This is a genomic window from Hymenobacter rubripertinctus (genome assembly GCF_003583925.1).
Classification (GTDB): domain Bacteria; phylum Bacteroidota; class Bacteroidia; order Cytophagales; family Hymenobacteraceae; genus Hymenobacter; species Hymenobacter rubripertinctus.
Genome location: NZ_QYCN01000002.1, coordinates 109338 through 222611 on the forward strand (window position 1 = coordinate 109338; position 113274 = coordinate 222611).

Annotated in this window: 97 protein-coding genes, 1 tRNA gene and 2 pseudogenes (2 of these 100 running past the window's edge); 39 read left to right on the forward strand and 61 right to left on the reverse strand. The window is 61.6% G+C overall.

Annotated elements, in window-relative coordinates; genetic code table 11:
- The 3 genes from hisC to hisG all read right to left on the reverse strand — a co-directional run.
- On the reverse strand, positions 1-665 hold the 5' portion of the coding sequence (gene hisC / locus D0T11_RS01645) for a histidinol-phosphate transaminase (RefSeq protein ID WP_119654040.1). Its footprint begins 388 nt before the window's first position; only the first 665 of its 1053 coding nucleotides appear in the window; the start codon lies at positions 663-665; the stop codon falls past the left edge of the window.
- A gap of 109 nt (positions 666-774) precedes the next feature.
- Entirely contained in the window at positions 775-2082 is a 1308-nt protein-coding gene (gene hisD / locus D0T11_RS01650; RefSeq protein ID WP_119654041.1) for a histidinol dehydrogenase, read from the reverse strand.
- Positions 2083-2167: 85 nt separating this feature from the next.
- Positions 2168-3019 carry an ATP phosphoribosyltransferase gene (gene hisG, locus D0T11_RS01655; RefSeq protein WP_119654042.1) on the reverse strand — a complete coding sequence of 284 codons (852 nt, stop codon included), beginning with the start codon at positions 3017-3019 and terminating at the stop codon, positions 2168-2170.
- Positions 3020-3581: 562 nt separating this feature from the next.
- Here hisG and D0T11_RS01660 point away from each other — a divergent pair.
- The 3 genes from D0T11_RS01660 to D0T11_RS01670 all read left to right on the forward strand — a co-directional run bounded on the left by D0T11_RS01660 (position 3582) and on the right by D0T11_RS01670 (position 5709).
- Positions 3582-4514 carry a DUF2911 domain-containing protein gene (locus D0T11_RS01660; protein WP_147374474.1) on the forward strand — a complete coding sequence of 311 codons (933 nt, stop codon included), beginning with the start codon at positions 3582-3584 and terminating at the stop codon, positions 4512-4514.
- 89 nt (positions 4515-4603) lie between these two features.
- Entirely contained in the window at positions 4604-5173 is a 570-nt protein-coding gene (locus D0T11_RS01665) for a Crp/Fnr family transcriptional regulator (RefSeq protein ID WP_119654044.1), read from the forward strand.
- An 83-nt stretch (positions 5174-5256) separates the two neighbouring features.
- Positions 5257-5709 carry a hypothetical protein gene (locus tag D0T11_RS01670; RefSeq protein WP_119654045.1) on the forward strand — a complete coding sequence of 151 codons (453 nt, stop codon included), beginning with the start codon at positions 5257-5259 and terminating at the stop codon, positions 5707-5709.
- A gap of 21 nt (positions 5710-5730) precedes the next feature.
- On the opposite strand, the gene D0T11_RS01675 is transcribed toward D0T11_RS01670, so the two are convergent.
- The 6 genes from D0T11_RS01675 to mnmA form a co-directional block, all read right to left on the reverse strand.
- Positions 5731-8289, reverse strand: a complete 2559-nt coding sequence (locus D0T11_RS01675; RefSeq protein WP_119654046.1) for a TonB-dependent receptor — start codon at positions 8287-8289, stop codon at positions 5731-5733.
- A 9-nt stretch (positions 8290-8298) separates the two neighbouring features.
- The gene (gene rpe, locus D0T11_RS01680; protein ID WP_182888202.1) at positions 8299-8979 is read right to left on the reverse strand and encodes a ribulose-phosphate 3-epimerase; all 681 of its coding nucleotides are present in this window, start codon (positions 8977-8979) and stop codon (positions 8299-8301) included.
- Between the two features lie 275 nt (positions 8980-9254).
- Positions 9255-9566, reverse strand: coding sequence for a hypothetical protein (locus D0T11_RS01685; protein WP_119654048.1), 312 nt, complete (start codon positions 9564-9566; stop codon positions 9255-9257).
- A gap of 195 nt (positions 9567-9761) precedes the next feature.
- Positions 9762-11447, reverse strand: a complete 1686-nt coding sequence (locus D0T11_RS01690) for a S8 family serine peptidase (protein WP_182888203.1) — start codon at positions 11445-11447, stop codon at positions 9762-9764.
- Between the two features lie 173 nt (positions 11448-11620).
- Positions 11621-12400: a hypothetical protein gene (locus tag D0T11_RS01695; protein ID WP_147374475.1), complete on the reverse strand. Its 780-nt coding sequence runs from the start codon at positions 12398-12400 to the stop codon at positions 11621-11623.
- A 257-nt stretch (positions 12401-12657) separates the two neighbouring features.
- Entirely contained in the window at positions 12658-13803 is a 1146-nt protein-coding gene (gene mnmA, locus D0T11_RS01700; protein WP_119654051.1) for a tRNA 2-thiouridine(34) synthase MnmA, read from the reverse strand.
- Between the two features lie 280 nt (positions 13804-14083).
- On the opposite strand from mnmA, the gene D0T11_RS01705 reads away from it, so the two are divergent.
- Entirely contained in the window at positions 14084-14707 is a 624-nt protein-coding gene (locus tag D0T11_RS01705) for a beta/alpha barrel domain-containing protein (protein ID WP_147374476.1), read from the forward strand.
- A gap of 109 nt (positions 14708-14816) precedes the next feature.
- Here D0T11_RS01705 and trmB read toward each other — a convergent pair whose 3' ends face one another.
- The 8 genes from trmB to D0T11_RS01750 form a co-directional block, all read right to left on the reverse strand.
- Complete coding sequence (trmB, locus tag D0T11_RS01710; protein WP_119654053.1) at positions 14817-15479, reverse strand: tRNA (guanosine(46)-N7)-methyltransferase TrmB; 663 nt, start codon at positions 15477-15479, stop codon at positions 14817-14819.
- A 130-nt stretch (positions 15480-15609) separates the two neighbouring features.
- Positions 15610-16911 (reverse strand): bifunctional folylpolyglutamate synthase/dihydrofolate synthase, encoded by a 1302-nt coding sequence (locus tag D0T11_RS01715; protein ID WP_119654054.1) that lies wholly within the window; start codon positions 16909-16911, stop codon positions 15610-15612.
- A gap of 142 nt (positions 16912-17053) precedes the next feature.
- Positions 17054-17935 (reverse strand): hypothetical protein, encoded by an 882-nt coding sequence (locus D0T11_RS22395; protein WP_182888204.1) that lies wholly within the window; start codon positions 17933-17935, stop codon positions 17054-17056.
- A gap of 96 nt (positions 17936-18031) precedes the next feature.
- Entirely contained in the window at positions 18032-18436 is a 405-nt protein-coding gene (locus tag D0T11_RS01725; protein ID WP_092770347.1) for an ExbD/TolR family protein, read from the reverse strand.
- Positions 18437-18531: 95 nt separating this feature from the next.
- Positions 18532-19263, reverse strand: coding sequence for a MotA/TolQ/ExbB proton channel family protein (locus tag D0T11_RS01730; RefSeq protein ID WP_119654055.1), 732 nt, complete (start codon positions 19261-19263; stop codon positions 18532-18534).
- 224 nt (positions 19264-19487) lie between these two features.
- Entirely contained in the window at positions 19488-20702 is a 1215-nt protein-coding gene (locus D0T11_RS21950; protein ID WP_147374477.1) for an HU domain-containing protein, read from the reverse strand.
- Positions 20703-20894: 192 nt separating this feature from the next.
- Positions 20895-22601 carry a TonB-dependent receptor gene (locus tag D0T11_RS01745; RefSeq protein WP_119654058.1) on the reverse strand — a complete coding sequence of 569 codons (1707 nt, stop codon included), beginning with the start codon at positions 22599-22601 and terminating at the stop codon, positions 20895-20897.
- 154 nt (positions 22602-22755) lie between these two features.
- Positions 22756-25950: a tetratricopeptide repeat protein gene (locus tag D0T11_RS01750; protein ID WP_119654059.1), complete on the reverse strand. Its 3195-nt coding sequence runs from the start codon at positions 25948-25950 to the stop codon at positions 22756-22758.
- Positions 25951-26409: 459 nt separating this feature from the next.
- Between D0T11_RS01750 and D0T11_RS01755 the strand changes: the two genes are divergently transcribed.
- From D0T11_RS01755 to D0T11_RS01765, 3 genes are all read left to right on the forward strand, one after another.
- Positions 26410-28611 (forward strand): DNA cytosine methyltransferase, encoded by a 2202-nt coding sequence (locus tag D0T11_RS01755; protein WP_182888205.1) that lies wholly within the window; start codon positions 26410-26412, stop codon positions 28609-28611.
- Between the two features lie 429 nt (positions 28612-29040).
- Positions 29041-29691 (forward strand): helix-turn-helix domain-containing protein, encoded by a 651-nt coding sequence (locus D0T11_RS23295; RefSeq protein WP_119654061.1) that lies wholly within the window; start codon positions 29041-29043, stop codon positions 29689-29691.
- 80 nt (positions 29692-29771) lie between these two features.
- Entirely contained in the window at positions 29772-30191 is a 420-nt protein-coding gene (locus tag D0T11_RS01765) for a hypothetical protein (RefSeq protein ID WP_119654062.1), read from the forward strand.
- A gap of 187 nt (positions 30192-30378) precedes the next feature.
- Here the strand turns inward: D0T11_RS01765 and D0T11_RS01770 are convergent, their stop codons facing one another.
- The 4 genes from D0T11_RS01770 to holA all read right to left on the reverse strand — a co-directional run bounded on the left by D0T11_RS01770 (position 30379) and on the right by holA (position 33815).
- Positions 30379-31461, reverse strand: a complete 1083-nt coding sequence (locus tag D0T11_RS01770) for an LLM class flavin-dependent oxidoreductase (protein WP_119654063.1) — start codon at positions 31459-31461, stop codon at positions 30379-30381.
- A 370-nt stretch (positions 31462-31831) separates the two neighbouring features.
- Positions 31832-32098: a hypothetical protein gene (locus tag D0T11_RS01775; RefSeq protein WP_119654064.1), complete on the reverse strand. Its 267-nt coding sequence runs from the start codon at positions 32096-32098 to the stop codon at positions 31832-31834.
- A gap of 99 nt (positions 32099-32197) precedes the next feature.
- Positions 32198-32701, reverse strand: coding sequence for a GyrI-like domain-containing protein (locus tag D0T11_RS01780; protein WP_119654065.1), 504 nt, complete (start codon positions 32699-32701; stop codon positions 32198-32200).
- A gap of 37 nt (positions 32702-32738) precedes the next feature.
- Entirely contained in the window at positions 32739-33815 is a 1077-nt protein-coding gene (gene holA, locus D0T11_RS01785; RefSeq protein ID WP_119654066.1) for a DNA polymerase III subunit delta, read from the reverse strand.
- 196 nt (positions 33816-34011) lie between these two features.
- Between holA and tyrS the strand changes: the two genes are divergently transcribed.
- Complete coding sequence (tyrS, locus tag D0T11_RS01790; RefSeq protein ID WP_119654067.1) at positions 34012-35352, forward strand: tyrosine--tRNA ligase; 1341 nt, start codon at positions 34012-34014, stop codon at positions 35350-35352.
- Positions 35353-35535: 183 nt separating this feature from the next.
- Here tyrS and D0T11_RS01795 read toward each other — a convergent pair.
- Positions 35536-35706: pseudogene (locus tag D0T11_RS01795) on the reverse strand (histone H1); the annotation flags it as partial.
- A 239-nt stretch (positions 35707-35945) separates the two neighbouring features.
- Positions 35946-37196 carry an aminotransferase class I/II-fold pyridoxal phosphate-dependent enzyme gene (locus D0T11_RS01800; RefSeq protein WP_119654069.1) on the reverse strand — a complete coding sequence of 417 codons (1251 nt, stop codon included), beginning with the start codon at positions 37194-37196 and terminating at the stop codon, positions 35946-35948.
- A 280-nt stretch (positions 37197-37476) separates the two neighbouring features.
- On the opposite strand from D0T11_RS01800, the gene accC reads away from it, so the two are divergent.
- A complete protein-coding gene (accC, locus tag D0T11_RS01805; protein ID WP_119654070.1) occupies positions 37477-38988 on the forward strand; it encodes an acetyl-CoA carboxylase biotin carboxylase subunit in 1512 nt (503 codons plus the stop codon).
- Between the two features lie 65 nt (positions 38989-39053).
- Here the strand turns inward: accC and D0T11_RS01810 are convergent, their stop codons facing one another.
- From D0T11_RS01810 to D0T11_RS01850, 9 genes are all read right to left on the reverse strand, one after another.
- Entirely contained in the window at positions 39054-39272 is a 219-nt protein-coding gene (locus D0T11_RS01810) for a hypothetical protein (RefSeq protein ID WP_147374478.1), read from the reverse strand.
- Positions 39273-39507: 235 nt separating this feature from the next.
- Entirely contained in the window at positions 39508-40227 is a 720-nt protein-coding gene (bshB1, locus tag D0T11_RS01815) for a bacillithiol biosynthesis deacetylase BshB1 (RefSeq protein WP_119654072.1), read from the reverse strand.
- A 124-nt stretch (positions 40228-40351) separates the two neighbouring features.
- A complete protein-coding gene (locus tag D0T11_RS01820) occupies positions 40352-41479 on the reverse strand; it encodes a M23 family metallopeptidase (RefSeq protein WP_245990574.1) in 1128 nt (375 codons plus the stop codon).
- A 132-nt stretch (positions 41480-41611) separates the two neighbouring features.
- A complete protein-coding gene (gene trxB / locus D0T11_RS01825) occupies positions 41612-42559 on the reverse strand; it encodes a thioredoxin-disulfide reductase (protein ID WP_119654073.1) in 948 nt (315 codons plus the stop codon).
- Positions 42560-42816: 257 nt separating this feature from the next.
- Entirely contained in the window at positions 42817-43680 is an 864-nt protein-coding gene (locus tag D0T11_RS01830; protein WP_073111364.1) for a sigma-70 family RNA polymerase sigma factor, read from the reverse strand.
- A gap of 138 nt (positions 43681-43818) precedes the next feature.
- Positions 43819-45978 carry a polyribonucleotide nucleotidyltransferase gene (gene pnp, locus D0T11_RS01835; protein ID WP_119654074.1) on the reverse strand — a complete coding sequence of 720 codons (2160 nt, stop codon included), beginning with the start codon at positions 45976-45978 and terminating at the stop codon, positions 43819-43821.
- 199 nt (positions 45979-46177) lie between these two features.
- Positions 46178-46453 (reverse strand): 30S ribosomal protein S15, encoded by a 276-nt coding sequence (gene rpsO, locus D0T11_RS01840; RefSeq protein WP_119654075.1) that lies wholly within the window; start codon positions 46451-46453, stop codon positions 46178-46180.
- A 226-nt stretch (positions 46454-46679) separates the two neighbouring features.
- On the reverse strand, positions 46680-48104 hold the full coding sequence (locus D0T11_RS01845; RefSeq protein WP_119654076.1) for an LptF/LptG family permease: 1425 nt from the start codon (positions 48102-48104) through the stop codon (positions 46680-46682).
- 118 nt (positions 48105-48222) lie between these two features.
- On the reverse strand, positions 48223-48636 hold the full coding sequence (locus tag D0T11_RS01850) for an START-like domain-containing protein (RefSeq protein WP_119654077.1): 414 nt from the start codon (positions 48634-48636) through the stop codon (positions 48223-48225).
- 138 nt (positions 48637-48774) lie between these two features.
- On the opposite strand from D0T11_RS01850, the gene D0T11_RS01855 reads away from it, so the two are divergent.
- The 3 genes from D0T11_RS01855 (at position 48775) to D0T11_RS01865 (ending at position 50214) form a co-directional block, all read left to right on the forward strand.
- Positions 48775-48848, forward strand: a tRNA-Met gene (locus D0T11_RS01855).
- A gap of 382 nt (positions 48849-49230) precedes the next feature.
- The gene (locus D0T11_RS01860; protein ID WP_119654078.1) at positions 49231-49596 is read left to right on the forward strand and encodes a hypothetical protein; all 366 of its coding nucleotides are present in this window, start codon (positions 49231-49233) and stop codon (positions 49594-49596) included.
- A 183-nt stretch (positions 49597-49779) separates the two neighbouring features.
- The gene (locus tag D0T11_RS01865) at positions 49780-50214 is read left to right on the forward strand and encodes a hypothetical protein (protein WP_119654079.1); all 435 of its coding nucleotides are present in this window, start codon (positions 49780-49782) and stop codon (positions 50212-50214) included.
- 162 nt (positions 50215-50376) lie between these two features.
- Here D0T11_RS01865 and rplT read toward each other — a convergent pair whose 3' ends face one another.
- From rplT to D0T11_RS01905, 8 genes and pseudogenes are all read right to left on the reverse strand, one after another.
- Complete coding sequence (gene rplT, locus D0T11_RS01870) at positions 50377-50721, reverse strand: 50S ribosomal protein L20 (RefSeq protein WP_119654080.1); 345 nt, start codon at positions 50719-50721, stop codon at positions 50377-50379.
- 159 nt (positions 50722-50880) lie between these two features.
- Positions 50881-51075 carry a 50S ribosomal protein L35 gene (gene rpmI / locus D0T11_RS01875; protein ID WP_088464482.1) on the reverse strand — a complete coding sequence of 65 codons (195 nt, stop codon included), beginning with the start codon at positions 51073-51075 and terminating at the stop codon, positions 50881-50883.
- Positions 51076-51330: 255 nt separating this feature from the next.
- A pseudogene (gene infC / locus D0T11_RS01880) lies at positions 51331-51888 on the reverse strand (translation initiation factor IF-3); the annotation flags it as partial.
- A 261-nt stretch (positions 51889-52149) separates the two neighbouring features.
- Entirely contained in the window at positions 52150-54099 is a 1950-nt protein-coding gene (gene thrS / locus D0T11_RS01885; protein ID WP_119654082.1) for a threonine--tRNA ligase, read from the reverse strand.
- 180 nt (positions 54100-54279) lie between these two features.
- On the reverse strand, positions 54280-55401 hold the full coding sequence (locus D0T11_RS01890; protein ID WP_119654083.1) for a tetratricopeptide repeat protein: 1122 nt from the start codon (positions 55399-55401) through the stop codon (positions 54280-54282).
- Between the two features lie 54 nt (positions 55402-55455).
- Entirely contained in the window at positions 55456-56358 is a 903-nt protein-coding gene (locus D0T11_RS01895; protein WP_147374479.1) for a tetratricopeptide repeat protein, read from the reverse strand.
- A 195-nt stretch (positions 56359-56553) separates the two neighbouring features.
- On the reverse strand, positions 56554-59490 hold the full coding sequence (locus tag D0T11_RS01900) for a DNA gyrase/topoisomerase IV subunit A (RefSeq protein WP_119654085.1): 2937 nt from the start codon (positions 59488-59490) through the stop codon (positions 56554-56556).
- A 95-nt stretch (positions 59491-59585) separates the two neighbouring features.
- The gene (locus D0T11_RS01905; protein ID WP_119654086.1) at positions 59586-61496 is read right to left on the reverse strand and encodes a DNA topoisomerase IV subunit B; all 1911 of its coding nucleotides are present in this window, start codon (positions 61494-61496) and stop codon (positions 59586-59588) included.
- Positions 61497-61693: 197 nt separating this feature from the next.
- Between D0T11_RS01905 and D0T11_RS01910 the strand changes: the two genes are divergently transcribed.
- The 4 genes from D0T11_RS01910 (at position 61694) to D0T11_RS01930 (ending at position 65843) form a co-directional block, all read left to right on the forward strand.
- Positions 61694-62878, forward strand: coding sequence for an AI-2E family transporter (locus D0T11_RS01910; protein WP_119654087.1), 1185 nt, complete (start codon positions 61694-61696; stop codon positions 62876-62878).
- A 274-nt stretch (positions 62879-63152) separates the two neighbouring features.
- Entirely contained in the window at positions 63153-63497 is a 345-nt protein-coding gene (locus tag D0T11_RS01920; RefSeq protein WP_245990577.1) for a PA2169 family four-helix-bundle protein, read from the forward strand.
- A gap of 232 nt (positions 63498-63729) precedes the next feature.
- Complete coding sequence (locus tag D0T11_RS01925) at positions 63730-65223, forward strand: exonuclease domain-containing protein (RefSeq protein WP_119654090.1); 1494 nt, start codon at positions 63730-63732, stop codon at positions 65221-65223.
- 200 nt (positions 65224-65423) lie between these two features.
- Complete coding sequence (locus D0T11_RS01930; protein ID WP_119654091.1) at positions 65424-65843, forward strand: hypothetical protein; 420 nt, start codon at positions 65424-65426, stop codon at positions 65841-65843.
- A gap of 173 nt (positions 65844-66016) precedes the next feature.
- Here D0T11_RS01930 and D0T11_RS01935 read toward each other — a convergent pair whose 3' ends face one another.
- Entirely contained in the window at positions 66017-67618 is a 1602-nt protein-coding gene (locus D0T11_RS01935; protein WP_119654092.1) for a hypothetical protein, read from the reverse strand.
- 153 nt (positions 67619-67771) lie between these two features.
- Here D0T11_RS01935 and D0T11_RS01940 point away from each other — a divergent pair, with 153 nt between their 5' ends.
- Positions 67772-69367, forward strand: a complete 1596-nt coding sequence (locus D0T11_RS01940; RefSeq protein WP_147374480.1) for a hypothetical protein — start codon at positions 67772-67774, stop codon at positions 69365-69367.
- Positions 69368-69473: 106 nt separating this feature from the next.
- Here D0T11_RS01940 and D0T11_RS01945 read toward each other — a convergent pair whose 3' ends face one another.
- A complete protein-coding gene (locus D0T11_RS01945; protein WP_119654094.1) occupies positions 69474-70592 on the reverse strand; it encodes a DNA topoisomerase IB in 1119 nt (372 codons plus the stop codon).
- A 265-nt stretch (positions 70593-70857) separates the two neighbouring features.
- Between D0T11_RS01945 and D0T11_RS01950 the strand changes: the two genes are divergently transcribed.
- A complete protein-coding gene (locus D0T11_RS01950; protein ID WP_119654095.1) occupies positions 70858-71667 on the forward strand; it encodes a M48 family metalloprotease in 810 nt (269 codons plus the stop codon).
- A 149-nt stretch (positions 71668-71816) separates the two neighbouring features.
- Positions 71817-73001 (forward strand): App1 family protein, encoded by a 1185-nt coding sequence (locus tag D0T11_RS01955; RefSeq protein ID WP_119654096.1) that lies wholly within the window; start codon positions 71817-71819, stop codon positions 72999-73001.
- Between the two features lie 89 nt (positions 73002-73090).
- Here the strand turns inward: D0T11_RS01955 and D0T11_RS01960 are convergent, their stop codons facing one another.
- A complete protein-coding gene (locus D0T11_RS01960) occupies positions 73091-73549 on the reverse strand; it encodes a YybH family protein (RefSeq protein WP_119654097.1) in 459 nt (152 codons plus the stop codon).
- 79 nt (positions 73550-73628) lie between these two features.
- Positions 73629-74372 (reverse strand): monofunctional biosynthetic peptidoglycan transglycosylase, encoded by a 744-nt coding sequence (gene mtgA / locus D0T11_RS01965; RefSeq protein ID WP_119654098.1) that lies wholly within the window; start codon positions 74370-74372, stop codon positions 73629-73631.
- A 248-nt stretch (positions 74373-74620) separates the two neighbouring features.
- Here mtgA and D0T11_RS01970 point away from each other — a divergent pair, with 248 nt between their 5' ends.
- Both D0T11_RS01970 and D0T11_RS01975 read left to right on the forward strand, forming a co-directional pair.
- On the forward strand, positions 74621-75253 hold the full coding sequence (locus D0T11_RS01970; protein ID WP_119654099.1) for an LON peptidase substrate-binding domain-containing protein: 633 nt from the start codon (positions 74621-74623) through the stop codon (positions 75251-75253).
- A 91-nt stretch (positions 75254-75344) separates the two neighbouring features.
- Positions 75345-76568, forward strand: a complete 1224-nt coding sequence (locus D0T11_RS01975; RefSeq protein ID WP_119654100.1) for a metallophosphoesterase — start codon at positions 75345-75347, stop codon at positions 76566-76568.
- On the opposite strand, the gene D0T11_RS01980 is transcribed toward D0T11_RS01975, so the two are convergent.
- Positions 76546-77472: a diacylglycerol/lipid kinase family protein gene (locus D0T11_RS01980; RefSeq protein WP_245990575.1), complete on the reverse strand. Its 927-nt coding sequence runs from the start codon at positions 77470-77472 to the stop codon at positions 76546-76548. The genes D0T11_RS01975 and D0T11_RS01980 overlap by 23 nt on opposite strands.
- A 113-nt stretch (positions 77473-77585) precedes the next feature.
- A complete protein-coding gene (locus D0T11_RS01985) occupies positions 77586-78395 on the reverse strand; it encodes a M48 family metalloprotease (RefSeq protein WP_119654101.1) in 810 nt (269 codons plus the stop codon).
- Between the two features lie 195 nt (positions 78396-78590).
- On the opposite strand from D0T11_RS01985, the gene D0T11_RS01990 reads away from it, so the two are divergent.
- On the forward strand, positions 78591-78785 hold the full coding sequence (locus D0T11_RS01990) for a hypothetical protein (protein ID WP_119654102.1): 195 nt from the start codon (positions 78591-78593) through the stop codon (positions 78783-78785).
- Positions 78786-78902: 117 nt separating this feature from the next.
- Here the strand turns inward: D0T11_RS01990 and D0T11_RS01995 are convergent, their stop codons facing one another.
- Positions 78903-79721 carry a murein L,D-transpeptidase catalytic domain family protein gene (locus tag D0T11_RS01995; RefSeq protein WP_119654103.1) on the reverse strand — a complete coding sequence of 273 codons (819 nt, stop codon included), beginning with the start codon at positions 79719-79721 and terminating at the stop codon, positions 78903-78905.
- 123 nt (positions 79722-79844) lie between these two features.
- Here D0T11_RS01995 and D0T11_RS02000 point away from each other — a divergent pair, with 123 nt between their 5' ends.
- Positions 79845-80249: a hypothetical protein gene (locus D0T11_RS02000; protein WP_119654104.1), complete on the forward strand. Its 405-nt coding sequence runs from the start codon at positions 79845-79847 to the stop codon at positions 80247-80249.
- Positions 80250-80393: 144 nt separating this feature from the next.
- Here the strand turns inward: D0T11_RS02000 and D0T11_RS02005 are convergent, their stop codons facing one another.
- Both D0T11_RS02005 and D0T11_RS02010 read right to left on the reverse strand, forming a co-directional pair.
- The gene (locus D0T11_RS02005; RefSeq protein WP_119654105.1) at positions 80394-80792 is read right to left on the reverse strand and encodes a hypothetical protein; all 399 of its coding nucleotides are present in this window, start codon (positions 80790-80792) and stop codon (positions 80394-80396) included.
- Between the two features lie 263 nt (positions 80793-81055).
- Complete coding sequence (locus D0T11_RS02010) at positions 81056-81529, reverse strand: DUF4199 domain-containing protein (protein ID WP_119654106.1); 474 nt, start codon at positions 81527-81529, stop codon at positions 81056-81058.
- A 299-nt stretch (positions 81530-81828) separates the two neighbouring features.
- Here D0T11_RS02010 and D0T11_RS02015 point away from each other — a divergent pair, with 299 nt between their 5' ends.
- Both D0T11_RS02015 and D0T11_RS02020 read left to right on the forward strand, forming a co-directional pair.
- Positions 81829-83451 carry an ABC-F family ATP-binding cassette domain-containing protein gene (locus D0T11_RS02015; protein ID WP_119654107.1) on the forward strand — a complete coding sequence of 541 codons (1623 nt, stop codon included), beginning with the start codon at positions 81829-81831 and terminating at the stop codon, positions 83449-83451.
- A 19-nt stretch (positions 83452-83470) separates the two neighbouring features.
- Positions 83471-84259 carry a hypothetical protein gene (locus D0T11_RS02020; RefSeq protein WP_147374481.1) on the forward strand — a complete coding sequence of 263 codons (789 nt, stop codon included), beginning with the start codon at positions 83471-83473 and terminating at the stop codon, positions 84257-84259.
- Positions 84260-84371: 112 nt separating this feature from the next.
- On the opposite strand, the gene D0T11_RS02025 is transcribed toward D0T11_RS02020, so the two are convergent.
- A complete protein-coding gene (locus D0T11_RS02025) occupies positions 84372-84530 on the reverse strand; it encodes a lmo0937 family membrane protein (RefSeq protein ID WP_119654109.1) in 159 nt (52 codons plus the stop codon).
- 343 nt (positions 84531-84873) lie between these two features.
- On the opposite strand from D0T11_RS02025, the gene D0T11_RS02030 reads away from it, so the two are divergent.
- Complete coding sequence (locus D0T11_RS02030) at positions 84874-85758, forward strand: 3-hydroxybutyryl-CoA dehydrogenase (protein WP_119654110.1); 885 nt, start codon at positions 84874-84876, stop codon at positions 85756-85758.
- A 201-nt stretch (positions 85759-85959) separates the two neighbouring features.
- Positions 85960-86496 carry a peptide-methionine (S)-S-oxide reductase MsrA gene (gene msrA / locus D0T11_RS02035; protein ID WP_119654111.1) on the forward strand — a complete coding sequence of 179 codons (537 nt, stop codon included), beginning with the start codon at positions 85960-85962 and terminating at the stop codon, positions 86494-86496.
- Positions 86497-86671: 175 nt separating this feature from the next.
- Here the strand turns inward: msrA and D0T11_RS02040 are convergent, their stop codons facing one another.
- Together D0T11_RS02040 and D0T11_RS02045 are read right to left on the reverse strand one after the other, a co-directional pair.
- On the reverse strand, positions 86672-87478 hold the full coding sequence (locus D0T11_RS02040) for a hypothetical protein (RefSeq protein WP_119654112.1): 807 nt from the start codon (positions 87476-87478) through the stop codon (positions 86672-86674).
- 288 nt (positions 87479-87766) lie between these two features.
- Positions 87767-88591, reverse strand: a complete 825-nt coding sequence (locus D0T11_RS02045) for a 2,3,4,5-tetrahydropyridine-2,6-dicarboxylate N-succinyltransferase (protein WP_119654147.1) — start codon at positions 88589-88591, stop codon at positions 87767-87769.
- A 211-nt stretch (positions 88592-88802) separates the two neighbouring features.
- Here D0T11_RS02045 and D0T11_RS02050 point away from each other — a divergent pair, with 211 nt between their 5' ends.
- The 4 genes from D0T11_RS02050 (at position 88803) to mnmE (ending at position 93473) form a co-directional block, all read left to right on the forward strand.
- The gene (locus D0T11_RS02050; protein ID WP_119654113.1) at positions 88803-89978 is read left to right on the forward strand and encodes a glycosyltransferase family protein; all 1176 of its coding nucleotides are present in this window, start codon (positions 88803-88805) and stop codon (positions 89976-89978) included.
- Between the two features lie 102 nt (positions 89979-90080).
- Positions 90081-91100, forward strand: a complete 1020-nt coding sequence (locus tag D0T11_RS02055) for a 3-oxoacyl-ACP synthase III family protein (RefSeq protein WP_119654114.1) — start codon at positions 90081-90083, stop codon at positions 91098-91100.
- 123 nt (positions 91101-91223) lie between these two features.
- Positions 91224-91883: a metal-dependent transcriptional regulator gene (locus D0T11_RS02060; RefSeq protein ID WP_119654115.1), complete on the forward strand. Its 660-nt coding sequence runs from the start codon at positions 91224-91226 to the stop codon at positions 91881-91883.
- Between the two features lie 198 nt (positions 91884-92081).
- Positions 92082-93473, forward strand: coding sequence for a tRNA uridine-5-carboxymethylaminomethyl(34) synthesis GTPase MnmE (gene mnmE / locus D0T11_RS02065; protein WP_119654116.1), 1392 nt, complete (start codon positions 92082-92084; stop codon positions 93471-93473).
- Between the two features lie 193 nt (positions 93474-93666).
- Here mnmE and D0T11_RS02070 read toward each other — a convergent pair whose 3' ends face one another.
- Positions 93667-94566: an aldo/keto reductase gene (locus D0T11_RS02070; protein ID WP_119654117.1), complete on the reverse strand. Its 900-nt coding sequence runs from the start codon at positions 94564-94566 to the stop codon at positions 93667-93669.
- 247 nt (positions 94567-94813) lie between these two features.
- Here D0T11_RS02070 and D0T11_RS02075 point away from each other — a divergent pair, with 247 nt between their 5' ends.
- Positions 94814-96106 carry a citrate synthase gene (locus D0T11_RS02075; protein ID WP_119654118.1) on the forward strand — a complete coding sequence of 431 codons (1293 nt, stop codon included), beginning with the start codon at positions 94814-94816 and terminating at the stop codon, positions 96104-96106.
- Between the two features lie 98 nt (positions 96107-96204).
- Here D0T11_RS02075 and D0T11_RS02080 read toward each other — a convergent pair whose 3' ends face one another.
- The 7 genes from D0T11_RS02080 to lepA all read right to left on the reverse strand — a co-directional run bounded on the left by D0T11_RS02080 (position 96205) and on the right by lepA (position 103265).
- Positions 96205-96570, reverse strand: a complete 366-nt coding sequence (locus D0T11_RS02080) for a hypothetical protein (RefSeq protein WP_147374482.1) — start codon at positions 96568-96570, stop codon at positions 96205-96207.
- A 184-nt stretch (positions 96571-96754) separates the two neighbouring features.
- The gene (locus tag D0T11_RS02085; RefSeq protein ID WP_119654120.1) at positions 96755-97096 is read right to left on the reverse strand and encodes a hypothetical protein; all 342 of its coding nucleotides are present in this window, start codon (positions 97094-97096) and stop codon (positions 96755-96757) included.
- Positions 97097-97473: 377 nt separating this feature from the next.
- A complete protein-coding gene (locus tag D0T11_RS02090) occupies positions 97474-99426 on the reverse strand; it encodes an OmpA family protein (protein WP_119654121.1) in 1953 nt (650 codons plus the stop codon).
- Positions 99427-99444: 18 nt separating this feature from the next.
- Entirely contained in the window at positions 99445-100095 is a 651-nt protein-coding gene (locus tag D0T11_RS02095) for a 7-carboxy-7-deazaguanine synthase QueE (RefSeq protein ID WP_245990576.1), read from the reverse strand.
- Positions 100096-100249: 154 nt separating this feature from the next.
- On the reverse strand, positions 100250-101158 hold the full coding sequence (locus D0T11_RS02100) for a bifunctional 5,10-methylenetetrahydrofolate dehydrogenase/5,10-methenyltetrahydrofolate cyclohydrolase (protein ID WP_119654122.1): 909 nt from the start codon (positions 101156-101158) through the stop codon (positions 100250-100252).
- Between the two features lie 15 nt (positions 101159-101173).
- Positions 101174-101371: a hypothetical protein gene (locus D0T11_RS02105; protein WP_119654123.1), complete on the reverse strand. Its 198-nt coding sequence runs from the start codon at positions 101369-101371 to the stop codon at positions 101174-101176.
- Positions 101372-101477: 106 nt separating this feature from the next.
- A complete protein-coding gene (gene lepA, locus D0T11_RS02110) occupies positions 101478-103265 on the reverse strand; it encodes a translation elongation factor 4 (RefSeq protein ID WP_119654124.1) in 1788 nt (595 codons plus the stop codon).
- A 144-nt stretch (positions 103266-103409) separates the two neighbouring features.
- Between lepA and D0T11_RS02115 the strand changes: the two genes are divergently transcribed.
- From D0T11_RS02115 to D0T11_RS02125, 3 genes are all read left to right on the forward strand, one after another.
- A complete protein-coding gene (locus D0T11_RS02115) occupies positions 103410-104249 on the forward strand; it encodes a hypothetical protein (RefSeq protein WP_182888206.1) in 840 nt (279 codons plus the stop codon).
- A gap of 364 nt (positions 104250-104613) precedes the next feature.
- Positions 104614-105018, forward strand: a complete 405-nt coding sequence (locus D0T11_RS02120) for a GlcG/HbpS family heme-binding protein (protein ID WP_119654126.1) — start codon at positions 104614-104616, stop codon at positions 105016-105018.
- Positions 105019-105263: 245 nt separating this feature from the next.
- Positions 105264-106118 carry a carboxypeptidase-like regulatory domain-containing protein gene (locus D0T11_RS02125; RefSeq protein ID WP_119654127.1) on the forward strand — a complete coding sequence of 285 codons (855 nt, stop codon included), beginning with the start codon at positions 105264-105266 and terminating at the stop codon, positions 106116-106118.
- Positions 106119-106159: 41 nt separating this feature from the next.
- Here the strand turns inward: D0T11_RS02125 and D0T11_RS02130 are convergent, their stop codons facing one another.
- Positions 106160-106927: a hypothetical protein gene (locus D0T11_RS02130; protein WP_119654128.1), complete on the reverse strand. Its 768-nt coding sequence runs from the start codon at positions 106925-106927 to the stop codon at positions 106160-106162.
- A 149-nt stretch (positions 106928-107076) separates the two neighbouring features.
- Between D0T11_RS02130 and D0T11_RS02135 the strand changes: the two genes are divergently transcribed.
- The 4 genes from D0T11_RS02135 to D0T11_RS02150 all read left to right on the forward strand — a co-directional run.
- Positions 107077-110553 carry a methylmalonyl-CoA mutase family protein gene (locus tag D0T11_RS02135; RefSeq protein ID WP_119654129.1) on the forward strand — a complete coding sequence of 1159 codons (3477 nt, stop codon included), beginning with the start codon at positions 107077-107079 and terminating at the stop codon, positions 110551-110553.
- Positions 110554-110628: 75 nt separating this feature from the next.
- On the forward strand, positions 110629-111369 hold the full coding sequence (locus D0T11_RS02140) for a phospholipase D-like domain-containing protein (protein ID WP_119654130.1): 741 nt from the start codon (positions 110629-110631) through the stop codon (positions 111367-111369).
- A 340-nt stretch (positions 111370-111709) separates the two neighbouring features.
- Positions 111710-112750, forward strand: a complete 1041-nt coding sequence (locus D0T11_RS02145) for a Fic family protein (RefSeq protein ID WP_119654131.1) — start codon at positions 111710-111712, stop codon at positions 112748-112750.
- Positions 112751-112964: 214 nt separating this feature from the next.
- Positions 112965-113274 carry the 5' portion of a type II toxin-antitoxin system RelE/ParE family toxin gene (locus D0T11_RS02150; RefSeq protein WP_119654132.1) on the forward strand. The gene runs 29 nt beyond the window's last position, so only the first 310 of its 339 coding nucleotides appear in the window; it begins with the start codon at positions 112965-112967; its stop codon lies off the right edge, out of view.

Consider the following 113274-nt stretch of genomic DNA (forward strand, 5'->3'; position numbering starts at 1 on the left):
AAGGCCATACCCAGGCGCAGCCCGGCCAGGCCCCAGGCCTTGGAGAAGGTCTGCAGCACCACCAGATTCGGGAATTCGGCCAGGCGGGTGATCCAGCTGGGGGTTGGCGCAAAGTCGGCGTAGGCCTCATCCACCACCACCAGCCCCCGGAACCCGCGCAGGATTTGCTCGATGGCCGCCGGGTCCAGCAAGTTGCCGCTGGGGTTGTTGGGCGAGCAGAGCCACACCAGTTTCGCCTCCGAAGCCACCACTACATCCACGATTTCGGGCGAGAGCTGGAAGTCGGGCGTGAGCTGGATACGCTCCACGCGCACGTCATTGAGGTTGGCGGCCACTTCGTACATGCCGTAGGTGGGCGGCAGGATGAGCAGGCTGTCGTGGCCGGGCACGCAGGTGAGGCGCACCAGCAGGTCGATGGCTTCATCGGAGCCGTTGCCGAGGAAAATCTGCTCCGGCTGCACATTTTTAAGCTGGGCCAACTCGGCCTTCACGGCCCGCTGCTGGGGGTCGGGGTAGCGGTTGAACCGCTCGGGGCCGGCGCTGCCCAGGCTGTTCTCGTTGGCATCGAGCATGACCTGGGCCTCGCCCTGAAATTCGTCGCGGGCCGAGGAGTAGGGCTTCATGTCCCGCAGATTGGGCCGCACAAGGCTATCGAGGTTAAACATAAATCACAGATTTTGCAGCTGATTGCGCTGATTCGTTTTAGGTTGACCGTCATGCTGAGCATGTGGCGGATTGAGCCAGGGTGCGCAGCATGACGGTCTATGTTCATTCCTACTCCCCGTTCTCAGCCAACGACTCCAGGCGAAGCGTAACGGCGCGGGCGTGGGCGCGGAGGCCTTCGGCTTCGGCCATTACTTCTACCACCGGACCTACGTTGAGCAGGCCTTCGCGGGTGAGGCGTTGGAAGGTGATTTTCTTGAAGAACGAGTCCAGCGAGACGCCGCTGTAGTTGCGGGCGTAGCCGTTGGTGGGCAGCGTGTGGTTGGTGCCCGAGGCGTAGTCGCCCACTGCCTCTGGGGTCAGGTGGCCCAGGAACACCGAGCCGGCATTGGTGACGCCCTCGGCCAGCTGTTCGGGGTTTTGCACGGCCAGAATCAGGTGCTCCGGCGCGTACTCGTTCGAGAAGGCCAGCATTTGCTGCGCATCGCGCAGCAGAATGGCGCGGCTTTCGGTGAGGGCCTGGGCCGCTACCTCAGCCCGGGGCAGCTCGCGCAGCTGGCGTTCCACCTCGGCCTTGGTTTGCTCCAGTATAGTTAAGGAGTCAGAAAGCAGAATTACCTGCGAGTCGGGGCCGTGCTCGGCCTGGCTGAGCAGGTCGGCGGCCACGAAAGCCGGGTTGGCCGTGGCGTCGGCCATGACGAGCACTTCCGACGGGCCGGCCGGCATGTCGATGGCCACGCCGTAGCGGGTGGCCAGTTGCTTGGCGGCCGTCACGTAGCGGTTGCCGGGACCGAAAATCTTGTCCACGGCCGGCACCGATTCGGTACCCCCGCTCAGCGCCGCCACGGCCTGGGCGCCGCCGGCCTTCACGATGGTCGTGATGCCGAGTAGCTGGGCGGTGAACAGAATGATAGGGTTCACCGAGCCATCGGTCTGCGGCGGGGTGCAGAGCACGATTTCGGGACAGCCGGCCAGCTTGGCCGGCACGCCCAGCATCAGCAACGTGCTAAACAGAGGCGCGGTGCCACCCGGAATGTAGAGACCCACCCGCTGCACGGGCACCGCCCGTCGCCAGCAGCTCACGCCGGGCATCGTTTCCACCAGCTCTTCCTGCGGAATCTGGGCCTGGTGGAAACGCAGAATGTTGGCGTGGGCCTGCCGGATAGCCGTCTGGAGTTCCGCCGGCACCTGAGCCGCGGCGGCCGTCAGTTCTTCGGAACTCACGCGCAAACTACCGGCCGCCGCCAGATCGGCACGGTCAAATTGCCGGGCATAGTCTACCAGGGCGTCGTCGCCGCGCTGGCGCACGTCCTCAAAAATCTGCTGCACGCGCTGCTCCACGTCCTGGGCCTGCTGCTGGGCCGCCCGCTGCTGCAAGGCCGCCCACTCCGGCCGGGAAGGGTATTGAATCAATTTCATAGCTGTTAGCTGAAAGCTGTTAGCTAGTAGCTTTTGTTCTGAGAGCCTCCGATTGGAAGCTAACAGCTACTAGCTAACAGCTGAGTTAGCTGATCATTTTCTCAATCGGGAGTACCAGGATGCCTTCGGCGCCCACGGCTTTAAGCTGGCTGGTGATGTGCCAGAAGTCGTCCTCGTTTACTACCGACTGCACCGATACCCAGCCTTCTTCGGCCAGCGGCGTAATGGTGGGCGACTTGATGCCGGGCAGCAACTGCTTTACTGCGTCCAGGGCCGCGACGGGCGCATTGAGGATGATGTACTTGTTACGGCGGGCGCGGCGCACGGCCTGCATCCGGAACTGCAACTGCTCCAGGAGCTCCTTCTTCTCGGCGTTCAGGTTCTGGTTGGCGATGAGCACGGCCTCGGAGCGAAACACGGTTTCCACTTCGCGCAGGCCGTTGCCGAGCAGCGTGGAGCCGCTGCTCACGATGTCGCAGATGGCCTCGGCCAGCCCGATGCTGGGGGCAATTTCCACCGAGCCGCTAATGGTGTGCAGGTGCGCCTCCACGCCCTTTTCGCGCAGGTAGTCGCCCAGGATCTGGGGGTATGAGGTGGCGATGCTCACGCCCTGCAAGTCCTGGATGGAATCGTAGGCGGCGGCGCGGGGCACGGCCAGGCTCAGGCGGCACTTGCTGAAGCCCAGGCCCTCCACCTCCAACTCCGGAAAACCGGCTTCCACCAGCACGTTCTGGCCCACAATGCCCAGGTCGGCCACGCCGTCCTGCACGTAGCCGGGAATGTCGTCGTCGCGCAGATACAGGATTTCGAGGGGAAAGTTGGTGGCTTCGGTTTTGAGCTTGTTGGAAGCGGCGAGGAAGCTGATACCGCATTCGCGGATCAGGTTTAGGGAATCTTCGCTTAAGCGGCCGGATTTCTGGATAGCCAGACGGAGCATGGTTTTTTAATTAAGAAGTAGGAATTAAGAATTAAGAATTGACCGTTTTCGGGTTCTTAACTGATAATTCAGGAAGGGGTTTGGGGCGGAAACGGGACCCAGACGTTGCGAGGCGGCCAATGGCAGGCCTGTCCCCCGGTTTTTCGGGGGCCGGCGAACCAAATCAGGTTCGCCCAACGGGGTCGATATGATGCGTTCATTCCTCTAGAAAGAGGAATGGTGCCCGTGATGCAGATGATGCTGCGGGGTCTCAGACGCGCTGGCCTCGGCCCGGCGGCCCGTTACGGGGGCGGCCTGGGGGCTGATGGGGCTCAGAAAAAGCGCGGAGAAAGGCATACGGGGTGCGAAGTAGCGGGGCAAATGTACGCGGCGGCGGTCAGGATGAAAACTTTTTCAGGAAAAATTTACCCTAAAACCCGGACCTTCACGTTTTCAGTACCGGTTCAACCCGGTTTTGGCACCATTGTTTCGGAAGCGGCCGGTGGGGCTTGGCGGCCGCAGCTGTTTTTTTTTCGCGCCGGCCGTTCTCGCCCCCTACCTTGCCCGCCTTACCTGCCTGCATATGCTTCGTATCCGCCCGTTCGCTTTTCGTGTTGCCTTTTTAATGGCCCTCGGTGGTGCCGGCAGTGCCCACGCCCAGGCCACCGATGCCGCCGCCCCCCTGCCCCCGCCCACTACGGGCGTGCCTACCGGCATCGAGTTGCTGCTCCCTCAAGCCAGCCCCCACGCCGTGGTGGCCCAAACCGTGGGCCTGACCGACGTGACGGTGGAGTACCATTCGCCCTCCGTGCGCAGCCGCACGGTGTGGGGCGGCCTCGTACCCTATGACCAGGTGTGGCGGGCCGGGGCCAACGAAAACACGCTCATCCGCTTCTCGACGCCGGTGCTGCTCCGGGGCCAGACGGTGCCCGCCGGCCAGTATTCGTTCTACGTGGTGCCCCACCAGGACCGGGACTGGGAAGTGGTGCTCAACCGCGTCGTCAACCACTGGGGCAGTGAGGGCTACGACCAGCGCAACGACGTGATTCGGGTGCCGGTAGTGCCCGAAACGGCCCAGTTTCAGGAGAGCCTGTTGTACTGGTTTTCCAACGTGCGGCCCAACAGCGCCCACCTCAACCTGACCTGGGAACGGCGCACGCTGGTGCTGCCCTTCGAGGTGGAAGTGCACAAGCAGGTGCTGGCGGGCGTGGAGCGCGCCCTCCAGCAGCAGCCCAACGACTGGCAATTACTGGCCCAGGCCGCCGATTACCTGGTACAGAACAACATCCAGCCCGAACGCGCCCTCAACTGGATTAACGAGTCGCTCCGCCTGCTCGACGCGCCCACCAACAACTGGATTAAGGCCCGCCTGCTGGCCCAGCAACTGGATTACGGCACGGCCATCGTCTACGCCCGCAAAGCCATCAAGCTCGGCGACAAGGACGACGCCGCTTTCAAGTCCCAACTACCCAACATGCGGCTCTCCCTCACCGAGTGGCAGGCAAAAGCGTATTGAGAAGTGAGAAACGGCTTTGGGCCGGAAGGATTGTGTAACAGCCACTGCTTTGGGCAGCGGCTGTTTTTTTGTAGGGCATCTTGGGCGGCATGGAAGCTTTTCTGGCCGTTTGCCGCGCTATTCATCCGCTTTCTGAGGGCCTGGAGGCCGAGTTGCGCCGGCTGGCCCGGCTGGAAACCGTGCCGGCCCGCACGGCGCTGCTGGAGCCCGGCAGCGTGGCCCAGCGGCTGTATTTTCTGGAAACGGGTTTGGTGAGGGGCTTTTACCTGAAGGACGGCAAGGAGGTCACGTCGTGGTTTATGCCGGAGGGTCACTTCGTGATTTCAATTCTGAGCTTCTTTTCGCGCCAGCCCTCCCACGAGTACCTGCAAACGCTGGCCGAGTGCCGGCTCTGGTCGCTCACCCACGCGCAGGTGCAGGGCTTGTACCGGCAGTTTGCCGAGTTCAACTGCATCGGTCGGGTGCTCACCGAGCGCTACTACGTGCTCAGCGAGCAGCGCGCCCTCGATCTGCGCATGCTGCCCGCCGCCGAGCGCTACGCCCGCCTGCTGCGCGACTTTCCGGGCCTCGTGCAGCAGGTACCGCTGCACCTGCTGGCCTCGCACCTGGGCATCACTGCCGAAACGCTGAGCCGCCTGCGCGCCCGTCGCGCCGGCTAAATCCGTTCTTGATAAATGTCAAGGGATGCAGGTGGTGCGGCCCGCACCTTTGGAGCATGGTTTCCCCCTCAAACTTTGCTCCTATGCGACTTACCCTGGCCTTGTTCTTTTGTGCCCTACTGGTCTTGGCCAATGGCATAGTAGACCATTACCATGCCCCCACCGGAATTATGCTGACCCCGGTACTTATTTTGTCTATTACTACCCTGATGGTGTCAACCAGGCGCTTTCGAACCAATCCGGTTTCGGCGATGCTGATGGTTGTGCTATTCATCAGCCTAAATGATACCGGGATAAAACTATACGGCGGCGGCACGCACGACAATGAGGGGCAGGCGTGGGTACACCTGTTTCTGCTTATTGGCCTCCTACCCTCATACAGTGCACTTCTGTTCGTGATTTTTCGTCAGTCCACTGCTTCCGTCAGCACGAAAATTGTCGCCGCCCTCCTGTTCCCGCTCCTGCTGTTCGGGTACCTAACTCTTTTTGCCGACCTCGGTATGGGGCAGCTGAACAGCTGCCGCTACGGGTGCTAACCTTCCGGCGCCCCGTATCGTCTAAAACCGCGCGATAACGCGCAGGTTGACCAGGCGCTGGCTCAGGAAGTTGGGCACGCCGTAGGTGCGGCCGTTCAGGTCCTGCACGTAGTTGTAGCCGGCCAGGTTATCGGCCCCCAGCACGTTGAGGATTTCCAGGCTCATCCACAAGTTCTGCACCTGCACGCGGCGGCCGGCAGCGCGCTCGGTTTCGGTGCGCAGGCCCAGCACTTTGGTAAAGCCCAGATCGGCGCGCTTGTAGGCGCGGGTGAGCTTGCTGGTGCCCCGCAAATCGGGCGCGTCGGGGGGGCTGAAGGGTAGGCCGGTACCAAATACCAGGTTCACGTAGCCCTTCACCGAGGGGTTGCCGGGCAGGTTATCTTGCAGGAAAATGCCGAAGTTCAGGCGCTGGTCCGAGGGGCGGCGGATGTAGCCTTTGGGCACCCGGCCGGTGGCGTTGCCAGCCGCGTCAAAGGTAGTCAGCGAGTCGCCCACCAGGTTTTCGCGGGTCGTGAGCAGGCCCAGGCTGAACCACGATTCGGTGCCGGGAATGAACTCCCCGCTCACCCGGGCATCGAAGCCGGCGGCGTAGGCCTTGGCGTTGTTGGTGGCCTGGTAGCGCAGGCGCACGTTGTCGATGTCGTAGGGCACCACGTCGGTGAGGTACTTGTAGTAGGCCTCGCCGGTGAAGCGGAATGGGCGGTCCCAACTGCGGAAGCGCAGCTCGTTGCCCACAATGAAGTGTACCGAGCGCTGGGCCCGCAAATCGAGGTTGAGCGTGCCTTCCTGACTCTGGGGCGCGCCCGTTTGGTAGCGCAGCTCCCGGTAAAAAGGCGGCTGGTGATACACGCCCACGGCCGCTTTCCACGACAACCGGGGGTTGCGGGCGCTGGTGAAGGCGTACTGCACCCGGGGGCTGAAGGTAGTCTGCCGGTTCACCGTCCAGTAGCTGGCGCGCGCGCCGTAGGTGAGCGTGCGCAACGAATCGAAGCGGATGGTGTGCTGAAGAAAGCCCTGGGTGCGGGTGCTTTCCAGGTCGAGGTTGGACACCAAACGGGTGCGGCGCGCCTCGGGCACGTAGTCGGCCGAGTCGGCGAAGCTGTACTCGTTGAGCGCATCCTGAATTCGCTCCCGGCCCGCTTTCACTCCCCAGCGCACCGTGCTGCGGTAGCCGGGCGTCCAGGTCCCGCGGGTTTCGAGGGTGGCAATGCGGGCTTCCAGCGTATTGCGCGAGTGCTTGAACAACGAGCCCACGCCCCGGCGGTTGAGGTCGGCCCCGAACGCGCCCACTTTGGGGTCGCGGTTGATTTCGGCAATCTGGTAGCCCGCCTCCACGTCGCGGTACTCGAACTCGCGGGAATACAACAGCCCCCCGAGCAGTTCCAGGCGCAGATTGGGCCGCACCGCGTGGCCCAGCCGGAGGCCGCCCTGGTAGGTATCGTACTGCATCCGTTCCCGGCCCTCGTAGCCGATATAGAGCCGCGTGGCCTGGGCCGCCCCCGTATTGAAGGTAGTTTCGCCGCTTTTGGGGTTGAAACGAAAATCATTGTGGGCGAAGGTGTTGAAAATACCGACCGTGGTGCGCTCCAGGTTGTCCTTGGGTCCCAGGGCCAGCGTAATCAGGCTCTGCCCGTCGTAGAAGGTGGGGTTGTAACCGCCCTGCTGCTGCTGGAGCGAGTTGAAAACGTAGGTGGCGTTCTTGTAGCGCACCCCGGCCAGGTAGCTCACCCGCTGGCTGGGCGAGGCCGCCTCCACGTGGGCCGAGCCACCCACCAGGCTGGCCGTGGCCGAACCCCCGAATTTCACCGGCTGCTTGTACTCGATGTTGAGCACCGAGGACAGCTTGTCCCCGAATTTGGGCTGCCAGCCCCCGGTCGAAAACTCGATTTTGTTGACCAGATCGGGGTTCACGAAGCTCAGGCCCTCCTGCTGGGCGGTAGTCACCAGAAACGGCCGGTACACCTCGAAGCCGTTCACGTAAATCAGGTTTTCCTCGTAGTTGCCGCCCCGCACCGAGTAGGTACTGGTCAACTCGTTGGTGCTGGCCACCCCGGGCAGGGTTTTGAGCACGGCCGAGAAGTCGCCGAAGGGCGAGGGAATTTCCTTGGCCGTGCGCGGCTCGAGTTGCAGAATGCTCACCTGCTCGCGGGTATCGGTGGCATCGGTGCGGCCCCGCACCGTCACGTTGTCCAGGGCCCGGCTGTCTTCCTGGAGCGTGAGTTCCAGCTCCCGAGGCTGATCCAGGCTGAGGGTCACGCGCTCGGTGCGGTAGCCCAGGCGGCGCAGGACCAGCACCGGGGCTTTGCCGCCCGGCGGCCGGGCCACGCTCAGCGAAAACCGGCCCCGCTCGTCGGTGCTGGTGCCGCCCGGCTGGCCCTCCACGCCCACAATTACCTGCTCCAGGGGCTGGCCGGCCGCGTCGCGCACGACGCCCGCAACCAGTACCCGGGCCGCCGGGCTTACCTGGGCCAGCGCGGGCCGGGCAGCTACTCCGGCCAGCAGCACCAGGGCGCCGGCGGGTACCGGACTACCGAGCAGCCGTAATCCCAAACGAAAATTCAGGCGGAAAGAGAAGGGCATCCGCAGGGGTTAATAAGGAGTTTCGAGGGCGGACGGGGCCAGTTCCTCCCGCATCCGGGCCAGGGTGGCCACCGGGTCACCATCCTTGAACACGAACGAGCCGGCCACCAGCGCGTCGGCCCCGGCCGCGACCAGGGCGGCGGCGTTGTCGAGCGTCACGCCCCCATCCACCTCAATCAGCGCCGCCGAGCCGCTGTCGACCAGCAGCTTCTTGAGCTGGGCCACTTTGCGCAGGGTGTTCGGAATGAAGGCCTGGCCCCCGAAGCCAGGGTTTACCGACATAATGAGCACCAGGTCCAGGTCGGCGGCCACGTCTTCGAGCAAACTCACGGGCGTGTGCGGGTTGAGCGCCACCCCGGCCCGGCAGCCGAGCTGCTTGATCTGCTGAATTACGCGGTGCAGGTGGGTGCAGGCCTCGTAGTGGACCGTGATGTTGGCCGCCCCGGCGTCGCGGAAGGCGCTCAGGTAGTGCTGGGGCTCCTCAATCATCAGGTGCACATCGATGGGCTGCTTGGCGTAGCGATGCACGGCCTGGAGCACGGGAATGCCGAAGGAGATGTTGGGCACGAACCGCCCGTCCATCACGTCGAAGTGCAGCCAGTCGGCCGCCGAATCGGCCAGGCGCTCGGTTTCGGATTGCAGATTGCCGAAGTCGGCGGAGAGTAGCGAGGGCGCCAGCAGCGGAGCCATACAGCGGGTAGGGTTCATAGGGCGAAAGTACGCGTTAGCAATGGGTTGACAGGTATCAGACGCCCGATTTGGTGGTAGCGGCCGGCTAAATAAGCCCCGGTGAGCTACTCAACGCCCTGACCGGCCGTTCTGGTATGTCGCCCGCAGGCTCACCGGACTCCGAAAAGCGCAGTTCGCCAAAAAGCGTGGTGCCGGCTCCAACCCTGCGGTTGGCCCCGGCACCACGCCTTAGTAGTCGCCTGATTTCGCTGGCCCTGGTCGCTGCCCAACAGGAACTAGGCGGGCTTTTCATAGGCCCGCCAATCGAGCTTGCCGTCCTCGGTTTTACGCAGGAACACGGTCTGGTCGTCGTCCTGGCGCTTGCCGAAGGTCACGTCGCCCCGGCAGTCGAGGCACTTGAGGCTGGTGTACTTGAACTTGCCCTGGGCTTCGCGGGCGGTCAGGTCGAGGTTGTCGGAGCCGCAGAGGCCGCACTTGGCCACGTCGGGGAAGCTGAGCCGGTCGTGCTCGGCCACTACCTCGTGAAAGTTGGCGCCCTGCACCGTAAAGTGAAACTGGCGGCGCCCCAGGCGCTTGGTGACCATCATCTGTAACATGGAAGAAGAACTAAGGGTGAGGTAGACGAAAGCGGCAACATAGCAAACCGCTAAATCATCGCCAATTTACTAAAAATATTCGCAATATCGAATCCAAAAATATTAGCACAAACGGCCGGTCAAAAAAGAAGCCGGCTCGTTTCGAGCCGGCTTCTTTTTTGACCGGCCGTTTGTGCTACCCTGGCTCTACAGCTTCACGAAGCGCACGGTACGCTGCTCGCGCCCATTGCTGACGGTGCAGGTGAACACGCCCTTGGTGAGCAGGCCCGGGCGCAGGCGCACGGCCGGGGCCGACGTGGGGGCCACCTGCTGCTCGGCTACCAAAGCCCCGCGGGCATCAAAAATGCGTACCTGCAAGGGTGTCGACTGAAAGCCCACGGCCAGTTGTAGGTAGAGTTCGTCATCCTTGCTGGGGTTGGGGTAAATCAGTAGCTCGTGGCGGGGTTCGGGCGGGGCGGCCGAGAGCGGGGCCCCGGGGTTGGCCAGGTTGTAGGCCCGGGCGAAGTGGGGAATGCCGTACCCGATTTCGTCGTTGGGCGTGATGGCCCGGGAGCCGGAGCGCTGCAAAAAGCCGATGACCTGCTGGGCCGTGAGCGTGGGGTTGGCCTGCCAGAAACCGGCCACCATGCCGGCCAGCACCGGACAGGCATACGAGGTGCCGTTGCCCCGGGTCACGGTGCCCGTCGGCGACACGATGGCCGTTTGCACACCCATAGCGGCCAGGTTGGGCTTGATGCGCCCGTCGGCCGTGGGGCCACGGGAGCTGAAGCCGGCCACGAAAGCCAGCGAATCGGTCGCGCCCACCGTCAGGATAGAGTCGGCATCGGCGGGGGCCGTAATGTAGCGCCAGGTGCCGTTGCCTTCGTTGCCGGCCGCGCTGACGACCACCATGCCCACGCGGGCAGCCACTGTGGCGGCGCGGGTAGAGAGGGCCGTGCGCCCGTTCATGTCGGCGTAGGCGTAATCGGTGGAGGGATAATCGAAGGTGCTGTAGCCCAGCGAGGAGCTGATGACGTCCACCCCGGCCGAGTCGGCGTATTCGGCCGCAATCAGCCAGTTGGCTTCTTCTACGGGGTGCTCGGAGTAGATATCCTCCGTAACGAAGAGGCGGAAGGTGGCCTTGGGCGCGGTACCAATATAGCGCCCCGGCTCGTTGCCGCCGATAGTAGCCAGGCAGTGGGTGCCGTGACTGTCGCGCTGAAACACCTGGTTGTTCTTGTCCACCACGTTGAAGGTGCTGGCCAGCCGGTTTTCCTGGGTGATGGAAGTGAAAGCCGAGGCCGTATTCACGCCCGGGAAACCGGCATCAAACACGGCTACCTGCATGCCTTCGCCCCGGAAGCCGGCATCGTGCATCTGCACCGCGCCCAGCATCTGGGCCTGGGCATAGGCCTTGCCGTACTGACTGCGGGTGCCGGCGCTACGCTCGGCGGTAAGCTCGGGGTCGTCGCCCTTGGGCTTGCGGGTGCCGGGCAGACCGCGGTTGAGCGTCTGGGCCGCGCGCACGAAGGGCAGTCCCTGAATTCGCAGGAGCGTGGCCGAGTCGCAGGCGACCATGGCGGCGTTGAACCAGCGGGAGGTGTACCAGAGCTGGGCGCCGGGCACGGCCTTGAGCTGCTGCACGTAGACAGGGCTCACGGGCAGGTCGCGGGGCAGCACGGCAATCTGCTGGCGCTGCCGCCGCGCCAGGGCCCGGGCCGACAGAAACGCGGCGGGCTGGCTCACGCTGAACGGCGTGCCGGCTTTGTCTTTGAAGTAGATGAGGTGCTTGCGCACAGTGGCCGTGGGCCGGGCCGTTTCCGGGGGCGTAGCTCCGGGGCCGGCGGCGGCCCGGGCTCCAAACGCCGACGCACAGAGGCCGGCAACTAGCAAAAGGCGGGATAGAACCATTCAGCGCAGTATATTGACTTGCCGGAAGATACAACCCAATCCGCTAACAAACGCGTCTTCGGCCCTCGGGAAGCCTTTTTTTGACCCCTATTCCCCAAAAAACCGGTGAAAGCCGTAGCTCTCACCGGTTTTTTGGCACGGCATAACAGTAAACGCTATTTGCCGCTTTCAATCAGCACCTCGCTGCGCGACTGGCCCAGGTAGATGGCCGTGTTGTCGCAGGGCTTTCCGCCCCCCGGATCGTGGGTGAAGGCCCGGCTTATGCGGTACACCGGCCCCACGTCCTTGGCGAAGGTGGTGCGCCTGATGCTCGTGTAGCAGGCGTTCACGTCGACGGCCAGGTTGTTGGTGGTGGTCAGCGAATTATCGTAGCCATAGGTTTTACCGTTGCGCTGCACGCTGAACGGCTGGCCGACCCGGGAATAGAGCCGGTTGGAGGCCGTCACGGAATCCTGACTGTTGAAGGCGTTGATGTTCCAGACTCGGCCTTCCCGCACCGGAAACACCAGGGCCACGGTGCGCCGGTTGTTGAACTGCTCCGTCACGGCCCGCTCCCCCACCGTAACGGTAAACACCGAATCTACCCGCCAGGCATCGGTGGCGGTGGGCCGCCGGGAACGGATGAGCCGGTACACCGACTGGCCGGTGGCATCGGGGGTGAGCTCGGTATCCACCTGCTCGCGGAACTGGAAGCGGCTCACCGTGGGCTTGTTGTTGGCCCAGGCCGTGTCGGCCACGTCGTAGATGCGGTAGCTGCCCACGGCCAGCGGGTAGTACTCGGGGCCAGTAAAGGGCTCCACCTCGCTGGTATCCTGGCAGCCGGCCAGCACCGCCGCGCCCAGCACCGCCGCGCCCAGCACCGCCGCGCCCAGCACCGCCGGCAGCATCCAACGGCCCACGCCGCGCAGAGTAGTAGGGGAATATTTCTGATTCATAGCAGGTGATTAACGCCCTGAAAGTAGCACTGGTTCGCGGGAAAAAACGGCCCGGGCCGGGAGAACGCGTAAACGGGAAAATCAGTTGCCCGTGGTTGGTAGTTGGCAGTTGGCAGTTGGCAGAAATAACGTCCTCCTGCCGAAGGAAGGATCCTTTCACGTTTGAACGAGTCAGTATATCGAGCATCGTTCCTGGGTAAAAGTCCTCTTCCTTCGTCGGGAGGACGTTGTTGTTACCAGCCACCAGCTCCTGCCGACTACCGAACGGCGACGGTTTCGGAGGGCTCGGGGATTTCGCCGATGGTGTGGCGCTCGATCCAGCCCCCGCCCAGCACGTCCTCGCCCTCGTAGAACACGGCGGCCTGACCGGGCGTTACGGCGTGCACGGCTTGCTCGAAGTAGACGTAGATTTTGTCGCCCTTCTGCTCCAGAAAGGCCGGGGAGCCGTCGTGGTTGTAGCGGATTTTGGTGGTACTGGGCACCAGGCCCCGGCCTTCGAGAGAGGCATATTTACCCATATTGAGCTTGCTGACCACCGTGCGGGTGCTGGCCAGGTCATCGAAGTTGCCGAGCACCACGCGGTTGGTTTCCGGGTCGATGGCCGTTACATAGACCGGGAAGCCCAGGGCCACGCCCAGGCCCTTGCGCTGACCGATGGTGTAGAACGGGTAGCCCTCGTGCTGGCCCACCACGGTGCCGTCGCGGAGCACGAACTCGCCGCCGGCCACGCGCTCCTCCAGGCCCGGCACGCGGCGGCGCAGGAAGCCCCGGTAGTCGTTGTCGGGAATGAAGCAGATTTCGTAGCTCTCGGGCTTGTTGACGAGTTCGGTAAAGCCCCGCTCGCGGGCGAAGTCGTAGATGGCCGTTTTGCGCAGCTCGCCCAGCGGGAACAGCGTGCGGGCCAGGCTCTCCTGACTCACCCCCCAGAGGGCGTAGCTCTGGTCCTTGTTATCATCAATGCCCTTGCTGATGACGTAGCGGCCGTTTTCTTCGCGCACCTGGGCGTAGTGGCCGGTGGCAATGAAGGCGCAGCCGAGCTGGTCGGCCCGGCGCAGCAAAGCATCCCACTTGATGTGGGTGTTGCAGAGTACGCAGGGGTTGGGCGTGCGCCCGGCCAGGTATTCCTCCGTGAAGTTGCTGATGACGAAGTCGCCGAACTCTTCGCGAATATCGATGATGTAGTGCGGGAAGCCCAGGTCCACGGCAATCTGGCGGGCGTCGTTGATGCTGTCGAGCGAGCAGCAGCCGGTTTCCTTCTTGCTGCCGCCCGCCGAGGCATAATCCCAGGTTTTCATGGTCATCCCGACCACTTCGTACCCTTGCTCGTGCAGCATCACGGCCGCTACCGAGCTGTCGATGCCGCCGCTCATGGCTACCAGCACCCGTCCTTTCGTTATGTTCATACGTGAATCAAATTGCGCCCGGAGCGTGAAAGGTTCCGGCCGAATGCGCAAAGGTACGAAAGAGCGGACGGGTGAATGAGTGAATTGTCATTCCGACATTCCGCGCATCAAGCGGCGAGAGGAATCTGGGTTCACGCAACAGCACGGTTTCGTGAACCCAGATTCCTCCCTCGTCGGAATGACAGTTCACGCACCCACTCCCTCCTAACTCAGAAGTCCCGATTATTGCAGCGGCAACGGCGGTAGCGCCGGGGCCGCCTCCCTTTCATTTCCTTCTGCTATGGCTTTGCTAGTTCCCGTGATGGTGCGCGGTATTAATAACCTGTCCGATGCCCGCTACTGCGCCGGCATGGGGGCCGATTCGCTCACCTTTCGCCTCGACCCGGCGCTCAACGGCTACCTCACGCCCGAGGTAGTGAAGGAGCTCAGCGGCTGGGTGGCCGGCGTGCAGCTCATCGGCGAGTTCGATACGCTGCCGGTGGCCGAAATCAATGCCCTGGTGCTGCAATGCGGCCTGCACGCGGTGCTGCTGCACCGCCGCCGCACGCCCGAAGAGCTGGCCCAGCTCACCGTACCGGCCCTCAAGCTACTGCGCTGGCTGCCCGACATGCTTCCCGAAGACGTGGACCTGCGCTTCCGTGAGCAGGCCCCGCACTACCTGGGTTTCGTGCTGGCTGCCCCGCCCGCGCAGCTGCCCAACGGTGCCGAAACCACCCGCCTCATTGAGCAGGCCCGCACCTACCCGCTCTGGCTGGGCACCGACTTCGCCCCCGGCGGCCAACTGCGCGCCTACGTGCAGCAGCTGCGGCCCGCCGGCATCGTGCTGGAAGGCGGCGACGAAATCAAGCCCGGCATCCGCGACTTCGACGAAATGGAAGCGCTGTTCGAGCAGCTGGAAGACTAATCGGTGAAGTGGTGAGGTGGTGAGTTTGATGTTCCAGAATCCTATTTGCGCAAGTGGCGCAGCTTGGACCGATTGAATCTCAACCTCACCACGTCACCACGTCACCGCTTCAATTCACCTGAAACTGGAGGTACTTGATGGGCACGCCCTGCTGGCGGTATTTGCGCTCGAAGGTGGTCTGGATGTCCTCGGCGTGAGGCAGCAGCTCGGGGGTGGCGTACAGGTCGCGGGTGTGGGCCAGCACGGTGGTGCCGGGGCGCTGTTGCACGGTTTCGAGGGAGTACTCGAACAGGTCGGCGTTGTCGGTTTTGAGGTGAATCAGGCCGCCGGGGCGCAGAATCTGCTGGTAGAGGGTGAGGAAGCGCGGGTAGGTCAGGCGGCGCTTGATGTCCCGGTCGCGGGGGCGCGGGTCGGGGAAGGTAATCCAGATTTCGTGCAGCTCGCCGGGGGCGAAATGCGTGAGCAGGTCGTGGGCGCGGGTGCGTACCCAGCCCGTGTTTTCCAGGCCCAGCTCGTGGGCGCGGCTGTTCCCCTTCCAGATCCGGTCGCCCTTAATATCGAGGCCCAGGAAGTTGCGCTCGGGATACCGCTCGGCCAGGCCTACGGTGTACTCACCCTTACCGCAGCCGACTTCGAGGGTAATCGGGTTATCGTTGCCGAAAAAATCCTGGTGCCAGCGCCCGCCCAGCTGCTGATAGGTGGCTTTGCCGGGTTCCACAATGGAGTCCTGCTCTGCATTGGCGGCAAAGCGCCGGAGTTTACTTCTGCTCACGTTCGTTTTTTCGTTACTGGTTTTCTGTTTCTCGTGGCCGGATCGGCGTGGCCGGCTGGGAGTTGTTTATCTGACGTGATGGTCCTTCTTTCTTCGAGCGAAAAACGAATACCCAACAGCAAAAACCAACTCAGAGCTCTTCGATTTCAGCCACTACGAAGGTACTGCCCCCGATAAAAATCACATCATCGGCGGCGGCGGCGGCGCGGGCGGCGGCCACGGCGGCCGGCACCGGGCCGTGCGCGGTGCCCGTGAGGCCCAGGCCGGCGGCCAGCGCGGCCAGCTCCGGGGCCGGCAGCGCGCGCGGAATGGTGGCCTGGCAGAAGTAGTACGTAGCGTCCCGGGGCAGCAGGGCCAGCATCCTGGTCACGTCCTTGTCGTTCACCACGCCCAGCACGAAGTGCAGCCGCCGCCGGGGCAAACGGGCCAGCTGCTCCACGATGAAGCGGATGCCGGCCTCGTTGTGGCCCGTGTCGCAGATGACGAGCGGCTGGCGGCCCAGGATGGTCCAGCGGCCGCGCAGACCGGTCAGGCGGCCCACTTCGCGCAGCCCCTCGCGCAGGTGGGCTTCCTCCATTACGAAGCCCTGGCGGCGCAGCTCGGCCACGGTAGCCAGCACGCCGGGCAGGTTCAGGCGCTGGTAGTCGCCCACCAGGCCCAGCGCCAGCGCGTCGAGTTCCAGCGCCCCGTCGTGCCAGATGCGGAGCCGTTGCACGGCCGCGTCGGGAGCGGGCTCACCGAGTAGTTCGGCGCGGTAGTGGGCGTCGGCAAACAGCAGCGGGGCTCCCTGCTGCCGGGCCTTCTGCTCGAAAACGGCCGCTACTTCGGGCTGGGTCTGGCTAATGATGGCGGGTACGCCGGGCTTGATGATGCCGGCTTTTTCGGCCGCAATCAGCGGCAGCGTATCGCCCAGCAGGTTCTGGTGGTCGAAGCTGATGTTGGTAATGAGCGACACCAAAGGCCGGATGATGTTGGTGGAGTCGAGCCGGCCGCCCAGGCCCACTTCCACCACGGCCACATCCACCCGCTCCCGGGCGAAATAATCGAAGGCCAGGGCCACGCACATTTCAAAAAACGAGGGCTCCACCTGCTCGAACAACCCCCGCCGCTGAGCCACCCACTCCACCAGAAACGCCGGGGCCAGCGGCTGGCCGTTTATTCGGATGCGCTCGGTGAATTCCTTGAGGTGGGGCGAGGTGTAGAGGCCCACTTTGTAACCGGCGGCCTGGAGCACGGCGGCCAGCAGGTGACTGGAGCTGCCCTTGCCGTTGGTGCCGGCCACGTGCACGCTCCGGAACTGCCGCTCGGGATGGCCGGTGGCTTCGGCCAGGGCCTCGGTGCGTTGCAGGCCCGGCTTGTAGCCCGCCTCGCCCACCCGCTGAAACATGGGCAGCTGGGCGTAGAGGAAGTCGAGAGTTTGCGGGTAGGTCATTTCTTTGGAGCTGTTAGCTGACAGCTATTAGCTGATGGCCCTCGTTCAATAACGCAGCCAGCTACCTATTATGGGCGCGATGAAAACTGCACGAAAGCTAGCAGCTCTCAGCTAACAGCTCTCAGCTAACAGCTCCAGAAAATCACCGTACCGTGAATTTGAAGGTGTAGAAGCCCGTAGCCCCGCCGTTGGCGGAGTTGGTGCGGCGGAACTCGGCATTTTCCAACGCGTCGCGGCAGGCGCGTTCCTGGGCGGCCGATACGTTGCCCGACACTTTGGTAACGGCCTCCACCTCCCCATCGGCACTCACCTTGATTTTGAAGCGCACGAAACCCGAGTTGTTGTCGAGGGCGGCGGCGGTGGGGCGGTTTACGAAGGCCCAGCCGCTCATTTCGAGGCCGCCGCTGCCGGGGCTGGTACCGCGGCCGCCGCTGCCGGGCTCGCCCGAGTAGGCCGTGCCGTCATAGGTGCCGCGGGGGTCGCCTTTGTCGCCCACAGTGCCGGGGTTGTCGCCGTTGTTGTTGCCGGTGGGCGCGTTGCTGGTACCGTTTACGCCATTGCCGCCGCCATCGGCCCGGTTGGCGCGGGGCGTGAATACGGCCCGCTGGTCTACCCGGGGTTTGGGCGGTTCGGGCTTCACCTCTTCCCGGGGCACGGGCGCGGCTTTGGGGGCCGGCGGTACCGTTACGGGGCTTTCCTCGGCCTCACTGGTCACCACGCGCTCCTGGCTGGGGGGCGTGGGATCGGGCGGGGTGGTGGGCTGGGGCGGCGTGGGGTCGGGCTGGGCGGCCGGCGGGCGGCTGTCTTCGCGGTTCTGGGATTCGTTGGCCGGCGCCTGGCTCTGAATGTCGCCGGAGCCCACTTCGTCCACCCCGTAGTTCAGCTCCACCCCGTCGCCGCCGAGGGTATCCAGGGGTGGGTCGGGACCCTTGAAGACGGCAAAGAAGAACAGGGCCGCCAGGGCCACGTGAAATACCACGGTCCCCAGTAAAGCTTCGCGCCGATGTTCTTCCCGGTATTCCATATCAGTTGTCAGTTATCCGTTGTCAGTTGCCAGTTGGATAGTTTACAGTTGAAGCTTTTAAAACCGCCTGACAACTAGCAACTGGACCCTGACAACTCATTTCCCCTGTTGGGCCTGGGTGGCCATGACCATTTTTATCTTGAGCCGGTTGCCGATTTCGAGGATGTCGACCAGTTTCTGCACGTTCAGCGAAGCATCCACCCGCAGCACGGCGGTGGGGCTTTCCAGGCCGGCAATGCGGCGGGCCAGCTCGGGCTCCAGCTCGGTGGGCGTGATGGGGGTCCGGTCGAGGAAGTAGGTTCCGGCCGCATCCACCGAGATGGTGATGGGCTGCTTCATGGCCTGCTTGCCCGAGCGGGCGTTGGGCAGCATGAGCTTAATCACGTTTGGGTTGACCATCGTCGAGACAATCAGGAAGAACAGCATCAGAAAGAACATGATGTCGTTCATCGAGCTGGTCTCGACGTGGGAAGAAAGCTTACGGCGCCGGCTGAGATTCATAATGAGTTGTCAGTTGCCAGTTGCCAGTTGTCAGTTACCGCTATCAGGTTAGAAGGACTCGACCTGACAACTGGCAACTGATGACTGGCAACTCATTAGTTGTCCTGCAAAATATCCATGAACTCCACGGCGGAGTGCTCCATGCGGAACACCATACGCTCGACCATGATGCTGAGCCAGTGGTAGCCGATGTGGGCGATGATGCCCACGATGAGGCCAGCGGCCGAGGTGACCATTTTGGTGTACAGACCGCCCGAAATCTGGGCAATGCCGAAGTCGCCGGTGGAGCTGATGGCGTAGAAGATTTTGATTACCCCGATGATGGTACCCACGAAGCCCAGCATGGGTGCAATGCCGGCCACGATGCCCAGCACGTTGATGTTCTTTTCGAGGCGGGCAATTTCGATTTTACCCACGTTTTCCACGCTGGCCTCAATCTCGCTCAGGGGCAGGCCCACGCGGCGGATGCCCTTCTCAATCATGCGGGCCAGCGGGGTGGCGTTCTGGGCGCAGAGCATTTTGGCGCCCTGCAAATCCCCTTTCACCATGAGGTTGCCGATGCCGGGCATGAACGACTCGGGCACGGCCCCGGCCTTGCGGATGGTGAGGTAGCGCTCCAGAATGATGTAGACCGAGAGGAACAACAGCAAGAACAGGGGCAGCATAATCCAGCCCCCGGCCAGCACCAGGTCGATGAGCGAGAGGCCCGAGGAGGCGGCCACGGCCTGATCGGCGGCCAGGGCGGCGGAGTCGGCGGCGGCGGGAGAAGCAACCGGGGCCGCGTCGCCGACCTGGAGTTGCAGAAACAGGGAGAGCAGGAACGTCATGCGAGAAGGGAGAGAACTGAAGGCAAAAGAAAAGCTAAAACCAACCGGCAGTAACGCACTGTCGCGGTGAGTCTTAGCTAGTCAACATTTCGTACTACTGAGGCAATGATTGGTTGGTTTTAGAGCCTGGTTGTCAGCTGTTAGTTGTCCGTGAAGCATTATCACGCTGTTTCAAGAGCACTGGCTGACAACTAACAGCCGACAACTAGCAACGAAGCCCTGTATTAATACTGCTTGATCCACAGGTCGCCCATGCGCTTGCGCAGGATGCTGGCCTGGCGGTCGGCGGAGGCGCGGTCCCCGTAGTCGGCTACCGACAGCATGAACTGGCGGCTGCCGGGGGCGGGCAGAATCACGCGGGCCGGGTGGCCCAGGCGAACCAGCGCCTGCCGGCCCTTTTCGGCGTTGGCCAGGCTCGTGTAGGAGCCGGCCACCACGAAGTAACGACCGGTGCGGCTTTTAATTGTCGCGTTGTCGGCCACCGGGGTTGCATTGGTGGCGGCGGCTTTTTCCCAGCCCGGCGCTTTGGCCTTGGCCGGCGCAGCCGCTACGGGCTTAGGAGCCGTTTTAACCTGCACCGGGGCGGCGGCTACCGTCAGGGCGGGCTTGATGGCCGATGCGGGTACCGTTACCTTGTTCGCGGGGGCGACAACGGCCACAGCGGGCTTGGCGGCCGGCACGACGGCGGCCACAACGGGCGCCGGGGCGGCAACTTCCTCCCACTCACCGGCAGGCGCCGGGGTTGCGGGGGCCGGGGTTTCGGCGGCGGCGGCACTGGTCAGGCCGGCCTGCTGACGCAGCAGGGTCGGGCGCTCGGCGGTATTAAACGATTCTTTCTTCAGGGCCGAGAGCTGCAACGACTCGGGCACCTGGTCCAGCATGTTCAGGTACAGGTACTCGGCCGAAGCGGCCAGGCTGATAACGACGGCCACGCCCAGCGTGCGTAACCACATGCGGCGGCGCGAGCGGCCGCCCAGTTGCAGAGTAGCCGTGGGCCGCTCCCGGGCCAGCAGCGCATCGGTTGCGCGTACCGGCCGCGACACCAGCTCGGGCAACCCGAAGCTGGCTCCCAGCAGGTTCTGGGTGCCGGTGTATTCAAACTCCAACCCGCGGCCCGGGGCCTGCCGGAACGTCCCGATACCGCTCAACTCGGCCCGACGGCTGGCTTCCAGGTCCTGCTCCATGCCGAGCACCGCGTCGCGCACCAGCTGGCGGGCCTGGGCCGTGGTCAGGTTCAGCTTCGCACTCAGCGCATCTACCAGCAGCCCGTCGTTGCGGGTCAGGCTTTGGTTGAAGGCCACGCGCTTGGCCGGCGGAACCAGCGTGTGGCGCACCGGATGAATACGGGCGGGTGCGTAATCGGCAATCAGCCCCCCAAAATCGGGAATGATAACGCAGTCGTGGTCCTGAAGCAGGGTACGGATATGGTCAGCGAGCATAAGCAAAGGGCGCGAAAGAGCAGCTGGAATAGGGAACGGAAGCCGAAATATACAAAACTGGCCGGCATCCCAAGCGCGCCGCAGGACCGGCAAAGCAGGAACTACCTGATGGATAGCTTCCCGTTGGGTCCTGCGGCGGGCTTAGGCTGACAGGCTTATGGGTGAGTCCGGACTGCCCACCCAGCGCAGAAATTAAAAGTCGTAGGTAACGCCGGCCAGCACGTTGAGGCCCTTTACCGGGTAGTTCAGGAACCGCTCGTTCTTGCGGCCCAGCAGGTTGTTGCCCATCACGAAGAGGGAGAGCTTGTCCATGATCCGGTAATCAGCGCGCAGGTTAAGATCGATAACCGAACTGGTCTGGCCCGGCGTGGGGTTGTAGCGCACCGGCGACGGACCCGGAGGAACCGACGGGATTTCGCGGCCATGAAAGTTGGTACCGTAGCTGGCGCTGTAGGTGTAGAGCTCGGCGCCCACCAGCAGCTTGTCGTAGAAGTTGTAGCTACCGAACAGCACCGTTTGCAGGGCCGGGCGGTGGAAGGGCTGGGTCAGCGTTTTCACGTTGTAGCCGTTGTAGTCGGCCTTGAGGCCCAGGCGCAGCTGCTCGGCGGCATTATACACCACCTCGCCGTGCACGCTCACCAGCTGGGTGGCCTTCTTGTCGTATACCAGCTCGAACTTGGTGGAGTCGCGGCGGGAGTTGTTGTAGAAGTACAGGTTGCGGTCGTTGGAGAGCGTCACGCGGGCATTTACTTGCAGGGCGCGGGCGGGCGTGGCGTTGAAGCCGAAGTAGAGCGTGGGGCCGCGGCGGGTGTCGGCCACGCGCACGTTGGGAGCCAGCCAGGGATTCTCGGTACTCAGGTCATACAGTGTGACGCGCTGAATGGCTCCGCCCAGGCCCGCGAAGGCCACCAGCTTATCTTCCGTCACGGTGTAGGCCGCGCGCAGGGCCGGGTACACGTTGAACTGCCGGGCGTTGTTGATGGTGTCGCCGGTGTAGCCCAGCGTCGCGCCCACGGTCAGGGCCAGCCGGTTCAGGGTCACCTCGTAGGCCGGCGTCACCTGGAAAAAGGGCCGGCTCACCGTGAGCGAATCCTTGTGGGAGATAAACGATACGTCGCCATCGACCCGCGCGCGGCTGGTTTCGGAGAGGCGGTAGTTGGAGCGCAGCGTGGCGTACACGTTGCTTTCCCGGGCCTGGAAGGCATCCGACCAGTAGTTGAAGCCCAGGCCCACATCATACTGGAAGGCGGCGGCCTGGTCGCGGTTGCGCACGTAGACGTTGGTGGCCACCCGCTTGAACACCTGCTTGAGGCTGTCCGGCCGGGGCAGCTCCGACACGTTGCGGTTGTAGCCGTAGAAGTTGTACCGCTCCCGGCCCAGGTCTACCTTGGCGCCCAGCGTGAGCGGGCCGCTGTAGGTTTCGCCGTTCAGGCCCAGGCTGGTCTGGCTCTGGCGGGAGTTCTGCTGGTCCACCGGCCCCCGCGACGAGGACAAGTGCTTCAGGTCGAGGCCGTAGCTGGCGTTTTCGGAGCGGGTGTTGTGCAGGTAAGCCCGGCCCAGGAAGGTGCCGTAGTTACCAATGCCCGCCTTGAGGTAGTTGCCGGTGAGTTCGGGCAGCTGCTCCTGGCGGATGGTCACGATGCGCACCGTGGGGTTGAGCTTGTCGGCCGGCAGGCGGAAATCGGGGTAGGTGTAGCTCAGGGGCGCGGGCGTTTTGGCCGGGGCCTCAATCTTCACCTTCTCGAAGTTGCGGGTGGCCTCGGGCAGCTCGTTCACCCGCTCCTTCACAATCTCGATTTCGGCGTCCTCAATCTTGCCGCGGGTCTTCTGCGCCCAGGCACTGGAGGCCGGGGCGGTGGCAGTCAGCAGGGCTGCGGCGGCCAGGAGTTTATGGTTCATAGAATCGTGGGGCTGGGGGGCTCAAGGGTCCGGAGTACGGTTCTGGCAGTCCGGGCCGACGCGGGCCTCTCCCCTGTTTATTTTTGATTTTCAACTACTTGTAGCAATCCGCTTTAACCGTTGCTCAAGGCATACGCGACTACCGGGCGCGGGCTTATTCCTCGGCCGGCACCGTGCTGGGGTAGCCGGTGGTGTCGGCGGCGGGCACCAGCGAGTTGCGGGCCGGGGTTTTGCCAGCCGGCGTTTTACCGGTGGGCCTGGTGGTTTTGGCGGGCGCTTTGGCCGGGGCCTTGCCGGCCGCCGGGGCCGGCACCGACGCGTCGGCCGGCAAAGCGGCCAGGCGCTGCTTGGCCCCGGCCACGATTTCGGGTACCGGGAATTTGTTGTCGATGATGGAGTTGAGCGTGGCCCGGGCCTGGAAGATTTCGTTCTGCTCCTTGTAGGTGTCGGCAATCAGCAGGAAGGCCCGGCCCAGCCACAGGTCGTAGGCAGCGAAGTCGGCGTTGCTCTTGTAGGCCGCGTCGAGGGCTTCGGGGTACTTCTGCTGCTGAAACAGGGTCTGGGCCAGCAGGTACTGGGCCTCGGCCCCGCTCTCATCCTTGGCCGCGTTGGCGGCGGCCGTCAGCTCAGTTACGGCCTGGTCGAGGGAGCCGGCCTTGTAGCTGGCCTTGCCCAGATACAGCAGGGCCAGGTTGGTGGCGTTGAGCGCCGCGCCGCCCTGGGCCTGGAGCTCCTGGGCCACCCGGCGGGTAGTGCCCAGGTCGCCGGCCTCGTAGCTGCTCTTCATCAGCCCGATGCCCGCATTGGCCACTTCGCGCTTGTTTTGCGAGGCATCCCGCAGGCGGCCGTAGTACTTGGCGGCCTCGGGGTAATTCTTGTTCTCAAACTCGAGGTCGGCCAGCCGGCCCAGGGCCCGGTTCACGAACTCGCTCTTGTTTTCCTCCACCACCGCTTTGAGGCGGGGCAGGGCCTCGGCCTTGCGGTCGGTGCGCAGGTAGGAGTCGGCCAGGAAGTAGCGGCCGTCGGCGGAGAGCACGGTGCTGGGGTACTGCTTGAGGTAGTTTTCGAGGCGCGGAATGGCCTGGGCGTACTTCTCGGCCAGGTACAGCGACTTGGCCGCCTCAAACTCCACGCTCTCCGAAGCCTTGCTGTCGGGGTTCTGCTGGCGGAACTGGGCCAGGTACTGGTCGAACTCCTCCGTTTTGCCCTGGGCCGTGAGGCTCTCCTGGAGCGAGTAAATAGCGCTCTGAGCCGATTTGGTGCGCGGGAACTGGCTCAGCACCCGCTTGAAGTCCTCCGTGGCCTTGGGGTGCTGGTCCAGGTTCTGGTAGGCCACGCCCCGCTTTTGCAGGGCCTGGGGCACAAGCGGCGAGTTGGGCCGGTTGGCAATGAGCCGGGAGAACCCGTCCACGGCGGGCTGAAACGAGCCGGCCTCGTAGTCGAGCTGGGCCTGCTGATACACCGCGTCGTCGGCGTAGCGCGAGTTGGGCGTGGTTTTGAGCAGGGTGCTCAGGGTGCTGGCGGCCTCGTCGCGGCGGCCCAGCAGGCCCAGCACCACGCTTTTCTGGTAGTAGGCGTAGTCCTTGTCGGCGGCGTTGGCCGCAATCACCTTGTTGTACTGCTCCAGGGCGGTTGGGTACTGCTTGGCCAGGTAGTAGGTGTCGCCCAGGCGCAGGGTCACGTCGTAGTAGTTGGCGTCGGTGGGCTTGGCCTGGGCGTCGCTCAGCCAGGCCTGAAACTGCTGGCGGGCCCGGTCGTAGTCCTTGGTGTTGTAGTAGGCGTAGCCCAGGCCGTAGCGGGCCTTCTGGTCGAAGTCGGTATCGGCGGCGGTGCTGCGGCGGCTGGTGCGGGCGGCGGCGGTGTAGGCCGTAATGGCGGGCGGGTACTGCTGGCCGATGGAGTAGATGTCGCCCTTGAGCACCTGGGCGGCGGCCCGCAGCGCGTCGTCCTGCGAATACTGGAGGCTCTTATCGAGCAGGGGCAGCGCGTCCTGGTAGCGGTTGTCGTTATAGAGCGTGGCCGCCTGCAAATAGGCCACCCGCTGGTAGGTGGCGTTGAGCTTGGCGCTCCGGTCGTCGAGCTTGTCGAGGTAGTTGAGGGCCTGGGCGTAGTCGGAGGAGTTGAGGAAACTCTCGCTCAGCAAATCATCCACGGCCGGCTGGTTCTTGGAGCGCGGAAACCGCTTCGGGAAGTCGCGCAGGGCGGCAATGGTTTCCGGCCCGTTGCCGAGCTCGTAGCTGACCTGGGCGTACTTGAGGGTGGCGTTTTCGGTGATGAGCTTATCGAAATTCAGCTGCCGGGCCGCCCCGAACGAGTTCAGGGCCAGCTGCTTCTGGTTGGTTTTGAGGTAGCTCAGGCCCAGGTGGTAGGCCGCGTTCTGGCCCAGGGAGTCGCGGCGGGCGGCCACGCCCTTGAAGCTGCCGATGGCGCCCTTGAAGTCGCCCTGCTTGAAGTTGGCGTAGCCCACCTTGTACTGCACTTCGGGCTCGATGCGCTTGCGGCCGGCAGCATACTTGTCGAAGTACTCGGCGGCCTGCTTGAAGTCCTCCTTCTGGTAGTAGGCATCGGCCAGCAGCAGCTGAATCTCGTCGGCGCTCTGGGGCGGCGGCGTTTGTTTCAGCACGGGCGTGGCGTAGGCAATCAGCCCATCGTAGTCGCCCTCCTTGTAGTACATCTGGCTCATCACGGCCGGCACCACGGGTTTGTAGGCGTCGTTCTGTTCGGCCACGGCCAAATCCTTGCGGGCCCCGGCGAAGTCGCCGGCCCGGTAGGCCAGGTAGCCCGCGTAGTAGGCGCTGGCGTAGCGGTACTGGTGGTTGCCGGCCTTGTTGCGGTCAAACTGGAGCCGGGCCTTGTCGAACTCCTTCTGGGCGAAGTAGCTGTAGCCCAGCTTGAACTCCGACTCGGCCCGCTGGTCCTCGCTCAGGTTATCGGGGCCCACCTTCTGGAGGTAGTCGATGGCCCGGGCGTAGTCCTTCTTGTTGAAGTAGAACTTGCCCAGCTCGAAGTAGGCCTGGGTGGCCTTGGGGTGGGTGGGGTTGTGGGTGGCGAAGCCCAGGATGCGGTCCTCGGCATCGGGGTGAAACAGGTAGAGGCCGGCCAGGGCGTAGTAGTACTCGGCGTCGGCGAGGCGGCCGGGAGTCAGTTCGCCCTGGCGGCGCTCGGTGAGGCTGAGGTAGCGCTGGAAGGCCTGCTGGGCGGCCCCGTACTTGCCCCGGCCGAAGAGCTCCAGGCCTTCCTGGAAGTGGCGTTCATCGTTGGTAAAAACCTGCGTTTGCTGGGCCAGGGCGGCCAGCGGGGCGGCGGCGCTCAGCGTGGCGGCCAGCGCCAGACGGGGGAATAGGTTCATCTAAAAGTCGTTGCGCGGAGGAGCCCCGCGCACCGGGGGCGGCGGCGGGAGGAACCCAAAAGTAGCGAAAAGTTCGGGCGGGTTGCCCCGAAATGGGCTTGGGGGCGGTTTTTAACGGTGGCGGGGAGATAGTTTGGGGTGACAATCCTGCGTAAGTTTGTAAGGTTTGTAAGTAGTGTAAGAACTGCTTTTACCAGTTTCTTCTTGCTTTTGCGCGTTCACCCACTCTGCTTAGGTTATGAGGTACCGAATGCCCCCCTTCTGAAGCCCCAGCGGCCTCAACAGCCCCAACAGCCTCAACAGCCAAGGCTTCGTCTCTACTAACGGTTATCCAACATCATCTTCGGAACCAACAGTGGCCTGCAACTACCCTTCTAAATACCGTTCCTGACCTGGAATCAAAATTCAACGCCTTAGATGAGCACACATGAAAGACAATTCCTGAAACCGCTCCCGGCCATGGAAGGCCCGGATAAACCTTACAGTAGTATCGACTTATTCGCCGGAGCCGGCGGCCTCTCTATTGGGCTCCACCAAGCAGGTATCAGTAGCCTCTACGCGGTTGAGTACGACAAACACGCGGCTAAAACCTTCGCGCTGAAATTTCCCGACGCGACAGTAAGTTGCGCCGACGTACGGACGATTGACTTTTCCAAGTATCGGGGTAAGGTTGATGTGGTTTGTGGTGGCCCCCCGTGCCAACCCTTCTCGTCGGGGGGCCTACGAAACGCGGCGGAAGATGCCCGCGACATGATACCGACATTTGTTGAAGCCGTTCGGGTTGTGGCACCCCGTGCCTTCTTAATGGAAAACGTAAATGGCCTTACCGTAGGCGACCGACGCCTTTACTTGGATTCCGTGTTAGCCAAGTTAGAAGATCTTGGGTACACTATTACTTGGCGGGTCGTGAATGCAGCCGATTACGGAGTGCCACAAATTCGCAAGCGGTTAATCGTGATAGGCGTTCGGGAGGGCACATTTACGTTTCCTGAACCTACCCATGGGCCACACCGAGATTTTGCCTACGTCTCCTCCGGTGAAGTTTTGAGTACGGTGGTAAGTCAGACGAAGAATACGGCCAAAATCACGTACGCCCGCAACCCCAGCCTGCGGCCTAACCCTTATCACGGCCAGCTTTACAATGGGGGCGGACGCCCCCTGGATCTGGAGCAGCCGGCTCCTACGCTGTTAGCTTCCGCAGGGGGTAACAAAACCCACTTCATTGCCGATGCGGATAGCATAACCGCTTACCACGGGCACTTGAGCAGAGGCGGGGGGCCACAAACCGGAGATTTGCCAGGAGCCAGACGGCTGACAATAGAAGAGTCAGCGGCTTTGCAAACCTTTCCCCTTGATATGCAATTCTCCGGCCCGCAAAGCTCCCAATACCGGCAAATCGGAAACGCAGTGCCCCCCCATCTAGCCTATGTGATTGGCGAACAATTAGTCATTCATTTACGCGAACACCCTGAAAACGCGACACAACAAGAGCAACAACTAAATCAACTAAAATTCTCTCAACTGATGCCCGCCAATATCCAGTTAGGGCTATTTTCAGAGAAAACCATTACCTATATGGCGCAAAAAGAGGAAAGCACTATCTGGCAGTCCGTCCAGGCATTAACTGAAACGATTGATCGGTTCACGAATTCTGAAAACGGTTTAAAGCCTGCTGAAATACCGTCCGCTAAATACCGGGAGGCCGTAATCAAGCTTCTTAAAGGCAGAAAATCTAACAGTGTGAAAACCGGCTGTCTGTTCCTGGTATTTTATAAAGTTATTGCTCCTGAATACGATTTCACAAGTTTACCCACCGGCTATCGTGGCAAGAACGGAGACAAATTATTAGGTGCGGAATTGAAACACCGCCATATTACACTAGGTCAGGTAACTGCCTGGGGAGAAAATATAGGTGCTAAAGGGGATCAACCCAACTTCAACCTTCGAACCGACAGCCGATTTGGCGAATTTATCACTATTATAAGTCAGGCAAACCAGGATGAGGTCACTCGTACCGCGCTGTTGATGGCTTCGATGTTCGCCGATTCCCGCGTATTACCTGTGGTACTCCCCGCGCTCAGTGCAGATGCCCTTTCGTTCGTTCGGGCCAAGATGCTGTTCAAGGCCCTGGTTGAGACGCAGGTAGGAGGCTCTATTCAACAATTCCTGGTGGCCGCGCTTCTACGCGCACTACGGTCCAAGCAAAATATCCGCGTTGAAACGCATAATTTCAACGCAGCTGATAAATCCGATGGTACGGCGGGTGATATTGAAGAATTTATTGATGAAAATATTATTCGTGCTTACGAAGTCACTATGCGGCCCGATTGGAAAAGTCGGCTGCCTGATTTTCGCGAAAAGATGGATCGGGCGGGGTTACATAAATATGTAATTATCGCCGCCAGCGTTAACTCAGATGATGATCTGCGAGAGCCGGCGGCAATGGCGTTGACTCTCGGTCCAGTTCAACGCGATATTGCGGTAATTGATATTATGGATTTTCTCAGTTGGATGGCAGCAGAATTGTCGGCTAAAGAAATTCAAATAGCTCTGAAAGATGTAAATGCAATGCTTCAGAATCCGAAACTAGGTGCGAAGCAAGCTCATATTGATATTTATTTGGAAGTGGTTGGGAAATGGTTAGATTCTGTTGCGGAATAAATTCTCTCATGAAAGCAATGAGCCGCATATAGCACGCTTCGTGTTTGAGAAGCTTCTTACTTGCCACCAGCCTCTTTCCGTTCTGCACGTTTACCCATTCTGCTTGGGATGCGGAGTGCTGAATCCACCCACCTGCTGAGGCCCCGGCTGCGTCAACAGCCGGGGCTTCGTCTTTTCAGGGGCGATGCCGGCTGGGTGATTTACCGTGCAAGGAGCCAGAGGTAAGGCAACTACTCAGGTAGCAACTCGAAAACAGTCCTGATTCTACCGTCGGCACGTCATCCGGCTGGCCTAGTGGTCCGGGATGGTCCCGGCCCAGGGAGCAACTTGCGCGCTTTTCACCTTTTTCTAAAAAAAGCGCGCAAACAGGGGCGATTCTTTTGCGCGCTTTTTTTATATATTTCGAAAAACCGCGCAAATCTTCCTCCGATGTCCGCTTCCGCTCCTTCCCTGGTGGCCCGCGTGCGGGCCTGGTTTGGCCTCACCCAGGCCGAGCTGGCCTTGTACCTGGGCATCAGCCCGTCCCTGGTCCGCGACTTGGAAACCAACCGCCGGCCCCTCACGCCGGCCGTGCGGGCAGCCCTGCTGCCGCTGCTGCTCCAGTTGCCCCCGCCCCAGGTGCCCGCCGACCCCGGCCCCGGCGCGGCCCTGCCCCCCCCTGCGCCCGCCCCCGACGCGGCCGACCTCGACTTCCGGCGGCGCGAGTGCCGGCACCGGGCCGAACGCCTGTTGGCCCAGGCCGACGCGCTGGTGGCCCGCGCCCACGTGGCCGCCCGCTGGGCCGCCGCCCTGCCCGCCCTGCTCCCCCCCGACCCGGATACCGCCGCCCCGGATGCCCTGCCCGCCGCTAGCCCGGCCGCGCAGGCGCTGGCCGCCGCCCTGGCCCAGGCCGCCGACGCCTTCGACCCGACCCGCGCCCCCGACCACGCCCGCTGGCTGCGGGGCTGGCTCACGTTCCGCGCCCGGCCCCTGCCGGCTGCCGACGTAACAGGCTGCCTCCGCCTGCGCGCCCAGGCCGCCGGCCTGCTGGCCGAGGCCGCCGCCCTGGACGCGGCCTTGCTCCCGGCAGTCGAAAATTAATGCCCACATACTACCGCTGACTACTCTGCGTTATAGCGCCCAGTATCCTTTCTTTTTTCAACCCTTTATCCCTTCTTACCATGAACCCCGATTATGCCTTATTGACCACCCGCGCCGAGTGCGACGCCGCTACGGCCGACGTGACCTTCGAGCTGAAAACGTTCAGCTACCGCGACACCGGCCTTGATATTGCCGACGAGCGGGCCAGCCGCAGCCAGATCAGCGGCGCGGCCGCCCTGGCCAAAAAAGACGGTGAAATCCTCATTGCCCAGGGCCAGGCCGCCCTGGCCGGCCTCAGTGCCGAGCAGCAACAGGATGCCAACGACGCCCTGGAGCTGCTCCAGGCCCAGCGCAAGAAAATCATGAAAGGCAACCGCACCAGCGCCGGCACCGACCGTTTCCTGAGCACCGTGGATGCCGCCCAGGTGCAGAGCCAGGTAGACGTGCTCACGGCCGTGCTCTCCGGCATTGCCGCCCACCGCGCCACCCTGCCCGCGTAAGCGCCTCTTCGTTGCGCGCAAAAAAACCACCCCGGTACCAGGTACCGGGGTGGTTTTTTTGTGTGCGCAACCGCTTCGGCGGAGCCCGGAGCGCACGTACGGGCGGGCGAGAGCTCACCGGTTGCAAGGTGGCCGCGTAGCGGTGGTAGTTGGCCGCTACGCGGGCCGCGCCCATGCGCAGGGCAATCTAGCGGGCGCGGCCTGGCAGAAGTGCCGCGCCTACCAGCCCGGCTTCGAGTGGCCCCGGGGGCAGGCCGCGCAGCACTTCCGCCAGCAGCTGGTAGGAATATACCCGGGCCTGATGACTGAAAATGTTGGACACGGCCATGAGCTCATTCACCTGCGTCTGGTCCACAAACTCGCGCAGCTCGCGCTCAATGGTGGCTTGGCTGCCGATAAACGAATAGGCCAGCATCTGCCCCACGGCGTGCTGGTGGGCGGGCTCCCACAGCCCGCGCATAGAGTCCACGGGGGGCTGCAACGGCGCCGGGCGGCCCTTGATGACCCCCAGCATGAACTGCTGCAACGATGTGGAAAGGCGTTGAGCCTCGGCGTCGGTGTCGGCGGCCACCACGTTCACGCAGGCAATAACATAGGGGGCGGCCAGGTGGGTCGAGGGCCGGAAGTGCTGGCGGTAGATCTCCAGGGCCGGCAGCAGCTGGCCCGGCGCAAAATGGCTGGCAAAGGCGTAGGGCAGGCCTAGGGCGGCAGCCAGGTAGGCGCTGTCGGTGCTCGAACCCAGGATGTAGAGCGGGATGTCCAGCCCTTCGCCCGGAATGGCGCGCACGGCGTTGGTGCGGTTGGTAGTGGAGAAGTAGGTCTGCAATTGCTGAATGTCGCGCGGGAAATCCTGCACCCCGCCGAAACGGCCGCCCCGGATAGCCTGGGCCGTTGCCTGATCGGAGCCCGGAGCCCGGCCCAGGCCCAGATCGATGCGGCCCGGATACAGCGTGGCCAGCGTACCGAACTGCTCAGCTACCACCAGCGGGGCGTGGTTGGGCAGCATCACGCCCCCCGAGCCGATGCGCAGCGTGGTGGTGCCGCCCGCCAGGTGGCCGATGAGTACGACCGGGGCCGAGCTGGCCACGCTGGCCATGTTGTGGTGCTCCGAGAGCCAGTAGCGGGTGTAGCCCAGCCGCTCCACGTTTTGGGCCAGGTCGAGGCTGTGGCGGAAGGTATCGGCCGGGGTGCTGCCGGCGTTGATGGGGGCCAGATCGAGCACGGAAAAGGCCAGCGAAGAAGTGGAGCAGGAAGAAGAAACGGAAGACATGCAGGACGAAAAGAAGGGCAGGTTCCAGCGGCCGGGGCCGCAGAAACGCGTGGGGCCAGCGGGCGACGTTCGACCGGCGGCAGACAGGCATAACCGCCGGCGGGGCAAATTGATTGCGGGACCTGAGCCGGAAAGCCCGCAGTTTCCCGCCCCCCCGCMGCAACTACTGCCGTTGCCCGGAACCAGCCACGATGCCCCCTCCCTACAGAGTACCCGCCGCCTCTACCCCGGCAGTCCTGGACTTCCTGGCACAACCCTAAACAGCGGCACCTGAACCACTCCCCGGTACCGCAGGCGGGCCACCTGCGGGCCGCAGGCACCGGCTGCGAATACCGGCCACTGCCCCGGATTGGCGGCTACGGCGCTGCTATCAGCTTTCTGCCCGCACCAGCGTCACCTCGTCGCGGGTGAAGTCGAACTGCTTTTTATCTACCGCGCCCCGGCACGTCACCACGCTGGGCGGGGCCAGCTTGCCCTGCTGGTCGGCTTCGGTGGCGGCCTGGCCGGTTACGTCCACGGTGGTCACCAGTTCGCCGTTGCGGCGCAGCTGCCAGGGGCCGGGCAGCATTTTTTCCGTGGGGTAGCCCACCAGAAACGTTTCCTGGGGCGAGAGGGCAATAATGTCGAGAACCTGCATGGGAGGAAGTGGTAAAGAAGACAGTGGGAAATAGCAGCAGCCCAAGTTTGGGGCCTCAGGCCGCGTCATCGGCCTTGGTACGCAAATCGAACCGAAACGCTAGCCGGCGCACGCTGCAACAGGCAGCCAGATTTCCTCTTCCGAGCTGGGGTGGGCGTTGCGGTAGCCGGGACCCAGCACCTCCAGATGCGGACGGGTGCTGTCGAGCAGCCAGCCCGAAGTGGGCAGCCATTGCGTCAGGATGGCCTGAAAGATGCGCGGGTCGAGGCTGGAGCCCCGGTAGTCGAAGATGGCGTAGCGGCCGGCGGGCACCACCAGGGCCTGCATATTCGGTGGCACCGGGGTGGCGGCCGGCACTTCCAGGGCCGCCCACTTGCAAAACTGGGTGCGCGGCGAATAGGCAGCGAAATACGCCGGCGGATACTGCGTCACCGAAAATAAATCGGGGCCGACGGGCGGCTCCATTTCCCGGCGGCGCGGCATAAAGGCCCGCCACAGCTCCGGCGTCCGGTCGTGCTCGCGCGACATAACCAGGCACTGGCCCACCAGGTGGCGGGCGGGCGCATCGAACAGGCGGGGCTGCAAAGTGGGGAAGGCCGACATGGGCATTGAGGAGGGAGAACCGAAATACGGCCGGCCCCTACCCCGTCACGGCGTGCAAAGGCACCGGGTGCAGCACCAGCCAGATGAGCTCCCGCAGGATTTCGCCGTCGCTCATCGAGCCCGCGTCGATGCCCTTGCTCTGGGCGTCGGCCCGGCGGATGAGGTGCACGATGTCGCGGGTGCGGCCGAAGTCGAACACCTTCAGGCCGGTCTGGTAGTCGCGGCGGGCGAAGGCGTTGCGCACACCCAGCCTGAGCCAGTCGGCATCGGTGGGGTTGGGCAGCTGGTGCAGGGCCAGCAGGCGCGAAAAGTAGTTGAAGAGCAGGGTAAGGTTGGGGATGAGCGGGTTGTTTTTGGGGTTGGCCTCGAAGTAGAGCAGGATGCGGTTGGCCTTGAGCACGTCGCGCCGGATGAGGGCCGTTTGCAGCTCAAAGATATTGTAGTCCTTGCTGATGCCCACCATGCGCTGCACCAGGTCCTCATCAATGCGGTGGCCGGGCAGCAGGTTGAGCAGCATCTTATCCACCTCGTTGGTGAGCCGGCTCAATTCGCCCCCGATGTACTCGGCCAGCATATTGGTGGCCTGGGGCGTCATCTGCTGGCCCTTGCTGCGCACGTAGGCCGTCAGCCAGGGGGCCACCTGGTTGTCGTAAAGCTTCTTGCTGGTCATGAGCACCGTGCCGGCCGGGGCGGGCGCTTTTTTGTCGCCGGTGAGCAGCTTGCCCAGCTTCTTGCGGGCATCGAGGGTTTTGTGCTTGTAGCAGAACACCAGCACAGTGCTCTGGAGCGGGTTTTTGAGGTAGGCTTCCAGAAACGGCCAGCTTTTTTCCGCTTCCAGATCGGCCACGGCCTGGGCTTCCTTCACGATGACCACCGAGCGCTCGGCCATCATGGGGAAGCGCTTGGCCTGGCCCAGAATGCCGGCCACGTCGGTGTCCTTGCCATACAGCACCACCTGGTTGAAGCCCTTGTCGGGCTCGGCCAGCACGTGCTTTTCCAGCAGGTCGGCCACTAGGTCAATATAGTAGGGCTCCTCGCCTTGCAGGAAATACACGGGCGCAAACTGCCGCTGCGGCAGCTGCTGGAGGATTTCGTCGGGCGTGAAAACGGGCATAATGGGTTGTCAGTTGGTCGTTGTCAGTTGTCAGGCTTCCGCGTGCACTTACCAAAGCCCGCACGCCACTCACAACAAAGGTACCGCCGAGCCGCTACCTTTGTGCCCGGCCCAGCAACTTAGCCCCGCGGGCACTGCGCCCCGGCGCGGTTTTACCTGCCTGACAACTGACAACCAACCCCTGACAACTCCTTCTATGAATCTCATCGACGAACTGCGCTGGCGCGGCATGTTTCACGACATGATGCCCGGCACCGAGGAACACCTGCTCAGCAACGCCCCCGTTACCGGCTACATCGGCTTCGACCCGACGGCCCCTTCCCTGCACATCGGCAACCTGGCCACCATTATGCTGCTGGTGCACTTGCAGCGGGCCGGCCACCGGCCTTTGGCGCTGGTGGGCGGCGCTACCGGCATGATCGGCGACCCCTCGGGCAAGTCGGCCGAGCGCAACCTGCTCGATGAGCAGGCCCTGCGCCGCAACCAGGCCGGCATTCAGGCCCAGCTGGAGAAGTTTCTCGACTTTTCGGCAGGCCCGACCGGCGCGCAGGTGGTTAACAACTACGACTGGTTCCAGGGCTTCGGCTTCCTGGGCTTCCTGCGGGAAGTGGGCAAGCACCTGACGGTAAACTACATGATGGCCAAAGACTCGGTGAAGCGCCGCATCGGCGGCAACGAGGACTCGGGCGCCGACGGCATCAGCTACACCGAGTTCAGCTACCAGCTGCTCCAGGGCTACGACTTCGTGCACCTCTACCGCGAATACGGCTGCACCCTGCAAATGGGCGCCTCCGACCAGTGGGGCAACATCACGACCGGCACCGAGCTCATCCGCCGCATGGGCGGCGAGCCAGCAACGGCCAATGAACAACCAACAGCCAACAATCAACAGCCAGCCAAAGCCTACGCCCTCACCGGCCAGCTCATCACCAAGGCCGACGGCACCAAGTACGGCAAGAGCGAAACCGGCACCGTCTGGCTCGACGGCACGCTCACCAGCCCCTACCAGTTCTACCAGTTCTTCCTCAACGCTGCCGATGCCGACGTGCCCCGTCTCATCCGGGTGTTCACGCTGCTGAGCCAGCCCGAAATCGAAGCCCTGGAAGCCGAGCACGCCCAGGCCCCTAACCTGCGCATCCTGCAAAAGGCCCTCGCCAAAGACGTTACCATCCGGGTGCACTCCGAGGTGGCCTACGAGGCGGCCCTGGCGGCTTCCCAGGTACTGTTCGGCGGCGGCGAGCTCAGCTCCCTCGACGAGGCCACGCTGCTCGACGTGTTTGCCGGCGTGCCCCACGTGCAGGTGCCCCGCACCAGCCTAGCCGGGCACAACGTTATCAGCCTGCTCAGCGAAGCCACGGGCGGCGTCATCTTCGCTTCCAAGGGTGAAGCCAAGAAGATGATTCAGGCCGGGGGCGTGAGCCTGAACCGCGAGAAGGCCACCCTGGAGCAGCAAGCCACCGAAGTGCCGCTGCTGCTCGACCAGTACGTGGTGGCCCAGAAGGGCAAGAAGAACTACTTCCTGATTACGGTAGTGTAAGTACAACCACGCGGCGGTTCGAGCAGCTACCAACAAAAGAGGCCCTGCCGATTTATCGGCAGGGCCTCTTTTGTTGGTAGCTGCTCGAACCGCGCGGGGCGGCCCGCTCAATTACTTCTTTTTGGCAGGAGCCGCTTTTTTAGCAGCGGGAGCCGCTTTAGCAGGAGCCGCAGCAGCGGGGGCGTCGTTTTTCTTGTTCTGCACCTCAGTGCGGATGGTCTGGGCCATGTTCTTGAGCTCCTGCATGCCTTTGCGCACGCGGGTACCAGCAGCCGAGTTCTGCTTGTCGTAGAACTTTTCGAAGTCGCCTTCCAGCGACATCACGAGATCTTTGAGTTGGCTAAAATTGCTCATTTTGGGAGGGGTATGTGGTGTGGAAAAGGAGTTAACTAGGCCCAATATACAGTGATTTCAAATACAAGCAAGTGGCAATTTTTTTTTCTCAAATGCCTTTTCAAGCTCAATAAAGCACTTTTTGGTGCAAACACACCCTCCCAAGCCCAACTGTGTCTACCGGACTACCTGCGAATAGTCCTAAAACAAAAGCCAGCCTCCCGGCGGGAAGCTGGCTTTTGTACTTCTTGGTGGTTACATTAGTCTGCCAGCCCGGCAGGCACTTCGGCTTTGGAATAAAGCCCTTTGGAGAGTTTGTCCTGCACGGCCTCGAAGGCTTTAATCGTCAGCACTACGTCATCCAGGGTGTGCACGGCCGTGGGAATGAGGCGGAGCATGATCACGTCCTTCGGCACGACGGGATAAACCACGATTGAGCAGAAAATACCGTGATTTTCCCGCAAATCGAAGGTAATCTGGGCCGCATCCGTGAGCTGGCCGCTGAGCAGCACCGGCGTCACGCAGGAGGTAGTGGTACCGATGTTGAAGCCTTTTTCGCGCAGGCCGCTTTGCAGGGCCCGCACAATAACCCAGAGGTTTTCCTTCAGCTCGGGCTGGGTGCGCAGCAGCTCCAGGCGCTTCAAAGCACCTACGACCAGCGGCATGGGCAGGCTTTTCGCGAAAATCTGGCTGCGCATGTTGTAGCGCAAATATTCAATTACGTTCTCGGGTCCCGCTACGAAGGCCCCGATGCTGGCCATGGACTTGGCAAACGTCGAAAAATAAAGGTCAATGCCGTCCTGCACGCCCTGTTCTTCGCCCGTTCCGGCCCCGGTGGCACCCTGGGTACCGAAGCCGTGGGCATCGTCGACGAACAAACGGAACTGGAATTTCTCCTTCAGCTTGAGCACCCCCCGCAGGTCGCCCTGGTTGCCCGACATGCCGAATACGCCCTCGGTAATGACGAGGATGCCGCCGCCGGTTTCATCAATGATGCGCTGGGCGCGCTCCAACTGCTTTTCGAGGCCCGCCATGTCGTTGTGCACGTACACGAAGCGCTTGCCCGCGTGCAGGCGCACGCCATCAATGATGCAGGCGTGCGACTCGGCGTCATATACAATCACGTCGTGGCGGTTCACCATCGCGTCGATGATGGACACGACGCCCTGGTAGCCGAAGTTGAGCAGCATGCAGTCGGGCTTCATCACAAACTCGGCCAGCTCGCTTTCCAGCTGCTCGTGCAGGTTGGAGTTGCCGCTCATCATGCGGGCGCCCATGGGCAGGGCCATGCCGAATTCGGCGGCGGCCTCGGCGTCGGCGCGGCGCACCTCGGGGTGGTTAGCCAGGCCCAGATAATTGTTCAGGCTCCAGGTGAGCACCTCCTTGCCGCGGAAAATCATGCGGGGCTTGATTTCGCCTTCCAGCTTGGGGAACGCAAAATAACCGTGCGCGTAGTGCGCGTGGGTGCCCAGCGGGCCGCGGTTGGCGGCAATCTTCTCAAATAGATCCACGAGGGAACGGGTTGAATGTGAAACGAAATCAGTGGTTACGGGTGAGGCCTTAACCGCCGAGTAATGTACAAAGTTATGGCAATCCGCAAAGGTAACCGTTACCTGCCCGGTATCCAACCAGCGTCGAATTGCAGCTGGCCGTTTTTTGGTGCCGTTGGAATGGCGTTTCTTTGGGGGAAAGAACTGATAAAAGGCCCCACAAATGGCCTGTCGTGCCGCCGCCGGCTGCGCTCCGCATCACGTTCCTTCCTGCCCCCTCCGCCCCTATTCTCTGCCTCCCATGACAAAAATCAACAAGCTGCTCGTTGCCAACCGCGGCGAAATTGCCCTGCGCGTGCTGCGCTCGGCCAAGGAAATGGGCATTGCCACCGTGGCCATCTTCTCGGAAGCCGACCGCAATGCCCTGCACGTGCGCTACGCCGACGAGGCCGTGTGCGTAGGCCCGCCCGCCAGCAAAGACAGCTACCTGCGGGGCGACAAAATCCTGGCGGTGTGCAAGCAGCTCGGCGTCGATGCCATTCACCCGGGCTATGGTTTCCTGAGCGAAAACGCCGAATTCGCCCGCCAGGTGAAAGAAGCGGGGCTGATTTTCGTGGGGCCTTCGCCCGAGGCCATGAACATCATGGGCGACAAGCTCTCGGCCAAGCAGGCCGTGCAGGCCTACAACATCCCGCTGGTACCCGGCACCGCCGAGGCCATATCCGACGTGCCCGCCGCCCGGCGCATCGCCGCCGAAGTAGGCTACCCCATCCTGATCAAGGCCTCGGCCGGGGGCGGCGGTAAGGGCATGCGCATCGTGAATGCCGACGCCGAGTTTGAGGAGCAGATGCAGCTGGCCATCAACGAGGCCGTGTCGGCCTTCGGCGACGGGGCCGTGTTCATCGAGAAGTTCGTGACCGGCCCGCGCCACATCGAAATTCAGGTGCTCGGCGATGAGCACGGCAACATTGTGCATTTGTTCGAGCGCGAGTGCAGCATCCAGCGCCGCCACCAGAAGGTGATTGAGGAAGCGCCCTCGGCGGTGCTCACGCCCGAGCTACGGGCCGAAATGGGCCGTTGCGCCGTGGACGTGGCCCGGGCCTGCCACTACGCCGGGGCCGGCACCGTGGAGTTCCTGCTCGACGATAAGCACAACTTCTACTTCCTGGAGATGAACACCCGCCTCCAGGTGGAACACCCCGTGACGGAGCAAATCACCGGCCTCGACCTGGTGAAGGAGCAGATCCGGGTGGCGGAAGGCCAGCCCCTGCCCTTCCGCCAGGAAGACCTGACCATTACCGGCCATTCGCTGGAGCTGCGCGTGTACGCCGAAGACCCGCAGAACAACTTCCTGCCCGACATCGGGACGCTCACCACCTACGTGCGCCCCCAGGGCCCCGGCGTACGCGTGGACGACGGCTTCGAGCAGGGCATGGACATCCCGATCTACTACGACCCGATGATTGCCAAGCTCGTGGTGCACGGCGCGACCCGCGCCGAGGCCATTGCCCGGATGCTGCGCGCCATCGACGAGTACCAGATTACCGGCATCGAAACCACGTTGGCCTTCGGAACCTACGTGCTCAACCATCCCGCCTTCGTCAGCGGCAACTTCGACACCAACTTCATCCGCGACCATTTCCCGGCCGACGCCCTGAAGCCCGCCGCCCCCGACCAGGCCACCGCCGAGGTAGCCGCCGTGCTGGCCGCCATGCTGCTAACGGCGAAGAAACCGGGCGCTCCAGTTGCCCCTTCGGAAATGCCCGCCGCTACCGGCTCCAACTGGAAGCGGAACCGGCTGGGCGCACGGTAAGAGTTGAATGCGAATTCGGATACCAGAAACGCCCGGCCAGTTTGGCCGGGCGTTTCTGGTATCCGTTAAGGCAGCTCCGGCACTTCCATCGGATGGAGCAGCAGGAAGATAAAACCCAGTATACAGACGAAAAAAACGAACCCACCGACCCAGCCAGCCACCAGCAAAAACCAATCGGGTTTGCTGGCAGATTGATTGCGAAAACGCGTGCACCCATGATAAACCCCAGCCAGCACGTACGCGACCATTGGCCCTACCAAAAACAATAAGACTTCTTGATTCATCGACCTTTCAGTTCGCGTGGAAATCGAGCAGCAGTCGTGCCTTTACCCCCGCAATGGTGAAGCCTACGCTCCCACCAAGTCCGCCCCATCGTTTTCCAGAAACCACGGCCTCCTTTGGGGCGAACCAGCGGGCGCGTTCGAAGCCAGCTGATCCGTTGCTACCAGCAAAGGCCTCCCGAATAGCGGCAAGTGCTACCCGGAAGGCCTTTTTCAGCCTGGTTTAAATCGGAGCCCGCTACATCAGGTCCGTGATTTCGCGCACGCCAACGGGCCGCTCACGGGTGAAACCTTCCCCATATTGCACCCCGATAAGGTGGCCGAACTCGCGGGCCCGGGCCTCCATAAAGTCGCTGAACGCCGGCGTAGACAGGTAGGTGGCCGGCTCCTGGCTGTTGGGGTCGTGGAACTGGGTTTTATAGGCCTGAATGGCCTCCCACTTTTTCGGCCAGTGGGCCGTGATATCAACCACAAAATCGGCGGCAATCTGACGGTCCTGGATGTAGTGGTACACCACCCGGGGACGCCAGGCGGCCTGGGGCTGGCCGTCGTGGCCGAGGGTTTCAATCATGCGCAGGCCCGAGAGAAAGCACGCTTCAGTAGCCAGCTGGGAGGCCCGGCCGTGGTCGGGGTGCCGGTCGTGAATGGCGTTGCAGAGCACTACATCGGGCTGGTAGCGGCGGATAGCAGCCACCAGTACCAGCTGGTGCTCCCGGTCGTTGCGGAAGAAGCCATCGGCCATGCCCAGGTTCTCGCGGGCATCCAGGCCCAGGATGCGGCTGGCCCGCCCGGCTTCCTCGGCCCGGGTCTGGGGCGTACCGCGGGTGCCCAGCTCGCCGCGGGTGAAATCGACGATACCGATTTTCTTGCCTGCCGCCGCCGCTGCCAGCAGCGTACCGGAGCAGGACATTTCTACATCATCGGGGTGCGCCCCGAGGGCCAGTACATCAAGTTTCATCTGGTGGAATGGTTGAGTGAGGGGAGGACGGGGGACCTGCATGGCGGGCGAAATGACCAGGGGGCTGCCCGTTCAACGACTCTGTTCCGCAATCAGCCCCCTTACCCTCCCGCCCGTCAATTGCCTATTTGATTCGCAACGCCCGCCCAACGCGCAGGGTGCTCACGTTGCCGTTGAGGCGGCGCAGCTGCGACACCGACACGCCGTACTTCTGGGCAATTTCCGAAAGCGTGTCGCCGCTGCGGATTTTGTGCGTCACGACCCGGCGGGCCTGGGTGGGCCGGGCACTGCTGCTGCCGGCCCCCGGCACGCTGCCGCCCCGGTACTTGAGCGACTTGCTGTAGTAGGCAAACAGGCTCGACGTGATCTGAAAATTGTCCTTGATGAGGTGGTAGTCGGGGAAGTCGTAGAGCTTTTCCGGGTCGATGGGGTTGCCCTCGTAGCGCACCTCAAAATGCAGGTGGGAGCCACTACTACGGCCCGTGCTGCCCCCGTAGCCGATCAGCTCCCCGGCCTTCACGAAGGTGCCCGGCGTCACGACGGCCTTCTGCATGTGGCCGTAAAGCGTTTCGATGCCGTTGTAGTGGCGCACCAGCACGTAGTTGCCGTAGCCCGAGCCATCCCACTTCACCAGCCGCACCACGCCGTCGAAGGCGGTTTTCACCGAGTCGCCGGTGTCCAGGTCCAGGTCGGTGCCGTAGTGCCAGCGGTAGCCCCGGAAGCCGAAGTCGGAGGTAATGGGCGTGGCATTGAGCGGCATTTTGGCGTAGCGCTGCCGTTCGGGCTCAATGAGCCGGAGGTTGAGCGTATCCCTGATGCGGCGGCCGTCTACCCGGTAAGGGTTGATGTTGTGGGTATCCCAGATGGCGTAGTAACCGGCCACCTGAATCCAGGAAGAGTCAATCTGCACCTCCTCCTTCATCTCCACAATGTGCTGCTCGCCTTCATCGAGGGAGGACGTGTCCTCGCTCACGATGGAGAGTTTTTTGGCCGGGTTGAAGAAGATGGACTTGGCCGCGTCGGATCCTTCGTCGGGCAGTTCCTCCGTTTCGATGAGAATGGTGGTATCGGGCCGCACGTAGCGGATGGTGGGCGACTTGATACGAAAAAAGTCCTTCCGCTTGTCGGGGGTGCCGGCTTTGGCCTTGGGCTGGGGCGTTTTGCGCCGCTGGGCCAGCAGCTGGCCGGGCAAGCCAAAAAACAGCCCGATCAGTAGCAGCGGCAGCAGCCAGTATTTCGCAAACTTGAGCAAGAGCAGAGAGATGAAATAAGTGAATGAGTGAATAAGCGAATGAGTGACTGAGGCAGCACGATGAACGCACGACAGAACCGGCTGGTATAAGCGGCCAATTCACTCAATCACTCATTCACTCATCCACCGCTACTAATGGTCGCCGAGAGCGGCCAGGTACCGTTCCGCGTCGAGGGCGGCCATGCAGCCCGAACCGGCGGCCGTTACGGCCTGGCGGTAGGTGAAGTCCTGCACGTCGCCGCAGGCAAACACACCGTCGACGTTGGTTTTGGCCGTGCCGGGCAGGGTTTTGAGGTAGCCCTGCTCGTCGTGGTGCAGGTAGGGCTGGAATATTTTGGAGTTGGGCTCGTGCCCGATAGCCACGAAGAAGCCTTCCACCGCCAGCTCGCGGGTGGTGCCGTCCAGCACGTTTTTCACCCGCACGCCGTCGACGGCATGCTCGCCCAGGATTTCGTCGGTTACCGTGTTCCAGAGCACCTCGATCTTGGGGTTGTCGAGCACCCGCTTCTGCATGATTTTCGAGGCCTTCATTTCGCCCTTGCGCACAATCATGTACACCTTCGAGCATAGGTTGGCCAGGTAAGTGGCCTCCTCGGCCGCCGTATCGCCGGCGCCCACGATGGCCACGTCCTTGCCCCGGTAGAAGAACCCGTCGCACACGGCGCAGGCCGATACGCCCGAGCCGTTCAGGCGCTGCTCGGAGGGCAGGCCCAGCCACTTGGCCGAGGCCCCGGTGGCAATAATAACCGTATCGGCAGTCAGGGCCAGGCTCTCATCAATCGTGATGCGGCGCGGGTGGCTCTCAAAGTCCACGGCCGTGGCAATGCCGTAGCGGATATCGGAACCGAAGCGGGCGGCCTGCTTCTTGAGGTCTTCCATCATCTCGGGCCCCATAACCCCATCGGGGTAGCCGGGGAAGTTCTCCACGTCGTTGGTGATGGTGAGCTGGCCGCCGGGCTGCAACCCCTGGTACATGACGGGCGTGAGGCCCGCGCGGGAAGCGTAAATAGCGGCCGTGTAGCCCGCCGGGCCGGAGCCGATAATCAGGCACTTGATGTGCTCAGGAGTGGAATTGGCCATAAGTCAGCAAATGGCACCGGCACAAACCGGCACCAGCAGGAAAGAAGTTTAGGGGTACAAAGGTAACAAGTGCGGCCGGTTAGGCGGAACCGCTCGTCATCCTGATCCGGAAGCACCCTGTGCGGTAAGCCCCCTTGAATGAGAGCTCCCCCGCGCAGGTCTTTCCTTCGTCAGGCCAACGGCCGTTTTAAACGCCTAGCCACTACAACAAAAAACCCCAACCATAGGTCAGGGTTTGATGCTGCGGAGTAGAAAACCTACCCCAGATACGGTTTCAATGCTTTGCTGCGCGAGGTGTGGCGCAGGCGGCGGATGGCTTTTTCCTTGATCTGCCGAACCCGCTCGCGGGTCAGGTTGAACTTCTCTCCGATTTCCTCCAGCGTGAGCGAGTGTTCCCCGTTCAGGCCAAAGTAAAGGGTGATAACGTCGGCTTCGCGCTTGGTGAGCGTGCTCAGGGCGCGCTGCACCTCTTTGCGGAGCGAGTCGTTCATCAGACCCGTGTCGGGGCTCTCCTCGTCCTCGTTTTCGAGTACGTCAAGCAGGCGGTTTTCCTCACCCTGCACAAACGGAGCATCTACCGATACGTGGCGGCCCGAAATCTTGAGCGTGTCCACCACTTCCGAGGTGGTCAGCTCCAGCACTTCGGCAATTTCCTCGGGCGAAGGCTCGCGCTCGAATTTCTGCTCCAGCTCCGAAAACGACTTGCTGATCTTGTTCAGCGAGCCCACCCGGTTGAGGGGCAGACGCACGATGCGCGACTGCTCGGCCAGGGCTTGCAGAATCGACTGGCGGATCCACCAGACGGCGTAGGAAATGAATTTAAAGCCCCGGGTTTCGTCAAAGCGCTTGGCGGCTTTAATCAAACCCAGGTTGCCCTCATTGATCAAATCACCGAGGCTCAGCCCTTGGTTCTGGTATTGCTTGGCCACCGACACTACGAAGCGCAGGTTAGCTTTGGTCAGTTTTTCCAGCGCCTGCTGGTCACCTTCCCTGATGCGTTGCGCCAGCGTTACCTCCTCGTCGGGGGTCAGCAGGTCCACCTTGCCAATCTCCTGGAGGTATTTATCCAGCGACTGGCTTTCGCGGTTGGTGATCTGCTTGCTGATTTTTAGCTGTCTCATTGCGGGCGCGAGAGAATGAAGTTGTTGATGCTAGTAAACGTCGTTTCTAATCCGCTTCTACGGATGCGACCCTTAGGCGGGTACCGGACTCAGTTAAATGCAACAGGCCGATACCCGCTTAAGTTCGCCGCGGGCGGTTTAAGCTGCGCCGTTGGAGTCGGCGGCCCGCTCGGGCTTGGCCAACAACACCTTGCGTGAGAGCCGGTATTTGCCCGTTTTCTTGTCGATGTCCAGCAGTTTCACGTCAATCTCCTGCCCTACTTCCAGCACGCCTTCCAGCGTGGCGAGGCGTTCATGGGCCACCTCCGAAATGTGCAACAAGCCATCTTTGCCCGGCATGATTTCCACGAACGCGCCGTAGGGCTGGATGCTGCGCACCTTGCCTTTGTAGGTTTCGCCCACTTCGGGCGTGGCCGCAATGGCGTTGATGCGGTCGATGGCCGCCTGCATGTCTTCCTGGTTGGAAGCGTAGATGCTTACGTGGCCCTTCTCGTCCTTCTCCTCGATGATAACCGTGGCGTTGGTATCCTTCTGGATCTGCTGAATGACTTTGCCGCCGGGTCCGATTACGGCACCGATGTACTCCTTGTCGATCAGCATTTTGTGCGAGCGGGGCGTATGCGGCTTCAACTCGGCGGCCGTCTCGGCAATGGTCTTGGCCATTTCACCCAGAATGTGCAGGCGGCCTTCGCGGGCCTGGTGCAGCGCGGCAGTCATGATTTCGCTGCTCAGCCCCTGGATTTTGATGTCCATCTGGCAGGCTACGATACCTTTTTCGGTGCCGGTTACTTTGAAGTCCATGTCGCCGAGGTGGTCCTCATCGCCCAGGATGTCCGAAAGCACGGCGTATTCGCCGGTTTCCTTGTCCTGCACGAGGCCCATGGCAATACCCGACACGGCGGCCCGAATCGGAATACCCGCGTCCATCAGCGCCATCGAGCCGGCGCACACCGTGGCCATCGACGACGAGCCGTTCGACTCCAGAATGTCCGACACGATGCGGACAGTGTAAGGGTTCTCGTCATCCGAAGGCATCACCTTCTTCAGCGAGCGTTGGGCCAGGTTGCCGTGGCCGATTTCGCGGCGGCCAGGGCCGCGGTTAGGCTTCACCTCACCGGTCGAGAAGGCCGGGAAGTTGTAGTGCAGCATGAACTTGCTATAGCCCGACGTCATGGCCGTATCGATGATCTGCTCATCGAGCTTGGTGCCGAGGGCTACGGTGGTCAGCGACTGGGTTTCGCCGCGCGTGAACAGGGCCGAGCCGTGGGCTCCGGGCAGGTAGTTCACCTCGCTCCAGATGGGGCGAATCTGGGTCAGGGCGCGGCCATCGAGGCGGGTGCGCTCCTTGATCATCATGTCGCGGATACCTTTCTTCTCCGCCAAAGCGTAGTAGCGGCTGAACATTTTCTGGTCGAGCTCGGGGTTTTCTTCGAGCAGCTTCTCCAGCAACGGCTTCTTGATAGCGCCGAAAGCTTCCTTGCGGCCGGCCTTGCTGGTGTTGCCCGATTTAGCCACGTCGTAGGCGCCCTGGTAAACGGCATCCGTGATGCGCTGCTTGAGCTCCTCGTTCTCGGTGTACTTGGGATAGTCGCGCTTCACTTTCGACTTCTCCACCTCGGCAGCCAGCTCCAGCTGGGCCTTCACCTGAGCCTTAATGGCTTCGTGGGCGTAGGCAATGGCTTCCACCATTTCTTCCTCGCTCACCTCGTCCATCTCCCCTTCCACCATGGCTACCGAGTCAGCGGTAGCACCCACAATCAGGTCGATGTCGGCGCGGGCAATGTCGGCGGTGAGGGGGTTGATTTGCAGCTTACCGTCGATGCGGGCCACGCGTACCTCCGAGATGGGGCCGGCGAACGGAATATCGGAAATCGAGAGGGCAGCCGAAGCGGCCAAGGCGGCCAGCGCGTCCGGCTGCACGGTCTTATCGGCCGAAATCAGGGTAATCATTACCTGCACCTCGTAGTGATAATCCTTGGGGAACATCGGGCGCAGGATGCGGTCGACGATGCGGCACACCAGGATTTCGTGGTCCGAGAGGCGGCCTTCGCGGCGCTGGAACGAGCCGGGGATGTTGCCGGCACCCCCGAATTTCTCCTGGTAGTCAACTGAGAGGGGCAAAAAGTCCACCTCGCCGCGGGAGCTGGGCTGGGAAACCACCGTGGCCAGCAGCATGGCGTCGCCGAGGCGCACCACAACAGCGCCGTCGGCGAACTTGGCCAGTTTGCCGGTTTCGAGGGAAATCTGCCGACCGTCGGGCAGGGTGATGTGCTTGGTAACCGCGTGGTAGTTGGGCATCGTAGGTTGCTTTGGTAGAAAGCGTGGCAGCGGGCGAGCAGCCGAAAAAACCGGGCCGGCAATGGCCCCGTTTTGCTCTGAAAAAAGTTGATTCGAAGAATAAGCAACAAAACCGGCGGAGGGTGGCGGCCGGCTTGGGGCAAAAAAAGAGCAGGGAACCTTTCGCTTAAGAAAGGCTCCCTGCTCTCGGACCAGGCAATTACTTGCGCAAGCCCAGCTCCTTGATGATGGCGCGGTAGCGGTTGATGTCCCGCTGCATGAGGTAGTCCAACATGCTGCGGCGCTTACCCACCAGTTTGAGCAGTCCCAAACGAGTCGAGAAATCCTTCTTGTTCACCTTCAGGTGCTCGGTCAGGTCCAGGATGCGTTGGGAGAAGAGCGCAATCTGCGACTCGGCCGAACCGGTGTCTTTGGAGGTCTTCTGGAGGCTGTTTTTCTCGAAAATAGCCTGTTTTGCTTCGGTAGTCAGTTGCATCGGCAGATAGGTTGCCCCGTCTTGGATTAAAAGAAGAAAGAAAATTCACCCCGCACCTCGGGGTGGCCGCAAAGGTAGGCATTTAATGTGAGCAATGCGCGCTACGGCTGATAAAGGTGCTGCAAGAACAGCTAACTGCGCAATGCGCCAACAGTATCCATCCCTGCGTCTTCGTCGCCCCTACCGCATTCCGCTCACGTCGAAAGCGCCTACTTCGCACTCGGCATCAAACGGCCTTCTTGTAGCCGCGGCGGAAGCGGCGCGGAATCAGGCGGCCCCAGTCGATGTCGAGCAGGCCGGAGTCGTGGCGGGCCTGGTAGAGAAAGAACAGGCCGACGGGCAGCAGAATGGCGGCCGACATCCACATGCCTACGCCCACGGGCATCACCATCTCGCGGCCGTACTTCTCGCCCATGATGGAAAAGACGTAGTAGATGATGAAGAACACGATGGACACCAGAATCGGGATGCCCAGGCCGCCCTTCTTGATGATGGCCCCCAGCGGAGCCCCGATCAGGAACATGAGCAAAATGGCGGCCGACTGGGTGAACTTCCGGTACGTTTCGATGCGGTAGTTGGCCGTTTCCTTGCTCAGGTTGGTCAGCCGCTCGGCCGAGGTGGCCAGGAAGGCCCGCACGTTGCGGGCCCGGTTGGCCGCCTGCTGGGCAATGAGGTAGTTGTCGGGCTGGAGCCGGGTGGGGGCTATTTCCCAGTTTTCCACCCGCTGCTGGGCGGCCTGGCCGATGGTATCGAGGCGCAGGTAGGTGTAGTAGGGGTTGAGCTGCTGGATAAGCTGCCGCCGCTCCAGGCCCAGGCGGTTGTGCAGCGAGTCGGTGGTATGGCTTAGCTGGCCCAGGTCGAGCATCATCTTATTTTCCTTGAACAGCTCCTTTTTGGTGCGGTCGAGCCCGAAGGAGGCCAGCGAGAACGTGATGACGTTGCGGTCGAATTTCTGGCGGATGAAGCTGGCTCCGGAACCGCTGCGGGCGCTGGGCTGCTCCACGTAGGAACGCCCCTTAAACAGCTCCAGGCCCAGGTACTGCCCCCCGAAGCGGGTAAACATGCGGCCCGATTCGGCCAGAATCACGGTGCTGCTGCCCCGGCCTTGCGTGTGGTCGTAAATCATGACGCCTTTAAGCAAGTCGCCATTTTCGCCCTCCTTGTGGTTTACCTTGATGGTGTAGCCCGGAATGCCGTTGTAGAACACGCCTTCCCGGATGTCGAGGGCCAGTTTCTGCTGGCGCACGTCCCAGAGCAGGCTGTACGCTTCCAGATTGGCCAGCGGCACGATAGTGTTGTTGAACCAGAAGGCCCCGCCGGCCAGCACCAGGCTCACCAGCAGCACCGGCCGCAGGATGCGGGTGAGCGAAATGCCGGCCGTTTTGATGGCCGTCAGCTCGTGGTGCTCGCCCAGCGTGCCGAAGGTCATCAGCGAGGACAGCAGCACGGCCAGGGGCAGGGAAATGGGCACGATGAGCACGCTGAAGTAGAACAGCAGTTGGGCAATAACGCCCAGACCCAGGTCCTTGCCCACCAGATCGTCCATGTATTTCATCATGAACTGCATCAGGAAGATGAACTGCACGACCGCGAAGGTGAGCAGGAAAGGCCCAGCAAAGGCCTGTAAAATCAGCTTATCGAGTTTTTTCATACAACTGGCCGTAACTGCTCCCGGGCCGCGGGCGGCCCAAAACAAAACAGGGAGCAAACGCGAAACGAAGGTACGGCTCGTTTCGTGTCTGCTCCCTGCCAGCAAGGGCCAAAAAATTCTAGCCCCCCACCTGTTCCCGCAGTTTCTGCATCAGGCTGTCCCACATTTCCCGCAATTCCACCGTATCCGTTTCCTCCGAGTAGTCGAGTACGCGCAGGTATACCTCCTGGGTCAGCTGCGACTCTTCAATGAGGAAGTCCAGGTAGTTGGCATCGGCCAGGGGGCGGCGGTCATCATCGAGAAAGACAAAGCGCACGGACCGGTTGGTACGATGAGAGGCCATTTCGGCGTAGTGCGGCTGGTTATCCCAAACGAAATTGAACAGGTGGGAACCTTCCACTTTTACGCTCTGGCAAAACCACTGTTCCAGGCCCGAAGCCGTGGCCAGGTAGGGATACAGAATTTTAGGAGAAGCATTGATGGGGTATTCGACCAAAAAACGATGTTTGAGGCGAGTAGCAGAAAGGGGCATAAGCAGTACAGAGTAAAGATTTTAGCGGAGGCTTACGATTCCATAAACCCCTCCGACAGCCAATATACGCGGGTTTTTTTTTGCACAACACTTGCATCAGGTTAATTCTTGTCCCTACCTTTGCACCACCAAAAACAGGGCGGGATAGCTCAGTTGGTTAGAGCACAGGATTCATAACCCTGAGGTCACGAGTTCAACTCTCGTTCCCGCTACTTGCAAAAACGGCCTTTCCACTGCGGAAAGGTCGTTTTTTTATTCCCTCACGCTGTCGGCATCCGTCAAGGCCGGTACTTACGGCCGGTTTTTTTCGTTGATTTTAACCAGCACGGCTGCTGGCCAGGCAGCGGTTTCTTTTGCTTTTCAGCTGATCCAGCCGGCCCTTACCCGGAGTAGGCTGCACCCGGACCACACTACGGGAAGCGGCTTGGAGTGTCCGGATAACGAACTGCGTGAACCGCTTTAAGGCTGGCCAGCCAGGTTCATCGGACTTATGCAAAAGCCCCCCACCCTACTCCCGCCGGCCGGAACAGCCGTTTGCTAATACTACAACATTATGCTATATTCAACTGCTCTGATTCTATTACCACACACCTTATGCAGCTCTCTACTATCAGCGAGCAATTCGGCACCCTGCTGGATGCTACGCGTACGCTCCACCCTGATGAACAGGCCCTGACCGACCTTGAACAGATCGTGAAGGCCGCCTTATATCAGCTGCACAGCTACCGGCTGGCGGCGGCCTCGCCCGCGCAAGTGCAGGAGTACTTCCGGCTGCTGGAAGCCTGCTCCCATGACCTGCCCGGCACGCTGAACCTGCCTCGGCGACAGACTCTGGCCCGGCAGGTGTTGCGCCTGCTCAAAGAATTGTCTCAGGCAGCCGCTCCCGTAACCGGCCCTACCGACCTACCATCAGCCTTCGTGCCAGACACTGCCAGGTGGCTTTCCCCCCAACAAGGATAGGCAGCCTCTTCAGGAAATAGCATTTTGCCCTAGCTGATGCCTCTTTTTTAATGGTTGCCAGGTATTGCTCCGCTGCTATTGCGCCAACGGTTTCGCTTTGTGGTAGCTCCTGCTAACCGTCGACTATCGTTCGTTAGTCTAAATTACTTGTGCGTTGGTCGGGAGTTTGGCTTCTTGGCTACCATGCGTCAGGAATTCACTAACTCATTCGGCGAGACCTTCCTCACCACCGAATTCGACAGTCAGAATAATTGGATTTATAACGACTGGCAAGGTCAGTTGACGACCGAAAACGTGATGCAGGGCTCTCTGGGTATCCTCACTCTTTTGCGGCACACCCGCTGCCCCTACGTACTCAACGATAACCGCACCCTACTCGGCTCCTGGAAGCAGGCCAACGACTGGCTGGAGCATACCTGGGTTCCACAGGCACTGGAGGCTGGTTTGCGCTACAACGCGCACATCGTGGCGCCGGGCGTATTCGGCCAGGCTTCGGCCGAGGATTTCCACCTGCGCGTGGATGCTCACTTCCAGATGCGGCTCTTCGAGAACCTAGAAGAGGCAACTGCCTGGTTACAGGAAATACAGCAACTCATCGACGCGCCGGATCCCGGCTAGGCCGTTGCTGCTCCAACGAAGGCCCGCTTTTCTTTCCTGAGAAGCGGGCCTTCGTCTGCGTAATCGTCCCGGCTGCGGCCGGCGGGCTGCAACGCAAAACCGCGCCTGATCCGAATCGGATCAGGCGCGGTTGCATACTGGGTAGTTGGCGTAGGCGGCCGACTACTTGATTTTCTCCACGATGCCTTTGAACGCCTCGGGGTGGTTCAGGGCGAGGTCGGCCAGCACCTTGCGGTTGAGCTCGATACCAGCCTTCTTCAGGCCACCCATGAACTGCGAGTAGGACAAGCCATGCTCCCGGGCACCAGCGTTGATCCGCTGAATCCAGAGGGCGCGGAACTCGCGCTTCTTTACTTTGCGGTCCCGGTAAGCGTAAAGCAAACCTTTTTCAACAGCGTTTTTAGCAACGGTCCAAACGTTTTTGCGACGGCCATAGTAGCCCTTCGCCAAACGCATAATCTTTTTCCGACGGTGGCGCGAGGCCGCGTGGTTGACACTTCTTGGCATAACCTGTTTTTTTTGGCGGCCGGCGGCGGACTTACTGCCGCAGCTTGGGTTCCTACCGGACGCCTGGTGTTGGGAAATTAAAAATTAAAAATCGAGAGTTAAAAACTGGAGCCTGACTCTGTAAAGAGCCATTCTGCGTTTTCAACTTTTAACTTTTAATTAAAGATTCAGCATGTCCTTCACGCGGTTCATGTCGGCCGAGCTAACCAGCGTCACGTGCGTAAGGTTACGCTTCTGCTTGGTGGTTTTCTTGGTCAAGATGTGGCTCTTGTAGGCGTGCTTACGCTTGATTTTGCCCGTGCCGGTCAGCGTAAAACGCTTTTTGGCACCGGACTTGGTCTTCATTTTCGGCATTGTGGGGATAATGAAAGGGTGAAAAATGCGGCGGTCGGCTGCCTAGGGCCGGTGCGCCAGCTCAAAAAAGTCGGGGCCGAAACCCCGGACAGTGCGTTACTCAGCGGCGTTGTCGGCCGGTTTGGCTTCCATCACCTCTTTCTCCTTCGGAGCCGCTTGGTCAGCTGGCGCCGCCTTATCAGCCGAAGCTGCTTTATCAGCGGCTTTGGCTTTGTCGGCGGGCTTGGCCTTATCAGCCTCTTTGGGAGCCACCTTTTTGGGCGGAGCAATTACTTTGGGCGCCAGGTACAGGAACATGCGCTTGCCTTCCAGCTTGGGCAGCTGCTCTACTTTGCCGAGGTCTTCGAGGGCCTGGGCAAACTTGAGCAACAGGATTTCACCCCGCTCTTTGAAGACAATGCTCCGGCCCACGAAATGCACGTAGGCCTTGATTTTGGCTCCTTCCTTCAGGAATTCCTGGGCATGCTTGAGTTTGAAGGCAAAGTCGTGGTCGTCGGTGTTGGGTCCAAAACGGATTTCCTTGATGACGACTTTGGTTTGCTTGGCCTTCAGCTCGCGGGTCTTCTTCTTCTGCTCGTACTTAAATTTCGAGTAGTCGATGACCCGGCACACGGGCGGGGAGGCGGTGGGGGAAATTTCCACCAAATCCAGGTTCTGGTCCTGCGCCATGCGCCGGGCCTGATCGGTGGGGTAAATGCCCTGCTCAACGTTGTCGCCAACGAGACGGACTTCACGGGCCGTAATCTTGTGGTTGATTTTGAACGGCTCCTCGACCTGGGCGCGAGGGATATAGCGGCGGTTGGGGGTAGCTATGGCGGTTTCTCCTTAAGGTGAAAGTCGATTTTGACTAGGGCTACTACCACACGAACAGGTCCGGATGGGTTCACTCAGCGGGCAAATATCCGCCATTTTTTCCAAACCCTCAACAAATACTATATAAAAAACCGCCCCGGCACCCATAAAAACCAATATCAACCCACTAAAACAGGGCCTTTGTCCGTTGCAGGCCACCCCAAATGCGGGTAGCTGAACGGGCAAAGGCCCTGTTGGCAGGATGAGTCAGCGGAAGCTGGGCTACTCGGTCTTACCGTCCATCAGGGCCGCTACCTTGGCCTGGAAGTCCTGAATGAACGCGCTGATGGGCATGGCTCCCACGTCGCCCTCTCCGTGCCGGCGCACCGATACGATGCCTTCGGCCTGCTCCTTCTCGCCCACGATGAGCATGTACGGCACTTTGGAAACCTCCGCGTCGCGGATTTTGCGGCCGATTTTCTCGTCCCGGTGGTCCACGGTGCCGCGTAGTTCAGCCCCAACCAGCTGGTCGTACACCTGTTGGGCGTAGTCGTGGTACTTCTCCGAAATGGGCAGCACGGCAAACTGCTCGGGCGAGAGCCAGAGCGGGAAGTTGCCGCCGCAGTGCTCAATGAGCACGGCCACGAACCGCTCCAACGAGCCAAACGGGGCGCGATGAATCATGACGGGGCGCTGGCGGGAGTTGTCGGGGGCTACGTATTCCAGGTCGAAGCGCTCGGGCAGGTTGTAGTCGACCTGCACTGTGCCCAGCTGCCACTTGCGGCCCAGCGCATCGCGCACCATGAAGTCGAGTTTGGGGCCGTAGAAGGCGGCCTCGCCCAGCTCCGTTACCGTGCTCAGCCCCTTCTCGGCGGCCGACTCGATGATGGCCTGCTCGGCCTTGTCCCAGTTCTCGTCGGAACCGATGTACTTCGCCTTGTTCTCGGGGTCGCGCAGGGAAATCTGGGCCGTAAAATCTTCGAAACCCAGCGCCCGGAATACGTAGAGTACCAGATCAATAACCTTGGTAAACTCTTCCTTTACTTGATCGGGGCGGCAGAAGATGTGAGCGTCGTCCTGGGTGAAGCCGCGCACCCGCGTCAGGCCATGCAGCTCGCCACTCTGCTCGTAGCGGTACACGGTACCGAACTCGGCCAGGCGCACCGGCAGGTCGCGGTAGCTGCGGGGCTTGGTCTTGTAGATTTCGCAGTGGTGGGGGCAGTTCATGGGCTTGAGGAAGAACTCCTCGCCCGGGTTCGGCGTCTTGATGGGCTGGAACGAATCGGCCCCGTACTTCTCGTAGTGGCCGCTGGTTACGTACAGCTCCTTCGAGCCGATGTGGGGCGTCACGACGGGCTGGTAGCCGGCCTTCATCTGGGCGCGGCGCAGGAACTGCTCCAGCTTCTCGCGCAGCATGGTGCCTTTGGGCAGCCACAAGGGCAGCCCCGCTCCTACTTTGTCGGAAAAGGCAAACAGCTCCAGCTCCTTGCCCAGCTTGCGGTGGTCGCGGCGCTTGGCTTCCTCCAGGCGCTCGAGGTACTCGGTGAGCTCCTTGGCTTTGGGGAAGGTGATGCCGTAGATGCGGGTGAGCTGCTTGTTCTTCTCGTCGCCGCGCCAATAGGCGCCGGCCACGTTGAGCAGCTTCACGGCCTTGATGGTGGACGTATCGGGCAGGTGGGGTCCGCGGCACAGGTCGACGAAGTTGCCCTGCTGGTAGAACGTGATGGAGCCATCTTCGAGGCGCTCCAGCAAATCCAGCTTGTAGGGGTCGGCCTTCTCGGTGAAGTAGGCCACGGCTTCGGCCTTGGACACGGCGCGGCGCTCGAACTTGTTTTTCTGGCGGGCCAGCTCCAGCATCTTCTTCTCGATTTCCGGGAAGTCTTCGCTGGAAATGGTGCGGCCTTCGCCCAGGTCGATGTCGTAGTAGAAGCCGTTTTCGATGGCCGGCCCGATGCCCAGCTTCACGCCGGGGTACAGGGCTTCGAGGGCTTCGGCCAGCACGTGGGCCGAGGAGTGCCAGTAGGCCATTTTGCCGTCGTCGTCGTTCCAGGTCAGAATGGCCACGTGGGCATCCTGCTCAATGGGGCGGTGCAGATCGCGCACTTCGCCATTCACGCGGACGCCCACGGCATTGCGGGCCAGGCCTTCGCTGATGGCGGCGGCGACATCGTAGCCCGTGGCGCCATCTACAAACTGGCGCACCGAACCGTCGGGGAGGGTGATGTTGAGCATACTAAAAAGAGGGGCTAATGGCTATACAAACAGCCGTGAAGCCGCAAGTTAAGGTGAATGCGTGAGTTGTCATTCCGACGCAGGAGGAATCTGATGCAAGTCGTTAACCGGAACTGCGCAGTGATTTGCATCAGATTCCTCCTGCGTCGGAATGACAACTCACGCATTCACCCCCTCACGCTAAAGCCCCGGGCGGTGCAGGATCAGGGGTTCGATGGCTTCCACGGGGGCCGGGCGTGGGGTTTCATTCACGATGATGCCGCGGGCGCGGTTGCTCACTTTCCAGACTTTATAGCTCCAGTGACGGTTGCCGGGATTTTCCTGGGCCAGCAGGCGATACTGGTCGGTGGCTTCGTCCCAGCGCCCCAGGCTTTCGAGGCTCTCGGCCAGCATGGAGCGGCCGTTGAGCAGGCGCGGGGAGCGGCGCAGCGCCCGCTGGAGGTGGGGCACCACGGCGGCGTAGCGGCGGTTTTTGAACGCGGCCAGGCCCAGGCGGTAATCGGCGCGGTAAAAGGTGGTGTCCAGCTGCACGGTGCGGGCGTACACGCGGGCGGCGCTGTCGGGCTGGTTCTGGAGCTCGAACTGGCGGCCGTAATCGTACCAGAGCGGGCCGTAGGTGGGGTCGAGCTTCAGGCCCCGGGCCGCGTAGCCCGCCGCCTTGTCTGGTTGCCCGTAGGCGTTGGAGAGGAAGGCCAGCTGGTGCAGAATTTCCGGCTGGCGCGGGTCGCGGGCCAGACTGGCGCGCAGGTAATCAAGGGCCTGCACGGTGTCCTGGAGGCCGATGAAGGCCACGCCCTTGTAGAAAAGGGCGGCCGCCAGGTCGGGCTCCTGTTGCAGGGCGCGGTCAAGCTGGTCGAGGGCGTCCTGATAGCGGCGGGCAGCCAGGTGGAGTTCCCCCACCATCAGGTTGAGCGTGGGGGAGGCAAAGCCCCGGCGGGCGGCCTCGTCGGTCGCGGCCAGGGCCGATTTAAGGTTTCCCTGGGCGCGCAGGGCCCGCGCTTTAGTAAAGTAGAACTCGCCCGGCGCGTCGTCCAGCTCCAGGGCCTGGTTGATGTCGCGCAGGCCCGCTTCTACCTGGCCCGCGTCGAGCCGGAAAGCCGCCCGACGGGCGTAGAGGGAGGCATTGCGTGGCTGCCGCCGGATGGCCCCCTCCAGTTCCTCGGCCTGAATGCGGGGGCCGCTGGCTACGGTTTTCAGGTCGATCAGGGTATCGGGGCGCTCCTGCGGGGCTTCAGCGCAGGCGGAGGCCAGCACGGCCAGCAGCAGCACACCAGACCGGGAAAAGCGGAAAACGGACACCATCGATCAACGGAAATTTCGACAAAGATACGCCCGGCCGGTTACTGCGGCGGCTCCCTAGAGCTTTTTGAGGTAGCGCTGCACCTGGCGGCGCTGGCGGCGGTTGAGTTGTTCGAGCAGCAACCGGCACTGCCGGCTGACCACCAGCTCATCGGCCGTAACAGGCGTTAGCTCCACGGCGGCCTGCAACACGGCCGTGGCGCGGGTCTGCTGGCTGCGATTGAGGTGGACCCGGGCCAGATCATAGGCGTACTCGATGCGGGTGGAGTCCAGCGCGTGGGCCGTGCGCAGGGCTTCCAGGGCCAGCAACGTGCTCCCGCCCACCGGTACGCCCCCCAGAAACAGGCGGCTGTACAGCCGTTCCAACAGGCTGTAGTGGTCGACGCGGTAGTGCCAGCGGCCGAGTAGCTGCCAGGCCTCGGCCCAGTCGGGGCGCAGCTCGGTGGCCTGGTACACGTGGGTGCGCATTTCGCGGTAGGCCAGCAGGCGGCCCCGCAACGGCAGCAGCGGGGCCTGGGTTGCCAGGGTCAGGCCGGCGGCGTAGTGGCCCTCGGCCCCGTCGGGGTTCACTACCAGGGCCCGGTTGGCATACAGCCGGGCCGCGCTGAAATACGCCGCTTTGCGGGTTTCATCGGTGTAGCGGTTGCCGATACGCACGCTGAGCACGGCGGCCCGCCACAACGCCTCGTAGGTTGCCGGGGCTTTGGCCAGCACCTGCTCGTACCTGCTCAGCGCCTGCGACTCGTGGTAGTCGGCCTGGAGCGCCAGGGCCTCGGTGAGCAGCTTGGTAATGGCCGGATCGGGCGCGGGCACGGGGGCGGCTCTAGCGGACCTGGCCGCCGGACGGGGAGGTGTAGTCGTCTGCGCCGGCGTCTCTCCTACGGTCAGCCCCCACAGCACCAGCAGCACCAGACAGGCCAGGGAGCGGAACAAAGGGCGCAGACGGAGCAACGGAAACACGAACAACAGGCAGCAAAAAGTCAGTTAATGACACCCCGGGGGGCGCAAAGTTGTTCAAAAAGGCGGTAAACCGGGGAGGTGGTGAACCAGGGAGTTGCGGTTCAGCAGTCCTAACCGCGCCGCTTGCGCAAAATAAGGTCTACCGAACCACAACTCCCTAGCTTACCACCTCAGTTCACCCCGAGCCTGTCGCTGCTAAAACAACTTGAGCTGCGACTTGGGCGTTTTGAGCACGGCCTGGGCCTGGGCCACCTCGGCAGCGGAAATGGCGAACTCGTCGGTGCGGTCGGGCAGCGGCTCGTGGGGCGCGGCCGGGGCGCTGGCGGCGGCGGCCGGGCGCGGAATGGTGGCGGGGCCGACTTTCTTTCTGGCCAGTTTGCGCTCGGGCTCAGGGCCTTCGTCGGTGAGCAGGGCTGCGGAGTGGAGTTTGTAGTAGCTGAGCTTGTTGCCCAGCGCCTTCCAGCCCTTCACGTCGATAAATTCGTGGAGCAGGATTTTCTCAGTCTCCTTGTCGGCCTTTTTGTCGCGCTGCATCTTCACCTCCACTTCCGGCTCGGGGTGGGCCGTGGCCAGCAGCAGTTTGGTACCCTTGGTTTCGGGTAGAAAGGCGAACCGCTTGGCTACGGTGCTGGTTTCGATCCGGAACCGCTTCACGTAGTGGGTCTTCGACTCGCCTTCCAGATAGAGCGCGCTCAGCACCGTCTGGGGGTCGGATTTGCGCAGCACCAGCAGATTAGGCACCACGAAGTCGATGGCCGGATCGGGGGCGGTCAGCTCGTAGCTGCCGTCCTTGTACACGGCCAGCACGGTATCGTCGGTATCGAAGGTACCCAGGTAGCGGCCGTGGCCGTCGGCGTTGAGGCGGCCCACCACGCTGTCGAAGAACATTTCGCGCCCGCCCAGGGTGGAGTCGCCCAACGATTTCTGGGTGACTTTCTTGATGGGCTGCTTGGTCACGATGTTGCCCATCGAGCCCTTGCCCTTAATGGCCAGCTCGGCGAAGTCAAAGTCGAACTGCTTGACCCGGGCCACCGCCTTGTCGGCCAGCTGAATGGCCACCAGCTCCGATTCCGAGTTGGGGTTGGCCGTCAGGTAGAGCGTTTTGGTGCCTTTGGTGCCCTTGGTCAGGTCGTACACCTTGTCGCGGGTGATGCTCGTGACCAGGAAGCGCTTGGCGAAGCTGATGCCCGAGGCACCATCCTGGTAAATCATGTTGTACACCAGCCGGTCGTCGTTCTTGTTATAGACCCCGGCGTGCAGAATGTCTTTGCCGACGAAAGTTTTCTCGGCAATGCGCGTGACCACGAACGTGCCGTCGCGGCGGATGGCGATGATGTCATCCAGGTCGGAGCAGTCGGTTACGGCCACCGCTTTTTCGTCCTTTTTGAGGCCGTATCCCACGAAACCGTCGGCGTAGTTCACGTAGAGCTTCTGGTTGGCCACGGCCACTTTCTGGGCCGTTACCACGGCGAAGGTGCGCAACTGGGTGCGCCGCTCCCGGCCCGGGCCGTACTTTTTCAGCAGGCCCTCGAAGTAAGCAATAGCATAGCGGGTGAGGTTGGCCAGGTGGTCGGCCACTTCGGCCAGCTCGGCTTCGAGGCGGGCAATCAGCTCATCGGCCTTGAAGCCATCGAACTTGCTGATGCGCTTGATGCGGATTTCGGTCAGGCGCGTGAGGTCGTCCTCGGCAATGGCGCGGGCCAGCACAATGCGCGCGTCGTTGGCCTTCTGCGGCTTCTCCCCCGCCACCCGCGTGAATTTTTTCAGGCCGGCCTCCATGGTGAGCAGGATATCCTCCCAGGTTTCGCAGTCCTCAATTTTGCGGTAGATGCGGTTTTCAATGAAAATCTTCTCCAGCGAAGCCGAGTGCCACTTTTCGCCCAGCTCCTGCTGCCTGATTTCCAGCTCCCGCTCCAGCAGCCGCACCGTTTTCTGGGTGCTCAGGCGCAGCATGTCCTCCACGGCCACGAAGCGTGGCTTGTCCTCAATGATAACGCAGGTGTTGGGCGAAATGCTGATTTCGCAGTCGGTGAAGGCGTAGAGCGCGTCCATCGTGAGGTCGGGGCTCACGCCGGTGGGCAGGTGCACCTGCACCTCCACCACGGCAGCCGTGTTATCGACCACCTTGCGGATCTTGATTTTGTTGGCTTCCGAGGCCTTCACGATGCTTTCCATGAGCGCCGTGGTAGTAGTGCCGTACGGAATGTCGCGAATCACGAGCATGGTCTTATCAACCTTCTCGATGGTGGCCCGCAGCCGGATTTTGCCGCCCCGCTGCCCGTTTTGGTAGTTGCTCACGTCGGCCAGGCCGCCGGTCGAGAAGTCGGGGAAGAGCTGAAACTCCTTGCCCCGGAGCACGGCGATGCTGGCCTGGCACAACTCACGGAAGTTGTGGGGCATAATCTTGGTGCTCAGGCCCACGGCAATGCCCTCCACGCCCTGGGCCAGCAGCAGCGGGAACTTCACGGGCAGCGTGGTGGGCTCGCGCTTGCGGCCGTCGTAGCTCATCTGCCACTCCGTAATGTCGGGGTTGAACACCACGTCGAGGGCGAACTTGCTCAGGCGGGCCTCAATGTAGCGGGGTGCGGCCGCCCCGTCGCCGGTCCGGATGTCGCCCCAGTTGCCCTGGGTTTCAATCAGCAGGTCCTTCTGGCCCAGGTTCACCATGGCGTCGCCGATGCTGGCGTCGCCGTGGGGGTGGTACTGCATGGTCTGCCCGATGACGTTGGCTACTTTGTTGAAGCGGCCGTCGTCCATTTCCTTCATGGCGTGCATAATGCGGCGCTGCACGGGCTTGAGGCCGTCCTCGATGGCGGGCACGGCCCGCTCCAGAATCACGTAGGAAGCGTAGTCGAGAAACCAGTTCTGGTACATGCCCCGCACCGTGGCCACGTCGTGAATCGTTTCGCCGGGCGCGAATTTGGGCTCCTCCTCCTCGGCAGGCTCCGTGATGGGCTCGGGCTCGGTAATAGCCTCCACATCGGCCCCGGATTCGGAGAGGATTTCGTCAACGGCCGGGCTTTCGGCGGGCGAGCCGGCCCCGCTCAGGTCTACCGACTCGCCGGCGGCGTAGGTGTCGTCAGCGTGGTCAGGCGTGTTGTGCGGATCTTGGGGATTCAGTTCTTCGGACATACGGGATGTGGCTCCGGGCCACGCTTATTTGTTCTTGTACCACTCTTCGGCGCACTACTTGCCTGCACCGGAGGACTTTTACCCTTTGTCGGCACCTACGCCAGATCCTCCTCCGGCACTTCGGCCAGGGGCAGCACGTCGGAAATCACGAGGTCTTTTTCCAGGCGCAGGTTGTCGATGATGAATTCCTGGCGGGCGGGCGTATTTTTGCCCATGTAGTAGGTCAGAATCTGTTGCACCGAGCGCTCGGCCTGCAAAATCACGGGCTCCAGCTTGATGTTCTCCCCGATGAACTTACCGAACTCGTCGGGGCTGATTTCGCCCAGGCCCTTGAAGCGGGTGACTTCGGGGTTGCGGCCGAGCTGGCGCATGGCCACCTGCTTCTCGCCTTCGTTGTAGCAGTAGATGGTCGTTTTCTTATTGCGCACCCGAAACAGGGGCGTTTCCAGGATGTAGACGTGGCCGTTGCGCACCAGGTCGGGGAAGAACTGGAGGAAAAACGTGAGCAGCAGCAGCCGGATGTGCATGCCGTCCACGTCGGCGTCGGTGGCAATTACCACGCGGTTGTAGCGCAGGTTCTCGATGCCTTCCTCGATGTTGAGCGCGTGCTGGAGCAGGTTGAGTTCCTCGTTCTCATACACGATTTTCTTCTTCAGCCCGAAGCAGTTCAGCGGCTTGCCGCGCAAACTGAACACGGCCTCCGTTTCCACGTTGCGGCTCTTGGTGATGGAGCCCGAGGCCGAGTCGCCCTCCGTGATGAAGAGCGTCGTCTGGGCCTCGGCCTCCTGCTTGCCCTCTCCGAAGTGGAAGCGGCAGTCGCGGAGCTTGCGGTTGTGCAGGTTGGCTTTCTTGGCCCGCTGGTTGGCCAGCTTCTTCACCCCGGCCATGTCCTTGCGCTCCCGCTCGCTCTGCTCGATGCGCTTGCGCAGGGCCTCGGCGGTGGCGGGGTTCTTGTGCAGAAAGTTGTCGAGGTGCTCCTTGATGAAGTCCACGATAAAGGCGCGCACCGTGGGGCCGTCGGGACCCATGTTGAGGGAGCCCAGCTTGGTTTTGGTCTGCGACTCGAATACCGGCTCCTGCACGCGCACCGAAATGGCGGCAATCACCGAGGCCCGCACATCGGAGGCGTCGTAATCCTTCTTATAGAACTCACGAACCGTTTTGACGATGGCCTCGCGGAAGGCGGCCAGGTGGGTGCCGCCCTGGGTGGTGTACTGCCCGTTCACGAACGAGTAGTACTCCTCGCCGTAGTCGTTGCCGTGGGTGAGGGCCAGCTCCATGTCCTCGCCTTTGAGGTGAATGGTGGGGTAGCGCAGACTGGCGGGGTCGGCTTTGCGGGCCAGCAGGTCGAGCAGGCCATTTTCGGAGTAGTACTTCTGGCCGTTGAAGTTGATGGTGAGGCCGGCATTGAGGTAGACGTAGTTCCAGATCTGGTTTTCGAGGAACTCCGGGATAAAGCGGTAGTTTTTAAAAATCGAATCGTCGGGTTGAAACGTCATCAGCGTGCCGTTGCGCTGGCTGGTTTTCACCGGCTTGGGGTCGGTGGTGAGCATGCCCTGCGAGAACTCGGCGGCCTTCATCAGGCCGTCGCGCACGCTCTGGACCAGAAAGTAATTGCTGAGCGCGTTAACCGCTTTGGTGCCCACCCCGTTTAAGCCCACAGACTTCTGAAAGACTTTGCTGTCGTACTTGCCGCCCGTATTTATCTTGCTCACTACGTCCACCACCTTGCCCAGCGGAATGCCGCGGCCGTAGTCGCGCACCTGCACCCGCTGATCGGAAATCTTGATTTCGATGGTGCGGCCGTGGCCCATCACGTGCTCATCGATGGAGTTGTCGATGACTTCCTTCACCAGCACGTAAATACCGTCGTCGTAGGCCGAGCCGTCGCCGAGCTTGCCGATGTACATGCCGGGCCGCAGCCGGATGTGCTCGCGCCAGTCCAGGGAACGAATACTGTCTTCGGTGTAGCCGTGGGTGGCAACGGATATCTGTTCTTCAGCCATCAGAGAAGTCGGAGTTCAAAAGGAACGGTAAAATAACGCAGAAAAAAGCCCGTTTCCGCGCCCTCATTTCGCTAGTAAAGTTAGCAAATTCTCCTCTGCCAACCCAGTTCTCACCCCGTTCATTTCGGGTTTGTCTTCCCAAGGCACTCATCAAATCCATTTTCTATCGCCTCACCTCTCCCAACTTCATTAGCAAAATGCTCTCCCCCGCCGCCCAACATCATTTACCGCCCTCCGGCCACACGCCCAGTCCGGTAGTCCGGCAAACGCCCATTATCCAGTTTGCGTTCTTCATGGTCGGGGCCGTGCTGCTGGTGTATGCCCTGCACAAGCTCGACGATATTCTGCTGCCCCTGCTGTTCTCCGCCGTGTTTACGCTGCTGCTGCTGCCTATCTGCCGCTGGCTCGAAAACCGGGGCATACCCCGCATTCTGGCCATTATCCTGTGCCTGCTACTGCTGATGGGCATTTTCGCCGGCATCATTCTGGCCTTTGCCTCCCAGCTGACGCAGTTTCAGAGTGAGTTGCCCAAGCTCCAGACCAAGATGATGGAGTTCTTCACGGAGGCCCAGGAGTGGGCCAGGCTCAAGTTTGGCTACCAGCCCATGAGCGTGGCCGACCTGAAGGACACGACGATGAAAACCATCAAAAAATCGGGGGGCTCCTACCTCGGCACCACGCTTGCCACCACCACCACAGCCCTGAGCAACCTGGCCCAGGTGCTCATCTACATCTTCTGCCTGCTGCTCTACCGCGACCACCTGCGCCAGTTCATGTTCCGCTTCGTGGCGCCCGACAAGCGCACGGCCGTGCTCCACACCGTCGACAACATCCAGACCGTGGTGCAGGCCTATATTTCGGGGTTGCTGAAGGTGATTGTGATTGTCTCCATTCTCAACGGCATTGGGCTGCTGGTGCTGGATGTGAAGTTTGCCATCTTCTTCGCCATTTTCGCCTCGGTGCTGGCCGTTATTCCCTACATCGGCATCCTGATTGGGGCCACCGTGCCGGCTATCATTACGCTGGTAGAAACCGGCTCCCCCTTGCAGGCGGCCCTCGTGATTGGGGTATTTGTGGTGGTGCAGTTTCTGGAGGGTAATTTTATTACGCCCATGATTACCGGCTCGCAGGTGAGCATTAATCCGCTGGCCGCTATTCTGGCCCTGATTCTGGGCAACGAGTTATGGGGCACGCCGGGCATGATTCTGAGCATTCCGCTGATGGCCGTGATGAAGGTGGTGCTCGATGCCAACCAGGTGACCGAACCCTGGGGTTTTCTGCTCGGCGACACGGCTGAGGGCGACGACTCGACCAAGTCCGAATCGAACCAGCCCGGCACCATCAGGAAGCTCTGGCTGCGCCTGCTGGGCCGGCAGCAGTAAGAGGCCGGCGCGGGCCACAAAACAGCCTTTCCGAAGTGTGAGCCAAATTGTATAGATAACCCAACCCGCCCCCGCCGCAGTAGAAGCAGTTGGCTAACCCACCCGGCGCCATGAGCGCTTCTTCATCGTTTTATACTAAAATTCCTTTCTCATGGCTATCATCACCGGCGAGATTGCCCGTGCATACAACGACCTCGTAGAAATCAATAAAATGGCTGCCAAAGGCTAGCAGGAAACTGCCGAAGGCGTCAGCAGCCCCGACCTGAAGGCCAAGCTGAGTGAGTTCAGCCAGCAGCGCGCCCAGTTTGCGGCCGACCTGCACCAGCACGCCCAGCAGTTCGGCATCAACCCCGAGCAGGAAGGCACCGTGGAAGGCGCGCTCACGGATGCCGCCGCTGCCCTGCACCGGGGCTGGATCAACATCAAATCGGCCGTAACGGGCCAGGACGCCCCGGCCATTCTGGGCGAATGCGAAACCGGCGACTCCACGGCCCTGAGCAGCTACGAAGCGGCGCTGCGCTCCAAGGAGCTGCCCGTAGAAGCCCGCAACGTGATTCAGAAGCAGCACGGCAAGATTCTCTCCACCAAAAACTGGATTACGCAGCACAAAGGCAGCTAATTGCCGGCCGGGGCCGCGAGCCGGTGGCTCCCGGCCTTCCTCCTGATAAGAAGCCTGCCTCTCTGGTGGGCTTCTTTTTTTTGGCGGAAGCAGCCAAAACCAGCCGGTTGTGGGCGGTGCAACCTTCGGGGCGGGTATCTTTGTTACGCATCTGCTTAGCCAATCAGGGCAGCGTATTCCACCTCACAAAAGCTATTGGCCAACGGCTAGCAGCTAACAGCTCAACCCGCATTTGTACGCCATCATCGACCTTGAGACTACCGGGGGGCAGCCCGCCCAGGACCGCATCACCGAAATTGCCATCTACATTCACGATGGAGAGAAAGTGGTGGATGAGTTCAGTTCGCTGATTAATCCCGGCCGGTCCATCCCGTTCTTTATCACCCAGCTCACCGGCATCACCGACGATATGGTGCGCGAGGCACCCCGGTTTCATGAGGTGGCCCGCAAGGTGGTGGAAATGACGGAGGGCTGCGTGTTTGTGGCCCACAACGTGCGCTTCGACTACTCGTTTCTGAAGAAGGAGTTTGCCGATCTGGGCTACAACTACTCGCGCAAAACGCTGTGCACGGTGCGCCTGAGCCGCTCGCTGATACCGGGCCAGCCCAGCTATAGTCTGGGCAAGCTCTGCCAGAACATCGGCATTGAGCTTAACGGCCGCCACCGCGCCGCCGGCGACGCCGCCGCTACGGCCGTGCTGTTCGGGCGGCTGCTCACCATCAGCCAGCAGCAGGAAGCGCCAGCGGCGGCCGCCGGCCTGAGCCCGGCCGAGGCCCTGGCCGTAGTGGACGCCGGTGCCCCGGCCGGCCGCAAGCCGGCCCCGGGGACGCCGGCCAAGCAGCCCTCACCCCGCAAGATCAAGGCGGTGCAGGAGGCCATCAAAACGGCGCTGCTACCGCCCAACATCACGCCCGGCCAGGTGGCGGCCCTGCCCCACGAAACGGGCGTGTACTACTTCCACAACGAGGCCGGGGAAGTGATTTACGTGGGCAAGAGCATCAACATCTACAAGCGGATTCAGCAGCACTTCGCCGTTGATTACAAGTCGCGCAAAAGCATTGAGTTCAAAAACTCCATTACCGAAATCACCTGGGAGCTGACTGGTTCCGAGCTGGTGGCGCTGCTCTACGAGTCGCACGAAATCAAACGGTTGAAGCCGCTTTACAACCGCGCCCAGCGCCGCTCCGTGTTTCCGGCGGGCATATTCCTGCGCACCGACGAAAACGGCTACAAGCGCCTCTATTACGGCCGCGCCGACGACCACGCCGGGTCGCACCCGCTGATTGCCCTCGGTGACCAGTACAAGGCCAAGGGCTTTTTGTTTCACAAGGTCGCCAAGTTCAACCTCTGCCAGAAGCTCTGCGACTTATACAAAACCCAGGGGGCCTGTTTCGATTATCAGGTGCACCGCTGCCAGGGGGCCTGCCTGGGGCTGGAGCCGGCCGAGGCCTACAACCAGCGGGTGGAGGCGGCCATCGAGTCGTTTACCTATGAGCACGGCTCATTCGTGGTTGTGGGAACTGGTCGGCGGGCCGATGAAAAGAGCCTCGTAGTGGTCGAGAACGGGCGCTACCTGGGTTTCGGCTACGTGGATGAGACTTTCTCGGCCCGGCGCTTCGAGCATTTCCGGGAGGCCATCAAACACTTCAACGACAACAAGGACGTGCAGCAGATTATCCGCCAGTACCTGCGCACTAAGCACCCAGACAAGGTGCAGGTGTTCTGAGGGGGGCTGAAGCTGTTGGCTGCTGGCTGGGCCGTGTCCGCAGGTAATGCAGGGCCAACCAACACCACTTCTGGTCGGCCGGAGACGCTGGCTGCTGCGGCCTGTAAGGGCTGAAGCTGGGCGAATACGCGCCGCGGGGAAACTCTTTACACGGGTCGCCGTATCTTTGCGCCCCCGAGCAGCCCAGTGGCTCCCGCCCTATGACCCCTGAACTTCCCTACATTTCCATCACCTTTCGCGCCGATTTAACCCTGCTGATTGTCCGTTGGCTGCGCGACGTTTCCCAGGCCGAGCTGCAACAGGGCTACGGCCAGGTGCTGGCCATAGCCCTCGAGCATCAGGCCCGCCATTGGCTGATTGACTCCCGCCGCCGCAACCAGTCTGATGAGGCAATGGTGAGCTGGCTGGCCCAGGAGTACCTGCCGGGCATCAGCGCCCGGTTGCAGGGCCAAAGCGTGCGGCTGGCTTGTCTGGTAGCCGCTACCTGGCAGCCCGCCGCCGCCGGAGCCACTCCCCTGGCCGTATTGGCCAAAGCCCCCGCCCAGGGGAGCAGCCACTACCATATCCAGCTTTTCGGCGACGAAGGCGCGGCCATGCAGTGGCTACGGGACAGGGAATGAACTACTGCCTGACCCGGTAAAGGCGCAAGTGAGGGAGCTGTTCCTCATGCAGCTCTCCTCCCCCCGACCTACCTAAAAGCCCCTGACGTCCATGCTGGCGTCAGGGGCTTCGTGCTTACTCAGGATTCCACCTTACATGAAAAACATAGTAGCTGTGGGCTTCAGCCATTCGCCTAATACAGGCGGTGGCGCAGCAGCCAGCCGGCGGCATCAAATTCCTCCGCCCTGGGCTGGTAGGCTTCGGTTTTGAACTTGCCCACGCGCAGGGTGTTGCCGTCGCCGCTGTCGTACACGGTGAGGCGGCTGGCCGGGCGCTGGCCGGGGGCGGGTGTGGCCTCGATCAGGTCTTCGCCAGCTCCATCATAGATGCCCAGCTCTATTTTGGCCGTAGGCTCGCCCCGGATTTCAAACGAATCGTTGCCGCCCAGGCCAAATAGCTTGATGGAACGGGTTTCGGCCGTAGTGAATGTGCGCTGGTGCAGCAGCGTGGCCCCGGTGGGCGCAAGCCGGTATAGCTGCACCCGAACTGCGGCGGGGCCGGCGGGCTCCACCACGAAGCGCTCGGCTTCGTCGGAGCCGGGCAGCTCCACGTCGCGGTTGAGCAGGGCGTAGAACTTGTCGGCTACGGCGGGCAGCTGGTCGCGGCGGGCCCGCAGCTTGCGGGTAAAATCGGCCTGGCTGACCGCGCGCACCTCGGGCGGCCACACGGCCAGCGCCCGCGCAATAGCCGCGTCGGAAAGGGAATTGCGCAGCGAGTCGGCCACCTGCCGGAAATCTTCCCGGGTCAGATAGGGCAGCAAGGACTTATCCATGGGCCGGGCGGCGCGGTTGAGGCCCTCCACGTCGGCGAGGCGGATTTTCTCGTGGAAGCTCTGGTAGTTGGACTTCACCCAGCCAATCATGTGGGTCAGCAGGCCGTCGTCGAACTTGAAAAAGGCATGGTCCCGGTCGCGCGGAATAGCCTTATAGGTGGTGGTGCCGCCGGCCGCCGGGAAGCCGGCCCAGCGCCACTGGTCCTCGCGCCGGCTCCAGTCGCCGAGCCACATATCGAACAAGCGGTTGCGCAGGTACTGGCGGGCATCGACCTGGTAGCGGGCACTTTCCATGAGGTTGGTAAACACCTTGCGGGAGCTTTCCACCTGCCTGGAGTTGCCGAAGCTGGCCACCCGGCTCTGGTCGCCCTCGGGGCGCTCCTCAAACAGGTAGAGCGCGTGGGCGAACTCCTGGCGGAACTCGCCCAGGGCCGGGTCGTCGGCCACATACACCAGACGCGGGTTGGTATGGTAGAGGCCCGCCGACTCGGCCAGTGGGGCCACGATGTAGGCCCCGTACGGATGGATAACACTGGTCTGGTCCTTCATCACCCGGCCGATGGCTCCTGCCTGCAAGCCCTCGGGCAGGGCCCGGGTGGCATCCTTATCCACGGAGCGCAGCACGTACTGCACGCCGTTGCGGTCAGTGAGGCGCAGGTTTTTGGTCTGGAACGAGCCGCCCTCTTTGATGGGGGTCAGGCCGCCGGGCACGGCCGTGCGCAGGTTGAACACGGGCACCGTTACGGGCAGCCCCCAGAGTTCCCGGTAGTGGGTGCCCCAGAAAAAACGGTGCACCGCCCCGCGGTCGTACTGGGGGCCGGCGGCTACCTGCACGGTAGAGTCGGGGCCGATAACGGGCAGGCGGGCGGTGGTAGTCGGCTGGGCGGGGGCGGAGCAGGAAACCAGCAGCAGGCCGCTGCTGAGGGCCGCACCCAGCCAGGGGGCAGAAGAGGAGAATAACACGGGGCGCAGATAGGATGCGGAAGGAGCAGGCCGGTTCCGAACGGAGCAGCCTGCCTTATAGCGCAACTCCGGCCCCGGCGGTTGTATTGGCGCGATATTGACTTTTCCGGCGAACTTGCGTTGAAGGAATCCACGCCGCGTTTTTTGTCCTGCATGAATCCACGATACGTCCTGCCTTTGCTCCTGCTGACGGCTGCTTCCTGTAGCCGGGACACCTTCTTTCAGCCCGATGCCCGGGTCGATTTTGCTACCCCCCTGCCCGCCGCCGCCGACAGTGCCCGCGTGACGGCCGGCCGCCACTACCACCGGGGGCCGGGCGGGCGCCTGCTGCTGGGTCCGCACTACCGCCGCGCCTGGGCCGAGCCCGTTACGCTGCCCGTGCTTACGCCCGCTACCGTAGTGCCCGGCGGCCTTGCCTTCGCCAAAATGGGCGGCGGCTTCCAAACCATCAGCATGACGATGACCGACTCGGCCGGGCGCAGCTACGCCGTGCGCAGCATCGACAAAGACCCGTACAAAACCCTGCCTAAAGCCCTGCGCCAGGGCTTTATTCTGGCTACGGTGCGCGACGCCACGGCCGCCGCCATGCCCTACGGGGCCTTCGTGGTGCCCCCGCTGGCCACTGCGGCAGGGGTGCTCCACGCCTCTCCCCGGGCCTTTTACGTGCGGGCCGATGAGACGGGGCTGGGCGAGGCGTCGGAGAAATTCCGGGGCAAAGTGGTGTTGCTGGAACGCAAATACGAGGGCAAGCCGAACATTGACGGACCGGTGGCCGGGGCCGAGGACCTAGTAGAAACCGAGGACCTGCTGCCCAACCGCTATGCCAGCCAGCGCCACCAGCTCGACGGGGCCGCCTACCTGCGCGCCCGCCTGCTCGACCTCTGGCTCGGCGACTGGGACCGGCACGAGGGCCAGTGGAGCTGGGCGGCCTACGCGCAACCGGGCCACCGGCTGCTCTGGAAGCCCGTGCCCCAGGACCGGGACCAGGTTTTTTTTCGCTTTGATGACGGGGTAGCCTCCTGGGTGGTGAGCAAGCTGGTGAAGAAATTCCGCACCTTCCGCCCCCGCTACCAGAGCATCGAGGGCTATACCCGCAACGCTTCCTTCGTTGATGAGCGGGCCCTGGCGGCCGTGCCCCGCGCCACTTACCGGGCCACGGCCCTCGACTTGCAGCAGCGCCTCACCGATGCCGTGATTGAGGTAGCCGTGCGCCAGGGCCTGCCCCCGGAGGTGTACCGGCTGGAAGGCCCCCGCCTGGTTGCCAGCCTGAAGGCCCGCCGCGCCGCCCTGCCCCAGGCCGCCGAGAAGTTTTACCGCCTCAAATCCGAGCAGGTGCTCATCGCCGGCACCGACCAGGCCGAGCGGTTCGAGGTGGAGCGCCTCAACGATACGGCCACCGTGGTGTCGGTGTACTCGCTGGAAAACGACAAAGTGGGAAGGGGCGAAACCCTGCTCTACCGCCGCCGCTTCAACCCCCAGGATACGCGCCGGGTGCGGCTGCACGGCCTCCAGGGCAAGGATGAGTTCGTGGTATCGGGCTCCGTGCGCCGCTCACCGTTCATCGACATCTACGGCGGCCCTGGCGAGGACCTGGTCCAGGATTCGTCCCGGGTGGCCGGCCTGCGCAAGCGCACCCGCTTCTTCGATACGGCCCGCAACAACGACTTCCGCCCCGGTCCCGAAACCAAGAACAAAACCGCCCACAACGTCTTCTCCCACGCTTTTGACCGGGACGGCTCGGGGAGATGAGGGGAGGGGGTGAAATGGGGAGGTGGGGAGGTGCTGTTCGAGGGACTTGGTTGCGCAACTTGCGCCTTGAGGTCCCTCKAACAGCACCTCACTATTCCCCACCTCACTATTTCACCTCCAGTTCTTTCAGCATCTCCAGCACCATGTGTTCGGTGGGGGTCAGCAGGTCGTTTTCGGTGGGGTCGGCGTTGTGGCGGCGCAGGTAGTCGAGGAGCTGGTTGGAGTTGAAGAGCTCGATGACCTGGGGGTGAATGTAGTATTTGGAGCACACGCTGGGCGTGTTGCCCAGGTTGTCGGCTACGTCGCTGATGGCCCGTTTCAGGGTTTTGGGTTGGGGGAACTCGGGCTCCTCGTCCAGGATGCGCTCCAGGGCCTCCACCATTTTCACGGTGCCGCCCCAGGTGCGGAAGTCCTTGGCCGAGAGCTTCAGGCCCGTAGCCTCGTGCAGGTAGTCGTTCACGTCGCCCGATTCCAGCTCCTGGCGGTGGCCGTCGGGGGCATAGTACTGAAACAGGTGCTGGCCCGGAATTTCCTTGCACTTCTGCACCAGGCGGGCCAGCTTCCGGTCATGAATGGTCAGGTCGTGGGGTACGCTCTTTTTGCCCACGAAGCTAAAGCGCACATCGGCCCCGCTTACCTGCACGTGCTTGTCGCGCAGCGTGGTCAGGCCGTAGGTCTTGTTCTTGCGGGCGTATTCCTTGTTACCAACGCGGATGAACGACTGGTCCATGAGCGTGAGCACCAGGGCCACTACCTTGGTTTTGTTGAGGCCGGGGCGGGCCATGTCCTGATGCAGGCGCGCGCGCAGGCCAGCCAGCTGCTCGCCGAAAGCCCGCAGACGGCTGAACTTGGTCAGGGCCCGGGCCTGGTCCCAGGCGGGGTGGTAGAGGTACTGCTTACGGCCCTTGGCGTCGCGACCCGTTACCTGCAAGTGGGTGTTGGGCGAGGGCGAAATCCAGACATTGGTCCAGGCCGGCGGAATCCCGAAGCCCGCGATGCGGTTGAGGGTTTTCTCGTCCGTGAGCAGCTCGCCCTTGGCCGTGCGGTAGCGCACGTTGCCGGCCCGGGTGGTTTCGCGGGTCAGGCCGGGCTGGGCGTCGGTGAGGTAGCGCAACCCGGCCAGCTCGGCCTGGCGGGCGGGGTCTTTATACAGTTCGTGGGCTGCGGGCAGCGGTTCGAGGCGTTTTTTTCTGGTTTTAGGGCGGGCAGTGGCAGTGGTAACCATAGAAGCAGGACGGGGTAGCCGCCGCGCGCCGGAACTGGCGGGCGGGTTTGGCTCTACGCAGAAACGCGGCGAAAGGTGGCCGGCGGCAGAAAGCGTTTTTTTCTGGCTGATTCTGCGGCGCATAGGCCATCTGCGGCGCGTTTTACCGGCCCTTTACACAACACCTCCTCTACCCTCATCGTTAGCAGGCCGCCGGCTCTGGCACCGTTTTCTCTGGGGGGCCGGGCAGCTCTCCTTTGTTCAACCACTTCTTCACGCGCTTTCTATGCACCATATTCTGCAAAAAACCGGCCTGCTGGCGGGCCTCGCCCTCACCCTGGGCGGAGCAGCCTCCTGCTCCAAAGACGGCGACGGGGTACTCCTGTTTTCCATCGAAGACGACAAGGCCCTGGGCCAGAAAGTGGCCGCCCAGACCGACTCAACCTTCCGCGCCAAGGGCCAGCTGCTGGAAACCACCAGCAACCCCCAGGCCTACGCGGCGCTCAACAAAATCGTGCTGCGCTTGCTCAACTCGGGGAAGCTCCAGTACCGCAACGAGTTTCCCTGGGATGTGAAGATTATCCGCGACGACCAGACCCGGAATGCCTTTGCCACGCCCGGCGGCCACATTTACGTGTATTCGGGCCTGATTAAGTACCTCGACAACGAAACCCAGCTGGCCGGGGTGCTGGGCCACGAAATTGCCCACGCCGACCGCCGCCACACCTCCCGCCAGCTCCAGCAGCAGTACGGCATCGGCGTGCTGCTGAGCCTGATTCTGGGCGACAACCAGAACACGCTCGTGGACGTGGCCAGCGGCCTGGGCCAGCTCAAATTCAGCCGCGACTTTGAAACCGAGGCCGACGCTTACTCAGTGGAATACCTCAACGGCACCACCTATTACGCCTGCGACGGGGCCGCCGGCTTCTTTATCAAGGCCCAGAACGACGGCCAGCAAAACCCGCCCGAATTCCTGAGCACCCACCCCGACCCGGGCTCCCGCATCCAGAACATCCAAACCAAAGCCGACGAGCTGAACTGCCGCAACCGTACGGCCGGCTCGGCCGACTTCAACCAGCTGAAAAGTGCGTTGTAGCACCACTGCAGCTGCTTTAAAAAAAGCTCCCGGCCGTATTGCCGGGAGCTTTTTTGTGGCTGATCCGGCGCCGTTGACGACGGCACGACAACACCCCGGGCGGGCTCCCGCCTGAGTTGCTTGCCGGCAAACTGCTTTCTTTGCCCCCTATGGCTTCTTTACTGAATAAACTCAGCGGCTGGGCCGAGCAGGCCGACGAGGCCCTGACCCGCGCCCGCGCCCGTCTCGGGCTGCTGCACCCACTCCAGCTGGTGCCCTACCGCAGCTACGGCACTACCACCCGGCTCTACGTGAAAGGGCGCGTGCTCACCGACAAGGGCATCAGTCAGCCCGATGCCGACGCCTCGCGCTGGCACAACCTGCTGAACATGTACCGCCGCTTCGACAGCAACGAAATCAGCGGGGCCCAGCTCAGCGTACTACCCGCCGACGGCTCCGACCACCCGGTGCTCTCGGATGAGGAGGGCTACTTCACGCTCAATCTGGAGCCCGGCCGCCTGCCCGAGCCGATTGACTTACTCTGGTATCCGGTAGAAGTGGCCCTGCGCCAGTCGCCGGCACCGCTCCCGACCCCGGCGGGCCTGCGCACCCGCGCCCTGGTGCTCATTCCGCCGCCCGATGCCGAGTACGGCATTATTTCCGACCTCGACGATACTGTCATCCAGACCTCGGCCACCGATTTGCTGCGCATGGCCCGCACGGTGCTGCTGCGCAACGCCCGCTCCCGCCTGCCCTTCGCGGGCGTGGCCGAGTTCTACCGCCAGCTTCAGCTGGGCCGCAACGGCAAGCGCAACAACCCCTTTTTTTACGTCAGCAGCTCCCCTTGGAACCTGTATGATCTGCTGGAAGACTTCCTGGACCTGAACGGCATTCCGCCCGGCCCGCTGCTGCTGCGCGATATGGCCCTCAAGCGGAAGGCCGAAGGGGCCGCCTCGGAGCACCACGGCCACAAGCTCCGCGAAATCGACAACCTGCTGCTCACCTACCCGCTGCTCCCGTTCGTGCTCATCGGCGACTCGGGCCAGGAAGACGCCAACATTTACCGCGAAGTGGTGCGCCGCCACCCCGGCCGCATTCTGGCCATTTATATCCGCGACGTGAACCTGCCCCAGCGCGCCGCCCTGGTCGAGCAGGTCCGGGCCGAGTTGTACAACGAGCAGGTAGAGTTGCTGCTGGTGAAAGACACCGTGCAAGCCGCCGGGCACGCCGCCCAGACCGGCCTCATCTTCCAGGAAGCCATTTCCGCCGTCGAGCAGGACAAACACAAGGACGAAACTGCCCCCGCAGCAGAAGGCCTCGACGGCCAGGGAACCGGCCAGCCGGTGATGGAGTGAGTGGATGCGTGAGGTGGGGAACAAGAAAGAACGGTTATCCTGGACACAGCACAGGATAACCGTTCTTTCTTGTTCCCCACCTCACGCATTCAACTCGAATGGTCGGCCACCACGACCCACTCGCCGTTGAGGCGACGGAAGACCAGCAGGAAGTGGCCTTGCAGGTCGCCGGCGGCGGGGCGGGCCAGGTGCCAGCGGCCGATGACGTGGGCCGCGTCGGGGCTCAGGGGCTGGATGCGCAGGTGGGTGAAATCGAGCTGGCCCATGGCGGCGGCCGAGGGGTAGCTGCGGCGGTAGTTGTCGAGCGTGGGCTGGTAGCCGTAGGTAAGGCCGCTCTTACCGATGAAGACCAGCGAGTCGTTCTGCCAGTAGCCGTGCATGAAGCCGGCCACGTCGCCCCGGTTCCAGGCGGCTGTCTGACGCTGGAGCACGGCCAGAATATCGTGGCGGGCGGTAGCCGTAGCCGCCGGCGAGAGAGCGGCCACGCGGGGAGTGCAGGCCGGCAAAACGGCCGCCGCGAGTAGCAGCGTCAACAGCAAAGGTTTCATCGATACAGGAGCTTTATGGCAGGAGCCGACATACGGCGGCCGGCCAGACGAAAAGTAATCAGCAACAGCGCCGGGGCACTCATTCCCCCATCAGCTCCCGCACGTAGGCGGTGCCGCCCAGGCGGCGCATGTTGCGCAGCACCCGGCGCTGCTTGGCCCGGGCCTGGGGTCCCGGGTTGCTGGCCCGGAACCGCAGTGGATTGGGCAGCACCCCGGCCAGCAGGGCCGCCTCGGCGGGCGTGAGCTTCTCGGCCGATTTGTGAAAATACTGCTGCGAAGCCGCTTCGGCCCCGAAGATACAGTCGCCCATTTCGGCCACGTTCAGGTACATTTCCATAATGCGGCGCTTGTTCCAGAGCAGTTCGATGAGCAGGGTAAAGTACGCTTCGGCCGCCTTGCGCACGTAGCTGCGGCCGTGCCAGAGAAATACGTTCTTGGCCACCTGCTGCGAAATGGTGCTACCGCCGCGCAGCTGCTTTTTGCCTTCGAAGTTTGATTTAGCGGCCTTCCACAGCGCGGTTCCATCGAAGCCGTGGTGGAGCAGGAAACGCTGGTCCTCGGCCGCTACCAGGGCCAGCGGCAGCTGGGCCGATACTTCGTCGAGGGTGCGGAAATGATACTGAATATGACGGTCCTGCTCCCGCAGGCCCTGGTAGCCTTTACCAACCGGGGCGTGGGCGCGCCGGTCGAGCATGAGCCAGGTGGCGGGCGGGCTCACCCAGCGGTAGAGCAGCACCCAGGCCACCGAGGCCAGGAACGCGACGACCACCACTTGCAATACCATGCGCCCGGCCCGGCGGGCTTGTTTTTTGTAGTCTGTCACGCGTTTGGCAACTGTTTCACTCCTGGGCTTCCCCGCGAAGCCCCCGTAAAAATAGCGTCTGTTTCAGGACTGGCCCCCAATAGCCGGCCGGGCCAGCTCCTGCGGATCCGGCCCCAGCCAGGAATCGGGCAAAAAAACATCGGGCCGCCGGGAAATTCTGGCCGTTCGGTTGTTCTGGAAAAAGCCGGATATTGGCTGGCAGCCCGCCGCCGCGCCGTAGTTCTACTTCTTGCAACTCTCCCCCGTTCATGCGCCAGTTAGCTCTGTTCCCCCTCAACCTGGTCGTTTTCCCCGGCGAAAAGCTCAATCTGCATATTTTTGAGCCCCGCTACCGCCAGCTGGTGCGCGACTGTCTGCAAGACGGCATTACGTTCGGGGTGCCACCCTACCTGAATGGGGCCGTAAGTGAGTTGGGCACCGAAATGCGGCTGCTGAGCGTGGAAAAAAGCTACGCCTCGGGCGAGCTGGATATCCGCTCCAAAGCCGTGGGCCTGTTTCGGGTAGACGAATTTTTCCGGGAGCTGCCCGGCAAGCTCTACGCCGGGGCCACCATTGAGCCCGTGGCCGACGACGCGGCCGCCGACCCGGTCCTCCACGACCAGATTCGGGCGCTGATTCAGCAGCTCTACGATATTTTGGGGCTGCGCCGCCTCTTTCAGGACCTGACACCCGATTTCCGCGTGTATGACGTGGCCCACCAGCTAGGCCTGAGCACGGAGCAGGAATATCAGCTGCTGGAAGCCACCTCAGAAGTAGAGCGCCAGCACCTGGCCTTGCAGCACCTGGCGCACATTCTGCCGGTTTTGCAGGAAACGGAGCGCCTGAAGGAACGAGTGCGCCTCAACGGCCACTTCAAGAACCTCACGCCACCCTCTTTTTGAGGGTCCGGTTACTGGTGACCAGCACGTTCGGCTAAGCGCCGCCGCCGGGCGCTCTGGCTACTGCCAACCCTCTTTATTAACTCAAACCAGCGTGTCCTTTACTTCCCTCCTGTTCTACGGATTATTGCTGCTGGCCGGGCTGCTGTTGCTCTGGCTGGCCCGCCGCTACGCCCAGGAGAGGCAGTACCGCCGCCGCCCCTACGTGGCCCCCGCCCACAACGACTGGGCGGCCCGCCCACTACCACCAGGCCGGCCCCGCCACCGCGTGGCCCTGCTCGGCGACCCCGGCGCGGTAGCCACCGACGGCACCGACCCCATTCTGCGGCTATTGGAGCAGTGGGAGCAGGAAACCGGCCCGGCCGGCACCATCGTGCTGCTCGGCGACAACATCTACCCGACCGGCCTGCCCGCCCCGGAGCATCCCGGCCGGACCGTGGCCGTGGCCCGCTTCAACGCCCTGCTCACCACCCTGGGCCGGTTCGAGGGGCAGGTGGTCCTGCTCAGCGGCAACCACGACTGGAACAAGGGCCGCCCCAACGGCTGGGAGTATCTGCGGCGACAGGAGGCCTACGTGCGCGAGCACCTGCCTGCGGCCCACTACCTGCCCCCCAACGGCGCGCCCGGTCCCGTCAGCGTTCAGCTCACCGAAGGGCTACTGCTGATCGTGCTCAATACCCAATGGTGGGTGCAGTCCGGCCCCCGCCCCGCCGCCGATTCCCGCCGGCCCTTCCGGGAACTGCGGGAGTTGCTCGCAGCCAACGCCCACCAGCAGGTACTGGTGGCCGGCCATCATCCGCTGTATTCCAATGCCCTGCATGGCGGCAAGTTTACGGCCAAGCAGCACGTTTTTCCGCTCACTACGGTGCACAAGCGGGCCTACCTGCCCCTGCCCTTCATCGGTTCTTTGCTTCCCCTGTACCGCAAGTGGGTGGGCGCGGCCGAGGATATGGCCCACCCCCGCTACCGCAAAATGCGCCGCCGCCTGCTGCGGGTGCTGCACGATTTCCCGGAGGTTATTTACGCCGCCGGCCACGACCATAACCTGCAATATTTCCAGCGCCAGGGCGGCCACTACCTCGTGAGCGGGGCCGGCAGTAAAACGGCTTTCGTGCAGAAGGGCGGGCAGGCTGCCTTCGTGCACGAGCACCAGGGGTTCTTCAGCCTCGATTTCTACTCCCCTCACGAAACCTGGCTCCGAACCCTGGAGCCCGGCAACTGCCCCGAAGTATTCCGCCTGCACCTGCGCACGCTGCCCGCGCCGCCGGCCGATAACCGGCCCTTCGCCGCCGAAATCACTCAGTTGTTTCGGCGGTAGCGGCGGGTACCAGCACGCGCAGGCTGCGCGGCCGGATTTCCACCTCCACGGGCGTGGGCAGGTAGCAGGGTTCCCCGTCCAGTTGCGCCAATACCCGGGCGGCCCCGCTCACGGTAATCCGGGCCCGATGGCAATGGAGCCGCCGGGTGTACTCCGAAGCATCGAAGCCGCTGGTGTAGAGGCGGTAGAGCAAGGCGGGCGCGGCAGAGTTGGGAAAGGGCGTAATCAGGCAGATTTCAAACTGGCCGTCGTCGAGCGGGCTGCCGGGGTTGATGACCACATTGCTGCCAAAGGTGTTGGCGTTGGCCATGGTGAGCATGAAGGCCGGTCCCTGCCACGTTTCGCGGTCGGTTTCGATATAGTAGGTAGCCGGCTCGTAGGCGGCGTACTCCTGGGTGGCAATGCGCACGTAAGCCGCCGGCCCGCGCACCTTGCCTTCATCAAATTTGCTTACTACCAGGGCATTGAACCCCATGTCGGCCAGATGAGTCGCGAACTTCCCCCCCACCCGCAACGTATCGAGACTCCGGACCCGGTGCTGCCAGACCAGGTGCAGGGCTTCTTGCGGGTCCAGGGGAATGCCCAGGTCCTTGGCCAGCCCGTTGCCGGAGCCCAGGGGCAGAATGCCCAACGGCACCGCAGTACCCTCCACGGCCTCCGCCACCAGACTCACCGTGCCGTCGCCGCCGGCGGCAAACACCGCGTCCGGGGGGCAGGCAGCCAGGTGGGTTCGGAGCCGGGCCAGATCCTGGTCGCCGGTAGTCGCAAAGAACGCCGCCACCCGGCCGCGCGCCGCGCAGTAGGCGCTGATTGCCGTGGCGAGCCGGGCCTTGTCGATGTCGCCCGAAATGGGGTTGAGTACGAATAGCAGCCGCCGCAGCGGGGCAGACGAAACGGTTTGCATGAGCAGGCAAAGTAGAAAAGGAAGCGTAGCAGCGAAGCCCGCCGAGCCGTTGGCTGCTAAACGCGCAGAGCCGGCACGCGGCCGGCTCTGCGAGAAAGAAATAAGTGAAGAAGCTATTGCTTCAGGTTAGCCGGCAGCCCCTGCGGAAAGTCGGTGGCTATATCCCGCTGAATTTCTTCGATGCGGTTGCCGGGGTTGGGGTGGGTACTCATGAACTCGGGCGGCTTGCTGCCCTGGTTGGCCTGTTCCAGAATCTGCATCACCTGAATCATAGAACGCGGATCATAGCCGGCCGAGGGGGTAAAATCGACTGCCAACTTGTCGGCTTCCAGCTCATCCTGACGGCCGTAGCGGAGCGTGAGCAGCTTGCCGACCATGGCGGCGGCGGCGGCCGAAGCGGCCGTGCTGGGCCGGTCCGGGTCGTAGAGGCCAATGGCGGCGGCCCCGGTCAGGCCATTGGTGAGTTGCGATTTGGCAACTTGCTCGGCCGAGTGCCGCGCCACCACGTGCCCGATTTCGTGGGCCAGCACCCCAGCTACCTGTCCTTCAGAAGTCAGGTTTTTCAGCAGGCCCGCCGTAATGAACACCTGGCCGCCAGGTAGGGCAAAGGCGTTGATGGTATTCTCGTCGGCCAGCAGATGGAACTGAAACTTGTAGGGCGTCTGGCCGGCCTTGGTACTGCGCACAATCTGCTGCCCGATGCGCTCCACGGCGGCGGCGGCTTTTTGGTCGGGGTGCAGGCCGCCGTATTGCTGGGCCATTTCGGGGGCCGCTTGCAGGCCCAGGGCAATTTCCTGCTGGGCCGACATATTTACGTGCTGCACCTCCCCGGTCACCTCGTTTTTCTGGGTGTTGCAATAGTAGGGAATGAAGGCGAAGGCGGCCATCACCAGCGCCAGAATGTACCGTAAGTTGCCTCGCATGATTGGTTGGGAAGTAAGGAGAGTGAGTGAGAGTTCGGAAGGGCGGCTACTCTGCCCCGGCAGCTTGTAACGCGGCCTTTCCGGCAGGGTTTCACCCTGCCCCGAAACCTAAACTTCGGTGGGCTACGTATCAGGCCCAATTGCGACGGCTCTCTCTCCCTCAACCTTCTCCATTCACTGCTTTTTCCCTTCGCCATGAATCAGAAACGCACTTTCGGCAGTATCCTCACCATCCTGGGTATTCTGGGCATCATCTTCGGGGCTCTGGGCTTCATGCAAATCGGCAGTCTGGGCCTCAGTAAAATGAATGCCCTGGTTCCCTTCGTGGTGGGCCTGCTGTTCTTTTTTGCCGGCATCAGCCTGGTGCGCACGACCAGCGACCGGGCCTAGCCCCGGCCGGCCCGCTGAAGGCCCGCGCCCCCCGTCAGCCGGTTCTTACCGGTTGGCGGGGGGCGCGGGCCTTCAGCGGGCCGGCCGGGAAAATCAGCTCAGGTGCTATTTCAACCCCTAATGCTGAGCAAAAGCCAGCAGCGCAGCGTCCAGTTCGAGCAGGGAGGAATGATAAGCCGCCTCTTCGGGGCCGTGCGCAAACACCACGGTACCGTCTTTGATACGCCGGATAATGGCCGGAGCTTCGGCCGACGGCAGCGCCGGGCAGCCCTGGCTGCGGCCCAACCGTCCGTGACGCTGCACAAAAGCCGGGCTCACGTAGTCGGCCCCGTGCACGACCACCGCCCGGCTGCGGGCATTGGTGTTGTAGCCCGCATCCACCCCTTCCAGCCGCAACGACAGGCCGTGTTTGCCCTGATAGGTGTGGCTGGTTACGTAGAAGCCGAGGCTGCTCATCTCGGAGCCCTCCCGGTTCGAAAAGGTACGCGCGAATTCTTCTCCCGTATTTTTGCCGTGGGCTACCAGGCTGTGGTGCACCAGCCGCCCCTGGCTCAGGTCGATTACCCACAACCGTTCCCGGGTGCTCGACTGACTGAAGTCGATGATGCTGAGGGTATGGCAGCGGGCGCTGATCAGGCCCCGCTGTTGCAGGTTATAGAAGCCGATCAGGGCCTTGCGGTACACCTGAACGGGCAGGCCGCTGCCCATCAGGTTGGCCTGAACGTATGTTTGAGCCACGTTCTGCTCAAAAGCAGCCGTATACGCGGCCCGCTCGGCCACGCTCAGCCGGGTGGGGGCAGTGGCCTCCGGGGCAGAAGCAATGCGGGAGGCAGTGGCCGGCAGTGCGGGGGGCCGGGCTGGAGCAGCGCCGGCGGGGAGCAGGCAGGAAAAACACGTCAGGAAAAGACCGGCAGTAATCGTCGGTAAGTTCGGCATCGGCTAGGATAGAGTAGTCGGGGCGAATGAATTTGAAGGTACCTTGCAGAGCTACGCAGCCTGGGATCAGCCAAAAATAGCACTTTTTCCTCAGCTAACCCTGCCCCTCTTACATACTTGCCCATGAAAATCGTTCCTGCTTTGGTCGTGCGTGCCACCGTCGGACTGGCCGTGCTCTCGTTTTCAGGTTGCGGCCACAACCTGCCGGAACTGCCGGACTTTGATTCTGCCGCTTGGCGGGCCGACCCCTACGGCTGCCGCAACCAGCGCGCGGCCCTGCTGCCGGTGCTGGCCCGCCACCGCAACGACCTGTTTGAAGCCCGTATCAATGATATTACGGCCGTTCTGGGTCACCCCGACGAAGAAGAACTAGGTGAGCAGAGCGACAAAGTGTACATCTATTACGTAACGCCGGGTCCGCAATGCGGCCCCGGCCACCCTCGTGCCGCCCGCAACAGGGTCATGCTTCGTAGCGGAGCTACCGGCACGGTCACGGAGGTTATCCTGCCCGTTCTGGCTGAACAGTAATATAATTATTCCATTTATCAGCTTACTTTTACAAAGCTGCCGGGGCTCGTTGCCGGTACCTGAATCAGTTAAAAAGCGCCGCCTCCCAGACTGGAAGCGGCGCTTTTTCATGTGTTGGGCCAACGGGCTGAAAACCGGGTCGGCTCACCCCAGCCCCCCTTCGTTGGCGGCAGGAACCGGCACGGCTTCAGGCTGCTCGCTGCGGAGCATACTGAGTTGGGAAGGGGTCAGAATCCGGCCGCATTCGGCCTCGTACTGGGCCTGCAACTCGGCCAGCCTGACGCTTCGCTCCAGTGGGTTTTCCTGGAATTGCCAGCTGATTTCCTCCGTACGGGCCAGCTTGATCTTGTTTACGTCGCGCAGTTGAATGTACTGGGCCTCATTGAGGCGGAGCTGCCGGCTCATCTGCCGGGTCAGATCCTCCACCCGCGCGGCCGAAGGATCGGGATTGCCGGGACGTTCCGCGTAACGGTCCTTCATCTGGGCGTGAGCGGCGGTGCTTACAGTGCCCAGGAGAGTGAGAATGAGAAGAAGAGCTTTCATAAAACGGTGGTGGAAAGCATACGAGTAACGTACTACTTGGTGTGTAGGCCTAGAACTTGTCGGAGGTGAGAAAGATTCCCCGCTTGACACGTATTTCATACAAATATATATATTAAAAGTCACATTCAGAAACCTTTTTCATACTTACAGACAATTTATTATTTAAATAATCACTTTAAATACACTACTGGTTTATTAAGCCAGCGCATAAGAAAGGCTGACCCGTGTGGGGCCAGCCTTTGTCAGTCAGCTACTTACGAAGCCTACTCCAGGCCTGTCAGGGGTTTGTGGTCGGGGCTTTTATAGTATTGCATGGCAATCAGGGAGATGATGACGCCGGACATGGCCCCTTGCAGGATAATGGCCAGAAAGGCAATGGTAACCGACAAATCGAACCCAAACAGATCCTGGGCCCGGATGTCGTTCATGATGGAGCGGTTGAGTACCCCGGCGTAGAAGATAAAAAAGAAGGCAAAAGCCACCGAGGCCACTACGGCCGTAATAATACCGGTGCCAAAGCCGTGCAGATACGGCATCCGGCCGTGGCGGCTACGCTTGTAGTGAACAATGGCTACGCAGATGCCAACGGCCAGCAGCAGCCCGTTCAGGAAGCTCAGCTCAATGCGCTCAGTCAGGCCAAACAAGGAAGCCAGCACAAAGTACACCATCATGCCTACGGCCGTCAGTAAGCCATAACGAACCCCGTTGGTTTCGGGCGTAAGATTGGTATCAGCCATGAGGAAAGGGATTAGAGAGTGAAAGATATTTTTCGGATCGGTGACCAGTACCGGAACTCCCGCCCCGAGCCAGGTGGTTGGGTACCGCCGCCCCGGGGCGGCGGCTGGCACTCCGCTTCTAACTCTATACCCGGCTGAGGGCAAGGTTGTTGTAAATTTGGGTTGTTTTTTCACCCGATCCGGCCGTGGTCTGCTTTTCCGTCGGCACGGGCGGGGCATTTTCCGTACTTTTGTGGGCCGGCAGTCCATGCATTGGGCTACACGGCCGGTTTTTCCGCGTTTTTCCGCATTTCTCCTATATGATCAGCACCTCCAACGTAAGCCTGCGCTACGGCAAGCGCGTCCTCTTTGAAGACGTATCTATCAAATTCATGCCCGGCAACGTGTATGGCCTCATCGGGGCCAACGGGGCCGGTAAGTCTACGTTTCTGAAAATCCTGTCGGGTGAGATTGAGCCCAACACCGGCTCGGTAGACATGCCCAAGGGCTCGCGCCTGTCGGTGCTCAAGCAGGACCAGTTCGCGGCCGACGCCTTTCCGGTGCTCCAGACCGTGATGATGGGCCATACCAGCCTCTGGAAAGTGATGGAGGAAAAAGATGCCCTCTACGCCAAGGCAGATTTCTCGGACGCCGATGGCGAGCGGGCCGCCGAGCTCGAAGGCGAGTTTGCCGACCTCGAAGGCTGGAACGCCGAGTACGAGGCCGCCGAGCTGCTTTCGGGCCTGGGCATTGCCGAAGACAAGCACCAGACGCTGATGGGTGACCTGGGCAGTTCCGACAAAGTACGGGTGCTGCTGGCCCAGGCCCTGTTCGGTAATCCCGACGTGCTACTGCTCGACGAACCCACCAACGGCCTCGACGCCGAAACGGTCCTCTGGCTCGAGAACTTCCTCGACTCGTTCCAGAACACCGTGATTGTGGTCAGCCACGACCGCCACTTCCTCGACGCGGTGTGTAACTACATGGCCGACCTCGACTTCTCGAAGATTACCATGTACCCCGGCAACTACTCGTTCTGGTACGAGAGCAGCCAGCTCGTGCTGCGCCAGCGCCAGGAGGTGAACAAGAAAACTGAGGACAAGCGCAAGGAGCTGGAAGAGTTCGTGCGGCGCTTCTCGGCCAACGCCTCCAAGAGTAAGCAGGCCACCTCGCGCCAGAAGCTGCTCCAGAAGCTCACCCTGGAAGAAATCAAGCCCAGCTCGCGCAAGTATCCCTACATTGCCTTTAAGCCCGAGCGCGAGGCCGGCAACCAGCTGCTGACGGTGGAAAACCTGAGCGCCAAAGTAGACGGCCAGACCGTGTTCCGCAACGTCTCGTTCATGCTCGACAAGGGCGACAAGGTGGCCATTGTGAGCCGCGACGACCGGGCCTCTTCCCTGCTGTTCGACATCCTGTTTGAGCAGATCAAGGCCGCTACCGGCGAGTTCAACTGGGGCACCACCATCACGCCCAGCTACTTCCCCAAGGAGAACACCGAGTTCTTCGATACCGACCTGAACCTGGTGGATTGGCTGCGCCAGTACAGCACCGAGAAGGACGAGTCGTTTATCCGGGGCTTCCTGGGCCGGATGCTGTTTTCGGGCGATGAGTCGCAGAAGAAGTCGAACGTGCTGAGCGGGGGCGAGAAGGTGCGCTGCATGCTCAGCAAAATGATGATGGAAGCCGGCAACGTGCTCGTGCTCGACGACCCGACTAACCACCTGGACCTGGAGAGCATCACGGCCCTCAACAACTCGTTGCAGGAATTCAACGGCACCCTGCTGTTTGCCTCCCACGATTTGCAGGTGATTGAAACCGTGGCCAACCGCATCATCGAACTCACGCCGGATGGAATTATTGACCGCCGGATGACGTACGAAGAGTATCTGTCCGACGAAAATATCAAGGCCCAGCGCCGCAAGATGTATCAGTTGGTATCGTAATTACGTTCTTACAGGCACCATGAAACGACTCCTTTTCTTGCTGCTATTTGGTGGGGCCAGCCTGGGGCTGGCCCCTACCGTTTGGGCCCAGCGCACCGATAGCACCCGCACCGTGAAGCCCCAATTGAATACGGCCCCGCCCGGCTCGGCGCCCGTGCCCACCGCGCCGCCCGTGTACCAGCCCGCCCCAACGGCCCCAGCTCCTACCACGCCGCCTCCCGACGCCACGCCCGACCCCAATGTGCCGGCCTCCCGCGCCCCCTACGACCCCAGCCGCCCCTCGGGCATGGATCTGCCCCAGCGCCCGGGCGTAGCCGCGCCGCCCCCGCCGTTGCGCAAGTATTTTCTCTATACCAACCTCGGGCTGGGCTTCAGCGGCTATAATGGCTACAATCAGTTCAGCGCCAGCATTGCGCCGGCAGTGGGCTACCGGTTTTCGGAGCGTTTCGCGGCCGGACCTGGTATTTCGTACGCCTACAACCACTACTCGTTCGGCAACGGCGGCCCCTCCATCAGCACCAAGAGTCTGGGATTTAAAGGCTTCGCGCAGTTTATCGTGTACAAGGAGTTTTTCGTGCACGGTGAATACGAGGTAACCAATGCCGAAGTGTTGGGCTACGACCTGCTCGGCAACCTGGGCGTGTACAAGAATACGGTAGCAACGCCCCTGGCCGGCGTGGGTTACCGGAACCGATTCAGCGACCGGGCGGCCGCCGACATTGTGGTACTCTACAACTTCAACGATGGGTTTAATGATATTTATGGGCAGCCGGTCATCCGTTTTAGCTTCCTGTTTGATCTCAAGTAAGCCTACCGGTTCCAGTTCAAGCCAAAAAAACCCGCTCAGCTATTGAGCGGGTTTTTTGGCTTTTCAGACTAAAGTTTCGGTCAGTTTCCCGGCCGAAAAGGAGGGCTGGTAGCTAGACTGCGCTACCGCCGCGTATTACGCGCAGCAGAATGGCAATGATGGCAATAACGAGCAGGATGTGGATCAGACCACCACCAACGTGCATACCGAAGTAGCCAACAGCCCAGAGAATGATCAGAATTACGGCGATGATGTACAGCAGATTGCCCATGATTGAAAAGGGAGAGAGTTGGGGAAAGAGAAAGGGGGAAAGAGAAAAGGGAGGTTCCCGGCCTGTATCGGGTGATTTTGCGGCGGGAAGCCATTCTGCGGGTTTGTACGCACGCTTTCGGGCAAAAGGTTTAATTTCTATCTGACTATTTTCCATTATTGCAATAAAAAGACACCTGGTGCCCATAAAAAAGCACTTTTTTAGCCGCCCGAAAATGCGAGTAACCGGTCACTTCGGTGGGCTGGGGAATTGGGTCGGCCACCGTTTCGGGTTAGCTTTGCGGCGGCGCATTCGGCTTTTGGCCGGTTCGTGCCTACCTCCCACCCACTTTTCCCCCACCCCTATGAATGTTGCCGTTATTGGCTCGGGCACCATGGGCAATGGCATTGCGCACGTATTCGCGCAACATGGCTTTGCCGTCGCTCTTATCGATATCAACCAAGCCGCCCTCGACAAGGGCCTGGCCACCATTGGCAAAAACCTGGACCGCCAGGTAAGTAAGGGCAGCCTCGCGGAAGCCGATAAAACGGCCACCCTCGGCCGCCTGACTACTTACACCAGCCTCTCGGAAGGCGTGCTCAACGCCGACCTGGTGGTGGAGGCCGCCACCGAAAACGTGGAGCTCAAGCTCAATATCTTCCGCGAGATTGACCAGTATGCCCCCGAGACGGCTATTCTGGCTACCAACACGTCGTCTATTTCCATTACCCGCATTGCAGCCGTTACCAAGCGCCCGGCCCAGGTCATTGGGATGCACTTTATGAATCCGGTGCCGGTGATGAAGCTGGTGGAAGTTATTCGGGGCTACGCCACTTCCGACGAGGTGACGACCCGGGTCATGGACCTGTCGCGGCAATTAGGCAAAACGCCCACCGAAGTCAACGACTTCCCCGGCTTCGTGGCCAACCGTATTCTGATGCCCATGATCAATGAGGCCATCATTACGCTGCACGAGGGCGTGGCCGGCGTCGAAGAAATCGACACCGTGATGAAGCTGGGCATGGCCCACCCCATGGGACCACTGCAACTGGCCGATTTCATCGGCCTCGATGTGTGCCTGGCCATTATGCGGGTGCTGCACGACGGCCTGGGCAACCCCAAGTACGCCCCCTGCCCGCTGCTGGTGAACATGGTGATGGCCGGCCGCCTGGGCGTGAAGTCGGGCGAAGGCTTCTACGCCTGGAGCCACGGCACCAAAGAGCTCGTAGTTGCCCCCCACTTCAGGTAATTGCAGCTGTTGCAGATGATTGGAGGCCACTGATTCGTTCGGCTATGGCATGGAGCACACCGAAAGCCAGGTGCAGGCCGTTACCACAACTGGCGGGCATGACCGAAAGCGGGAATTTGAACAGCTTCCCTCCTTCGTGCGTTATACTGCCGCCGCTGAACGAATCAGCGGCATCCAATCATCTGCAACATCTGTGATTATATGGAACAAGCCACGTTTGGCGGCGGCTGCTTTTGGTGCACCGAAGCCGTATTTCAGCATTTAAAGGGCGTGGATAAAGTCGTGTCGGGTTACACCGGCGGGCGCATCGCCAACCCCACCTACAAGGAAGTGTGCAGCGGCCTGACGGGCCACAACGAGGTGATCCAGGTAACTTACGACCCGGCCGTTGTCCGCTACGAGGAGTTGCTGGAGGTTTTCTGGAAAACCCACGACCCCACCACCCTCAACCGCCAGGGCAACGATGCGGGTACGCAGTACCGCTCGGGCGTGTACACCCACAACGACGAGCAGCAGCGCCTGGCCACGGCCTACAAGCAGCAGCTCACCGCAGCCAATGCCTTCGACGGCCCCATCACGACGGAAATCCTGCCCCTGCCGGTGTTCTACCCGGCCGAAGCCTACCACCAGAACTATTACAATCTGAACGGCTCGCAGCCCTACTGCCAGTTTGTGGTCAAGAGCAAGGTAGACAAGGTAAAAGCCGTGTTCGGCGACAAGCTGAAAGCGGCGGTTTAGCCCGCTGAACCGGCATAAAAAGAACTGTCATCCTGAGCGCAGCGAAGGACCTTATCACGTTGGAATCAGTCGTTGATACGGCTGTTTTTGCGTAATAAGGTCCTTTGCTGCGCTCAGGATGACAGTTCTTTTTATGCCGGTTCAGCAGTTTATACCACCGGTTCAGCTCAGCAATTTAGCCTTGCGGCTGGTTCTGAACATCAATCTGAAAGGGGCCACGCTCTTGGCCGATAGCGTAGAACAAGGCCACCTGGTTTATGAGCGTGCGGGCGTAGAGGTCGAGGGCGCGGGTTTCCAGAATCTGGTCGTTCTTCACGATGAGGAAGCTCACCAGCTCGCCCGGATACGCTCCGTCTTCGCCCACTTCGGGCAGGGCCTCGAAGGGGGAAGCCGATTTGACGGGAATGAACTCCTGCTTGGGCAGGCTCATCAGGGTTTTCTCGCCGTAGGGGATGAAGCCCTTGAGGTGGGAGTAGCGGTAGTTCGGGTTCCAGACCCAACTGCCGTTGAAGATGTAATACTCATCGGTGCCCAGGCGCAGGAAGTCGCGCAGCGACACGTTGACGCCCACGCGCCAGTTGCTGCGCTCTTCCAGATTTTGCTTGATGATAGCCAGCCGGGTGGGGTCGGACACATCGGTGAGGCTCTGGGTGAGGCGGGCCTGGGCTACCAGCTCGCAGCCGGCGTACAGGTTCAGCAACTGCTGCCGCCACGCGTTCTGTGCGCCCAACTGGTAGGCGTCGGCCCGGGTGAACTCGAAGAAGTTGTAGGTGTAGGGGCCGGCAATGGCTACGCCGTCGCGGCCGTTGGGCTCGGCCCATTCCACCAGGAAACAGGGCCGGCTGCGGCCATCTACCCAAGGCAGTTCGCGGTTGAAAGCGACGCGGGTCTGCACGCTTTCGGGGTCGATACCCAGCTCCTGGGCAATGTAGTCGCGCACTTCCTCGCGGGCCTGCGCGGCCGATACAACAGTCTTGATCACAGATTAACGCGAATTTTAACGGATTTCACGGATTTTTGCAGATGGGCCATGCACTGGCGTAGGACGTACGCGTACCCTGGCCGATCAGCAGCGAAGATACTATTCCTGCTTATTGTTCGGCTCCTGCTGCTGCCGCCACTACAATTGCCCGGCACGGTTTCCGGCTAAGGCACCGCTGAGCTTAACGCCCTTGTCTCAGGGGGTTGGGTGGAGAAAAAGCACGGTCCAGTTCGTCTGTAACCGACTACAAAATCCGTGAAAACCGCTAAAATATGCGCCAATCCGTGATCAGATGGCTACGTTGTGTTCGCGCAGGGCGTCGTTGAGGCTCGTTTTGAGGTCGGTGCTGGGTTTACGCTGGCCGATAATGAGGGCGCAGGGCACGTGGAACTCGCCGGCCGGGAACTGCTTGGGCAAGGAGCCAGGAATCACCACTGAGCGGGCCGGCACGTAGCCGCGGTACTCCTTGGGCTCGGCCCCGGTCACATCAATAATGCGGGTGCTGCCCGTGATGGTCACGCCCGCCCCGATAACGGCTTCTTTGCCCACGAAGCAGCCTTCCACCAGAATGCTGCGCGAGCCGACGAAGGCCCCGTCTTCGATGATAACCGGCGCGGCCTGCACCGGCTCCAGTACGCCCCCAATGCCCACGCCCCCGCTCAGGTGCACGCCCGCCCCGATCTGGGCGCAGGAGCCCACGGTGGCCCAGGTATCTACCATCGTGCCCTCACCCACCCAGGCCCCGATGTTCACGTAGCTGGGCATCAGGATGACGCCGGAGGCCAGGAAAGCACCGTAGCGGGCCACGGCCGGCGGCACCACGCGCACGCCCTGGCCCTGGTAGTCGGTTTTGAGGCGCATTTTATCGCGGAACTCGAAGGGGCCAACTTCCAGGGTTTCCATCTGGCGGATGGGGAAGTACAGAATCACGGCCTTCTTCACCCAGTCGTTCACCTGCCAGTCGGCGCCCTCGGTGGCCCCGGGCTGGGCCACGCGCAGGCGGCCCTTGTCGAGTTCTTCGATAACGTGCTCAATGGCCTGCACGGTGGCGGGTTGCGGCAACAGGCTCCGGTCGTTCCAGGCAGCTTCAATCAGGTTTTGGAGGTCGGACATTTCGTTTTTCACTTTTCGTTTTTCGTTATTCGTGGTTTGCTTTCCGGCTTGTCGGCTTACGGGCCTAAAGGTAGCGGATGCGGGCTGAGCCCACCAAGTGCCGGGCGCAATCACCCCGCAACCCGTTGTGCAGCGGGTGACGAAAACCAAGAAGCGAAAACCAAAGAAGCGAAAAACGATAATGCCCCCCGTTACCCTTTTACTGGCCTCTGTGCTCAAGCCCCTCGACGATACCCGCATGCTGGGCAAGTTTGGGCGCACCCTAGCCGGGCGGCCGGGCACGGTGGTGCACGTGGCGGGCCGGGCCGCTGCGCACCCGCCGGATTTGCCCGCCAACCTGCACGTGCACGAGCTGCTGCGCGGCACCCGTCTGAGCCTGGGGCGCCTGAAGGCCCAAGGCCGCTATTGGCAGCTGCTCCGGCGCCTGCGCCCCACGGTGGTATTCGTGCATGCCCCGGAGCTGCTGCCGGCCACCGTGCTCTGGCAGCTATGCCACCCCGAATGCCGGTTCGTGTACGATGTGCGGGAAAATTACGCGCTCAACATCCGGACCCAGCACGTGTACCCGGCCTGGGCGCGCAGCCTGCTGGCCGGGCTGGTGCGCCACCTGGAAAGCCGCGCCGCCGCCCGGGCCGCCGCCGTGCTGCTGGCCGAACGCAGCTACGCCCGGGAGCTGCCCTTCGCCGCCGGGACCCTTGCCGATTCTTTCCACCCCTTCGCCAACCACCAACACCCAACACCCGATAACCAGAAGCTCATCCTCATCATTGAGAACAAATACCAGCCCCCCGACCCTGGCCCGGCACGCTACCCGCGCCGCCTGCCCGCCCCCACCGAGCCGTTGCGGCTGGTGTACTCGGGCACTATTTCGGAGCTGAACGGCGTGTGGGAGGCGTTGCGCTTCACGGAGCACCTGCGCACAGTTTGGCCGCTGGTTCACCTGACCATTATCGGGGCCTGCCAGCAGCCGGAGCTGCTGGTGCGCCTGCGGGCGGCGGTGGCCGCCGCCGGGGGCCGCGTTACGCTTATTGGCGGCCTGGAGCTGATACCCCACGTGCGGGTGCTGGCCGAAATCCGGCGCAGCCACTTGGGGCTGCTGCCCTACCGGCCTCACCCCAGCACGGCCCGCTGCATCCCCACCAAGCTATTCGAGTACCTGGGCGAGGCCCTGCCGCTGGTGCTGCCGCCCAACCCGCTCTGGATGGAGCTGACGGAGCCGGCTGGCGCGGGGCTGGTTTTCGATTTTCAGCAGCCCCATTACCTGCCGGCCACCGCGTTGGCGGCGGCTTTGCAAACCCGTAGCTACTATCCACTGGGGGTGCCGCCGACCGTATTTTGGCGCCAGGAAGCTGAAAAATTAAACTGGCTTATGGATTCTATCCGGTAACTGCCGACCTTTGCCGCCCGTTTATGGGGCAGGGCTCCGAATTTTTCTACCTTCGGCACGCGCTTTTCTACTGACTGCTCTGCTCCGAAAATCCCCCCACTGATGAACAACTCTCTCCGCAACGCTGAAATTGCCGGCGTCGGCCACTACGTTCCCGAACGCGTGGTAACCAACGCCGAACTTGTCCCTATGATGGATACCACCGATGAGTGGATTCAGGAACGCACCGGCATTAAAGAGCGGCGCTGGTTCAAGGAAGGCACCGATACCACCGCCAACATGGGGGCCAACGCGGCCCGCAAAGCCCTGGAAATGGCCGGCCTCCAGCCCGACGACGTGCAGATGATTGTGTTTGCCACGCTCTCGCCCGACTACTTTTTCCCTGGCTCCGGCGTGCTGCTCCAGCGCGAGCTGGGTATCAAGGCTCCCATCCCGGCCTTCGACGTGCGCAACCAGTGCTCGGGCTTCGTGTACGCGCTGAGCATGGCCGACCAGTTCATCAAGACCGGCATGTACGACAACGTGCTGGTGGTGGGCTCCGAGATTCACTCCTCGGGCCTCGATATCAGCACCCGCGGCCGGGCCGTGTCGGTTATTTTCGGGGATGGCGCCGGTGCGGTAGTGCTGCGCCCCTGCACCCGCGAGGGCCACGGCATCCTGAGCACCCACCTGCACGCCCAGGGCGAGCACGCCGAGGAGCTGATTGTGAAGGAGCCCAGCTCTAACCGCCAGAACCGCACCGAGTTCATTCAGAACATGGAGAACGAGGTCGAGCTCTACCCCTACATGAACGGCCAGAACGTGTTCAAGCACGCCGTGGTCCGCTTCCCCCAGGTCATCAAGGAGGCCCTCGATCAGAACGGGATGGAGTCCAAGGACATCGACATGCTCATTCCTCACCAGGCCAACCTGCGCATCACGCAGTTTGTGCAGCAGAAAATGGGCCTTTCCGACGACAAGGTGTTCAGCAACATCCAGCGCTACGGCAACACCACTGCCGCCTCCGTGCCCATCGCCCTGAGCGAAGCCGTGCAGGAAGGTCGCATCAAGCGCGGCGACCTGGTGTGCCTGGCCGCCTTTGGCTCCGGCTTCACCTGGGCCTCCGCGCTGATTAAATGGTAGATTGTCAATTGAGAATTAACAATTAAGAATTGAGAATTGAGAATTGGCCGTTCAGTGAGTCAGTATCGGACCTGCTGAACGGCCAATTTTTAATTTTTAATTCTTAATTCTTAATTAAAAAACATGCCCAGCTATACCGAAGAGAACTACCTGAAGGCCGTTTACAAGCTCTCGGAGGCCCACCCGGGCACCGAGGTGAGCACCAACAGCGTGGCCGAGGAGCTCCAGACCCGGCCGGCTTCGGTGACGGACATGCTGCGCCGCCTCGGCGAGAAGGGCTTGCTCCACTACACCCGCTACCGGGGCGTCACGCTCACCACCGAGGGCCGGCGGCTGGCGTTGCTCACCATCCGCAAGCACCGCCTCTGGGAGGTGTTTCTGGTCCAGCACTTCGGCTTCAACTGGGACGAGGTGCACGAGGTGGCCGAACAGATGGAGCACATCGACTCCGAGCTGCTGGTGCGCCGCCTCGACGAGTTCCTGGGCTCGCCCCAGCTCGACCCCCACGGCGACCCCATCCCCACGGCCGAGGGCATCCTGCACCGCCCCCAGCACCGCCTGCTGGCCGACCTGCGCCCCGGCGACCAGGGCCGCGTGGTGGCTGTGCGCAACACCACCGCCCCCTTCCTGCAATACCTCGACAAAGTGGGCATCAACCTCGGTACCCACCTTGAAGTACTGGATAAGATCATCTTCGACAACTCACTTGAAATCAGAATCAACCAAAAACAAAAACAGTTGGTGTCGGTCGAAGTCAGTCGCAATCTGTTAGTGACGGACTGAGACGCTGGGCTTACTAAAACTATCATTCCGACATTCCGCGCATCAAGCGGCGAGAGGAATCTGCGTTTGTTAATTGGCAGTAGTGTCCGATTAGCTTGTCCCAGATTCCTCTCGCCGCTTGATGCGCGGAATGTCGGAATGACAGTTCTGGTAAGGCCCTGATTTGCCGTTTTTTTCTCCCACTTCTCCCCTGCCGCCGTGGCCGCTAACCTGCCCCTCTCGCTCTCTGATACCATCGTGGCCCTTTCCACCCCGCCCGGCGCGGGGGCCATTGCCCTGGTGCGCCTCTCCGGCCCCCGGGCCATTGCCCTGACAGATGCGGTGTTTGCCGGCAAGCACCTAGCCAACCAGCCCGGCCACACCCTGCACTACGGTACTATCCGCGACGGGGAGCGGATTCTGGACGAGGTGGTCGTGTCGCTGTTCCGGGGGCCGCACTCCTACACCCGCGAGGACGTGGTGGAAATCAGCACCCATGGCTCCGACTACATCGTGCAGGAAGTGCTAGCCTTGCTGCTGCGCCACGGGGCCCGGCTGGCCGAAGCGGGCGAGTTCACCAAGCGGGCCTTTTTGCACGGGGCCTTCGATCTGGCCCAGGCCGAAGCCGTGGCCGACCTGATTGCCGCCGACTCAGCCCTGAGCCACCAGGTGGCCCTGCGCCAGATGCGGGGCGGCTTCTCCCAAGAGCTCAAAGACCTGCGCGGGCGGCTGGTGCACTTCGCGGCGCTGCTGGAGCTGGAGCTGGACTTTGGCGAGGAAGACGTGGAGTTTGCTGACCGCACCGGGCTGGTGCAGCTGCTCCAGGAAGTGCAGGCCCTGGTGCGCCGCCTGCTGCGCTCCTTCGAGCTGGGCAACGTCATCAAGAACGGCGTGACCACCGTTATTGCCGGCCGGCCCAACGCCGGCAAAAGTACCCTGCTCAACGCCCTGCTCAACGAGGACCGCGCCATCGTGTCGGAGGTGGCCGGCACTACCCGCGACCTGATTGAGGACGAAGTGAGCCTCGAAGGCATCCGCTTCCGCTTCGTGGATACGGCCGGCCTGCGCGATACCACCGACGTGGTCGAATCCATTGGGGTGGCCCGTACCCGGCAGCGGGTTCAGCAGGCTTCTTTAGTGGTGTATCTGTTTGATATCACGACTACTTCTCCCACTGATCTTCAAGTAGAAATTAAAGACCTGAACCTGCCGGCCGGTGTGCCCGTGCTGGCCGTGGGCAACAAGCTCGATGTGGCTTCGGATGCCGAATCACTCCCCTTCCAGGCCCGCCCCGACACCGTGCTGATTGCCGCCTCCCGCGGCGACGGCCTCGACGAGCTACGCGAAGCGTTACTCCAGCGCGTGCGCCTGGAAGGCCTGGACCGCACCGGGGCCAGCACCATCATCACCAACCTGCGCCACGCCCAGAGCCTGGAGCAGGCCCACCGCCACCTTGATGCCGTGCTGGTAGGCCTGAGTACCGGCGGCGGCACCGAGCTGCTGGCCGCCGACCTGCGCCACGCCCTCAATGCCCTGGGCCAGATCACCGGCGAAATCAGCAACGACGACCTGCTCACCAGCATCTTCACCCAGTTCTGCATCGGGAAATAATGTGGCCCGGACTTCAGTCCGTAGCCCCCACTTTGGGGCCGTCGTATGACTGTTAAACCCCACTGCGGCAGAATGGGCCGTGCCGAAGACGGGCAGAAACAAGGTCCACACCCGACCCATTCTGCCGGCACCTGGGATAAAAAGTACTTTCCCAAGTCGGGCTACGGACTGAAGTCCGGACCACAGCTTTGTTCTACCGATGCTGCTCATACCCGTTGGCCGGCGCGGCGCGGAGCAACCTCGTCCGGACTTCGGCGGACAGCGGCGGGCATTCGGCCAGTCGCAGTGCCTGCGCCAGTTGCGCCTCAGTGCGAATTCCGAGTACGGCCGCCGTTACACCCGGCGTATCCAGCACGAAACGACTGGCAATGATGCCGGGCATCTGGCCCAGTTCAACGGCAACGGTTTGCACGGCAACGGCGGCCCGGGCTACCTGCGGGGCGGGCCGGCTGAGGTAGTCGGTGGCGGGTTTGCCGGCCAGCCGGCCCTGGGCCAGGGCTCCGCGGGCCAGTACGCCCACGTTGTGGGTGCGCAGAAGGTCCAGCACGGTTTCGAGGGGGCGCTGGTCGAGCAGGCTCAGTTGCAGCATCACGCTACTGAGGCCTGAGCCCGGCACATATTCGCGGATGACGTTGGGGCGGATGGACGAAATACCGTAGTGCCGGATTTTGCCCTGCTCCCGCAACCGCTCGAAGGCCTCCAGCACCTCATCCCGGGAATCAGTAAGCGTGCCGCCGTGGAGCTGGTAGAGGTCGAGGTAGTCGGTTTGGAGGCGGCGCAGGCTGGCATCGGCAGCTTGCAGGATATACGCCTTCGTAGGGTTCCAGTCCCAGCCCTGCCCGTCGGGCCGCCACTGGTTGCCCATTTTGGTGGCCAGCACCACTTCGGGGCGGCAGTGGCGGAAAGCTGCCCCGAGCAATTCCTCGTTGCGGCCCTGGTCGTAAAGGTCGGCCGTATCGAAAAAGGTGATGCCGGCCGCGTGCGCCCGGGTGAGCCGGCGCTGGTCGGCCGCCGCATCCGCCCCCAACGACATGCCCCCGAAGCCTATCCGGCTCACCTGCAAATCAGTAGCCCCCAGGTATACATTCTCCATTGGTCGAAAATGCTAAGTTGTGGCGCCCCGATGAGCGGGGCCGGAGTGAAAAATAGCGCGAAATACCGGGGAAAAGTTTGTCGGCATGCCGCACTTGTCAGGCAGGGGGCTTTTCTTTGTGCTTTACCCCATCTCAAACAACCACCCGGGTGAAGTTGTAGTATAGACGCCAAACGCTCACCGGGTTCCCGGCCTGCCGGTAATTCGTTAGTTTCGCCCTACAACCCCACTCTTCAACCACCGCTTTATGGCAGAATCTGCTGAACTAATCCTCAACGGGCAATCGTACACCCTCCCGGTTATCGAAGGCACGGAGCACGAAAAGGCTTTCGATATTAGCAAGCTGCGCGACCAGACGGGCTACGTAACCCTCGACCCGGGTTACAAGAATACGGGGGCCACGAAAAGCGCCATTACTTTCCTCGACGGCGAAGAGGGCATCCTGCGCTACCGCGGCTACCCGATCGAGCAGTTGGCCGAGGAGTCAAGCTTCATTGAAGTTGCTTACCTGCTGATTTACGGCAAGCTGCCGACCCAGGCCGAGCTGGACGCATTCAGCAGCCAGATCACCCAGCACACGCTGGTACACGAGGATGTGCGCAAGATTTTCGACGGCTTCCCGTCGGCGGCCCACCCGATGGCCATTCTGAGCTCCCTGATTTGTTCGCTCACCGCTTTCTACCCCGAAAGCGTGTCGCCGGACCTGAGCAAGGACGAGATTGACCTGAACGTGATTCGTCTCATGGCCAAGATTTCCACCATCGCGGCCTGGACGTACAAGAACAACATGGGTCACCCGTTGAACTACCCGCGCAACGACCTTGACTACTGCGGCAATTTCCTCTACATGATGTTCAGCTTCCCCACGGAGAAGTACGAAATCAACCCCGTAGTGGTGAAGGCGCTCAACAAGCTGCTCATCCTGCACGCCGACCACGAGCAGAACTGCTCCACCTCGACCGTACGCCTCGTGGGTTCGGCCAACGCCTCGCTCTACGGCTCGGTTTCGGCTGGTATCAACGCCCTGTGGGGTCCGTTGCACGGCGGAGCTAACCAGGAAGTAGTGGAAATGCTCGAATCCATCCAGCGCGACGGTGGCGACACCCAGAAATGGATTGACAAAGCCAAGGACAAGAACGACTCGTTCCGCCTGATGGGCTTCGGGCACCGCGTCTACAAAAACTTCGACCCCCGCGCCACCATCATCAAGAAGGCTGCCGATGAAGTATTGAGCGCCCTGGGTCTGGAAGCCAGCCCCCTGCTCAAAATCGCCAAGGAACTGGAGCAGGCCGCCCTCACCGATGAGTACTTCGTGGAGCGCAAGCTGTATCCGAACGTCGACTTCTATTCCGGCATCATCTACAAAGCCATCGGTATTCCGACGGAGATGTTCACGGTGATGTTCGCCCTGGGCCGCCTGCCCGGCTGGATTGCCCAGTGGAAGGAAATGCGCACCAATAAGGAGCCCATCGGCCGTCCCCGCCAGATTTATGTGGGTGAAACTGCCCGTGATTACGTCGCTCTCGCCCAGCGCTCCTAATCGAATCCGGTTTGTTGGCACAACAAAAAAAGCCCGCTTGCGCGGGCTTTTTTACATTCAGGTGTTACTGCAACTAACGCCACGTAAGCATCTGTTAATCAACGAACATTGACGGCAGTGAATTCGGTTCTCATATTCTCGTATACGGCGTACTGCTGGGGCTGAAGCGTGGCGGCCAAATCCCAGTCGTAACGCTGCTGAATGTCGGCCAATGCTACGTCGAGCGCGGCGCGGTCGGCGGAGAGCTCCTTACGAGCCTGCACGGTTTCGGTGAGCAGCCGCACGTTGAGGCGACGCACTTTGATGTATTCGCCCTCACTGAGCTGCACGCGTTCGGCGATGCGCCAAGCCATGGCGGTAGCACGCTCCGAAATAGAAGTGCCTCCGTCACCGGAAGCGGCCTGGGCCAGAGTTCCAGCCGATACAAGTACTGCGACGGCCAGGCAAGCGAAGACGTTTTTCATAACGGTAGTGGTAAGGTTGGTGGAAGATGAGAGTCAGCGGAGTGATGTAAGCCAGAAACTTGAATTGAATATACACCTATTGTATAACATATCCAATATTTACTTTAAAAATATGGGTTCATTCTTCTACTACTCGGATAAAAACAAAGCCCACCGTTTATGCGGTGGGCTTTGCCTGGATGTACTACTTGGGCAGCGTGCCCAGAGCCGTCATGCTGGCCCGGCTTTGCTGGAACAGGGCCAGTTGGGCAGGCCGCAGCAATTCCAGCAGATCCGCTTCGTACTGCACCTGGGCGTCGGCCAGACGCTGGTCCAGAATACCTGGATCAGCCGCGAAACGCGTCTTCAGGTCCTCCTGCTCCGAGAGCATCTGGATGTTGAGGCGCTTTACTTGCAGGTACTGGCCTTCGTCGAGCCGTACTTTATCGGCAATGGAGCGGGTGAGGGCCGTAGCACGGGCCTGGATGGCCGTGGGGCCTTCTTTTTTAGCGCCCGCCAGTACGGCAGTCTGTACTCCGAGCAGCAAGCAAACGAAAAGTGAAATCTTCTTCATACTGTTTGTTGGTGAAGGGTTTAGAAAAATGGTGTACACAGGTAGTATTCCCGGATTTCGGCTCGCTTTGAGACTCCTGTAGTTAAACTACCAGTCCGGCTGAGCTATCTGGGAATATTCAAATGTACACGTAATTATTAAACTTTAAAATGTTTTTTTATCACTATTCTTCTTCATAGCTTTTATTACAAAATGGTAATTCACTCATTATCAGAATTATAATTACCATATGAAAAAGGAAGACTACAATCAAAAAAAAGTCCAAATGCTCTCGCAATCGGACTTTTTTTTTGATTGTAGTCTTCTGCCAGAAGGTGCTTCGGCACCTTCACTCCTGTTCGTGCGGGGACCTAAAGAATGCGCAGCTCAATCCGCCGGTTTTGCTGGCGGCGGGCTTCCGAATCGTTGGGCATGAGGGGTTTCGACTCGCCGTAGCCCCGGTAGCGCAGCCGCTGGGCACTCACGCCCTGGCTCACCAGATAAGCGTACACCGACTTGGCCCGGTTCTGCGACAGTACCTGGTTGTCGTCGTCGGAACCCACGTCGTCGGTGTGGCCCGATACCTCGACCTGCACCTCGGGATACTGCTTCATGAAGCTCACCAGCCGGTTCAACTCGGTACGCGACTTGGGCTTAAGCTCGTACTGGTTCACATCGAAGAACAGGTTGTTGAGCACGATGCTGCGGCCGGCCCGCACGGGTTCCAGGTAAAGGTCGAGGGTGAGGGGGTCGAAGGCGCGTTTGTCACTGTAATCGAAACTCAGGCTTTTCATCAGATACTTGTCGGCGGCGGCGTACATGGCGTATTGCCGGCCCTCGTTGAGTACCACGGTGTATTCGCCGTTTTCGGCGTCGGAACCCACGTACTGCACCAGCTCATTGGTGTTGAGGTCGTAGAGCTGCACGTCGGCGGCGATGGGCTTCTTGGTGAAGGCGTCGAATACGCGGCCCTGGGTGTAGGTGCTGGTTTCGCGGGCCCGCACCTGCTGGGGCACCTCGAAGCCGAAGAGTTCCACCGGCCGGTCGCGCTCCTGCTTCACGCCGGGCACGGCTGCCCGCGAGCGGGAGCAGAAGCCCCGGCGGTTATCGGAGCTGATGAACAGGGAGGCTTCGTTCTCGAACGTATTGAGCGGGTAGCCCAGGTTCTGGGGCGGGCTCCACTTGCCATCGGTAAGCTGCTGCTCGCAGCGGTACACATCCAACCCGCCCATGCCTACGAGGCCATCGGTGACGTAGTAGAGCGTGGTGCCGCTGGCGTGGATGAAGGGAGCCATGTCCTTGCCGGCCGTGTTCACGGGCGCGCCCAGGTTGCGGGCGGGCGTCCAGTTGTTGTGTTCGTCGAGGGTGGTCACGTAAATATCCTCCTGGCCCTGGCCCCCGCGCCGGGTGCTGGTGAAGTAGAGCGTGCGGCCGTCGGCCGAGAGCGTGGGCTGGGAGTCCCACTCGGGCGAGTTCACGTTGCGGCCCAGGTTCAGGGGCTTACTCCAGGCGTTGCCGGTGCGCCGCGAGATATACAGGTCGCAGTTGCCCACCGAGTTAGGCCGGTCGCAGGAGGCAAACACCAGCGTTTTACCGTCGCCGGAAATGGCCCCTGCGCCTTCGTTGTAGGGCGTGTTGATGGCGGGCGAAATGGAGGTCGGCTCGCCCATGCTGCCGTCCTTGTTCTGGCGGCTCACAAACAGGTCTTCGCCGCTTTCCGAAGTCGGGCGGCCCGTGAACAGCAGGAAGCGGCTATCGGCCGTGAGGGCCGGGAAATACTGAAACCGGAACGTGTTGAGCGGTGCGGCCAGGCGCTCGGGCTGCATCCCAGTGGGCGCGGCCATGGCCTTTTGGGCAAACTCGCAGTTGAGCAGCTGGCGCTGGGCCCGGGGGGCGTTGCGCTGGCTTTTGGCGGCCGTTTTGAGGTAGTTCTTGTAGCCGCTGGCGGCGGTAGTGTAGTCGCCGAAGCTGATGGCCAGCTCGCCCAGCGTGAAGTAGTCGTTGGAGCGGGAGGCATCTACGGGCAGCTTGCTCAGCCCGTCGCGGTAGGCCTCAAAGGCCTGCTGATTCTCGCCCATGGCCTTGAGCAGGGAGCCTTTCAGCACGTAGGGCTCACCCAGGGAGGGGAACTTCTGACTGAGCTGGTTCAGCGTTTCAATGGCCTTGTCGAAGTCCCGGGCTTTGGCCTGGCCCTGCGCCTTGTCCCACAAATTGCGGGCCTTGGTGTTGGTGGTGCTGAGCCGGGCCTGGGCCACGGCAGACGACGGGCGCAAACCGCCGGCAGTCAGCAGCACAACTATCGGAACGATAAGCGAACGGCGCATAGGCGGAAAAGTAGGGCGCTAGGGAATATCGAGGAATTTATGCGTCTGCAACGACACCTGCCAGCGCGGGTGGGTTTTCACGTAGTCCACGATGAGCGGCATCATGGCCGGGGCCTTGCTCCACTCCGGCTGGAGGTAGAGGCGGCACTCCGGCCCGACCAGGGCGGCGTGCTCCTCGGCCCAGGCAAAGTCACTTTTGTTGAAAACGATGATCTTGAGCTCGTGGGCGGCGGCCAGCACCGAGGGCAGCGGTGCTTTAAACTTTTTCGGCGATACGCAAATCCAGTTCCAGTTTCCGCTCAGCGGGTAGGCCCCGCTGGTTTCAATCCAGTTCTGGCAGCCGGCCGCGTGCAGGGCGACCGTCAGGGGCGCCAAATCGTGCATGAGGGGCTCGCCGCCGGTTATCACGATGTTGCGGCCGGGGTGGGCCGTGGCGGCCGCGACCAAATCGGCAACAGCCTGGCGCGGGTGGGCATCCAGGGGCCAGGATTCTTTCACGTCGCACCACACGCAGCCCACGTCGCAGCCCCCCAACCGGATGAAGTAGGCGGCGCGGCCGGTGTTGTAGCCCTCCCCCTGAATGGTGTAAAACTGCTCCATAACGGGCAGCGAGGGGGCGGCCGCCGGCTCAGCCGGGGCGGCCGACGTAACGGGAAGTTCGTGCAGCAAAACAGGTGGTATTCTCAGAAAAAACAAGCCGGACCGCCGGGTAATCCAACTGCCGCGGCAATTGTCTCCTTCCCTGGCGGCCCGACTTTAAAAGTAGCATTCTAACCCGAATTCTGAAAGCCAACGTGGGTTTTAGTTGGGTTCGCGCCGGCTCTTAACCGTACACCTCCCCCTTCGCGGCCCGCAGCGTGTTCAGCAGCAGCATGGCAATGGTCATGGGGCCGACGCCGCCGGGAACCGGGGTGATGCAGGAGGTGCGCGGGGCCACTTCGGCAAAGTCCACGTCGCCTCTCAGAGCCCAGCCCGATTTCTTGGCGGCATCCTCCACGCGGGTGGTGCCCACGTCGATAACCACCGCCCCGGGCTTCACCATATCGGCCGTCACGAACCCGGGGCGGCCCAGGGCAGCCACCAGAATATCGGCGGTGCGGGTGATGGCGGCCAGGTTCTGGGTCCGGGAGTGACATAAGGTAACGGTGCAGTTACCGGGCTCCAGATTCTTGGCCAGCAGGATGCTAACCGGCGTACCCACGATGTTGGAGCGGCCGATAACCACGCAGTGCTTGCCATCGGTGGGCAGCTCGTAGCGGCGCAACAGCTCCACGATGCCCGAGGGCGTAGCGGGCAGCAGGGCCGGCAGCCCGGCCACCATCCGCCCGATGTTCATCGGGTGGAAGCCATCCACATCCTTCTCGGGCCGCACCGCCTCAATCACCTTGTTGGTGTCGATGTGGCGGGGCAGCGGCAGCTGCACAATGAAGCCGTCAATCTGGTCGTCCTCGTTCAGCTCGGCCACCTTGGCCAGCAGCTCGGCTTCCGTGATGGTGTCCTCGTAGCGCAACAGGGTACTTTCGAACCCCACCCGCTCGCAGGCCAGCACCTTGTTGCGCACGTACGTCTCCGAGCCTCCGTCGTGGCCCACCAGAATGGCGGCCAGGTGCGGTGTTTTGTGCCCGGCGGCTTTGCGCTGGGCTACCTCGGCAGCAATTTCTTCTTTGATGGCCTCGGCGGTTTGCTTGCCGTCAATGAGGCGGTAGGTGGTGGCGTCGGGGGCGGTGGTCATGCGCAAGCAGGAAGGTTAAACTGATTTCGTTTCTTCGTTGGGCAGGTTGTTCTGAAGCGCTTCGTGGGCGGCAATGGCCTCGGCACCGGATTCGAGCAGGGCTTTCTCCATGGCGGGCCAATCGTCCCGCCACCGGAACTTGCGCTCCTGGCCCTTGCGGATTTTCTCTAGCTGCTCGTGGCTCGTGCAATTCTTGATGAGGTGGGAAGACATGGTTTGGGGTTTAGCAACACACACCCGGTCAAGAAGTGCATCAGGTAAAAAAAATGAGGAGTACGCGCAAAAAAAAAACGCGCCCCAACGGAGCGCGTCTCACTCGTTAATCAATTTTCAAAACGGCCAGGAAAGCTTCCTGCGGGATTTCCACGGAACCCACCTGACGCATCCGCTTCTTGCCTTCTTTCTGCTTTTCGAGCAGTTTGCGCTTGCGGCTGATGTCGCCGCCGTAGCACTTGGCAATTACGTTTTTGCGCAGGGCTTTCACCGTTTCGCGGGAAATGATTTTCTGGCCGATGCTGGCCTGGATGGCAATTTCGAACTGCTGGCGGGGCAGCAACTCGCGCAGCTTTTCGCACAGGCGGCGGCCCCACTCGTAGCTCTTGCTCCGGTGCACGATGGCTGACAGGGCATCCACCTTCTCGCCGTTGAGCATGATGTCGAGCTTGACCATGTCCGATTCGCGGAAGCCGATCAGCTCGTAATCAAGCGAAGCGTAGCCGCGGCTGATGGTTTTGAGCTTGTCGAAGAAGTCGAACACAATTTCCGACAGCGGCAGCTCAAAGGTCATTTCTACCCGCTCGGAAGTCAGGTAGCTCTGGCCCTTGATGACGCCGCGCTTCTCCATGCAGAGCGTGATGATAGGCCCCACGTAATCGGCGGCCGTGATGATCTGGGCCTTAATGAAGGGCTCCTCGATGTACTTGATCATGTTCGGCTCCGGCATTTCGCTCGGGGCGTTGATGGTCAGCAGCTGGTCCTTGGTGCCGGTGGCGTGGAACTGCACGCTGGGCACGGTGGTAATCACGGTCATGTTGAACTCGCGCTCCAGGCGCTCCTGCACAATTTCCATGTGCAGCATGCCCAGAAAGCCGCAGCGGAAGCCGAAGCCCAGGGCCACCGACGTTTCGGGCTCCCAAACCAGGGAGGCGTCATTGAGCTGGAGTTTTTCCATGCACGAGCGCAGCTCCTCGTACTCGGTGGTTTCGACGGGATAGATGCCCGCAAAAACCATCGGCTTCACGTCGGCAAAGCCCTGAATGGCTTCCTTGGTGGGGTTGGCCACGTGGGTAATGGTGTCGCCCACTTTTACTTCGCGGGCTTCCTTGATACCCGAGATGAGGTAGCCCACATTGCCGGCCCCCATTTGCTGGCGGGGTTCCTGGTTGAGGCCCAAAATGCCGATTTCATCGGCCCCGTATTCCTTGCCGGTGGCCATAAAGCGGAGCTTGTCGCCCTTTTTCATGGTGCCGTTCTTGATGCGGAACAGCACCTCAATGCCCCGGTAGGAGTTGAAAACGGAGTCGAAAATCAGGGCCTGCAAGGGCGCTTCGGGGTCGCCTTTGGGAGCCGGTATCCGCTCGATGATGGCGTGCAGAATAGCCTCAATACCGAGCCCGGTTTTGCCCGAGGCGTGGATGATGTCGCCCGGGTCGCAGCCGATCAAGTCCACGATTTCGTCGGTCACTTCCTCCGGCATGGCGTGGGGCAGGTCGATTTTATTGAGGACGGGAATGATTTCCAGGTCGGCCCCGATAGCGAGGTAGAGGTTGGAAATCGTCTGGGCCTCAATGCCCTGGGAGGCATCCACGATGAGCAGCGCGCCTTCGCAGGCGGCAATGCTGCGGCTCACTTCGTAGCTGAAATCGACGTGACCGGGGGTGTCAATCAGGTTGAGCGTGTAGGTTTCCCCTTTGTAGGGAAACTGCATCTGGATGGCGTGGCTCTTGATGGTGATGCCCCGCTCCCGCTCCAGGTCCATGTTGTCGAGCAGCTGGGCCTGCATGTCGCGCTTGGCCACGGTGCTCGTGAATTCGAGCAGGCGGTCGGCGAGCGTGCTTTTGCCGTGGTCGATGTGGGCAATGATGCAGAAATTGCGGATGTTCTTCACTGGAGGCAGTTTTTTCTAGCTTCAAAGGTACGCAACGGGGTTGGGATATGCTACGGCGGCGCGGGCCGGCCCCAAAACCCGCCGGCTGGATTCTGCGGCCGACTCCCTATTTTTAACCGTTGAATCCCGCCACGTATCGTGCTCATGTCTGCCCTATCTGCTTTGTCTTCCGATCATCCCGCCAGCAAAACCAAGGTGCTGGCCCTGAACAGTACCATCCTCTACCTGCTGGCCTACCTGCTCGTGCAGGGGGCTTACCAGGCGGCCACCGTGGGCATGGCCCGGCGGCTGAGCATTCCGGGCATCTGGGGCGTGAGCGGTATCCACTTCACCATTGCCGACCCGCAGTGGTGGCGCATTGGCGTACTGGCCGTGTATGGCGCGGGGCCGGCCGTGTGCGCACTCCTGGGGCTGGGAGCCGTGCTCTGGTTCTGGTTCGGGGCCCGGCAGCAACCCGGCCTGCTCAAGCTCTGGCTGCTGTGGGTGGTGCTGCACGCCTGCAACCTGGTGTTGGGGGCGCTGGCGGCGGATACGCTGCTGGAAAACTGGGCCTGGTACCTGCCCAGCTGGCTGTTTCTAGCCGGCAACATTCCCAATATCGCGCTGGCCGTGGTGGCCGCGCTGCTGCAAGTGGTGGTGGGGTATTTCGCCGCCATCGGGTTTCTGCAAAGCCACGATTCCATCACCCTGATGCAGTTCGATAACCGCCCCCAACTGATTCGGGCGGGCCTGTGGGCTCCGTGGCTGTTGGGCAGCCTGGCGCTGGCCGTGCTCAAATTGCCCGACCTGACCCAGAACGAGCTGCTGCACTTTCTGACGATGGCCCTGCTGCTGCTGCCCCTGGCCCTGCACAGCCGCCGCGAGCTGTTCGACCAGACGTTGCCCCGCTCCCGCAAATCGTACCCGGCCTGGGAGCTGGCCGCCCTCACGCTGCTGGTTGCCGGGGCGTGGTGGTGGGTGCTGACCCCGGGCCTGCGGTTTTAGGCGGCAGGCAGTCTGAGGGGGCAGGCCCTTTTATCCGCTGGGCATGGCTGGTTTCCCGCTGCGGACCGTAAGCGTGAGTCGATACGGCGGCGCTCCCAGGTCCTCATCAGCGCCGTTTTCCGGCTCAACCGCTACCTCGACGCCCGCCACCGCCAGGCCCCGGGGCGGGGCTACGAATTCGTGTAGCGGAGCCGGACGAGTCTGCTCAGGAAACAGTATCGGCTCCAGGACCGGGGTTGCGCTTCCGCTATCCCGGGGKCCTGGAGCCGGCACCCTTATACTCTGCTCCCATCAACTTCCTTTGGTTGGTTTCCACCCTTCTGCTTCCGGCTGCGTACCACCTACCCCACCTAATTTCACTCGCATGAACAACATCACTCTCCAGCAGGCCCAGCAGGTTATCGAAGCCGCCCGGCAGAAGTCCCAGGAAACAGGCGTGAAGATGAATATTGCCGTGGTTGATGCCGGGGCCAACCTCGTGGCTTTCGCCCGCATGAACGGGGCCTGGCTCGGTTCGCTCGACATCTCCATCAAGAAGGCCAAAACGGCCCGCTTCTTCGATATGCCCACCGGCGACATCGGCGGACTCTCGCAGCCCGGTGGCCCGCTTTACAATATTGAGCATTCCAACGGCGGCCTCATCACCTTCCCCGGCGGCCTTCCCCTCAGAGATGCGCAAGGTGAGGTTGTGGGTGCCATCGGGGTTTCGGGTGACTCGGTGGAAAACGACCACATTGTGGCCGAAGCCGGGATGCACGCGCTGCGCTAGCCGCTGCCGCTTGTAGCAGCCATTGAACGCCGGGCCGGGGGTCCGGCGTTTTTGGGTTTTGCACGATTTCGCGTCCGGCGGGGCAGCCGTTTTATTCCCTACTCCACCTGAGCACGCTGGCCCGACCGGCCAAATGGCACTTTTTGTCGAGCAAATCCGGCGTTTTAGAGTGGCCGCTTCTTTCGGAACCGACATTGTACTTTCTTTTGCCCTCGCGCTTGATTACGCACTTCTTTTATCCCGCTATGATTCATCGGCTACTCGCAGCCCTGGTCCTGATTGGTTGCTCTCACTTCGCCTTGGCCCAGAACCGGCTTGTGCAGGGCCAGATACTCAACGACCAGACCGGCGAGCCGGTACCCTTCGCTACGCTGGGCGTGCCCGGCCGCAGCATTGGCACCGTGGCCGACGAGCAAGGCCGCTACCTGCTGCGCCTGCCCCCCGATTTGGGCGATACGCTGGTGGTCACGTCGGTGGGGTTTGCGCGCACGGCCGTGCCACCGGCCGCGCTGGCCGGCGGGCAGCGCGTGTTCCGGCTGCGGCCCCAGGAGCAGGAGTTGCTGGGCGTGGTCGTGCAGCGCCGGCCCGTGCACGCGGCCCTACTCGGCCAGTCCCGCGCCAAGGGCGACGTGCTGTGGATGGGCGGCTCCAGCGGCAAGGAAACCGTGGACGATGAATGGGGCTGGGAACTGGGCACGGTGCTCACCCCCCTGCGCCGCACCTACCTGGAGGAGTTCCACGTGTTTCTGGCCGACAACAACTACCAGCAGCTCCGTTTCCGCCTGAACCTGTACGCCCTCGAAAACGGCCGCCCCGGCAAGGCCCTGCTCAGCCAGGACATCCAACTCATCAGCACCACCAAACAACGCGGCTGGCTCAGCGTGGACCTGCGCCCCTACGACCTGCAACTGGAAGGCCAGCCCGTGGTGGCCACCATTCAGTGGCTGCAAAGCGAAACGCAGGACCCCTGGAACAAGTATTTTTCCATTCCCGTGACTCGCCAGAAAAAGCAGGTGATGGTGGAGCGCGAGAACAGCGAGGCCATCTGGACCATCCACGCCATGCAGCCCAGCCTGTATTTCACGGTGATGACGGAGTAAGGGGCGGAACGGACACGGATTCAGTGAGTGGCAGAGAGGATTTACCGGTTGCTGAAGGCCCGCCCATAACCGGCCCGCAGCACCAGCAGCAGATAAACAAACAGCAGCGCCACCGGAATCGTCAGGTGGTCGCCGTCGATGATGGTCAGCACGGCATAGAGGATCGTTATCAAGATCAAAAACCCCAATACTGCCCCCACTAACCGCGCTTGCCAGGTATCAAGAGGCAGCCTCCCGAACAGCAACGCGGGCAGGCACGCCGGCCAAAGCGCGGGCAGCAGCACCGCGTTGCTCAGCAGCCATCCCACCAGCAGCGCTAGTTGCCCGTACAGCAGCGGAATGGCAATGGTGTCGGCAAAGGGGGCATAGTCGAAGCGGCCGCTTCGGTAGTGATAATACCAGTTCAGCGACACGTACAGCAGTCCCCAGCCCAGGTTGAGCCAGACGATAAACCGTGTTTTGCGAATGGTTCGCTGCCGCCGCAACTGGGCCAGGGTCCGCACCCGGCCGGCCGGCAGAAACAGGAGCACCGTCAGGCTACTAATAGCTACCCCGGAACCGGTATCGAGCCAGGTATTACGGCTGGTGCGCCAAGCTTTATCCGCCGCGTAGTAGGCTTTTCGGAAGTCGGTTTTGCGGCCTGACTGAAGCTTTTCGGCCTTATCAGCCGGATCGAGGTGGTAGGTAAGCTGAGGCAGGTCGTCGAGGCTTTTCCCCGCGATAAAGGCGGGCATAAAAAAGCCGTACAACCAGGCCGTCGCCCCCACCAGCAACAGTCCCAAGAACACGCTTTGTACGTTTTTTGGCATTCCGATTCCGGATTGCGCAAAGCTAGCGAAACCAAACCGCCGGACTACTGCTTCCACGGATACTTCTGGGCTATCTGACATAATAAACGCGCCCCTGCCGCCTGTTTCGTACCTTAGCCTTTCAAAAACCCACCCAACCGCTCTTCGCTATGCATGCTCCCGTAGCTCCGTATAAACCTAAAAACCACGTCCGCATTGTAACGGCCGCCGCGCTGTTCGATGGGCACGATGCCGCCATCAACATCATGCGCCGCATCATCCAGAGCAGCGGGGCCGAAGTTATTCACCTGGGCCACAACCGCTCGGTGCAGGAAATCGTGGATTGCGCCATTCAGGAGGATGCCCAGGCCATTGCCATTACCTCCTACCAGGGCGGCCACAACGAGTACTTCAAGTACATGCACGATTTGCTGAAGGAGCGTGGCGCGGGCCACATCAAGCTCTTTGGCGGCGGCGGCGGCGTGATTCTGCCCTCCGAAATCGAGGACCTGATGAACCACGGCGTTACCCGCATCTACTCGCCCGACGACGGCCGCGCCATGGGCCTGCAAGGGATGATCAACGACCTGCTCGAACAAGCCGACTTCCCCACCGGCCAGAACCTGAACGGCGAGGCCGACCACCTCAAAGACAAGAACGCCCGCGACATTGGCCGCCTGATTTCGGCCGCCGAAAACTTCCCGGAAGAGTTTAAAAAAGCTTTTAGCCATCAGCTGTTAGCTGATAGCTCTCCAACCGCTGATAAGGACGGAAAGCTAACAGCTAACAGCTCTCAGCTAACAGCTCCGATATTAGGTATTACCGGCACGGGCGGCGCGGGCAAGTCGAGCCTGGTGGATGAGCTGGTGCGGCGGTTTCTGATGGACTTCCCCGAAAAGACCATTGCCATTATTTCGGTTGACCCCAGCAAGCGCAAAACCGGCGGGGCGCTGCTCGGCGACCGAATCCGGATGAACGCCATCAACAGCCCCCGGGTGTACATGCGCAGCCTGGCCACGCGCCAGAGCAACCTCGCCCTGAGCAAGTACGTGCAGGACGCCGTGGACGTGGTGCGGGCCGCCGATTTCGACCTGATTATCCTCGAAACCTCCGGCATTGGGCAGAGTGACACCGAAATCATCGAGCACTCCGACGCCAGCCTCTACGTGATGACGCCCGAGTACGGCGCGGCCACCCAGCTGGAGAAAATCGACATGCTCGATTTCGCCGACGTGATTGCCCTCAACAAGTTCGACAAGCGGGGCGCGCTGGATGCCTTGCGCGATGTGCGCAAGCAGTACCAACGCAACCACGGCCTTTGGGACCAGCAGACCGATACCATGCCGGTGTTCGGCACCATCGCCTCGCAGTTCAACGACCCGGGCATGAACCGGCTGTACCGCGCCGTGCTGGCTACCATGGAGGAGCGCACCGGCCACGCCTTTGCCTCGAAGCTCGAAACCTCGGTGGAGGACTCCGAGAAGATTTACATCATTCCGCCGCACCGCACGCGGTACCTTTCCGAAATAGCCGAAACCAACCGCCAATATGACCAGTGGGTTCAAAAACAGTCTGCCACAGCGCAGCAGCTCTATGGAATCCGACAAGCCGTCGGAGCCGTTGAAAGCCTCGCTGGAAACAGTGCCGGAGCAATTGGTAACAGCAGCGGCGCAAGCCCTGCCGGAGTCGAGCCCGGAGCACTCGTGGCCGGCCTGGAGAGCACCTTCGAGGAGGTCAAGCTCCGCCTGGACGGTCAGAACTGGAAGCTCCTGGAGAACTGGTCGCAAACGGTAGCCGCCTATAAGGCCCCCGAGTTTGTGTTCAAGGTGCGCGACAAGGAGCTCCGCCTCCAGACGCACACCAAGAGCCTTTCGGGCACCCAAATTCCGAAGGTGAGTTTGCCGCGCTACACCGCCTGGGGCGACCTGCTCCGCTGGCAGCTCCAGGAGAACGTACCCGGCGAGTTCCCGTACACGGCCGGCGTGTTCCCGTTCAAGCGCGAGGGCGAAGACCCCACCCGCATGTTTGCCGGCGAAGGTGGCCCTGAGCGCACCAACCGGCGCTTCCACTACGTGAGCATGGGCCTGCCCGCCAAGCGCCTGAGCACGGCCTTCGACTCGGTGACGCTCTACGGCGAAGACCCCGACCACCGGCCCGACATCTACGGCAAAATCGGTAACGCGGGCGTGAGCATTGCCTGCCTCGACGATGCCAAGAAGCTCTACTCGGGCTTCAACCTGGCCAACCCGAGCACGTCAGTTTCCATGACTATCAACGGGCCGGCCGCTACCATTGCCGCCTTCTTCATGAACGCCGCCATCGACCAGCAGTGCGAACTCTATATTAAGGAGCACGGCCTGGAAGACGAAGTCAACCAGAAAATCGACGCCATTTACGCGGCGTACGGCCAGCCTCGCCCCCACTACCAGGGCCCCCTGCCCGAGGGCAACGACGGCCTCGGCCTCATGCTGCTCGGCGTAACCGGCGACCAGGTGCTGCCGGCCGACGTGTACGCCGGCATCAAAACCCGCACCCTCACGCAGGTGCGCGGCACGGTGCAGGCCGATATTCTCAAGGAAGACCAGGCCCAGAACACCTGCATCTTCTCCACCGAATTCGCCCTGCGCCTCATGGGCGACGTGCAGCAGTACTTCATCGACGAAAAGGTCCGCAACTTCTACTCGGTGTCGATTTCGGGCTACCACATTGCCGAGGCCGGGGCCAACCCCATCACCCAGCTGGCCCTCACGCTCTCCAACGGCTTCACGTTTGTGGAGTATTACGTGAGCCGGGGCATGGACGTGAACGACTTCGCCCCCAACCTCTCGTTCTTCTTCTCCAACGGCATCGACCCCGAGTACGCCGTGATTGGCCGGGTGGCCCGCCGCATCTGGGCCAAGGCCATGAAGCTGAAGTACGGCGCCAACGCCCGCTCGCAGATGCTCAAGTACCACATCCAGACCAGCGGCCGGAGCCTGCACGCCCAGGAAATCGACTTCAACGACATCCGCACCACCCTGCAGGCCCTGTACGCCATCTACGACAACTGCAACAGCCTGCACACCAACGCCTACGATGAGGCCATTACCACGCCCACCGAGGAATCGGTGCGCCGGGCCATGGCCATTCAGCTCATCATCAACCGCGAGCTGGGCCTGGCCAAGAACGAAAACCCGCTCCAGGGCTCCTTCATCATCGAGGAGCTAACCGACCTGGTGGAGGAAGCCGTGCTGCTCGAATTCGACCGCATCACGGAGCGCGGCGGCGTGCTCGGGGCCATGGAAACCATGTACCAGCGCGGCAAGATTCAGGAGGAGAGCATGCACTACGAGATGCTCAAGCACACCGGCGAGTACCCCATTATCGGCGTCAACACCTTCCTCTCGTCCAAGGGCTCGCCCACGGTGGTGCCCGCCGAGGTAATCCGGGCCACCGAGGAGGAGAAGCAGTACCAGATTACGATGCTACAGGCCCTGCAGGCCCGCCACGCCGCCGAGGCCCCCGCGCGTCTCAAGCACCTGCAGCAAGTCGCCGTCGCCAACGGCAACCTGTTCGAGGAGCTAATGGACACCGTCAAGTTCTGCTCGCTGGGCCAGATTACGAACGCGTTGTTCGAGGTCGGCGGGCAGTATCGGCGGAATATGTAAGTCTCGGATTTGACTCAATGAGAAAGGGTGCTACCTTGCTGAGGTAGCACCCTTTTTTAAATAATAGCTTATTGAATGAAAACATATTTCGAAGGAATAAAAGAAGTTCTTGTTCAAGAAATTGAAAGCGCAGAGTTTATTATATATATCGCTGTTGCATGGATAACAGACTATGACCTTATTTCTACTCTCGTCAAAAAAATGAAATCAGGCATTCAGATAGAAGTAATTGTGAATGGTGATTATCAATTTTCAAAAGTTAAATCTCAATTTAATGAATTTTTATTTCATGGAGGCAAATTATATCTTTATGAAAATAAAGGCAAGTCAATCATGCATAATAAATTTTGTGTTATTGATTTAAATACTACAATTACAGGGTCATACAATTGGTCTTTTAGCGCATCTGCGTATCACAAGGAAAATATAATTATAGAAAAAGATAATTTTTTATTTGCTAGTCAGTTTGCCAGGGAATTTTTCAAAATAAAAAGGGCTTCTATTGTTTTTGACAGCAAGTATATCCCCTATGATTCAGCTGTTTATGCGTCAGTCATAAAAACTGGAGATTTTGATGAGGAAGGGTTCGACCAATATTGTTGGGTAGAAGTGGAAGAGGGCAATAGAATTGGTATTCTATTCGTCTATGGCTGCTATAGCTATGATATACCAGATAAAATATTTGGTGTTTGGACTGAACATGCTTTGGACACCACATATTCTAAAGAAAACCCTAAGCTTGCCTATCATAATGGAAAAGCATTATATGATTTCGATTGCCTAGATTCAAGGTTGTCAAGTTATAGAGTAAAATAAGTATCGCTCCCTATCTTCCCTAGTGCCCCGCCATTCCTAGAGGCTGTGGGGGCGCTGGGAGCGGATTGGAAGGGGCACCTCCACTACCGCAACGCGGCAGGCAGGAACTATACCGCCCCCACCACTCTTAGCGGCGCATCCATTTCCGCCGCTACTCCCCAGCCCGCCGCTACTCCCCAGCCCGCCGCTGCCGCTTCGGGTGGGGCCGGGGGCGCACGGCGGGGCGGCGGGTTCGGGTCGTTGGGGTTGCACAGAGAAGCGTGTGCCGCTTTCGTCTCGCTTTCGTCTCACTTTCGTCTCAAATCGTCTCAAATCGTCTCAGATTCCGTAGTTTCGTTTTATGAGCGAACAGGTACATACCGTGCGGGTAAAGCTGGATTGGGCCCTGCTGAGCGTTATCAGCCAGCTCGACCGATTTGATGCCGGCTGGTCGGCTATTGAGCGGCGGGAAGGCGCGAGCCTGAAACAGTTGAAAGCCATTGCCACCGTGCGTAGCGTCGGGGCCTCTACCCGCATCGAAGGCTCGCGCCTGAGCGACGAGGAAGTGGACGTGCTCTTGCGCAACACCGATATCTCCAAGCTCGAAGACCGCGATGCGCAGGAAGTGGTCGGCTATTTTCAGGTGCTGGATTTGGTTTCGGAATCCTACGCCGACATCGATATCACCGAAAACAGTTTAAAGGGCCTGCATAACCATCTGCTCCGGTTCAGCAGTAAAGACGAGTGGCACCGGGGCAACTACAAGCAGCACAGCAACGCCGTAGAAGCCTCGCTGCCCGATGGCACCAAGCAACTCATCTTCCAGACCACCGCCCCCGGCTTCGCCACCGACGACGCCATGCGCGAGCTAATCGCCTGGTACCACCGCGACCAAATCACGCACCCCCTCGTAAAGTGCGCCCTCTTCGCCTACGATTTCGTCAGCATCCACCCCTTCCAGGACGGTAACGGCCGCCTAAGCCGCTTGCTGGCCACGCTATTGCTGCTCCGCAACGGCTACACCTGGATTCAGTACGTGAGTCTGGAGCACGAAATTGAGAACCGTAAGACAGCATATTACCGCGAATTGCAGAAGTGCCAGGCGCAGCGGCCAGGGGAAGATGTATCGTCATGGCTACATTTCTTCTTTGATGCTCTCCGCAACGTGCAGCAGCAACTGCTGCAAAAGCTGACGGTACAAGATGCCGCCACGCAATTGTCGCCCCGCGAAAAAGCCGTCCTGGGTTTCATCGGCAACCATCCGGGCAGCAAGTCGGGGCAGATTGCCGAGAAGCTGGATATTCCCGGTCAGTCAGTCAAACGCACATTGGCCGAGCTACTGTCGCAAGGACGAATAGAAAAACAGGGCAAGGGACCAGCTACTGTTTACTACTTGCTATAAATTCGCGCCGCCCGAACCACTCCAGGCGGCGCACCCATTCCCGCCGTTACTGCCCGGCCCGCCGCTACCATTACGGGCCGATTTGGGTGGGGCCGGGGGCGCACGGCGGGGCGGTGGGGGCGACGGGAACGAGATGGTAGGGTGATGCGGCTGGTTGAACCAACGCCCGCAAGGTCAAGTTGTCTGATTGGACTACTTCGCTTATCTTTGGTTCATGCCGAAAAAGCGCAGTCTGTTCTTCTTTAAAAACTATTTCCGCGACTTTTATCAGGCCCAAACGGATAAGGTCAAGAAGAAGATTCTGTGGACCTTGCGCGTCGTAGAAGACCTGGAGCAGCTACCGGAAACCTACTTCAAGCACCTCACCGGCTCCGACGGCCTCTACGAAATCCGGGTGCAGGTCGGCAGCGACATCTTCCGCATCTTCTGCTTTTTCGATAAGGGCAACGTCGTGGTTATCGGCCACGGGTTCACCAAGAAAAGCCAGAAAACGCCCAAAGCCGAACTCGACCGGGCGCACACCA

Bases quoted from the DNA above. Each gene is read 5' to 3' on its own strand.
- D0T11_RS01665 (WP_119654044.1), top strand. From the start codon at position 4,604: ATGGAAGCTTTTCTGGCCGTTTGCCGCGCTATTCATCCGCTTTCTGAG.
- D0T11_RS01845 (WP_119654076.1), bottom strand. From the start codon at position 48,104: ATGAAAAAACTCGATAAGCTGATTTTACAGGCCTTTGCTGGGCCTTTC.
- D0T11_RS02015 (WP_119654107.1), top strand. From the start codon at position 81,829: ATGATCAGCACCTCCAACGTAAGCCTGCGCTACGGCAAGCGCGTCCTC.
- D0T11_RS01865 (WP_119654079.1), top strand. From the start codon at position 49,780: ATGCGTCAGGAATTCACTAACTCATTCGGCGAGACCTTCCTCACCACC.
- D0T11_RS22395 (WP_182888204.1), bottom strand. From the start codon at position 17,935: ATGGAATACCGGGAAGAACATCGGCGCGAAGCTTTACTGGGGACCGTG.
- rplT (WP_119654080.1), bottom strand. From the start codon at position 50,721: ATGCCAAGAAGTGTCAACCACGCGGCCTCGCGCCACCGTCGGAAAAAG.
- mnmA (WP_119654051.1), bottom strand. From the start codon at position 13,803: ATGAACATAACGAAAGGACGGGTGCTGGTAGCCATGAGCGGCGGCATC.
- D0T11_RS01910 (WP_119654087.1), top strand. From the start codon at position 61,694: ATGCTCTCCCCCGCCGCCCAACATCATTTACCGCCCTCCGGCCACACG.
- D0T11_RS01780 (WP_119654065.1), bottom strand. From the start codon at position 32,701: ATGTCGGCCTTCCCCACTTTGCAGCCCCGCCTGTTCGATGCGCCCGCC.
- D0T11_RS02100 (WP_119654122.1), bottom strand. From the start codon at position 101,158: ATGACCACCGCCCCCGACGCCACCACCTACCGCCTCATTGACGGCAAG.
- D0T11_RS01970 (WP_119654099.1), top strand. From the start codon at position 74,621: ATGCGCCAGTTAGCTCTGTTCCCCCTCAACCTGGTCGTTTTCCCCGGC.
- tyrS (WP_119654067.1), top strand. From the start codon at position 34,012: ATGAATCTCATCGACGAACTGCGCTGGCGCGGCATGTTTCACGACATG.
- D0T11_RS01830 (WP_073111364.1), bottom strand. From the start codon at position 43,680: ATGAGACAGCTAAAAATCAGCAAGCAGATCACCAACCGCGAAAGCCAG.
- D0T11_RS01775 (WP_119654064.1), bottom strand. From the start codon at position 32,098: ATGCAGGTTCTCGACATTATTGCCCTCTCGCCCCAGGAAACGTTTCTG.
- D0T11_RS02080 (WP_147374482.1), bottom strand. From the start codon at position 96,570: ATGAAAAACGTCTTCGCTTGCCTGGCCGTCGCAGTACTTGTATCGGCT.
- D0T11_RS01725 (WP_092770347.1), bottom strand. From the start codon at position 18,436: ATGAATCTCAGCCGGCGCCGTAAGCTTTCTTCCCACGTCGAGACCAGC.
- D0T11_RS01890 (WP_119654083.1), bottom strand. From the start codon at position 55,401: ATGGTGTCCGTTTTCCGCTTTTCCCGGTCTGGTGTGCTGCTGCTGGCC.
- D0T11_RS01675 (WP_119654046.1), bottom strand. From the start codon at position 8,289: ATGCCCTTCTCTTTCCGCCTGAATTTTCGTTTGGGATTACGGCTGCTC.
- D0T11_RS02025 (WP_119654109.1), bottom strand. From the start codon at position 84,530: ATGGGCAATCTGCTGTACATCATCGCCGTAATTCTGATCATTCTCTGG.
- D0T11_RS01950 (WP_119654095.1), top strand. From the start codon at position 70,858: ATGCACCATATTCTGCAAAAAACCGGCCTGCTGGCGGGCCTCGCCCTC.
- accC (WP_119654070.1), top strand. From the start codon at position 37,477: ATGACAAAAATCAACAAGCTGCTCGTTGCCAACCGCGGCGAAATTGCC.
- D0T11_RS02130 (WP_119654128.1), bottom strand. From the start codon at position 106,927: ATGCCAAAAAACGTACAAAGCGTGTTCTTGGGACTGTTGCTGGTGGGG.
- D0T11_RS02145 (WP_119654131.1), top strand. From the start codon at position 111,710: ATGAGCGAACAGGTACATACCGTGCGGGTAAAGCTGGATTGGGCCCTG.
- D0T11_RS01750 (WP_119654059.1), bottom strand. From the start codon at position 25,950: ATGAACCTATTCCCCCGTCTGGCGCTGGCCGCCACGCTGAGCGCCGCC.
- D0T11_RS01670 (WP_119654045.1), top strand. From the start codon at position 5,257: ATGCGACTTACCCTGGCCTTGTTCTTTTGTGCCCTACTGGTCTTGGCC.
- rpe (WP_182888202.1), bottom strand. From the start codon at position 8,979: ATGGCTCCGCTGCTGGCGCCCTCGCTACTCTCCGCCGACTTCGGCAAT.
- D0T11_RS02075 (WP_119654118.1), top strand. From the start codon at position 94,814: ATGGCAGAATCTGCTGAACTAATCCTCAACGGGCAATCGTACACCCTC.
- D0T11_RS01860 (WP_119654078.1), top strand. From the start codon at position 49,231: ATGCAGCTCTCTACTATCAGCGAGCAATTCGGCACCCTGCTGGATGCT.
- D0T11_RS01945 (WP_119654094.1), bottom strand. From the start codon at position 70,592: ATGGTTACCACTGCCACTGCCCGCCCTAAAACCAGAAAAAAACGCCTC.
- D0T11_RS01685 (WP_119654048.1), bottom strand. From the start codon at position 9,566: ATGATGGTCACCAAGCGCCTGGGGCGCCGCCAGTTTCACTTTACGGTG.
- D0T11_RS02060 (WP_119654115.1), top strand. From the start codon at position 91,224: ATGCCCAGCTATACCGAAGAGAACTACCTGAAGGCCGTTTACAAGCTC.
- rpmI (WP_088464482.1), bottom strand. From the start codon at position 51,075: ATGCCGAAAATGAAGACCAAGTCCGGTGCCAAAAAGCGTTTTACGCTG.
- D0T11_RS02140 (WP_119654130.1), top strand. From the start codon at position 110,629: ATGAAAACATATTTCGAAGGAATAAAAGAAGTTCTTGTTCAAGAAATT.
- D0T11_RS01930 (WP_119654091.1), top strand. From the start codon at position 65,424: ATGACCCCTGAACTTCCCTACATTTCCATCACCTTTCGCGCCGATTTA.
- D0T11_RS01980 (WP_245990575.1), bottom strand. From the start codon at position 77,472: ATGCAAACCGTTTCGTCTGCCCCGCTGCGGCGGCTGCTATTCGTACTC.
- D0T11_RS01765 (WP_119654062.1), top strand. From the start codon at position 29,772: ATGAACCCCGATTATGCCTTATTGACCACCCGCGCCGAGTGCGACGCC.
- trxB (WP_119654073.1), bottom strand. From the start codon at position 42,559: ATGGCCAATTCCACTCCTGAGCACATCAAGTGCCTGATTATCGGCTCC.
- D0T11_RS02070 (WP_119654117.1), bottom strand. From the start codon at position 94,566: ATGGAGAATGTATACCTGGGGGCTACTGATTTGCAGGTGAGCCGGATA.
- D0T11_RS02125 (WP_119654127.1), top strand. From the start codon at position 105,264: ATGATTCATCGGCTACTCGCAGCCCTGGTCCTGATTGGTTGCTCTCAC.
- D0T11_RS02105 (WP_119654123.1), bottom strand. From the start codon at position 101,371: ATGTCTTCCCACCTCATCAAGAATTGCACGAGCCACGAGCAGCTAGAG.
- D0T11_RS02045 (WP_119654147.1), bottom strand. From the start codon at position 88,591: ATGTCCGACCTCCAAAACCTGATTGAAGCTGCCTGGAACGACCGGAGC.
- D0T11_RS02030 (WP_119654110.1), top strand. From the start codon at position 84,874: ATGAATGTTGCCGTTATTGGCTCGGGCACCATGGGCAATGGCATTGCG.
- D0T11_RS01715 (WP_119654054.1), bottom strand. From the start codon at position 16,911: ATGACCTACCCGCAAACTCTCGACTTCCTCTACGCCCAGCTGCCCATG.
- D0T11_RS02090 (WP_119654121.1), bottom strand. From the start codon at position 99,426: ATGCGCCGTTCGCTTATCGTTCCGATAGTTGTGCTGCTGACTGCCGGC.
- D0T11_RS01705 (WP_147374476.1), top strand. From the start codon at position 14,084: ATGGCTTTGCTAGTTCCCGTGATGGTGCGCGGTATTAATAACCTGTCC.
- D0T11_RS01755 (WP_182888205.1), top strand. From the start codon at position 26,410: ATGGAAGGCCCGGATAAACCTTACAGTAGTATCGACTTATTCGCCGGA.
- D0T11_RS01990 (WP_119654102.1), top strand. From the start codon at position 78,591: ATGAATCAGAAACGCACTTTCGGCAGTATCCTCACCATCCTGGGTATT.
- D0T11_RS01695 (WP_147374475.1), bottom strand. From the start codon at position 12,400: ATGAATCAGAAATATTCCCCTACTACTCTGCGCGGCGTGGGCCGTTGG.
- D0T11_RS21950 (WP_147374477.1), bottom strand. From the start codon at position 20,702: ATGCTCGCTGACCATATCCGTACCCTGCTTCAGGACCACGACTGCGTT.
- D0T11_RS01960 (WP_119654097.1), bottom strand. From the start codon at position 73,549: ATGAAACCTTTGCTGTTGACGCTGCTACTCGCGGCGGCCGTTTTGCCG.
- D0T11_RS02005 (WP_119654105.1), bottom strand. From the start codon at position 80,792: ATGAAAGCTCTTCTTCTCATTCTCACTCTCCTGGGCACTGTAAGCACC.
- msrA (WP_119654111.1), top strand. From the start codon at position 85,960: ATGGAACAAGCCACGTTTGGCGGCGGCTGCTTTTGGTGCACCGAAGCC.
- pnp (WP_119654074.1), bottom strand. From the start codon at position 45,978: ATGCCCAACTACCACGCGGTTACCAAGCACATCACCCTGCCCGACGGT.
- D0T11_RS01770 (WP_119654063.1), bottom strand. From the start codon at position 31,461: ATGTCTTCCGTTTCTTCTTCCTGCTCCACTTCTTCGCTGGCCTTTTCC.
- D0T11_RS01850 (WP_119654077.1), bottom strand. From the start codon at position 48,636: ATGCCCCTTTCTGCTACTCGCCTCAAACATCGTTTTTTGGTCGAATAC.
- hisD (WP_119654041.1), bottom strand. From the start codon at position 2,082: ATGAAATTGATTCAATACCCTTCCCGGCCGGAGTGGGCGGCCTTGCAG.
- D0T11_RS01940 (WP_147374480.1), top strand. From the start codon at position 67,772: ATGAATCCACGATACGTCCTGCCTTTGCTCCTGCTGACGGCTGCTTCC.
- D0T11_RS23295 (WP_119654061.1), top strand. From the start codon at position 29,041: ATGTCCGCTTCCGCTCCTTCCCTGGTGGCCCGCGTGCGGGCCTGGTTT.
- D0T11_RS01955 (WP_119654096.1), top strand. From the start codon at position 71,817: ATGGCTTCTTTACTGAATAAACTCAGCGGCTGGGCCGAGCAGGCCGAC.
- D0T11_RS01900 (WP_119654085.1), bottom strand. From the start codon at position 59,490: ATGTCCGAAGAACTGAATCCCCAAGATCCGCACAACACGCCTGACCAC.
- D0T11_RS02115 (WP_182888206.1), top strand. From the start codon at position 103,410: ATGTCTGCCCTATCTGCTTTGTCTTCCGATCATCCCGCCAGCAAAACC.
- D0T11_RS02055 (WP_119654114.1), top strand. From the start codon at position 90,081: ATGAACAACTCTCTCCGCAACGCTGAAATTGCCGGCGTCGGCCACTAC.
- D0T11_RS01985 (WP_119654101.1), bottom strand. From the start codon at position 78,395: ATGCGAGGCAACTTACGGTACATTCTGGCGCTGGTGATGGCCGCCTTC.
- thrS (WP_119654082.1), bottom strand. From the start codon at position 54,099: ATGCTCAACATCACCCTCCCCGACGGTTCGGTGCGCCAGTTTGTAGAT.
- rpsO (WP_119654075.1), bottom strand. From the start codon at position 46,453: ATGCAACTGACTACCGAAGCAAAACAGGCTATTTTCGAGAAAAACAGC.
- D0T11_RS01995 (WP_119654103.1), bottom strand. From the start codon at position 79,721: ATGCCGAACTTACCGACGATTACTGCCGGTCTTTTCCTGACGTGTTTT.
- D0T11_RS02010 (WP_119654106.1), bottom strand. From the start codon at position 81,529: ATGGCTGATACCAATCTTACGCCCGAAACCAACGGGGTTCGTTATGGC.
- D0T11_RS02120 (WP_119654126.1), top strand. From the start codon at position 104,614: ATGAACAACATCACTCTCCAGCAGGCCCAGCAGGTTATCGAAGCCGCC.
- hisG (WP_119654042.1), bottom strand. From the start codon at position 3,019: ATGCTCCGTCTGGCTATCCAGAAATCCGGCCGCTTAAGCGAAGATTCC.
- D0T11_RS01745 (WP_119654058.1), bottom strand. From the start codon at position 22,601: ATGAACCATAAACTCCTGGCCGCCGCAGCCCTGCTGACTGCCACCGCC.
- D0T11_RS01730 (WP_119654055.1), bottom strand. From the start codon at position 19,263: ATGACGTTCCTGCTCTCCCTGTTTCTGCAACTCCAGGTCGGCGACGCG.
- holA (WP_119654066.1), bottom strand. From the start codon at position 33,815: ATGCCCGTTTTCACGCCCGACGAAATCCTCCAGCAGCTGCCGCAGCGG.
- D0T11_RS01660 (WP_147374474.1), top strand. From the start codon at position 3,582: ATGCTTCGTATCCGCCCGTTCGCTTTTCGTGTTGCCTTTTTAATGGCC.
- D0T11_RS02000 (WP_119654104.1), top strand. From the start codon at position 79,845: ATGAAAATCGTTCCTGCTTTGGTCGTGCGTGCCACCGTCGGACTGGCC.
- D0T11_RS01810 (WP_147374478.1), bottom strand. From the start codon at position 39,272: ATGAATCAAGAAGTCTTATTGTTTTTGGTAGGGCCAATGGTCGCGTAC.
- bshB1 (WP_119654072.1), bottom strand. From the start codon at position 40,227: ATGAAACTTGATGTACTGGCCCTCGGGGCGCACCCCGATGATGTAGAA.
- D0T11_RS02020 (WP_147374481.1), top strand. From the start codon at position 83,471: ATGAAACGACTCCTTTTCTTGCTGCTATTTGGTGGGGCCAGCCTGGGG.
- D0T11_RS01905 (WP_119654086.1), bottom strand. From the start codon at position 61,496: ATGGCTGAAGAACAGATATCCGTTGCCACCCACGGCTACACCGAAGAC.
- D0T11_RS02135 (WP_119654129.1), top strand. From the start codon at position 107,077: ATGCATGCTCCCGTAGCTCCGTATAAACCTAAAAACCACGTCCGCATT.